The 113,805-nt window shown below is 57.2% G+C and carries 104 protein-coding genes and 2 pseudogenes (1 of these 106 running past the window's edge); 61 read left to right on the forward strand and 45 right to left on the reverse strand.

Features of this window, described 5'->3' with window-relative positions:
• Positions 1-125 precede the first annotated feature (125 nt).
• Positions 126-1,115: a LysR family transcriptional regulator gene (locus JTM80_RS21980; protein ID WP_172353506.1), complete on the forward strand. Its 990-nt coding sequence runs from the start codon at positions 126-128 to the stop codon at positions 1,113-1,115.
• Here JTM80_RS21980 and JTM80_RS21985 read toward each other — a convergent pair.
• On the reverse strand, positions 1,005-1,919 hold the full coding sequence (locus JTM80_RS21985; protein WP_205370300.1) for a DMT family transporter: 915 nt from the start codon (positions 1,917-1,919) through the stop codon (positions 1,005-1,007). The two genes, JTM80_RS21980 and JTM80_RS21985, sit on opposite strands and share 111 nt — an antisense overlap.
• Complete coding sequence (locus JTM80_RS21990; RefSeq protein WP_225906711.1) at positions 1,916-2,770, reverse strand: peptidoglycan recognition family protein; 855 nt, start codon at positions 2,768-2,770, stop codon at positions 1,916-1,918. The genes JTM80_RS21985 and JTM80_RS21990 overlap by 4 nt, the downstream gene beginning before the upstream one ends.
• A gap of 569 nt (positions 2,771-3,339) precedes the next feature.
• On the opposite strand from JTM80_RS21990, the gene JTM80_RS21995 reads away from it, so the two are divergent.
• Positions 3,340-5,646 (forward strand): GUN4 domain-containing protein, encoded by a 2,307-nt coding sequence (locus tag JTM80_RS21995; protein WP_205370301.1) that lies wholly within the window; start codon positions 3,340-3,342, stop codon positions 5,644-5,646.
• Between the two features lie 108 nt (positions 5,647-5,754).
• Here the strand turns inward: JTM80_RS21995 and JTM80_RS22000 are convergent, their stop codons facing one another.
• The 3 genes from JTM80_RS22000 to JTM80_RS22010 all read right to left on the reverse strand — a co-directional run bounded on the left by JTM80_RS22000 (position 5,755) and on the right by JTM80_RS22010 (position 7,558).
• A complete protein-coding gene (locus JTM80_RS22000; protein WP_172353508.1) occupies positions 5,755-6,534 on the reverse strand; it encodes a transposase in 780 nt (259 codons plus the stop codon).
• A gap of 150 nt (positions 6,535-6,684) precedes the next feature.
• Entirely contained in the window at positions 6,685-7,347 is a 663-nt protein-coding gene (locus JTM80_RS22005) for a triacylglycerol lipase (protein WP_172353509.1), read from the reverse strand.
• A 43-nt stretch (positions 7,348-7,390) separates the two neighbouring features.
• Positions 7,391-7,558, reverse strand: a complete 168-nt coding sequence (locus JTM80_RS22010) for a hypothetical protein (RefSeq protein ID WP_172353510.1) — start codon at positions 7,556-7,558, stop codon at positions 7,391-7,393.
• A gap of 216 nt (positions 7,559-7,774) precedes the next feature.
• Here JTM80_RS22010 and JTM80_RS22015 point away from each other — a divergent pair, with 216 nt between their 5' ends.
• On the forward strand, positions 7,775-8,053 hold the full coding sequence (locus tag JTM80_RS22015) for a hypothetical protein (RefSeq protein ID WP_172353511.1): 279 nt from the start codon (positions 7,775-7,777) through the stop codon (positions 8,051-8,053).
• Positions 8,054-8,164: 111 nt separating this feature from the next.
• Here the strand turns inward: JTM80_RS22015 and JTM80_RS22020 are convergent, their stop codons facing one another.
• A complete protein-coding gene (locus tag JTM80_RS22020) occupies positions 8,165-10,255 on the reverse strand; it encodes a M3 family metallopeptidase (protein ID WP_172353512.1) in 2,091 nt (696 codons plus the stop codon).
• Between the two features lie 343 nt (positions 10,256-10,598).
• On the reverse strand, positions 10,599-10,883 hold the full coding sequence (locus tag JTM80_RS22025) for a hypothetical protein (RefSeq protein WP_172353513.1): 285 nt from the start codon (positions 10,881-10,883) through the stop codon (positions 10,599-10,601).
• A 990-nt stretch (positions 10,884-11,873) separates the two neighbouring features.
• Between JTM80_RS22025 and pssD the strand changes: the two genes are divergently transcribed.
• The 10 genes from pssD to JTM80_RS22075 all read left to right on the forward strand — a co-directional run bounded on the left by pssD (position 11,874) and on the right by JTM80_RS22075 (position 24,222).
• Complete coding sequence (pssD, locus tag JTM80_RS23375; protein WP_304941129.1) at positions 11,874-12,272, forward strand: PssD/Cps14F family polysaccharide biosynthesis glycosyltransferase; 399 nt, start codon at positions 11,874-11,876, stop codon at positions 12,270-12,272.
• 72 nt (positions 12,273-12,344) lie between these two features.
• A complete protein-coding gene (locus JTM80_RS22035) occupies positions 12,345-12,872 on the forward strand; it encodes a glycosyltransferase (RefSeq protein ID WP_172353514.1) in 528 nt (175 codons plus the stop codon).
• Between the two features lie 47 nt (positions 12,873-12,919).
• Positions 12,920-13,984, forward strand: coding sequence for a glycosyltransferase family 2 protein (locus JTM80_RS22040; RefSeq protein ID WP_205370302.1), 1,065 nt, complete (start codon positions 12,920-12,922; stop codon positions 13,982-13,984).
• Positions 13,985-14,002: 18 nt separating this feature from the next.
• A complete protein-coding gene (locus JTM80_RS22045; protein WP_172353515.1) occupies positions 14,003-14,923 on the forward strand; it encodes a glycosyltransferase family 2 protein in 921 nt (306 codons plus the stop codon).
• A 26-nt stretch (positions 14,924-14,949) separates the two neighbouring features.
• Positions 14,950-15,879, forward strand: a complete 930-nt coding sequence (locus JTM80_RS22050) for a glycosyltransferase family 2 protein (protein WP_205370303.1) — start codon at positions 14,950-14,952, stop codon at positions 15,877-15,879.
• Between the two features lie 386 nt (positions 15,880-16,265).
• Positions 16,266-18,524, forward strand: coding sequence for a polysaccharide biosynthesis tyrosine autokinase (locus tag JTM80_RS22055; protein WP_205370304.1), 2,259 nt, complete (start codon positions 16,266-16,268; stop codon positions 18,522-18,524).
• On the forward strand, positions 18,521-19,606 hold the full coding sequence (locus JTM80_RS22060; protein ID WP_225906712.1) for a polysaccharide biosynthesis/export family protein: 1,086 nt from the start codon (positions 18,521-18,523) through the stop codon (positions 19,604-19,606). Before JTM80_RS22055 ends, JTM80_RS22060 begins: the two co-directional genes overlap by 4 nt.
• 116 nt (positions 19,607-19,722) lie before the next feature.
• Entirely contained in the window at positions 19,723-21,387 is a 1,665-nt protein-coding gene (locus JTM80_RS22065) for an alkaline phosphatase family protein (RefSeq protein WP_172353518.1), read from the forward strand.
• Positions 21,388-21,609: 222 nt separating this feature from the next.
• Complete coding sequence (locus JTM80_RS22070) at positions 21,610-22,929, forward strand: O-antigen ligase (RefSeq protein ID WP_205370306.1); 1,320 nt, start codon at positions 21,610-21,612, stop codon at positions 22,927-22,929.
• A gap of 9 nt (positions 22,930-22,938) precedes the next feature.
• Positions 22,939-24,222, forward strand: coding sequence for an oligosaccharide flippase family protein (locus JTM80_RS22075; protein WP_172353519.1), 1,284 nt, complete (start codon positions 22,939-22,941; stop codon positions 24,220-24,222).
• Between the two features lie 8 nt (positions 24,223-24,230).
• Here JTM80_RS22075 and JTM80_RS22080 read toward each other — a convergent pair whose 3' ends face one another.
• Entirely contained in the window at positions 24,231-25,613 is a 1,383-nt protein-coding gene (locus JTM80_RS22080) for an 8-oxoguanine deaminase (RefSeq protein WP_172353520.1), read from the reverse strand.
• Between the two features lie 157 nt (positions 25,614-25,770).
• Here JTM80_RS22080 and JTM80_RS22085 point away from each other — a divergent pair, with 157 nt between their 5' ends.
• Positions 25,771-26,700: a sterol desaturase family protein gene (locus JTM80_RS22085; RefSeq protein WP_172353521.1), complete on the forward strand. Its 930-nt coding sequence runs from the start codon at positions 25,771-25,773 to the stop codon at positions 26,698-26,700.
• A gap of 80 nt (positions 26,701-26,780) precedes the next feature.
• Here JTM80_RS22085 and JTM80_RS22090 read toward each other — a convergent pair whose 3' ends face one another.
• The gene (locus JTM80_RS22090; RefSeq protein WP_205370308.1) at positions 26,781-27,491 is read right to left on the reverse strand and encodes a Uma2 family endonuclease; all 711 of its coding nucleotides are present in this window, start codon (positions 27,489-27,491) and stop codon (positions 26,781-26,783) included.
• A 249-nt stretch (positions 27,492-27,740) separates the two neighbouring features.
• On the opposite strand from JTM80_RS22090, the gene acs reads away from it, so the two are divergent.
• The 3 genes from acs to JTM80_RS22100 all read left to right on the forward strand — a co-directional run bounded on the left by acs (position 27,741) and on the right by JTM80_RS22100 (position 31,032).
• The gene (gene acs, locus JTM80_RS22095) at positions 27,741-29,711 is read left to right on the forward strand and encodes an acetate--CoA ligase (protein WP_172353523.1); all 1,971 of its coding nucleotides are present in this window, start codon (positions 27,741-27,743) and stop codon (positions 29,709-29,711) included.
• Between the two features lie 36 nt (positions 29,712-29,747).
• A complete protein-coding gene (locus tag JTM80_RS23290) occupies positions 29,748-29,879 on the forward strand; it encodes a hypothetical protein (RefSeq protein WP_255548848.1) in 132 nt (43 codons plus the stop codon).
• Between the two features lie 280 nt (positions 29,880-30,159).
• The gene (locus tag JTM80_RS22100; RefSeq protein ID WP_172353524.1) at positions 30,160-31,032 is read left to right on the forward strand and encodes a cyanophycinase; all 873 of its coding nucleotides are present in this window, start codon (positions 30,160-30,162) and stop codon (positions 31,030-31,032) included.
• 87 nt (positions 31,033-31,119) lie between these two features.
• Here JTM80_RS22100 and JTM80_RS22105 read toward each other — a convergent pair whose 3' ends face one another.
• Positions 31,120-34,917 carry a hydantoinase B/oxoprolinase family protein gene (locus JTM80_RS22105; protein ID WP_205370310.1) on the reverse strand — a complete coding sequence of 1,266 codons (3,798 nt, stop codon included), beginning with the start codon at positions 34,915-34,917 and terminating at the stop codon, positions 31,120-31,122.
• A 356-nt stretch (positions 34,918-35,273) separates the two neighbouring features.
• Here JTM80_RS22105 and JTM80_RS22110 point away from each other — a divergent pair, with 356 nt between their 5' ends.
• Positions 35,274-35,492 (forward strand): hypothetical protein, encoded by a 219-nt coding sequence (locus tag JTM80_RS22110; protein WP_172353526.1) that lies wholly within the window; start codon positions 35,274-35,276, stop codon positions 35,490-35,492.
• Between the two features lie 17 nt (positions 35,493-35,509).
• On the opposite strand, the gene JTM80_RS22115 is transcribed toward JTM80_RS22110, so the two are convergent.
• The 3 genes from JTM80_RS22115 to JTM80_RS22125 all read right to left on the reverse strand — a co-directional run bounded on the left by JTM80_RS22115 (position 35,510) and on the right by JTM80_RS22125 (position 39,399).
• Positions 35,510-36,289 carry an ABC-2 family transporter protein gene (locus tag JTM80_RS22115; protein WP_205370313.1) on the reverse strand — a complete coding sequence of 260 codons (780 nt, stop codon included), beginning with the start codon at positions 36,287-36,289 and terminating at the stop codon, positions 35,510-35,512.
• Between the two features lie 14 nt (positions 36,290-36,303).
• A complete protein-coding gene (locus tag JTM80_RS22120) occupies positions 36,304-38,325 on the reverse strand; it encodes a hypothetical protein (RefSeq protein WP_205370315.1) in 2,022 nt (673 codons plus the stop codon).
• 66 nt (positions 38,326-38,391) lie between these two features.
• Positions 38,392-39,399, reverse strand: coding sequence for an ATP-binding cassette domain-containing protein (locus tag JTM80_RS22125; protein ID WP_205370316.1), 1,008 nt, complete (start codon positions 39,397-39,399; stop codon positions 38,392-38,394).
• 286 nt (positions 39,400-39,685) lie between these two features.
• Between JTM80_RS22125 and JTM80_RS22130 the strand changes: the two genes are divergently transcribed.
• The 3 genes from JTM80_RS22130 (at position 39,686) to JTM80_RS22140 (ending at position 43,026) form a co-directional block, all read left to right on the forward strand.
• The gene (locus tag JTM80_RS22130) at positions 39,686-40,765 is read left to right on the forward strand and encodes a glycosyl transferase (RefSeq protein WP_172353530.1); all 1,080 of its coding nucleotides are present in this window, start codon (positions 39,686-39,688) and stop codon (positions 40,763-40,765) included.
• Between the two features lie 123 nt (positions 40,766-40,888).
• The gene (locus JTM80_RS22135; protein WP_172353531.1) at positions 40,889-42,253 is read left to right on the forward strand and encodes a cytochrome P450; all 1,365 of its coding nucleotides are present in this window, start codon (positions 40,889-40,891) and stop codon (positions 42,251-42,253) included.
• Positions 42,253-43,026, forward strand: coding sequence for a peptidylprolyl isomerase (locus JTM80_RS22140; protein WP_172353532.1), 774 nt, complete (start codon positions 42,253-42,255; stop codon positions 43,024-43,026). Before JTM80_RS22135 ends, JTM80_RS22140 begins: the two co-directional genes overlap by 1 nt.
• Positions 43,027-43,129: 103 nt before the next feature.
• Here JTM80_RS22140 and JTM80_RS22145 read toward each other — a convergent pair whose 3' ends face one another.
• The gene (locus tag JTM80_RS22145; protein WP_172353533.1) at positions 43,130-43,810 is read right to left on the reverse strand and encodes an AzlC family ABC transporter permease; all 681 of its coding nucleotides are present in this window, start codon (positions 43,808-43,810) and stop codon (positions 43,130-43,132) included.
• 226 nt (positions 43,811-44,036) lie between these two features.
• Here JTM80_RS22145 and JTM80_RS22150 point away from each other — a divergent pair, with 226 nt between their 5' ends.
• Complete coding sequence (locus JTM80_RS22150; protein ID WP_205370318.1) at positions 44,037-44,270, forward strand: hypothetical protein; 234 nt, start codon at positions 44,037-44,039, stop codon at positions 44,268-44,270.
• Here JTM80_RS22150 and JTM80_RS22155 read toward each other — a convergent pair.
• Positions 44,267-46,672: a tetratricopeptide repeat protein gene (locus JTM80_RS22155; RefSeq protein ID WP_205370321.1), complete on the reverse strand. Its 2,406-nt coding sequence runs from the start codon at positions 46,670-46,672 to the stop codon at positions 44,267-44,269. The two genes, JTM80_RS22150 and JTM80_RS22155, sit on opposite strands and share 4 nt — an antisense overlap.
• Before the next feature lie 255 nt (positions 46,673-46,927).
• On the opposite strand from JTM80_RS22155, the gene JTM80_RS22160 reads away from it, so the two are divergent.
• On the forward strand, positions 46,928-47,614 hold the full coding sequence (locus JTM80_RS22160; RefSeq protein WP_172353535.1) for an SAM-dependent methyltransferase: 687 nt from the start codon (positions 46,928-46,930) through the stop codon (positions 47,612-47,614).
• A gap of 242 nt (positions 47,615-47,856) precedes the next feature.
• Entirely contained in the window at positions 47,857-48,636 is a 780-nt protein-coding gene (locus tag JTM80_RS22165; RefSeq protein ID WP_172353536.1) for an MBL fold metallo-hydrolase, read from the forward strand.
• 29 nt (positions 48,637-48,665) lie between these two features.
• Here the strand turns inward: JTM80_RS22165 and JTM80_RS22170 are convergent, their stop codons facing one another.
• Entirely contained in the window at positions 48,666-48,845 is a 180-nt protein-coding gene (locus tag JTM80_RS22170; RefSeq protein ID WP_172353537.1) for a hypothetical protein, read from the reverse strand.
• A 10-nt stretch (positions 48,846-48,855) separates the two neighbouring features.
• On the opposite strand from JTM80_RS22170, the gene JTM80_RS22175 reads away from it, so the two are divergent.
• Positions 48,856-52,227: a hypothetical protein gene (locus JTM80_RS22175; RefSeq protein ID WP_205370323.1), complete on the forward strand. Its 3,372-nt coding sequence runs from the start codon at positions 48,856-48,858 to the stop codon at positions 52,225-52,227.
• 38 nt (positions 52,228-52,265) lie between these two features.
• Here JTM80_RS22175 and JTM80_RS22180 read toward each other — a convergent pair whose 3' ends face one another.
• The 4 genes from JTM80_RS22180 to JTM80_RS22195 form a co-directional block, all read right to left on the reverse strand.
• On the reverse strand, positions 52,266-52,601 hold the full coding sequence (locus JTM80_RS22180) for a hypothetical protein (protein WP_205370325.1): 336 nt from the start codon (positions 52,599-52,601) through the stop codon (positions 52,266-52,268).
• Complete coding sequence (locus tag JTM80_RS22185) at positions 52,529-53,080, reverse strand: hypothetical protein (protein WP_205370326.1); 552 nt, start codon at positions 53,078-53,080, stop codon at positions 52,529-52,531. Before JTM80_RS22185 ends, JTM80_RS22180 begins: the two co-directional genes overlap by 73 nt.
• On the reverse strand, positions 53,077-55,965 hold the full coding sequence (mutS, locus tag JTM80_RS22190) for a DNA mismatch repair protein MutS (RefSeq protein ID WP_172353541.1): 2,889 nt from the start codon (positions 55,963-55,965) through the stop codon (positions 53,077-53,079). Before mutS ends, JTM80_RS22185 begins: the two co-directional genes overlap by 4 nt.
• Positions 55,966-56,219: 254 nt before the next feature.
• Positions 56,220-56,378 carry a hypothetical protein gene (locus tag JTM80_RS22195; RefSeq protein ID WP_172353542.1) on the reverse strand — a complete coding sequence of 53 codons (159 nt, stop codon included), beginning with the start codon at positions 56,376-56,378 and terminating at the stop codon, positions 56,220-56,222.
• Between the two features lie 107 nt (positions 56,379-56,485).
• Between JTM80_RS22195 and JTM80_RS22200 the strand changes: the two genes are divergently transcribed.
• Positions 56,486-57,136, forward strand: a complete 651-nt coding sequence (locus JTM80_RS22200; protein ID WP_172353543.1) for a hypothetical protein — start codon at positions 56,486-56,488, stop codon at positions 57,134-57,136.
• Here the strand turns inward: JTM80_RS22200 and JTM80_RS22205 are convergent.
• The gene (locus JTM80_RS22205) at positions 57,133-58,080 is read right to left on the reverse strand and encodes a serine hydrolase (protein ID WP_172353544.1); all 948 of its coding nucleotides are present in this window, start codon (positions 58,078-58,080) and stop codon (positions 57,133-57,135) included. The two genes, JTM80_RS22200 and JTM80_RS22205, sit on opposite strands and share 4 nt — an antisense overlap.
• Positions 58,081-58,285: 205 nt before the next feature.
• Here JTM80_RS22205 and JTM80_RS22210 point away from each other — a divergent pair, with 205 nt between their 5' ends.
• From JTM80_RS22210 to JTM80_RS22220, 3 genes are all read left to right on the forward strand, one after another.
• Positions 58,286-59,017, forward strand: coding sequence for a C40 family peptidase (locus JTM80_RS22210; protein ID WP_172353545.1), 732 nt, complete (start codon positions 58,286-58,288; stop codon positions 59,015-59,017).
• Between the two features lie 141 nt (positions 59,018-59,158).
• Positions 59,159-59,467 carry a protealysin inhibitor emfourin gene (locus JTM80_RS22215; RefSeq protein ID WP_172353546.1) on the forward strand — a complete coding sequence of 103 codons (309 nt, stop codon included), beginning with the start codon at positions 59,159-59,161 and terminating at the stop codon, positions 59,465-59,467.
• 2 nt (positions 59,468-59,469) lie between these two features.
• The gene (locus JTM80_RS22220; protein ID WP_172353547.1) at positions 59,470-59,940 is read left to right on the forward strand and encodes a hypothetical protein; all 471 of its coding nucleotides are present in this window, start codon (positions 59,470-59,472) and stop codon (positions 59,938-59,940) included.
• A gap of 76 nt (positions 59,941-60,016) precedes the next feature.
• On the opposite strand, the gene JTM80_RS22225 is transcribed toward JTM80_RS22220, so the two are convergent.
• Positions 60,017-61,933, reverse strand: coding sequence for a cyanophycin synthetase (locus JTM80_RS22225; RefSeq protein ID WP_390820412.1), 1,917 nt, complete (start codon positions 61,931-61,933; stop codon positions 60,017-60,019).
• A gap of 540 nt (positions 61,934-62,473) precedes the next feature.
• On the opposite strand from JTM80_RS22225, the gene JTM80_RS22230 reads away from it, so the two are divergent.
• Positions 62,474-63,271, forward strand: coding sequence for an exosortase-dependent surface protein XDP2 (locus JTM80_RS22230; RefSeq protein ID WP_315874823.1), 798 nt, complete (start codon positions 62,474-62,476; stop codon positions 63,269-63,271).
• Positions 63,272-63,444: 173 nt separating this feature from the next.
• Here the strand turns inward: JTM80_RS22230 and argF are convergent, their stop codons facing one another.
• A complete protein-coding gene (argF, locus tag JTM80_RS22235) occupies positions 63,445-64,365 on the reverse strand; it encodes an ornithine carbamoyltransferase (RefSeq protein ID WP_172358731.1) in 921 nt (306 codons plus the stop codon).
• A 138-nt stretch (positions 64,366-64,503) separates the two neighbouring features.
• Here argF and JTM80_RS22240 point away from each other — a divergent pair, with 138 nt between their 5' ends.
• From JTM80_RS22240 to JTM80_RS22260, 5 genes are all read left to right on the forward strand, one after another.
• Positions 64,504-64,977: a hypothetical protein gene (locus JTM80_RS22240; protein ID WP_172353549.1), complete on the forward strand. Its 474-nt coding sequence runs from the start codon at positions 64,504-64,506 to the stop codon at positions 64,975-64,977.
• A 150-nt stretch (positions 64,978-65,127) separates the two neighbouring features.
• Positions 65,128-66,084, forward strand: a complete 957-nt coding sequence (locus JTM80_RS22245; protein WP_172353550.1) for an NAD-dependent epimerase/dehydratase family protein — start codon at positions 65,128-65,130, stop codon at positions 66,082-66,084.
• Between the two features lie 42 nt (positions 66,085-66,126).
• The gene (locus tag JTM80_RS22250) at positions 66,127-67,908 is read left to right on the forward strand and encodes a sodium:solute symporter family protein (protein WP_172353551.1); all 1,782 of its coding nucleotides are present in this window, start codon (positions 66,127-66,129) and stop codon (positions 67,906-67,908) included.
• Between the two features lie 167 nt (positions 67,909-68,075).
• Complete coding sequence (locus JTM80_RS22255; RefSeq protein ID WP_172353552.1) at positions 68,076-69,098, forward strand: ABC transporter substrate-binding protein; 1,023 nt, start codon at positions 68,076-68,078, stop codon at positions 69,096-69,098.
• Between the two features lie 135 nt (positions 69,099-69,233).
• Positions 69,234-69,419, forward strand: a complete 186-nt coding sequence (locus JTM80_RS22260) for a hypothetical protein (RefSeq protein WP_172353553.1) — start codon at positions 69,234-69,236, stop codon at positions 69,417-69,419.
• Here the strand turns inward: JTM80_RS22260 and JTM80_RS22265 are convergent.
• Entirely contained in the window at positions 69,411-69,665 is a 255-nt protein-coding gene (locus tag JTM80_RS22265; protein WP_172353554.1) for a hypothetical protein, read from the reverse strand. The genes JTM80_RS22260 and JTM80_RS22265 overlap by 9 nt on opposite strands.
• Before the next feature lie 116 nt (positions 69,666-69,781).
• Positions 69,782-69,979, reverse strand: a complete 198-nt coding sequence (locus JTM80_RS22270) for a hypothetical protein (protein ID WP_172353555.1) — start codon at positions 69,977-69,979, stop codon at positions 69,782-69,784.
• Between the two features lie 49 nt (positions 69,980-70,028).
• Here JTM80_RS22270 and JTM80_RS22275 point away from each other — a divergent pair, with 49 nt between their 5' ends.
• The 3 genes and pseudogenes from JTM80_RS22275 (at position 70,029) to JTM80_RS22285 (ending at position 72,467) form a co-directional block, all read left to right on the forward strand.
• Positions 70,029-70,952, forward strand: coding sequence for a CoB--CoM heterodisulfide reductase iron-sulfur subunit B family protein (locus JTM80_RS22275; protein ID WP_172353556.1), 924 nt, complete (start codon positions 70,029-70,031; stop codon positions 70,950-70,952).
• 56 nt (positions 70,953-71,008) lie between these two features.
• Entirely contained in the window at positions 71,009-71,797 is a 789-nt protein-coding gene (locus tag JTM80_RS22280; protein WP_172353557.1) for a DUF4230 domain-containing protein, read from the forward strand.
• Between the two features lie 64 nt (positions 71,798-71,861).
• Positions 71,862-72,467 (forward strand): annotated as a pseudogene (locus tag JTM80_RS22285) (Uma2 family endonuclease).
• 102 nt (positions 72,468-72,569) lie between these two features.
• Here the strand turns inward: JTM80_RS22285 and JTM80_RS22290 are convergent.
• Together JTM80_RS22290 and JTM80_RS22295 are read right to left on the reverse strand one after the other, a co-directional pair.
• On the reverse strand, positions 72,570-73,808 hold the full coding sequence (locus JTM80_RS22290) for a M20 family metallopeptidase (protein ID WP_205370327.1): 1,239 nt from the start codon (positions 73,806-73,808) through the stop codon (positions 72,570-72,572).
• A gap of 106 nt (positions 73,809-73,914) precedes the next feature.
• On the reverse strand, positions 73,915-74,697 hold the full coding sequence (locus JTM80_RS22295; protein WP_172358732.1) for an ABC transporter ATP-binding protein: 783 nt from the start codon (positions 74,695-74,697) through the stop codon (positions 73,915-73,917).
• Between the two features lie 183 nt (positions 74,698-74,880).
• Here JTM80_RS22295 and JTM80_RS22300 point away from each other — a divergent pair, with 183 nt between their 5' ends.
• The 4 genes from JTM80_RS22300 to JTM80_RS22315 all read left to right on the forward strand — a co-directional run bounded on the left by JTM80_RS22300 (position 74,881) and on the right by JTM80_RS22315 (position 77,455).
• Positions 74,881-75,705, forward strand: coding sequence for an ABC transporter permease (locus JTM80_RS22300; RefSeq protein ID WP_172353559.1), 825 nt, complete (start codon positions 74,881-74,883; stop codon positions 75,703-75,705).
• A 438-nt stretch (positions 75,706-76,143) separates the two neighbouring features.
• Entirely contained in the window at positions 76,144-76,350 is a 207-nt protein-coding gene (locus JTM80_RS22305) for a DUF2997 domain-containing protein (protein WP_172353560.1), read from the forward strand.
• Between the two features lie 89 nt (positions 76,351-76,439).
• Entirely contained in the window at positions 76,440-76,826 is a 387-nt protein-coding gene (locus JTM80_RS22310; RefSeq protein ID WP_172353561.1) for a DUF1257 domain-containing protein, read from the forward strand.
• A gap of 167 nt (positions 76,827-76,993) precedes the next feature.
• A complete protein-coding gene (locus JTM80_RS22315; RefSeq protein WP_172353562.1) occupies positions 76,994-77,455 on the forward strand; it encodes a ferredoxin in 462 nt (153 codons plus the stop codon).
• Between the two features lie 80 nt (positions 77,456-77,535).
• Here the strand turns inward: JTM80_RS22315 and priA are convergent, their stop codons facing one another.
• Complete coding sequence (gene priA / locus JTM80_RS22320; RefSeq protein ID WP_205371507.1) at positions 77,536-80,082, reverse strand: primosomal protein N'; 2,547 nt, start codon at positions 80,080-80,082, stop codon at positions 77,536-77,538.
• 1,009 nt (positions 80,083-81,091) lie between these two features.
• On the opposite strand from priA, the gene JTM80_RS22325 reads away from it, so the two are divergent.
• From JTM80_RS22325 to JTM80_RS22335, 3 genes are all read left to right on the forward strand, one after another.
• The gene (locus tag JTM80_RS22325) at positions 81,092-82,525 is read left to right on the forward strand and encodes an RNA polymerase sigma factor, RpoD/SigA family (protein ID WP_304941114.1); all 1,434 of its coding nucleotides are present in this window, start codon (positions 81,092-81,094) and stop codon (positions 82,523-82,525) included.
• Complete coding sequence (locus JTM80_RS22330) at positions 82,525-83,049, forward strand: GNAT family N-acetyltransferase (protein ID WP_172353563.1); 525 nt, start codon at positions 82,525-82,527, stop codon at positions 83,047-83,049. Before JTM80_RS22325 ends, JTM80_RS22330 begins: the two co-directional genes overlap by 1 nt.
• A gap of 170 nt (positions 83,050-83,219) precedes the next feature.
• Positions 83,220-83,432 carry a glycogen debranching protein gene (locus JTM80_RS22335; RefSeq protein WP_172353564.1) on the forward strand — a complete coding sequence of 71 codons (213 nt, stop codon included), beginning with the start codon at positions 83,220-83,222 and terminating at the stop codon, positions 83,430-83,432.
• A gap of 105 nt (positions 83,433-83,537) precedes the next feature.
• On the opposite strand, the gene JTM80_RS22340 is transcribed toward JTM80_RS22335, so the two are convergent.
• Complete coding sequence (locus JTM80_RS22340) at positions 83,538-84,023, reverse strand: phosphate-starvation-inducible PsiE family protein (protein WP_205370328.1); 486 nt, start codon at positions 84,021-84,023, stop codon at positions 83,538-83,540.
• Between the two features lie 674 nt (positions 84,024-84,697).
• On the opposite strand from JTM80_RS22340, the gene JTM80_RS22345 reads away from it, so the two are divergent.
• The 4 genes from JTM80_RS22345 to JTM80_RS22360 all read left to right on the forward strand — a co-directional run bounded on the left by JTM80_RS22345 (position 84,698) and on the right by JTM80_RS22360 (position 88,517).
• Positions 84,698-86,305, forward strand: a complete 1,608-nt coding sequence (locus JTM80_RS22345) for an NAD(P)H-quinone oxidoreductase subunit 4 (protein ID WP_304941115.1) — start codon at positions 84,698-84,700, stop codon at positions 86,303-86,305.
• Between the two features lie 346 nt (positions 86,306-86,651).
• Positions 86,652-87,365 (forward strand): MotA/TolQ/ExbB proton channel family protein, encoded by a 714-nt coding sequence (locus JTM80_RS22350; RefSeq protein WP_172353566.1) that lies wholly within the window; start codon positions 86,652-86,654, stop codon positions 87,363-87,365.
• A 21-nt stretch (positions 87,366-87,386) separates the two neighbouring features.
• Complete coding sequence (locus tag JTM80_RS22355; RefSeq protein WP_172353567.1) at positions 87,387-87,812, forward strand: biopolymer transporter ExbD; 426 nt, start codon at positions 87,387-87,389, stop codon at positions 87,810-87,812.
• Positions 87,813-88,094: 282 nt separating this feature from the next.
• The gene (locus JTM80_RS22360; RefSeq protein ID WP_172353568.1) at positions 88,095-88,517 is read left to right on the forward strand and encodes a biopolymer transporter ExbD; all 423 of its coding nucleotides are present in this window, start codon (positions 88,095-88,097) and stop codon (positions 88,515-88,517) included.
• 6 nt (positions 88,518-88,523) lie between these two features.
• On the opposite strand, the gene JTM80_RS22365 is transcribed toward JTM80_RS22360, so the two are convergent.
• Positions 88,524-89,225 (reverse strand): alpha/beta hydrolase, encoded by a 702-nt coding sequence (locus tag JTM80_RS22365; protein ID WP_205370329.1) that lies wholly within the window; start codon positions 89,223-89,225, stop codon positions 88,524-88,526.
• Positions 89,226-89,251: 26 nt separating this feature from the next.
• Positions 89,252-89,932 carry an alpha/beta hydrolase gene (locus JTM80_RS22370; protein ID WP_172353570.1) on the reverse strand — a complete coding sequence of 227 codons (681 nt, stop codon included), beginning with the start codon at positions 89,930-89,932 and terminating at the stop codon, positions 89,252-89,254.
• A gap of 302 nt (positions 89,933-90,234) precedes the next feature.
• Here JTM80_RS22370 and JTM80_RS22375 point away from each other — a divergent pair, with 302 nt between their 5' ends.
• On the forward strand, positions 90,235-91,038 hold the full coding sequence (locus JTM80_RS22375) for a PhzF family phenazine biosynthesis protein (RefSeq protein ID WP_172353571.1): 804 nt from the start codon (positions 90,235-90,237) through the stop codon (positions 91,036-91,038).
• Between the two features lie 77 nt (positions 91,039-91,115).
• Here the strand turns inward: JTM80_RS22375 and JTM80_RS22380 are convergent, their stop codons facing one another.
• Entirely contained in the window at positions 91,116-91,709 is a 594-nt protein-coding gene (locus tag JTM80_RS22380) for a DedA family protein (RefSeq protein WP_172353572.1), read from the reverse strand.
• A gap of 69 nt (positions 91,710-91,778) precedes the next feature.
• Complete coding sequence (locus JTM80_RS22385) at positions 91,779-92,648, reverse strand: alpha/beta hydrolase (RefSeq protein ID WP_172353573.1); 870 nt, start codon at positions 92,646-92,648, stop codon at positions 91,779-91,781.
• A gap of 275 nt (positions 92,649-92,923) precedes the next feature.
• Between JTM80_RS22385 and JTM80_RS22390 the strand changes: the two genes are divergently transcribed.
• Positions 92,924-93,436 carry a hypothetical protein gene (locus JTM80_RS22390; RefSeq protein ID WP_172353574.1) on the forward strand — a complete coding sequence of 171 codons (513 nt, stop codon included), beginning with the start codon at positions 92,924-92,926 and terminating at the stop codon, positions 93,434-93,436.
• Between the two features lie 80 nt (positions 93,437-93,516).
• Here JTM80_RS22390 and JTM80_RS22395 read toward each other — a convergent pair whose 3' ends face one another.
• Positions 93,517-93,879: a hypothetical protein gene (locus JTM80_RS22395; protein WP_205370330.1), complete on the reverse strand. Its 363-nt coding sequence runs from the start codon at positions 93,877-93,879 to the stop codon at positions 93,517-93,519.
• Between the two features lie 600 nt (positions 93,880-94,479).
• On the opposite strand from JTM80_RS22395, the gene JTM80_RS22400 reads away from it, so the two are divergent.
• Positions 94,480-94,914, forward strand: a complete 435-nt coding sequence (locus JTM80_RS22400; protein ID WP_225906715.1) for a PPC domain-containing DNA-binding protein — start codon at positions 94,480-94,482, stop codon at positions 94,912-94,914.
• Between the two features lie 8 nt (positions 94,915-94,922).
• On the opposite strand, the gene JTM80_RS22405 is transcribed toward JTM80_RS22400, so the two are convergent.
• Positions 94,923-95,888 carry an aldo/keto reductase gene (locus JTM80_RS22405; RefSeq protein WP_172353576.1) on the reverse strand — a complete coding sequence of 322 codons (966 nt, stop codon included), beginning with the start codon at positions 95,886-95,888 and terminating at the stop codon, positions 94,923-94,925.
• A 262-nt stretch (positions 95,889-96,150) separates the two neighbouring features.
• Here JTM80_RS22405 and ftsE point away from each other — a divergent pair, with 262 nt between their 5' ends.
• The 3 genes and pseudogenes from ftsE (at position 96,151) to JTM80_RS23380 (ending at position 98,472) form a co-directional block, all read left to right on the forward strand.
• Positions 96,151-96,927, forward strand: a complete 777-nt coding sequence (gene ftsE / locus JTM80_RS22410; protein ID WP_205370331.1) for a cell division ATP-binding protein FtsE — start codon at positions 96,151-96,153, stop codon at positions 96,925-96,927.
• Positions 96,928-96,978: 51 nt separating this feature from the next.
• Positions 96,979-97,281: a hypothetical protein gene (locus tag JTM80_RS22415; RefSeq protein WP_205370333.1), complete on the forward strand. Its 303-nt coding sequence runs from the start codon at positions 96,979-96,981 to the stop codon at positions 97,279-97,281.
• A 225-nt stretch (positions 97,282-97,506) separates the two neighbouring features.
• A pseudogene (locus JTM80_RS23380) lies at positions 97,507-98,472 on the forward strand (integron integrase).
• Positions 98,473-98,560: 88 nt separating this feature from the next.
• On the opposite strand, the gene JTM80_RS22430 reads toward JTM80_RS23380, so the two are convergent.
• The gene (locus JTM80_RS22430) at positions 98,561-98,827 is read right to left on the reverse strand and encodes a hypothetical protein (RefSeq protein ID WP_172353580.1); all 267 of its coding nucleotides are present in this window, start codon (positions 98,825-98,827) and stop codon (positions 98,561-98,563) included.
• An 888-nt stretch (positions 98,828-99,715) separates the two neighbouring features.
• Here JTM80_RS22430 and JTM80_RS22435 point away from each other — a divergent pair.
• From JTM80_RS22435 to JTM80_RS22450, 4 genes are all read left to right on the forward strand, one after another.
• Positions 99,716-99,910 carry a hypothetical protein gene (locus JTM80_RS22435; protein WP_205370337.1) on the forward strand — a complete coding sequence of 65 codons (195 nt, stop codon included), beginning with the start codon at positions 99,716-99,718 and terminating at the stop codon, positions 99,908-99,910.
• Positions 99,911-100,044: 134 nt separating this feature from the next.
• The gene (locus JTM80_RS22440) at positions 100,045-101,283 is read left to right on the forward strand and encodes an MFS transporter (protein WP_216655317.1); all 1,239 of its coding nucleotides are present in this window, start codon (positions 100,045-100,047) and stop codon (positions 101,281-101,283) included.
• 286 nt (positions 101,284-101,569) lie between these two features.
• The gene (locus JTM80_RS22445; RefSeq protein WP_205370338.1) at positions 101,570-102,379 is read left to right on the forward strand and encodes a glucose 1-dehydrogenase; all 810 of its coding nucleotides are present in this window, start codon (positions 101,570-101,572) and stop codon (positions 102,377-102,379) included.
• Positions 102,380-102,533: 154 nt separating this feature from the next.
• Positions 102,534-103,415 (forward strand): SMP-30/gluconolactonase/LRE family protein, encoded by an 882-nt coding sequence (locus JTM80_RS22450; RefSeq protein WP_172353583.1) that lies wholly within the window; start codon positions 102,534-102,536, stop codon positions 103,413-103,415.
• Positions 103,416-103,458: 43 nt separating this feature from the next.
• On the opposite strand, the gene JTM80_RS22455 is transcribed toward JTM80_RS22450, so the two are convergent.
• Positions 103,459-104,346 carry a phosphate/phosphite/phosphonate ABC transporter substrate-binding protein gene (locus tag JTM80_RS22455; RefSeq protein WP_172353584.1) on the reverse strand — a complete coding sequence of 296 codons (888 nt, stop codon included), beginning with the start codon at positions 104,344-104,346 and terminating at the stop codon, positions 103,459-103,461.
• Between the two features lie 105 nt (positions 104,347-104,451).
• Between JTM80_RS22455 and JTM80_RS22460 the strand changes: the two genes are divergently transcribed.
• Positions 104,452-105,333: a DUF3365 domain-containing protein gene (locus JTM80_RS22460; protein ID WP_225906717.1), complete on the forward strand. Its 882-nt coding sequence runs from the start codon at positions 104,452-104,454 to the stop codon at positions 105,331-105,333.
• Positions 105,334-106,101: 768 nt separating this feature from the next.
• Here JTM80_RS22460 and JTM80_RS22465 read toward each other — a convergent pair.
• Positions 106,102-107,463, reverse strand: coding sequence for a DUF3370 domain-containing protein (locus JTM80_RS22465; protein WP_172353586.1), 1,362 nt, complete (start codon positions 107,461-107,463; stop codon positions 106,102-106,104).
• A gap of 13 nt (positions 107,464-107,476) precedes the next feature.
• Positions 107,477-108,025 (reverse strand): peptidase C15, encoded by a 549-nt coding sequence (locus tag JTM80_RS22470; RefSeq protein WP_225906718.1) that lies wholly within the window; start codon positions 108,023-108,025, stop codon positions 107,477-107,479.
• 264 nt (positions 108,026-108,289) lie between these two features.
• Here JTM80_RS22470 and JTM80_RS22475 point away from each other — a divergent pair, with 264 nt between their 5' ends.
• Entirely contained in the window at positions 108,290-108,733 is a 444-nt protein-coding gene (locus tag JTM80_RS22475) for a hypothetical protein (RefSeq protein WP_172353588.1), read from the forward strand.
• A gap of 111 nt (positions 108,734-108,844) precedes the next feature.
• On the opposite strand, the gene rsmA is transcribed toward JTM80_RS22475, so the two are convergent.
• The 6 genes from rsmA to JTM80_RS22505 form a co-directional block, all read right to left on the reverse strand.
• Positions 108,845-109,681: a 16S rRNA (adenine(1518)-N(6)/adenine(1519)-N(6))-dimethyltransferase RsmA gene (gene rsmA / locus JTM80_RS22480; protein WP_205370339.1), complete on the reverse strand. Its 837-nt coding sequence runs from the start codon at positions 109,679-109,681 to the stop codon at positions 108,845-108,847.
• Between the two features lie 50 nt (positions 109,682-109,731).
• Positions 109,732-110,067, reverse strand: coding sequence for a hypothetical protein (locus tag JTM80_RS22485; protein WP_205370340.1), 336 nt, complete (start codon positions 110,065-110,067; stop codon positions 109,732-109,734).
• A gap of 414 nt (positions 110,068-110,481) precedes the next feature.
• A complete protein-coding gene (locus JTM80_RS22490) occupies positions 110,482-111,276 on the reverse strand; it encodes a hypothetical protein (protein WP_205370341.1) in 795 nt (264 codons plus the stop codon).
• A gap of 550 nt (positions 111,277-111,826) precedes the next feature.
• Entirely contained in the window at positions 111,827-112,474 is a 648-nt protein-coding gene (locus JTM80_RS22495; protein ID WP_172353592.1) for a (2Fe-2S) ferredoxin domain-containing protein, read from the reverse strand.
• Between the two features lie 7 nt (positions 112,475-112,481).
• Positions 112,482-112,757 carry an Asr1405/Asl0597 family protein gene (locus JTM80_RS22500; protein ID WP_225906719.1) on the reverse strand — a complete coding sequence of 92 codons (276 nt, stop codon included), beginning with the start codon at positions 112,755-112,757 and terminating at the stop codon, positions 112,482-112,484.
• 355 nt (positions 112,758-113,112) lie between these two features.
• Positions 113,113-113,805, reverse strand: the 3' end of a protein-coding gene (locus JTM80_RS22505; protein ID WP_205370342.1) for a DUF6130 family protein. 1,479 nt of this gene lie beyond the right edge of the window; 693 of the gene's 2,172 nt are visible here — the last part of the coding sequence; its start codon lies beyond the right edge, outside the window; it ends in the stop codon at positions 113,113-113,115.

Below are 113,805 nucleotides of genomic sequence, written 5' to 3' on the forward strand. Positions count from 1 at the left end.
CAGAGCGGATAATCTGAGAGGGTCAGGAGATAGGTGACAGCGGCTTAGGAATTGCTCGTCCTGGCCGATTCAAACTCGTCCCAATCTGCACTTCACTCCATTACCCACTCACGCAGGCAATTGCCATGAACCAGGACAATATCAAGCTTTCGCAACTGCGGGCGCTGGTAGCCGTGGCAGAATCGGGCAACTTTGGCGAAGCGGGGCTGCAACTGGGCGTGTCGCAGTCGGCGGTGAGTCATGCGATCGCCACTTTGGAGTCTGAATTGGGCGTGATCTTGTTCACGCGGGGGCGGCGCGGGGCGCATCTAACACCCGTGGGCGATCGCATCTTGGGCCATGCCCGCCAAATGCTGCACCTGCTGGAGGTGATGGATAAGGAAGCCAACCTGGCGAAGGGACTCCAGGGCGGTCAGGTGCGGGTGGCCTCGTTTCGCAGCGCGGCAACGCACCTGCTGCCCGACATCATCGCCGAGTTTCGCCAGGACTATCCCGGCATCACCGTCAGCATTGAGGAATTTCGCGGAGCCGCCGAGATTGAGCAAAGCCTGCGCGAGGGGCGCGTTGATATTGCCCTGTTTTGCTGGGGCGCGTCGGTGGAAGAGTTCGACACCTGGACGCTGTGCCAGGATGAATACGTGGCGCTGCTGCCGCCCGATGCCGAGTTGCAGCACCGACCGCTGACCTGGGAGGAACTGACGAGCTTTCCGATGATCATGCCCGTCGATACCGACCACTGCTATTACCTGATTCGTACCCACCTGGCGGTGCAGAAGGTTCCTATTCAGCCTGCCTACAAGATCAGCGAAGATTCCACCATCGTCAGCATGGTGATGCGGGGGCTGGGCGCGACGATCATGGCGCAACTGGCAGCCGAACCGCTGCCGCCGGGAATTCAGGTGTATCCGCTGCCTGTGCCGCTGATGCGCGAATTTCAGGTGGCGGTTCGCAAAGACGCGCTACATCCGCCTGCGGTCTACGCCTTTTTGGATGCGCTGAGGCGGTCAGCCCCGCCAGAACAGCAGCCAAATTCCGGCGATCGCCACCAGCACCCCCAGCACCGCCCGGAGACTCACGCGATCGCCCAGCGCAACGGCAATCGGAATCACAAATAGCGGGCTGGTGGCCAGCAGCGATTGGGCGACACCTGCTGGCGCGAACTTTAGGGCGGTTTGCTGGAGCCAAATGCCCAGAAACGTGCTGGCAAAGGCCGTCCCGGCGACGATGCTCAAAAAGCGGGGCGATCGCAACTGACTCATCTCCTTGCCCACGCTGCGAAACTGCGCCGGTTTGACCAAGAGCCACAGCAGCACCACCCCCAGCCCCGCCACCAGCCGAATCAGCGTGCCCCACAGCGGGCTGATGTCGGTGGTCGAAAGCGCCGCCCGCGAGAGGACAGCCCCGCTGGCCTGGCTGAGTGCCGCAATCAGTCCAAAGACCAGGCCGCGTAGGGGGCGATCGCGGGGAATTCCTGGGTCGGGCGATCGCTCCACAATCACCCACGCCACGCCGCCCACCGTCAGCCCAATGCCCAGCCACGCCGCCCCGCTCAGCCGCTCTTGCAAAACCAGCAGCGCTAGCAGCGCCGTCAGCGGGGGAGCCAGCGATTCTAGCAAGAGGCCCCGCCGCGCCCCAAGGCAGTTCAGCGATGCAAAATAGGCCGTGTCTCCCAGCCCAATGCCGATCGCCCCGCTCAGCCCCAGCAGCCAAATAGCTGACCCGTTGGCCGCTGGCGGCCCCGCCCCCCGCAGCCCCAGCGTCAGCCCAATCAGCCCAATGGAAATCAGCCCCTTAGACACATTCAGCGCCGTGGGCGAGAGCCGCCGACCGAGTTTTGTGAACGCGATAGAGGCGATCGCCCAGATCAGGGCCGCCGCCAGCGCCGCCAGTTCTCCCCGAAACGCCGTCAACCCCGTCACCCGGCAAACTGCCCCAGCAGCGCCAGAAACCGCTCCCGGTCAAAACTGCGCGGGTCGCTGCGGCTGCCAGAGCGATCGACGGCTCGATGGGTGGTGATGCGGTTGGTCGGGATGCCCGTGCGGGCAGTCAGCCAGGCCAAGGATTGATACTGAGCCGACGTATAGCCGCTGTGTCGCGCTTGGTTACCGCGTCCGTCGCCGGGGGTTTCCAGAGAAATGTGATAGGCGAAGTTATTCACCGAGGGCGGAAACTGCGGATTGGTATTCACCGTCTCTCGACCGTTTGGCCCGTCAAACACCGAATTTCCCGCCCCAAAAGCGCGATACTCCGGCGGCACGATATACACCACCGTCCCGTTTAGCCGGATCAGGGCGTGATAGCTGCGCTGGTCGGCATCGTTGGGATGGGGCGTGCGGAAGGTGTTGATGGCGCTGCTGGCCGAGCCAACCGTTTCATGTAGCACGATAATTGGGTCATTGTTGACGGGGCGACCCGCAGCATCCGTCAAAAATCGATAGCCAAAGTTGGTCGGGTGGGGCGGCGCAATTTCCTGGCGCGGCGTATAGCTGGAAGCCACCTCGCGCATGATGGGATAGGGCACGCGCACGCTGGACAAATCCGCTTTGCCAGGAACCAGAACCTGCCGCTGGTCGTTGGGGATGGGGTCGGGCGGCACGGGCAGCGGCACGCGATCGGGCGGAATAGCAGGGTCGGCAGCGGCGGGAACCTCCGGCGCTAGGGGACGGGGCGCAGGCTCTGGCCGCGAAAACCGGGGAATTGCCGCTGTCCCGTTCATTAGCAAGACCACCAGCAGCGTGGCCACCATTGCCTGCAATAGCCGTTGTCCCATATCTCTGAAAGTGTTCTGAAAATGAAAGTGTTCTGAAAATGTTCTAAACGTTCTCTAACGCGACGTGCAACTCAAGCTGCCCTCATCCCCCGACCCCTTTTCCCAAGTCGGGAGAAGGGGAGCAAGAGCGGCTTGAAGTCCCTCTCCTGCTCTGGGCTACTGCGTACACACAAGTTTTCTACGTTGGAGCAGCGATGCTTTGATCCCCCCTGAACTCCCTTAAACAAGGGGAGAACCAAACCCGGAGTGCCTCGTAGCAGGGAGACCTGGCTCAAAAGTCCCCCTTCTCAAGGGGGATCTAGGGGGATCTTTCAGAACCTGACGCAAACAATCGAGACGTGTATACACAGTAGCCTTGGGGAAAGGAATTTAGGGCGAGGCTGCAAGACGCTCAAGCACGAGAACCGTACTTCTGTTTGGCAACGTCCCAAATCCCTCATGCAGAGCTATCCCAATCTAATGCCTTCTGACCCGCTTCGCAAAGGGGAAGCCAGATTTGGAGAGTTTGCAGTCATTTCAGTTTTGGAATGCCATATTAGAGCCATTATGCTCCCTCCACAATTCATTCCATGTCGTCGCCCTACCAGCCAGAACGCAATCCTGAACTAAAGTCAGAACCCAGCACCGAACATCAATTCGTCCAAAAAGCAGTCAACCTCATCATCCAGTGGAGTCCGCTGGGCGGCAGCCTGGGCATCCTGGCACACTCAATTTTGCAGCAAAACTGGGTAATAGCAGTACTCACATTTCCCGTCATGCTGGTGACGGTCGTTTGGGCAAAATATACCGAAAACTTCACCGCCCGCGTGGGCGACTGGGCCGGCGAAAAAGGCAAGCGCGATGCCGATTCTTTTACCAGCTGGCTAGACCAGATTGATCAAGCCCTGCGGATGCAGCTTTCTGGGTTTGACGGCAAGTTTCTGAAGGCGCAGTCAAGCGCCTGTCGGCTATGTGTCACCGACAACGAAGTGCCCATTCCCTTGGGGCTGACTAACCCTGACCTGGATGATGTGTATGTGCCGCTCCAGCTCAGCAGAGACTTCTTTCGCAGCCGCAATGGGGAAATGCTGCCCAACTTGCCGGGGTTGCAGCGGCGCGATGCCGAAGCGTTGATCGAAGCCGCCGAAAACCGCAAACCCTTCGACATTTGGGACATTCTGACTCGCTTGCAAACCTCGCCCAACCTTCGGAGTTTCGCGATCTTGGCCTGGGGCGGCTATGGCAAAACCACGCTGCTGCGCCACCTCACCTATTGCTATTGCACTCGTCCCCACGCTACCCGCCGCCGCCACCAAACGCCCGAATTCATCCCCGTGCTGCTGATGCTGCGAACCTGGCGCGACGAAATCGCCCAGCCCGACCCGCCCAGCCTGCCCGACCTGATTACCCAGCACCACATTCCCAAACTGCCCGGTGGCAAAAATCTGACGATTCCCGCTGCCTGGGCCACGCGGCTGCTGCACAGCGACCGAGCGCTGATCATGTTTGACGGGTTTGACGAAGTGGCCGATGAGCAGCGCGTCGCCGTCAGCCGCTGGATCGCCGAGCAGATGCAGACCTATGACCGCTGCACCTTCATCCTCACGTCGCGACCCAATGCCTACAGCCAGGACTATGCCGCAGAGCGACCCCAGCTAGAGCTGAAGGTGGAGCCGTTTGATGAAGATCGCCGGGAAAAGTTTGTGAAGCAGTGGTATCTGGCGCAGGAGCGCAACGCCGTGTCCACCGCCAGCCGCAACGCCGCCGACGTGGAGGAAACGGCGGATCGCCGCGCCGCCGACCTGCTGGCCCAAATTGAACAGCGAAAAGAACTGGCTGACTTGGCGAAAAATCCGCTCATGCTCAGCATGATCGCCATGTTTCACCGCTCACTGCCCAATAGCCAACTGCCCACCCGCCGCACCGAGCTATACCGAGAGATTTGCGGTTTGCAGCTTGGATTCCGCCCGATAGCCAAACGTATCGACCTGCTGTTGGATGCAGAACCCAGTCAAAAAATTCTGCAAACGCTGGCGCTGGCCATGACCGAACAGGAAAAGACCAGCATTGCCGAACCAGATTTATTGACCCACATTGCCGAGCAACTGCGGCGGCTAGACGAAGCAGTTGCGCCTGCGAAATGGCTAGCGCAGATTGTGCAGGTGAGCGAACTGCTGGTGAAGCGCGATGAGGACTATGAATTTGCCCATCGCAGCTTTCAGGAATATCTGACGGCGGTGGAGCTGAAGGAACAGCAAGAGGCGGGCGAGGCGCAAGTGCTGGAACATTTCACCGCCGAGTTTTGGCAAAACACGATTTTGCTGTACGTGTCGCTGTTGCAAAACCCTAGCGGGCTGATTCGCGCGGCCTGCGGACAGGGAGCCGACGCCATCGCCTTTGCCTACGACTGTTGCAAAATGAACCGCCGGGTGGAAGATGCCGTAAAAGCAGAGGTGAACCAGTTGCGCTATGGGCGGCTGGAGAACTTGTTAGCAACCGGGCAGTGGAAAGCGGCAGACCAGGAAACTTTTAATCTGATGTATCAAACGCTGGATCGCCAGTGGACGGTAAAAGGGCTACTCAACTATCCTTGCGAAGACCTGCGGTGGCTGAATGACCTATGGCTAAATTACAGCAACGGGCGATTTGGCTTTAGCGTGCAAAAAGAAATTTACGTGGCGTGCGGCGGCATCCTAGACGGGAAGTATCATAGGGAGGCGTGGGAAACCTTTTGCGATCGCGTCGGCTGGCGACAGGAAGGAAAATACGTGTACTACGGCAAGCTCACCCTCGACCCGCTTCATTCTCCTGATGGAAAATTACCATGCGGGGATGGTTGCGTGGGGTTTGGGGAAGTTGGTGTTGGTCTTTATCTTCTCTCGCACAGAGACTTGTGAACTGTAGCACGAGCCAGTTCTAGCCGATCCTAAAGTTTTGTAACCAAGCCTGTTTCTACATAAAAACCTACCTTTCAGCGATCCGTTACCTGGCACCTGACGTTTTTTCTACGTCGAGTCGATTATTTCCTCAAACTGGAGCTTCATCACCTCCGGGTCATAGCAATTCGCCAACACAAACTTCTTCGCCACCTGCCGGATTTCCGCTGCGGGGGTTTCCCAGTCGTCCCACAGGCTCTTTTGTCCGGGGCTGCTCTTTTTCTTTAGCCTGCTCCGCGCCTTGATTTGCGCCAGCAGTTTGGTTCCCCAGTGGTTGCGCTTCTCCGGCTTCGGCTTCGGCTGATATTTTTTGCAAAACTGGCGATAGATCGCCGCACACAGATCCAGCGTTCTGCCCAGCGCCAAAAACGCCGGATGCCACTGCGTCAGCCCGTCCTGCGTCAGTCGGTCATAGCTGCCATAGTTGCTGTAGTCATAGAAAAATCCCTGCTGCATTCCCGCTGCCTTGGGGTTGGCGTGGATATAGCGCAGCGTGTTCAGCGCCCGCCGCTTGTCGCTAATGGGAAACTCTGTGCTGTGATAGCGCTTCTCCCAAAAGTGTCCGGTGCGGTTCAGTATTCGGTTGAGGCACATGGCGCTATACCAGTTCAGCCAGTGCATGATTTTTGGCAGGTCTTCCGGCTGCGGCGGCTCCAGCAAATAATGCACATGGTTGCTCATGATGCACAGGGCATACAGCTTGAAGCCGTATTTCTCCTGGCATTTTTGGATGGCGTAGAGCAACACTTCGCGGTATTCGGGTTTCGTGAGGCGAAACTCGCGGTTGTTGCAGCGAATGGTGACGTGGTGGCAATAGCCGGGATGGAGTTGGCGAGGTTGGCGTGGCATGAGATCCCCCCTTAGCCCCCCTTTAGGAGGGGGGGAACCGGGCCGCTGCCGGAAAAAGTCCCCCTTGTTTCTAGCGAAGCGGCGCGTCAGCGCGGGGATTTAGGGGGATCGGTTTGGGTGCGAGGCTTTTGGAGATCTCCCTAGCCCCCCTTAAGCTAAGGGGGGAATCGATTCCACACTGCTGGTGGCAGAACGCAGCGGCTCTGATAGCGCCTGGGCGATCGCCCTTAAGCTTCTGGGATCACTGAGCATCCAGGCGTGGGCGGGCACGTTCAGCACCACTTCGCGCCCCACGCCCAGACAAGAACTGCGGGCGGGCAAAATCATCAAATCTAGCGGTGTCCAGATTGAGGTGAAGTTTAGCTGTTCTAGACAGTCCACATCGCGGTTGAGGTCGCATAGAAAGGGACTTTTGATGGACATCTGGCTGGCTCCGATGTTGGGGCGCAGGTAGGCCGTCCAGGTGCCGCAGTGGGGCGAGGAGATGGTGACAAAGCGGCGCACGCGCTCTAGTCCGCCGAGGCGCTGCACGAAATAGCGGCTGATGATGCCGCCCATGCTAAAGCCGACCAGATCGAAGGGCTGCCCCGGCGGGATTACCTGCTGGGCATAGTCGGCAAGCTGTGCTGCTAGCACATCCAGCCCTACGTCGCCGTTGCTGGGTGTCAGGTTGGGGTGGTGAACCTGCCAGCCCTGCGAGGTGAGATAGGGAGCCATCCTGCGAAACACGGCGGCGGTGTCGTCGATCCCGTGAACCAAAATGACCGGATGGCGATCGCCCGATGGAGAGGATATTTCGTGAAGGCGGGTCATGGTGGGAGGCTAGCGCTTGATTGGCTTAGATTTTTTTAGAGTTTTAGAGAACCGTACAGCAAACTTCCTGTTTCAAGGGTAGCGGGGGGCGATCGCCCTCTGTGGGGCTGGTGTGCCAGTTTGCTGTGCCAATTTTCTGCACTAATTCGCCGAGCCAGTTTATCGCGCCAGCTTGCTGCACCAGTTTGCCGCGCCATTCTTTCGTATCCATTTTGCCCAGCCAGTTTTGCCCAGCCAGTTTTGCCCAGCCAATTTTGCAGACCAGTTTCCGATCAAACGCTTTTGGGAACGCTAGATGAAAACCTGGCTGATTGACGTTGACTCGAATAGAATATTAAAGAAATATTAAACTCGCCTTTAACTGAACCCCGGACTTTGCTGCTGGAACGAAAGCCTGAATTACCCACACCTGCACTTCCCCCAACAGATGGATTGGAACTACTTCGACATTGCAATCGGAACAGTCATGGAGGGCGATCGCTGGCATTGGCGGGCAACCCTGCCCACGGGCATGACGATTACCTCAAACCAAGGCTATACCACACCCGTCCAGGCCATTAGCTGTGCGCGGCTGTGGATTGCCACAGAGTCGATGCGCCGGGCGTTTGAGGGTTGCCTAGTTGAACTGCGCGATCGCGGCACGATTCAAGCCCAGGAATTTTTCAACCTGATGCGATCGCTAGAGCAGCAGATCCAGCAAGGGTGACACAGGGCTGGGGCGACCGGGCAACAAAGTGGGAAATTAAAGTGGGAAATTCCTGATCCATTCATCGCCTGATCTCCCCGTCCCGACACCCGTGCCCTACACGCCAAGGTTCTACGCCGCCAGCCCATTGTGCCGCAGCAGCGGTTCCGTATCTGGTTCGCGGCCGCGGAAGGCTTTGAAGACTTCCATCGGGTGCTTGCTGCCGCCGAGGGAAAGGATAGTGTTGCGGAAGCGGCGGCCCGTTTCGGCGATGGCGGCTTCGTTATCCAGACCGGCTTCTTCAAAGGCGGAGAAGGCATCAGCGCTGAGGACTTCTGCCCACTTGTAGCTGTAGTAGCCTGCCGCGTAGCCGCCGCCAAAGATGTGTCCAAAGGAGCAGAGGAAGGCATCTTCGGGCAGAGGCGGCAGGACGGTCGTGGTTTTGACGAGGCGATCGCGCACGTCCTTGGGAGTTTCGGCTCCACCGGGCACATAGCGGTGATGCAGTTCGATATCCAGCAGGCTGAAGTGTATCTGCCGTAGCATGGCGCTGCCGCTCATAAAGTTGCGGGCCGCCAGCAAGCGCTGATAGAACATTTCGGGCAGTGGTTCGCCCGTTTGATAGTGCTTCGCCAGACTAAACAGGGTTGCCCGGTCGTAGCACCAGTTCTCCATAAACTGGCTGGGCAGTTCCACCGCGTCCCACTCGACGTTGTTAATGCCCGCCGCGCCGGAATAGTCCACCGTCGTCAGCATGTGCTGCAAGCCGTGGCCAAACTCGTGGAACAGCGTTTCTACCTCATAGAAGTTCATCAGGCTGGGTTTGCCGTCTACGGGCGGCGACTGGTTGCAGACGAGGTAGGCAACGGGCAGACGCACCTTGGACACGCCCGCTTCGACGTAGCGCTTGCGGTTGATGGCAAAGTCCATCCAGGCTCCGCCGCGCTTTTCGGCAGGACGGCTGTAGGGGTCGAGATAAAAATAGGCGATCGCCCCACCGTCTTCATCACTCACCCGAAAATAGCGCACGTCGGGATGCCACACGGGCGCTTCCCCATCGGCAGGCGTAATCACAATCCCAAAAATCCGCTTCGCCAGCCCAAACAATCCGTCTAGCACTTGCTCTAGTGGAAAATAGGGTCGCAGTTCCTCTGCATTCAGCGCATACTTCTCTTCGCGCATCCGCTCCGACCAAAAGGCCGAATCCCACGGCTGAAAGTCTTCGGCTTCGGGTGCGCCGTGGCTGCGGGCAAACGCCTTCAGCGCGGCCAGGTCTTGCTGAGCGGCGGCATAGCTCGATGCACGCAGTGACTCCAGCAGGTGTTCTACTGCGTCTACGCCAGGGGCCATTTTGCTAGCGAGGCTGAGTTCGGCATAGCTGCCAAAGCCAAGAATGCCCGCCATCTCTTTTCGCAGCGTCAAAATGCGCTCGATGATTGGCTGATTGTCGTGCTCGCCAGACGAAGCGCGGGTGATGTAGGCACGATACAGCGTTTCGCGCAGGTCGCGGCGGCGGCTGTGTTGCATGAAGGGCAAGTAGCTAGGCATATCCAGCGTGATGCGCCAGGGACCTGCTTCGGGCGTGGCGGCTTCTGCCCCGGCTGCGCGGGCTGCCTGGGCCGCTTGGGCCAGCAGCGTTGGCGGCAGTCCTTCTACCTCGCTGGGCTGTGTCAGCGTCAGGCTAAAGGCCTTGGTTTCATCTAGCAGATTGTTGGAAAACTGGGTAGACAGGTTCGCTAGCTCAAGCTGGATTTCGTTGAAGCGATCGCGCCTTTCGCCTTCTAGCCCCACGCCCGCTAACTCTGCCTCGCGGATGGATGACTCGATAATCCGCTGCTGGGCTTCGCTGAGGGTGCCCCAGGCGGCGCTGTTGCGAATTGCCTTATACCCCTCATAGAGCGGCTTGCTCTGGCTCACGCGCATCCCAAATTTCACCACTTCGGGCTGCATGGCTTCCTGGGCCTCGCGCAGTTCCGGGCTATTCTTCACGCCCATCAGGTGGTTCACTACGCCCCACACCCAAAACACAGGTTCGGTCAGGGCTTCTAATGGCTCGATCAGTCCTTCCCAGGTTGGCTTGGTGTTTGTTTCCAGATGCGTCAGGGCATCGGTCGCCTTGGCCAGCAGTTCGGTCATGGCTGGCACGACGTGTTCAGGACGAATTTGGTCGAAGGGGGGAAGACCTTTGCCAACCAGGAGGGGATTCGCGGTAGTTGCAATCATAAAAGTGAATGGGGGATGGAGTGAATGGAGGATGAATGGGGTGCCTGAGCGTTTAAGAAAATACAGGTAAGAATCTACTAAGAATCTACAGTCGAAGTCATATCAACTACGCCCTAGGCATTCGATCTTAAGCGATCGCCCCCAGAGTTGCCATCCAGCTTTCTCGCTCAATCCTGAAATCTATCGGTTTTTCTGCAAAAAAGCAAAACAGGACGCAAGTATACACTTACGCCCTTCTTCTGAACTAGGCTCAATCTAAGGCTCGTCTGACACCTACAGGCCCAGTCTGACACCTGCCTGACAAATCCTATAAATCAGCCGCTAAAGTTTAGATCAGCCGCGGCTAGCTCCAAAACTGCCCGAAATAGGTCGATGCCGTTTTAGCGTAAGCGGCCCAGCCCGCCTCTTCTGGTTCCGAAGCCCAACAGCGCTCTAGGTGGCTGACGGCCTGCTCTAGGGTGCTGTCTTCCAAGAAAAACCACGCCAGCGCACGCGGGGCGATCGCCATCCCTGTGGCAAAGGGAACCGTAGGCAAATCGAGGGCGATCGTCGCCTTGTCTCCCGGCTCTCGATGCCGATAAGACTCCCACGCAAAGAACTCGCCGAACCTATGGGTGAACCATTTCATATCAAAAAACCTCCACAATTACACTGGGGAGGCACTTCAAAACCTGTCACCATTACCACCTCGAAGGTATGCCAAAGGCAATGCATGGGGCGGATATGTCCGAATCTTTTTCCGTGCCCTACGCTACCATTTGGGATCACACTTTTACTATAACACCCTCGGATCAGAGCGCGTGTACCGCAGCTAACATCTCCCAGATACAAATCGTCCCAGGTACAGGCCGCCTGACCCGCAACAGTTCACCCCTGGGTTCACGCCTGTCTATTTTGGGGGCAGCCTTCGCTCACTGCAAAAAATACTAAGAAACACCAAGAAGCGCTTCGTGGGACTTACGCACCTGCGACGAGCTGCCTGTGTTTCGGACGATTGCTCGCGGGTGCATCTCGATATAGATTCTCCAACGACGCAAGCCCTAACTTAGTTTCATCAAAACAACACAAAGTCCGTATAGTTGATGTTTCGTATGTAAAGAGTAGGCGAAAGATCAAACAAAATCGCTCTAGATCCTGGAATCTTCGGAGAGATACAAGTGCTTTGACCTACCAATCTTCATGAACGTAGGCACATCTTTAAAGCCTGCGTAAGCCCTTCACAAGTTCCAGGCAGAGTTTGAATTCTTTGTAAGTTGAGAACCAATCCACTGTAAGTGACAACCCTCATTCTGTATCTTAAGACATATGGGTTCAGTGCATTTACCAGTATCTCTCAGCGACATCTCAGTGGTTTCTAGGGGTTGATTCTGTGGTGATGCTCTGGGAGTTGTAAGGTCAGTCTCTGATGCCTAGATGCCTTAGAGCTACCCTAGCGCTGATTCATTCATATCAGCATTGTCCGATGAGACTGATGCCAGGATATGCAAGAAGTTCACAAATCACTCACGAATTTCTCAGGATTCTGCGGTATCAGAAGAATCCAGCTTGGTTAGGCTCAGCTTCTATGAAATTAATGCTTGTTTGCACATCTGGCGGTCATTTCTCAACCATGAGAGACATGGAGTCATTTTGGTCTCAGCACGAGAGAGTCTGGGTAACGGACTTTAAGAAAGATACGAGTCTTCTAAATGGCTTGAATGAACGAGTTTTCTGGCTGCCCTATCAGGGCCCAAGAGACTGGAAGCGTTTTCTAATGAACCTGCCCAGATCTCTGAGAGTTCTGCTTCTAGAGCGACCTGATATGGTGCTTTCGACGGGTGCAAGTATAGCAGTGAATTTCGCGATCCTGTCCAAGCTGTTAGGAATTCGCTTCTTATATATCGAGAGTATTTCTCGTTCGGATGAACTGAGCCTGTCTGGTAAATTCATTTACCCGCTTGCCGATGAGTTTTATGTTCAGTGGCAGGAGTTGACCGAAAAATACCCAAGAGCAATCTTTAGAGGAACTGTGGCTTGACTCTAAATTAAAACACTCTCGGTCATGCTCGTTTAGTGATTTCAAAGTTGTTCCTGAAGATCCCAGAACACGATGATTATTCTCACTCTTGGCACGATTCCGTACTCTTTCGATAGAGCGATTACTTGGCTACACTTGCTGCTAGAGCAGCAGGTTATCTCTGAACCTGTTTTTATTCAGAGCGGGGTCACTGATACCTCTCTTGTTGATCGCCATCCCCTTACAACAGTGGTCAAGACGATTGAGTCTAAAAAGCTGGTTGCCTTGGTCAAAGAAGCCAGACTAGTGATTTCTCATGGCGGCCAGGGTTCAACGCGGATGCTGGCTTCGCAACAGGCTTGCTTCGTTTTGCTGCCGCGGCTGGCTCGCTTTGAGGAGCATATTGATGACCATCAGCTTCTATTTGCTAAAAGTATGCAGCGATTCGGTGTCAAGCACTGTTTGGCCCTAGATGAGCTTCGACAGTTTGTGCTAGAACCACCGCCGCCATTCCGAGGACAGTTATTTAACGGGCCAAAGCTGGCGGATCATCTTAGTGCAAAGTATCCGGGACTGAAAGAAGTTGCCTTTAAGCAGGCGGGTTGTCTAGAGACAGTTTGAGTCGAACCCGTTGAGCTTCCTTCACCCGGTCTCCGTATAAATCAGCAATGAGTTGTATGTACCCGCTGGTCAGCATCATTATCAACAACTATAACTACGGTCGTTTTCTAAGGCAGGCTATCGATAGCAGCCTCAATCAAACCTACTCTGAAATAGAGGTGATTGTGGTTGATGATGGCTCTCAGGATGGTTCCCAAGAGATTATTCTGAGCTATGGCGATCGCATTATTCCGGTTCTGAAGCCCAATGGCGGACAGGCCTCTGCGATGAATGCAGGATTTCGAGTCAGCAAGGGAGAAATTATCGTTTTCCTAGATGCGGATGATTATTTCTTTCCTCATGCAGTGGATACGATTGTTGCTCAATGGACCCCCGACACTGCCCAAATGCAGGCTCGACTGGAATCACGAGATGCAGAGGGAAATTACATTGACCTGTATCCTGCGCCGGAGATTACTTTCAATACTGGAGATGTCACCCCATTATTGCTCACAAAAGGGCGATATAACACGACTGTGACCAGCGGCACTAGCTTTAGTCGGATGGTGCTAGAAAAAATTTTGCCCATTCCCGAAGCGGACTTTCGGATTTCTGCGGATGGCTATTTGGTGTCTGTTTCGCCTTTTTATGGTCAGGTATTTGCAATTGAAACTCCAATTGGGGTTCGTCGGAAGCATGGTGAAAATCTTTGGGCTGCGTCTAGTCAGGAAATCGACGTTTCTCGCTTTCGGAAATCATTGCGGCATGACCGCTTGAGATATCAGGCGATCGCTCGAACGGCAAAGAGTCTGGGGCGATCGCTCGATGGTGATCCCGGCTTGAAGGACACCCTGCATTTGACCGATCGAATGGTTTCGCTCAAGGTCGATCCCCAGGGGCATCTATATCCAACAGATTCCTGCGTGATGCTTGCCTGGAAGGGATTTTGGGCGGTTTGGAAATATTCCACCTATTCCAAGAAACGAAAGCTGATTCTGAGCCTGTGGTTTCTATGGGTAGGCTATCTGCCTGTGGCGTTGGCAAAGCCTGCGATCGCCTGGTTCCTATTAGGAAAATCTCGCCCTCGATTTGTAGACAAGCTTGTAAAGCAGATCAGAGCAGCCACCAGCTAGGTTTATGAGGAGCCTGTTATGCGGGTCACTATTTGCGTCATCACGTATCAACGACCTGAAGGCTTAAAACGTCTTTTAGAAGGGCTGAGAAAACTGGAGTTTAAGCAGCTTCAGCCTAAGATTCATGTCGTGGTAGTGGACAACGATGAATCAGGACAGGCGTTTCGCTTTTGCAATCAGTTATCCCCAGATTATCCCTGGAGGTTAACAGCTTGCATGGAGCCGCGTCGCGGAATTTCCTATGCTCGAAACCGGGCGATCGCCACTGCTCCTCTAGACAGCGATTTCATTGCCTTTATTGACGATGATGAAGTGCCCGAATCGGACTGGCTAGAGCAACTTTTATTGACTCAAATCCAGTATCAAGCAGATGTGGTGCATGGGCCGGTTCTCCCCCATTTTCAGCCTGACGCACCGACCTGGGCAATCCAAGGTCGATTTTTTGAAAATCGACGCTATCCAACGGGGCATCTTTTGGAAGCGGCTTACACCAACAATGTCCTGATGCGAGCAGAGTTGGTCAAGGATCAGAAAAACATTTTCCAAGAGCGATTTGCATTGACGGGTGGAGAAGACTCCTACTTTTTCAGGTGTCTTCATCAGTCAGGAAAAAAGCTGGTTTGGGCCGATGAAGCGATTGTTTATGAGTGGATTCCCGACAGCCGTACTACAGTGCAGTGGATTTTGCGGCGGGGCTATCGCAGTTGTTTAAGCTACTCTATCTGGGAAAAAGAAGCGAAGCCATCGGCTCGAGTTCGTCTGTTATCTAGCGCTAAGGCATTGCTCCAAATGATTTATGGACTGATGACCATTCCGTTGGGGCTGATTCAAAAGCGTTTGGCGATCGCATCGCTGCTGAGAATCTTTCGGGGTGCTGGTCGCTTGGCTGGGCTTTTAGGCTTCACTTATCAGGAATATAAGACCATTCACAAGGTGTAGAAACGGGCTTTGGAGCAGCTTTGAACTTGGAAAATCATCATCAAGACAGCTTGTGGCAGTCTGTGGACGCAAAAACTATGAATCCTCAAATTTCTGTTGTCATCCCACATTTCAATGACTTGGAAAATCTGAAAATTTGTCTGAGCTGCTTGATGAATCAAACGCTACCACTAGATCAATTTGAAATTATTGTGGCTGATAATAATTCGAGTCTGGGTTTGGATGCTGTACGCAGCGTCGTTGCAGAGATAACCAATCGCAAAGCAAAAGTAATTTCTGCCCCGATTCAAGGTGCAGCAGAAGCAAGAAACGCAGGGGTTTTAGTATCCCAATCTGAAATTTTGGCATTCATAGACTCTGACTGTCAGCCCTCAGAGGACTGGCTCGAAAATGGATTGAGAGCGATGAAGCAAGCCAAGCTTGTAGGGGGTCGCGTCCGGGTTCTTTTGAATAATCCGGATGATCCTCATCCTGTGGAAGCTTTCGAGTCTGTTTTTGCATTTAATAATCAGTCCTATGTTCTGAAAAAGCAATTTTCTGTAACCGCAAATCTGTGGGTTTCCAGAGAGATTTTCAATGTAGTGGGTGGGTTTCGTCAGGGTGTATCCGAAGATATGGACTGGTGCCATCGGGCGATCGCCGCTGGCTATTCTCTTGTTTATCAAGACGATGTCTGTGTCGGACATCCAGCACGACGAACTTGGGCCGAACTGGCTCGAAAATGGCAGCGATTGACTCGTGAGAGCTATCATCTTATTCGCGAGCGTCGATTGGGATATATCTTGTGGATGATGCGGAACTGGGTTGTCCTTCTCTCTGCTTTGCCGCATACTCTGGTGATTCTCAACTCTAAAAAACTCAGCCGACTGGAAGATCGATTGAGAGCGATTTTAATCCTATTTCGGCTTCGTCTTTATCGCTTTTTTGAAGCCCATCGATTGATGCTGTCTGACTAGTGATTGGCAGCCCATAAGTTTATCAAGTCTTGATGATTGGCAGAAGCTAGTGTGAAGGCAGATGCGGCTCGTTGCCTGAGCCGTCTAGACTAGAGATGTAAATCAAAGAGTGGTCGTCCGCTGTTAGATTGAGCCTCGCTTAGCAAGGCTGAAGATTTTAAGAGAACTTAGGAAAAGCGCATAGAAGAAGTCTTTGAGGTGGCAGCGATCGACCGTTTTGATGACAGAACTTAGTTTCGAGAACCCGGGGTGCTAATGCGAATGACTGATAGGCTGCGTTCCGTTGAATTGCTCTAGAGCCTGCGTAATTCCACGGTTGCAGTCTTGAGGTTTGGAGCGTTTTTTCAGTTAGTGCGCCGCTGGCTGTGTTGCTCTTTGGGAGTCTCATGAGTACTCAATCTTTTCGAGAAGAAGTTGATATCGATCTGCAACGCTATGCACAGGTTTTGAAGCGGCGATGGCTGCCTGCGGTCGGAGTGTTTAGCACGGTTGCGGTGCTGTCAACCCTGGCGGCCCTGTCGCAACAGCCTAGCTATGTCGCCGCTGGCAGGGTTCTTGTTAAGATTGACCGCACCTCTTCCTTGACGGGGCTGGATGCAGCAGGGGCCGCTGCGATTGGTCGGCAAGGTGCTGTTGGTTCGGATACTGACCCCATTGCCACCCAAGTCGAAACAATTCGGTCGTTGCCAATTGCCGAAGCGACCATCACGGCTCTCAGACTCGCCGATGATGAAGGACAACCCCTCAGCCCGGTGGGGTTTCTGGAGGTGTTAACGGTTAAGCCAATTCCTGGCACCGATATGATCGAGATCGGCTATCAGGACGAAGACCCTGAGCGGGCGGCAGCCGTAGTGAACAAGGTGATTCAGGCTTACCGCAACAATAATATTGCGACCAACCAAGCCGATGCTGCTGCCGCTCGCAAGTTCATCACAGAGCAACTGCCTAGAACCGAAGCCACGGTGCGGGAAGCTGAAGTCGCGCTGCAACGCTTCAAAGAGCAGAACCAGGTAATTTTGCTGGATGAAGAATCCCGCGAGACGGTCAAAGCCATGAAGCGCCTGGATGATGAAATTGCGAGGGTCAGGACGCAGTTTGTGAATGCGACAACCCGCTCTCGCGAATTGCAGCAGCAGTTAAGAATGTCTCCAGAACAGGCCGTGAGTGCAACGGCGCTGAGCCAGTCTCCGGCGATTCAGGAGGTCTTTTCCCAGCTTCAACAAATTCAGGGGCAGCTTGATCTGGAGCGGGCCCGCTATCGGCCAACTCACCCTACCATTGCCACGCTGGAGCAGCAAGAAGCTCTGTTGCAGCAACGACTCCAGGGGCGAGTCGCTCAGCTAGTGGGGCAAAGTCGGGTGTCGGAGCGGGATATCCAACTGGGGGCGCTGGCTCAAGATTTGACAGCGAACTTGGTGCAGTCAGAGGTGGAGCGCGTCGCGCTGGGCAGTCAGATTGCCGAGTTGGCTCGGCTACAGGCAGAGCAGCGCAGCCGAGCGGTAACGATTCCTCGGCTAGAGGCGACCCAGCGCGAACTGGAGCGGCGACTGGCCGCAGCGCAAGGCACGTATGAATCGCTGCTCCAGCGGTTGCAAGAAGTACAGGTGGCAGAGGATCAGACGATTGACAACGTGCGAGTGATCTCAGCGGCGGTGGCACCTGAGAAGCCTGCTGCTTCTAGCAAAAAGCTGATTCTGCTGGGTGGGCTGGTGCTGGGATCGGCGATGGGTGTGGTGACGGCGTTTCTGCTGGATCTGTGCGATCGCTCGGTTAAAACAATTCCCAACGCTCAGCAGTTGCTCCATTACCCACTGCTGGGGGTTGTGCCGAGTTGGAAACGATCTGGCAGGCGGCAAGATCTTCTACCCATGCAGCAGAGCGACGGCTCGCTATTTGCTGGAGTGCATCATGCCTATCGCGTATTGCAGTCGAACTTGGGGCTGCTGGATTCGGAGTTTAGTCTGAAAACGCTGGTGGTTACCAGTTCCGTACCGCAGGAAGGCAAGTCGCAAGTGGCTGCAAATCTGGCAATGGCGATCGCCCAGTCTGGGCAAACCGTGCTGCTGGTGGATGCAAACTTTCACCATTCGACCCAGCACCAGATGTGGAATGCTAATGGAGCCATTGGACTGGCAGAGGTGCTGGAGGGTCGGGCCGAGTTGGCCGACACAATCCAGACAGTAGCGCCAAGTCTGGAACTTCTGGCGGCAGGCAATCTGGCATCTTCCACGCCAACTTCGCTCACCCCTCAAAAGCTGCTTCCTGTGATTGCGGCGATGGGTCAGCGATACGACGTGGTGATCTTTGACACGCCAGCCCTTTCCGGTGCGTCGGATGCGTCCACCTTGGGCAAGCTGACGGATGGGATGCTGCTGGTCGTGCGACCGACGACGGATGTAGAGGATTTGAAAGCGACTTGCAGTTTGCTCAATCTCGCCAGACCCCATGTACTGGGGATTGTGGCTAATGGCGTTGCTCCGATTCGCAACCCCAACCGCTATTTTGCCCTGACCCAGGAAGTCGCCTTTGCCAAACCTGTCAAGCCTGTGTCCAGCTTTGAGCAACTCTTTCCCATTGAGCAGCACAGCCAAAATGGGCAGTCTGCCGAATCTCAAGAATCGTCTAACCTGGAGGTCGCATCGTGACACATTCAGCGGCATCTTTAGCAGCATCTATCTCCAAAGCCGTTGTTTCTAAAGCGGTTGTGCGCGGTTCGGCGATCGCCCTGAGCCTGTCCCTCAGCGGGTTGGCGGCCCCGGCTGCCGTTCTCGCTCAAAACTCCCTCGCAGCTAGCCCTGCGTCCCCCTTCCTGGCACTGCCTTCAGACTATATTCTTGGCCCCGGTGATGAACTGGCAATTACGGTGCTGGGCTTTGATGAATATACCGGAACGCGGGTCATTGCCCCCAATGGCACGATTACCCTGCCCGTGATCGGGGTGGTGCCAGTGGCAGGGCAAACCATCGACTCGCTCACTCGCGACCTCACCACTCGGCTGAACTATTACTTGGTCAACCCGTCTGTGGCGGTGAGCCTGACGACCCTACGCCCTGTGTTCGTAACGGTGACGGGTGAGGTACAGCGACCTGGCCCGATTCAGCTTGACAATCCGCGCAATGGCACAAATGGCAACAATCCCCAGCAGAGCCTGCCGACCCTGAGTGCGGCGCTAGTCGCTGCGGGCGGCATTACGACCCACGCAGATTTGCGGCAAGTGCTGGTGCGGCGATCGCTCCCCAGCGGCAGCACTACAACGCTCACAGTAAACCTGTGGGATGGTATTTGGGCCGAGTCCAACGCCAACAACCCCCCCCTGCAAGACGGCGATATTGTACTGGTGCCCAAGCTGGCGGCTGATGCCACCCTCGACCGCCGCCAGATTGCTCAGTCCAGCCTGGCTCCGGCAACGGTGCGGGTGCGGGTGGTGGGCGAGGTGACACGCCCCGGCGAAGTGCAGGTGCCGCCCAACAGCTCCCTGTCGAGCGCAGTGGCGATCGCTGGCGGCCCCACCGAAGACGCTCGCCTCAGCCAAGTGAACTTTATCCGCATGAATGATCAGGGACAGATTGAGCGCCAGGAAATCGATCTCCGCAACCTGACCGATAGCTATCAGGTGCAAGAGGGCGATGTGATTGTGGTGCCCAAGCAAACGGCTGCATCGGTTGCCGATTTTGCCGGACGAATTTTCAATCCGCTTGGCGTGCTGCTTCGGGTGTTTGGGCTGTAAAGGGTTCCAGATTGGGTAACGTCTAGTTTCACGTTCTATTCTTGACCATCCTAGCGAAGGCACTCAACAACTTGAGCTGATTGTTTGTCATGACTGAGTGATTTTGAGGAAAGCGCATGAAAAACCCGGTAATTGGTATTGGATTAGAAGGCTGTGACCCTGTGCTTCTGGAAGAGTGGATGGCACAGGGGCATCTGAAAAACTTGAAGAAAGTGCGCGATCGCGGCGCTTACGGTCGCCTCAGCAATAAGTTCCCATACTCAGGCGGTCATGCTGACTGTTTTGCAACGGAGCCGCTTTGGGGTATGGCACTCACGGGCTGCTATCCCACCAAAACAGGATTTTGGGATGCCGTCCGATTTCATCCCGAAACCTACACCGTTTCCCCCGACAAAATCTATCATCAGCCTGATTATCCCCATGTCCATGAACTGGGCGAAAACTACCGCGTTATCACCTTTGATGTACCGGTGACGCGAATTTCCGACAAGGTGAATGGATGGCAGATTCAGGGCTGGGGCGGGCACTTCCCCTGGCCGCCGAGCCTGTCTAAACCGGAGGGATTGCTCACCGAAATTAACCAGAAATACGGCAGCGATCCATTACTCTACAAAGACGATGGGAAGTGGTGGAATAAGCAATATGTAAAGTGGGTGCCAGGTGCAATTCAGCAAAGCGCCAATCTCCGCGCCCGCATCTGCTGCGACTTGATGCAGCGTCAACCCTGGGACTTGTTCTTGACAGTCTTTGGAGATATTCATGCTGCTGGGCACGACCTGTATGACCAGAGCTTACCCGACCATCCGCTGTATCCCCTTAGAAAGAAAGAAGCTGCTGTCCCAAATCCTTTGCTCCAGTCTTATCAAGAAATTGATGAGGCAGTAGGCAAAATCATTGACAACCTACCAGAAAACGCTTACCTACTGTTTTTCTCGGTACATGGTATGGCTCCGAACCATACTGATGTGCTGAGTATGTTCACCATTGCAGAGTTACTATATCGTTTTAGCTTTCCAGGGCAGGTAGCAATGGGTGCAGGCAAAGCGGGCGCTACGCCACCGCCCTACGTGTCGAAGCCCATTCGCAAAGGATGGGGCGGCGAAATTTGGCGAACCATGCAGGCAAACCCAATTCAGAAACTTATCAATACTTGGGCCCCTAAGCGATGGATTCGCTCTCCCAAAAAAGGACTACTGTCGCCCTACGAGCTGAAGCGAAACGAAGTGGCAATGGATTGGTCACCGACAATGCTTTACTCTGGTGCATGGCCTGAAATGAAAGCGTTTGCGATTCCTGCCTTTGCCAATGGGCATGTGCGGATCAACCTCCAGGGTCGAGAACGTGACGGCATTGTTCCACCCTCTGAGTACGATGCGCTGTGTGAAGAGCTGACGCAGGTGTTCTATCGGCTGAGGGATGCCAGAACGGGACAGCCGATGGTGAAACAGGTGGTGCGGACGCGCCAATTGCCACGGGAGGATCAGGAAAATTCTCGATTGCCGATGGCAGATCTGGTGGTGGTATGGCATGAAATTCCGACTGATGTGGTAGATAGCCCAGACTTTGGGCGGATTGGCCCGGTGACGATGAATCGTCCGGGGGGACATCGGCCTAGAGGATTCCTGCTGGCGCAGGGGCCTGGCATTGAACCTGGTTCTGATCTACCGGAGGGCGAAGCAGTGGATTTGGCACCTACCATTTTGAGTTTGCTGGAGGCTCCTATTCCGGGGCACTACGACGGCAAACCGCTGATTCAGATTTCGACTGCGCCACTAGTGTAGGGCGATCGCCTATCCACCTCACTCTGGCAGTTCAAGCATGAGCATTGCTTGGCGCTCTTCAAAAGCCCAGAAGGCTGGCTTTTCCAGTTCAAACGCGGGTTCAGGTATTGAGTTTGGAAGGCCAGCTTTTTTTCAAATGAGTTCCGTTCTAGACGATCGCCTAAACGATGCACTTGAACGATGAAGCTAAGGATCTAAACCCTCTGCATTCGCATATCTCTCATGATGAAAAAGCCTCTCGTCTTTGTAGAGCAAGCATTTACCGCGATCGCTCTCCTGTTGCACACGGGTGGGCCGCTAAACGTGATCCTATCGGGGGGATATAGCCAGGGTGATAGGCAAATTGCTGAGCCAGATTTTGGGCTGACTAGAAATCTATATCTCCTAACTTATCTAGTTGTCTTTTGCTTGCTGGCAATTCGCTGGAGAAAAGTGCTTTATGTGCTTCAGCGGGATCGCTATATTTGGGTAATTTTAGCTTTAGTTATCCTTTCATTCTTCTGGTCAGAAATTCCAGGAAGAACACTTTCCCGCTCTTTTTCCTTCACAGGGTCAACTCTGCTAGGGGTCTACTTTGCAACTCGGTATACCCTGAAGCAGCAATTACAGCTTTTGGGTTGGACGTTTGGGTTAGTGGTGGGGCTGAGTTTGGTTTATGCATTGCTCTTGCCTAAATATGGAATCATGGGTGGCGTTCATGCTGGAGCTTGGCGCGGTATCTACACCCATAAAAATAACTTCGGCAAAATGATGACTCTGAGCAGTATCGTCTTCACGTTGCTGTTAACTAGTGGGCAGAAGCAGAGGCTTTGGTTCTCTTTAGGTTTAGGGTTGTCGGTCATGCTGCTACTGCTTTCAACCTCCAAAGGAGCGCTGGTAAACGTAGTGGCAATGTGGTTGGTGATTGCCGTTTGTCGCCTTTTTCGACTGCAATATCATCTCTTAGTCGTTTTTCTTGGGTCGATTGCCATTGTTTCAGGTGCGGTATCCCTGTGGTTTGTGGAGAATCTAGAATCTATTGTTGTTGATGTCTTAGGCAAAGATTTAACGCTGACTGGGCGAATCGATCTATGGATGACCGTTTTAGAAATGATCAGACAGCGTCCTTGGTTCGGCTATGGCTATCAAGCTTTTTGGAATGGATTGAACGGGCCTTCAGCAGTTGTTTGGCGAGCGGAAGCCTGGCAGGTTCCAGATGCTCATAACGGATTCCTGGATTTGCTTCTACAGCTAGGAATTGTGGGCATGGCTGTCTTTTTGATTGGCTATTTTGCGAATTTAATTAATAGCATTATCCGTCTCAGAAGCATGTTAGGCGTAGAGTTTGTCTGGCCGCTTCCATTTCTGATTTTTATGATTCTCTCAAATCTGCCGGAGACTTCACTGATGCGGGCAAATGATATTTTTTGGGTGTTGTATGTGGCGATCGCCCTTTCTCCCCTAATGCCCCATGAGGATCAGTCTCAAGACCTTGATTTTGCTCAGATTTCCAGTTCTCATAAAGCTCCCGAATTGCTGAGACAACCTTTATCGACGCGTTAACCACAGCTAATGATTTATCTAAACTCGCTGCGATCGCGTCTTACGAATTCTCTCCAAAATACGGTCATCCGGGGTACGCTTTGGAAGCTTACAGCCCGGATTTCCAGTCTTGTACTTCAGTCGGCCTACTTCTTTATCATTGCTCGATCGCTGGGGACTGAGCAATATGGTTTGTTTGTCGGAGTAATGGCGTTGGTGAAGATGGTCGTTCCCTTTGCCAACTGGGGAACACCGCACATCTTGGTTAAGCATGTCTCACGCAACAAAAGCCTAATTCAGGCATACTTTGGCAATGCGCTATGGATTACTACGGCTCTTGGGCTTACTGTTTTAGCAGCGCTTTTGGTGCTTAATCAGTTTGTTTTATCGACTCGGTTTCCCTTTGTTCTGCTGTTGGCAATTGGGCTGGCTGAACTCATCTTTGCTCGATTTCATGATGCTTCATTAAAATCATTTATTGCTACTGACTTGTTCGGGCGTGATGCTCAGCTAAATATTCTTCTTAGTATTAATGGATTAATTGCCGCGGCCTGTTTGCTGCTATTTGTGCAAGCGCCCAATGCATTAATTTGGGGACTTCTCTATCTCGCAAGTCGCGTGATGACAGCAATCATTAGCATTAGCTTGGTCTCTCGGATATTGGGAAAGCCGAAACCCCATCTCAGCCTGATGAAATCGGAGATTCGGGATGGATTTTACTTTTCAGTTGATCTGTCTTCCCAGACCATTTATAACGATATTGACAAAGCTATGCTGGCTTCCATGTCTACGTTGACTGCAACTGGGATTTACGGCGCGGCCTATCGCATTATTGAAGTTGGATTAATTCCGCTGATTGCTGTCATGGGTGCGAGCTACGCGCAGTTCTTTCGCAAAGGTGCAAGCGGCATCCAAGGGAGCCTTAAGCTTGCCCGTCGCATTGTGCCCTTCGCGGGAGGCTATGGAGCGCTGTCGAGTCTGGGATTATGGGTTTGTGCGCCAATAGTGCCTTACATCCTGGGCGAAGACTATGCCCAAGCAGTGAGCGCTCTCCGCTGGCTGTCTCCGCTAATTTTTCTAAAGTCTATGCAATTTTTTGCAGCAAACACTCTGACGGGGGCGGGGTTGCAGGGTTGGCGCAGCGCCTTACAAGCGGGAATTGCGTTACTCAACGCCTTGCTCAACTTTATGCTGATTCCAGCTTATTCCTGGCAGGGCGCAGCGTTGGCTTCGCTGATTGCGGATGGATTGCTGGCGGCGTTGCTTTGGGGATTGGTGTTGCGGTTTGCTCGCCAGCAGGTATCAGAGTCGTAAATTGGGCTTTAGCCGAGCGATGCATCGGTGAGCTGGCAGGCGATTTGGTTCGTTTTTTCTGCCAGGGTTTCTAGATCCACCGGAACAAGTCTTCCCCGATCGACGACCTTTTTGCCATTGATAAAGCTGTAATCCACGCGATCGCACTGACAGAAAACCAGCGCCGAAACTGGGTCATGCAGCGCTCCGGCAAACTGGGGCCGATCCAGATTAATTGCAATAAAATCGGCGGCCATGCCAGGGGCGATCGCCCCAATATCGGCGCGACCTAAAACCCTTGCGCCTCCAAGCGTTGCTACTTCCAGTATTTCGCGGGCGGTCATGTCTGCCGCCAGGTTGCCCCGCACCCGCGCCAGCAAAAAGGCGAGGCGGGCTTCTTGCAGCAGGTTTCCAGTATCGTTTGAGGCGGAACCATCCACTCCCAGGCTGACGGGCACGCCCTGATCCAGCATGGCGCGGATGGGGGCGATGCCGCTGGCGAGGCGAGTGTTGCTGCTGGGGCAGTGGGAAACGCCCGTCCCGGTTTCGGCGAATTGGGCGATCGCCCGCTCATCAAGCTGCACACAGTGGGCGTGCCACACGTCGCTGCCCAGCCAGCCCACCGATTCAGCATAGTCCCCCGGCAGCATCCCAAAGGTGTTGAGGCTGTAGTCTACGTCCGACTTATTCTCTGCCAGATGCGTGTGCAGCCGCACGCCAGCATAGCTGCGGGCCAGCGCTGCCGACTCGCGCATCAGGTCGGGCGACACAGAAAAGGGTGAACAAGGAGCCAGCACAATTCGCAGCATGGCGTAGCGCTCGTTGTCGTGATACTGCTCGATGAGGCGCTGGGAATCTTGCAAAATTGCCGCCTCCGACTCTACCACCGAGTCTGGCGGCAGCCCGCCCTGGCTTTTGCCGACACTCATGCTGCCTCGGCAGGGATGAAACCGCAGCCCCATCTCCTGCGCGGCGCGAATTTCGTCGTCCAGCGTGCAGCCGTTAGGAAAGATATACAGGTGGTCGCTGGCAGTGGTACAGCCCGACAGCATCAGTTCGGCGATCGCCATCTGGGTGCTGATATGAATCGCTTCCGGTGTCAGGTTGGCCCAAATCGGATACAGCGTCGTCAGCCAGTCAAACAGCGTGCCGTTTTGGGCACCGGGAATCACTCGCGTCAGGCATTGGTAGAAGTGGTGGTGGGTGTTGACCAGACCGGGCAAGACAATGTGGCGATCGCCTAAGTCCAGCACCTCGTCCGCCATCAGCATCGGATTGCCTACCAGTTCAGCCGTCGTGCCGACCTGCTCGATCACGCCGTCCTGCGCCAGCAGCGCCCCGTTGCGAATCTCGCGCCGCTCTGCATCGTGAGTTACCAGCGTGTGAATGTTTTTGACTAAAAGGCTTGGCATCGTGCAGCGGGGATTGGAGTGTGGGGGGAGGCGAATTTGTAGGAAAGCCCTATAGAATTTGGGCTGAATTTTTCCGCAGTCTAGGGCACTGCTCATCAAAATCTTTTAGATATCACAAATTCTTTTGAATCCTGCTGACCTTGATTCCTGCAACAACTTGCATCGGTCTTCTAAACTCACCTGTGGCGGCTTGACAGTTCCGGCTGCTGCCGATTATGTAATGTCCAAAGAGATGTTTTCGGCAATCCGCCCCACCATGCAAGATCGGTTTCTGCGAGCGCTAATTCTCTATCTGGTTTTGACCGTTTTGTTTGGTGTTTTAGAACGCTATTTTGCTAGCATTCCCGACCAACCCCGATTTCGGCGGGGCTACTGGCTAGATAGCTTTTACTGGTTCTTGACACCGATGGTGATTCAGATTCTTAGCATGGGGGCGATCGCCCTCGTTTTGCTCCCCGTGTATCTGCTGCTGGGGCGATCGCTCGACTGGCAAAGCGTGCTGACGGGCTATGGCTGGGCAGCGCAACTGCCGCTCTGGGTGCAGGGGCTGATCATGATTGTCGTCGGCGACGGCATCGGCTACTGGACACACCGCCTGCAACACGCCGAGCCGCTGTGGGACTATCACGCCGTCCACCACAGCGCGGAAACAATGGACTGGCTGACGGCGGTGCGGCTGCATCCGGTGAATGACATTATCTCGCGGGTGTGTCAGGCTTCGCCGCTGCTGATTCTGGGCTTTTCGCCAGTTGCCGTAGAAATGTACACGGCTTTTTTGTCGAGCTACGTCGCCTTTATCCATGCCAATGTCCGCTGGACTTACGGACCGCTGGGCTATGTGCTGGCTAGCCCCGCCTTCCACCGCTGGCACCATACGCGAGAAGAGGCAGGTCTCGGCTGCAACTTTGCTGGACTATTCCCCGTCTACGATTTGATGTTTGGCACGTTTTATCTGCCGCAGGGTCAGCAGCCCCACAATTTTGGCATCTGTGGCGAGCCAATTCCCGAAAACCTGGGAGCGCATTTGCTCTACCCGCTGCGGCGGTGGCTGGGCAGCTCGAATCGCAGTCAGCCGAACGAGGTCTAGGATTGATTTTGGAGTTTAGATTGGCGATTTTGGATTGTCAGACCGTGGGCTTGCGAGGCGTTTAGCAATCTCTCGCAGCGCTACAGGGTGTCTGGGTCGATGCCCAGTTCTCGGAGCTTTGTGGCGAGGCGATCGCCCCGCTCTTGTTCTGCATCAGCCCGCTGTTGTTCTATCCGCGCTGCTTCTTCGGGCGTGGGCACTAGGCTGCCGTCAGGTCGGAAAAACCGAAGCTGTTCGTCATGAATCCCCAAGAAAAGCTGAAGCTGGTCGCTCCATCGCCGCCCTTGGTCGTTGGGCGCAATCGGCTCATAGCGCCCGCGCACCAGCGAAAATCCTTCAAATTCCAGGCTGACAGGATCAAACCAGAAATATTCCAGCGTCCGAAAGGTGTCTTGATAAATCTCCTTTTTTAGCCCCCGATCCACGCTGGCGGTCAAGTCCGACAGCAGTTCCACAATCACGTTGGGATATTTGCCGTCTTCTTCCCACAGCGTCCAGCTTTTGCGCGGCCGCCGCTCCGTCCCCAGCACCACAAAAAAGTCTGGCCCGCGAAAATCCTCAGACTTGCGCTGGTTGGGGCTGTAGTAAATCGTCAGGTTGCCTGCGGCGAAGTAGTCGGTGCGGTCTTGCCACAGCCAGTTGAGGGAAGTCAGCAAGAGAATCAGCTGCTGGAGATGGAGGGAGCTTTCCAAAGGCGGTTCGTGGCTGGAGAGATTGCCCGGCGGAATGATCAACGGCGGGTCGAGCGGGGGTTGCGCTATGGCTGGCTCGCGATCTTTGGCAACCGACATGGCTGGCTGGGTGGAGGATGATTTTAGTGTAGCGCTGCGGGATGGAGTGATAGGGGTGATGGGGTGGCGAGTCCTGCGGGTAGGTCTTCGAGAATGGCAAACCTTAAAGGAACGTGTAGGGTCTGTCCTAGGGAGCCGCAAAACCCGTATGGTTTTTGAATAGCCTGATTGCTGCTTTGAATAGTCAGCAGTTGATTAAGTTGATTTAATTCAAAGGCGATAGTCCACTGAGCTGCACCCCAAGACCGTATGTCAAATCCCACGATTGAATCCATCCTGCACGAAGACCGCCAGTTTTTGCCGCCTGCCGCGTTTTCTCAGCAGGCGCATATCAAGACGCTGGAAGAATACGAGCAGCTTTATGAACGGGCGGCGGCCGACCCGCAAAAGTTTTGGGCGGATCTGGCGCAGAAGGAACTGCACTGGTTTGAGAAGTGGCAGACGGTGCTGGATTGGCAGCCGCCCTTTGCCAAATGGTTTGTGGGTGGCAAGATTAATATTTCCTATAACTGCCTCGATCGCCACTTGACGACCTGGCGCAAGAACAAGGCGGCGCTGATCTGGGAGGGCGAACCGGGCGACTCGCGCACGCTAACTTACGCCCAGCTTCACCGCGAAGTTTGCCAGTTTGCCAATGTGCTGAAGTCGCTCGGCGCGAAGAAGGGCGATGTGGTGGGCATTTATATGCCGATGATTCCTGAAGCGGCGATCGCCATGCTGGCCTGTGCGCGGATTGGGGCGGCTCATACGGTGGTGTTTGGCGGGTTTAGTGCGGAGGCATTGCGCGATCGCCTGAATGATGGCCAAGCCAAGCTGGTGATCACCGCAGACGGCGGCTGGCGCAAAGATGCGATCGTGCCGCTGAAGGAGCAGGTAGACAAGGCGCTAGAAGGGGGAGCCTGCCCCAGCGTGGACAATGTGCTGGTGGTGGAGCGCACAAAGCAAAAGGTGCATATGCAGGCGGGGCGCGACCACTGGTGGCATGACCTGCGCCAGGGCGTGTCGGCGGATTGTCCGGCGGAACCGATGGACAGCGAAGATCTGCTGTTTATCCTCTACACCTCTGGCAGCACGGGCAAGCCGAAGGGCGTGGTTCACACGACCGCTGGCTACAACCTCTATACCCACATGACGACCAAGTGGATCTTTGACCTGCAAGATACTGATGTGTATTGGTGTACCGCTGACGTGGGCTGGATCACAGGACACAGCTATATCGTCTACGGGCCACTGTCGAACGGCGCAACGACGGTGATGTATGAGGGTGCGCCCCGTGCATCCAACCCTGGCTGCTTTTGGGATGTGATTGAGAAATACGGTGTGACAATTTTCTATACTGCGCCGACGGCGATCCGCGCCTTTATCAAGATGGGCGAACACCATCCCCGCGCCCGCAATCTCTCGTCGCTGCGGCTGTTGGGCACCGTGGGCGAGCCGATCAACCCGGAAGCGTGGATGTGGTATCACAGCGTCATCGGTGGAGAGCGCTGCCCGATTGTGGATACCTGGTGGCAGACGGAGACGGGAGGGATTATGATTACGCCGCTGCCAGGGGCGATCGCCACCAAGCCCGGTTCTGCGACGCGGCCCTTCCCTGGCATTCTGGCAGACGTGGTGGATTTGGAGGGCAATCCCGTCCCCGCGAACGAAGGCGGCTATCTGGTGGTGAAGCATCCCTGGCCGTCGATGATGCGGACGGTCTATGGCGACGACGATCGCTTCCGCCGCACCTACTGGGAGCATATTCCCCCAAAAGATGGGCAATATCTCTACTTCGCAGGCGACGGCGCACGCAAGGATGAGGACGGCTATTTCTGGGTGATGGGTCGGGTAGACGACGTGATCAGCGTGTCGGGGCATCGCCTGGGCACGATGGAAATCGAGTCGGCGCTGGTGTCCCATCCGGCGGTGGCAGAAGCCGCCGTCGTAGGCAAACCGGACGAGATCAAGGGCGAAGACATTGTGGCGTTTGTGTCTCTAGAAGGCAACGTTACGCCTAGCGAGGAACTAGTTGCCGAACTGAAGAAGCACGTTGTGGCGGAAATCGGTGCGCTGGCCCGTCCTGGCGAAATCCGCTTTAGCGATGCCCTGCCCAAGACGCGATCGGGCAAGATTATGCGGCGACTGTTGCGATCGCTCGCGGCGGGTCAGGAAATCTCTGGCGACACCTCCACGCTAGAAGACCGCTCGGTGCTGGATAAGCTACGGGAAGGTGCGTAGTCTAGAGTTTGGGATTTGATAATCAATCAGCTTCAATTGTCTCGACGCTGGCTAAATCGGGAGATTAGCAGGCTGGGTGTCTTTACAGATGACCCGATGCGGAGCCAGAGCGTGCAAGATGCCGCACAGTTGCGGGGCGAGGAGCAGAAACTCGTCCGCGTTTTATGAGCTGATAAGTAGATAGACCAGATTAAAAAACAGATCCTGAACCCTGCGCCGCCCGCGCCGCGGGCGGCGCAGGGTCTTTGGGTTTTATTTGGGTTTTATGTTTATTAATGTCCACCTACTTAGCTCGCTGTTGCTCAACCAATCGACAGAATGCTGTGGGATATTGACCCATCCAAAGATAGGGTTGCGGATTGTCTTATCTCTTCCCGCAGAGGGTATCAGCGATCGCCCGATGTCAGGAAAGATTGATATTACTCGATATGAATTCCCAAGAAAAAGTATGGAAACTCAAGTAGAAGGCTCAACTGCTGCGGCTGATTTGGAAGAGCGGGTGGCTGATCCAGAAAATGTAGCGCTGCCGGAAACCTATGGACGATTGATTATTATTGGTGGGGCAGAAGATAAGGAAGGCGAATGCAAGATTCTGCGCGAGTTTGTGCGGGAGGCGGGCGGCTTGCAGGCGCGGGTGGTGGTGATGACCGTGGCCACAGGGTTGCCCGGCGAGGTGGGAGCCATGTACATGGATATCTTTGAGCGGCTGGGCGTGGAAGATGTGCGCGTTGTGGATACGGGTCGTCGAGAGGATGCCAGCAATCCCAAGGCGATCGCCGATATTCAGCAGGCCACGGGCGTTTTCTTCACAGGCGGCAACCAGGCCCGCATTACAGAGTGCCTAAAAGACACCGAGCTAGATGTGGCGCTCCACCAGCGATTTGCCGAAGGGGTGGTGATCGCCGGAACCAGTGCTGGAGCGGCGATGATGCCCGACATGATGATCGTCGAAGGAGAGAGCGAAAGCAATCCCCGTCCCGAATCTGCCAAGATGGATCGCGGCATGGGTTTCTTTCCTGGCGTGGTGATCGACCAGCACTTTGCCCAGCGCGGCCGAATTGGTCGCCTGCTCTCGGCTGTGGCTCAGCAGCCCGCCATTCTAGGATTTGGCATTGACGAAAACACGGCAATTGTGATCAACGCCCACGAAGTCGAGGTGATTGGCGAAGGATCGGTCACCATTGTTGATGTGTCGGAGCTAACGCACAACAACGTTGATGATCTGCTGATGGATGAACCGCTTGCCCTCTGCGGTGCAAAGCTGCACATTTTGCCACACGGCTATCGGTTTAATTTGGATACTCGTTCTTGCATTTGCTAGGGACGGGGCGATCGCCTCTAGACCACGCATAAGTTCAAGCCCTCGATACTCGACCGCGCATGCCTCCAAGCAGCCTTTCCCATCGGGCTACTTTGCAACTCCAAACCCGCCGCCCCCCGGCGTTTCGATTATCAGCGCATCGTCCGCGTGCATTTGCACCTCAGCGCAACTGGGCAAGTCTTCGCGGCGGCCGTCTTCGCGATCGACCCAGTTGCGTCCGGTTGCGCCCGGTTCACCGCCGGACAGCCCAAAGGGCGCGACCTGGCGAGAACTGGAGAGAATCGCGGCCGTCATGGGTTCGCGAAACTCGATCTCGCGAATTACGCCGTTGCCACCGCGATGCCGTCCTGCGCCGCCGCTGTCGGGGCGAATCTCGAACCGACGCAGCAGCACTGGAAACCGCCATTCCAGCACTTCCGGGTCGGTGAGGCGCGAATTGGTCATGTGGGTTTGCACTGCATCGGTGCCGTCGAAATCGGGGCCTGCGCCGGAGCCACCACAGATGGTTTCGTAATACTGGTACTTTTCATTTCCAAAGGTGAGATTGTTCATTGTGCCCTGGCTAGCAGCGAGGACACCCAGCGCACCGTAGAGACTGTTGGCGATCGCCTGCGACGTTTCCACATTTCCTGCCACCACTGCGGCGGGGTATTTGGGATTTAGCAAGCAGCCCTCCGGCACGATGATTTCCAGAGGTTTCAGGCAGCCTGCATTGAGCGGAATCTCGGCATCGACCAGCGTGCGAAATACATACAGCACGACGGCTTTGCAGATGGCCAGCGGCGCGTTGAAGTTATTCGCCTGCTGAGGTGAGGTGCCTGTAAAGTCAATGCAAGCGGAGCGTTCTTGAGGATTAAGGGCGATCGCCACTTGAATGTGCGCGCCATCATCCAGCAGGTAGGTAAACTGACGGTTCAACACGCTTGCGTCGCTGTTCGGCTGAACCTGCCGACTTAGGTTCACAATTACCTGTCGAACAGATTCCTCGGCGTTGTCTTGAACATGCTGCATATAATCCTGCACGATATCTAACCCGTAGTGGGCAACCATGCGGTGAAGTTCCCGCACGCCGCGCTCATTGGCGGCCACCTGCGCCTGCAAATCTGCCAAATTTTGCGCTAGATTTCGGACTGGATAAGATCCGGTCGTCAGGATTTCTGATATCTCTGCTTCACGAAATTGTCCGTTTTCCACCAGCAACACGTTATCCAGCAGCACGCCTTCTTGCTCAATGCGGGTGCTGTTGGGCGGCATAGAGCCGGGCGTGATGCCGCCGATGTCGGCGTGGTGGCCGCGAGAGGCAACGTAGAAGAGGGGAGTCGAGGAAGCGGCTTCTGCATTCGGGTTCATCGACTGAAACACAGGCGTAATCACCGTGATATCGGGCAAATGCGTGCCGCCGTTGTAGGGATTGTTGGACACGTACACATCACCGGGTTTAATCGTCTGGCCCTTGGCGGTAATCAGGGCGCGGACGTTTTCGCTCATGGAGCCGAGGTGAACTGGGATGTGGGGCGCGTTGGCGACGAGCTGACCCTGTTGATCAAAGATGGCGCAGGAAAAATCTAATCGCTCCTTGATGTTGACCGAGTAGCTGGTGTTTTGCAGAGTAATTCCCATCTCTTCGGCGATCGCCATAAACAAGTTATTGAAGATTTCCAGCATCACCGGATCAGGCGAGCCAGAGGCAGAATGGGTTGCGAGAGGGAAATCGGCTACAGACTCTTCTTGCGTCCTGCTGTCGTTATCTTTCTTGAGAATTAGCATTCCGCCAGACGTGAGTTCTGCAATCCATCCAGGCTCAACGACATTCGTGCTGGTGGGTTCGATGATTAGGGCTGGGCCCATCAGGCGATCGCCCTCTTGCAGGTCTTGCCGCTGATAGACGGGCGTGTTGTAGGTTGTGCCGCCTGTGTGCATGGAAACAGTGGCGATCGCGGTTATGTTTTGAGCAAAATCTGTCTTGAGGTCATTCACTCCGTCTGGTTTTGACGGTTCTACCCTTGTAATCTCAGAAGCGTGAATTGCTTCTACGGAAACAGCCTCAACGATTAGCGGTTTGTGTTCCATTGTGAATCCATAGCGCTGTCGATAGAGCCGTGAAAATGTATCTCGCATATCGTTGAGACTGGCGTATTCGACAATCAGCGCAGAATCCGTTCCTTCGTACCGCAGGTGAACCTTAGGACGAATCTCCACCTGCGCGTCTGTGTGCAGGGGGGTGTCTGATTCGGCGGCGATGCCCTGCTGCTGGAGATCTCGGCGGGCGGCGATCGCCAATTCCTGCAACACGCGCTCTATCTCTGGTCGCTGGGCATCCGTGAGGGGGGCTTCTATCGCCTGCTCGCGAATCGTCGTCACGTCTGCCAGCCCAATGCCGTAGGCCGAGAGAACGCCCGCATAGGGGTGCAGAAAAATTTGCGAGATGCCCAGCGATTCGGCGATCCGGCAGGCGTGCTGCCCACCTGCGCCGCCAAAGCAGCAGAGGGTGTATTCTGTGATGTCGTAACCGCGCTGAATGGAGATTTTTTTGATGGCGCTGGCCATTTTTTCGATGGCGATCGCCAGAAATCCTTCAGCCACCTGTTCGGGCGATTCGCGAAGCGATCCCTTCGGGAATCGCGCGTTGCCAGTATGGGTTCCAATCTCCGCCGCCAGTGCCGTGAATTTCTCCCGCACCACGGCGGCATCTAGCGGCAGATTTCCCTCTGGGCCAAAGACCGCTGGAAAAAACTGCGGCTGAATCTTACCCAACATCACGTTGCAATCGGTCACCGTCAGCGGGCCGCCCTTGCGATAGCAGGCGGGGCCAGGATGCGCCCCCGCAGAATCCGGCCCCACGCGATATCGCGCCCCATCGAACTGGCAGATCGAGCCACCGCCCGCAGCTACGGTATGAATTGCCATCATCGGGGCCCGCAGCCGCACGCCCGCCACCTCGGTTTCAAAGGTGCGTTCATACTCACCGCTAAAGTGCGACACGTCCGTAGAGGTGCCTCCCATGTCAAAGCCAATGATCTTGCTAAAACCCGCTTGCTGGCTGGTTTTGACCGCACCCACAATGCCGCCTGCCGGGCCGGATAAGATACTGTCTTTCCCCTGAAACAGCGCTGCATCGGTCAGTCCACCATTGGACTGCATAAAAAACAGCTTCGGTCGATCTGAATTACCAGAACCCGACGTAACGCCCAACTCGGCGGCCACTCGATCCACATAGTGCCGCAAAATTGGAGATAAATAGGCATCCACAACCGTTGTGTCGCCCCGGCTCATCAGCTTCATCAGCGGGCTGACCTGGTGAGAAACCGAGACCTGCGTAAAGCCGATTTGTCGCGCCAGTTCCGCCGCCTGCCGCTCGTGGTCGGGATAGCGATAGCCGTGCAAGAACACAATCGCGCAACTGCGGATGCCCGCTGCATAGGCATCTTGCAACTCTTCCACTAGCTCCGTTTCCATCGGACGGAACGAAATGAGTACCTCACCTTGGGCGCTGAGGCGTTCGTCTACCTCGATGACGCGCTCATAGAGCATTTCAGGTAAGATAATTTGTCGTGCAAAAATGTTGGGACGGTTTTGGTAGCCAATTCGCAGGGCATCTCGAAAGCCTTTGGTGATGAGCAGGAGTGTGCGATCGCCCTTCCGCTCTAGCAGCGCATTTGTTGCCACCGTCGTCCCCATTTTCACCGTCGCAATCTGCCCAGCAGGAATCGGCGTATCCGGCGACAAGCTCAGTAAATCGCGAATTCCCTGAATCGGTGCATCGGCGTAGCGCTCTGGATTCTCTGACAGCAGTTTATGCACGACAAGCTGCCCGTCGGGCCGCCGCGCCACAATGTCGGTAAACGTACCGCCCCGATCAATCCAAAATTGCCAGCCTTGTGTCATGATGTCGTACTCCTTCTGGTAATCGATTCAAACTTACTGTGCCAAGCCAATCGCATCTTACTTGGTAAGATGAAGCCAAGATGAATAAAAAATTGCAAGCTGCTCTTAACATCGTCTCACCTAGCTCGCTGCCAGTTATGAAAATCGTGGCTTTATGAGCCAAGGCTTTGGCGTGAAATCTTCCTACGGTGAGGGTTGTAATCTTCTTTACTGTTTCGCCACGAAGGCATGACGCTATTGCCCTCCAGTAGTCATTGGCGGATTCCTTTAGTAGACTATCAATACTGATAAACTTCAGTTAGATCTCCATCCGTCTGGGAATTCTGAGATAGTCGCTTTTTCCAATCAATCGTTTTATGGCCTCTGCCTCCGACAGCGAACCCACCCTCAGAGACTTGTCTAACAAGCTGGATCGGCTTTCCAGCGACGTTGAAACATTTTCAGGTGATCTGAAAAAGTTCGATGAGCGCTTTGCGGATTATCGTCAGGCGACGCAGTGGGTCGTTCAGCTTGCCTTCACGCTGATTGCCAGTGCGACGCTCACAGTCATTATTACTTCAGTGTTGCGGAGGTAAAGCCTGCGAATCTCTGCCTAAGCGCCCATCCCAGAATAATGCCGCAGTCCCCGCCGCCACAGCCAGCGGTTCAGCCAAAAGAACAGCACAATCCACGCCAGGGTAATTAGGAATCCATGCAGTCGATTTCCTGGCAGCCCCACAAAGATGCTAGCCGGAAAGTAAACCAGGTAAGGCAGCGGTGTCCATTCAACAATCTGCCGGGCCAGCGGGGGAAAGACTTCCAAAGGTGCAACCACACCCGAAAAGAAAAGGTAAATTAAAAACCAGATCTGCTCAATCGCGCTGGCTTTCTCAATCCAAAACGCCAGCATGGACACCGTGTACTGCATCACGTAGCGCAGCACAAACGCCAGCGCCGTCGCCAAAGCACCCAGCAAAAAATCGCCCACGCTCGGCAGCCAGAATGCCTGGGGATAGAGCCAGAAAAACAGCCCCACCAGCACAAAGGCAAAGGGCACGCGGGCAAATCGTTCGCCCAGGTGTGATGCAAAATAATGCCAACCCGGATCGAGCGGTTGCAGCAGCCGCGACGACAGTTTTCCCTCCACCACGTCCCGCTCGAAATCCCACACGACCCAAACAATGGTGAACTGGCGCACCAAAAACACCGCCAAAAAATATCGCGCAAACTCCACAGGCGACAGCCCAAACTGCCCGCCCTGCGAGGCCTCCATCCACACACCCATGAGAATCAGCGGCAGACTACCCGCCAGCACCCAGAGGATTAGCTCGGCGCGATATTCCACCATGTAGGCATAGTAGACGGACAGGAGCGTGCGAGCGGTGCGGAGCATGGGCAGTCACAGAATTAGGGGCTTGGCGAATCTGGTTGCGCTGGGCTAGAACGGGGAAGGACTGTAATGGTCTGGACGTAGGTCGGGGCAGATTCCGGGTTCAAGGAAGAAATGCCGTCTGCCACCAGCCAACACTCCAGTTGATAGACCCCCGGTTCGGCTGGAAAGGCAGCCTGTCCGATGGCAATGGTTGCCCCACCGGGCTGCGTTCGACCAGAGACAAAAAGTTGATTGCCAATTCGGGGCGTTTTGTCTTTGCCCTTTGCATCATAGAATCTCAGTCGGATTTTCGCTTCCCCCATTTTTTCGATGCCCGTTTGATAGCCAAACCAGGGCGATGTCCCCGTATTGCGGAGGGCAAGTTTCAAAAGTCTTCGCTGACCCGAGCGAACCCTGGGGCGATCGCCCACAGGCACTTCATCTCCATCCAGCTCGATCCAGTGCAGGCTTTCTGCCGTGCCTTGAAATCCTGCTAGATAGGTTTTTCGATCCCGAATCGGTTTGTTGAACTTGGCAAGCAAATTTCTGGTGTGGCGCTCGATTTTACTATCTTGCAACGCCCACAATCGTCCATTGCGCTCTGTGGCGGGCATTGGGCTGGCTTTCCAGTTTGTTTGAGTGAATGCCCCAATGGTTTGAATGAGGGTTGAAAGAATCAGGCTGATGAGAAACAGCGCCAAGACAAATCGTGCGCCCTGCCAGTTGCGCCTCAGCTTGGGGGCGAGATCTGCCAAAAAGTAAGCGATCAAAAAACAAGAAATGGGCAACGTGTCTGCTAAGAAGCGCGGCCCAAAAGAGTCGTTTCCACCCAGCCAAATTAAGTAGAAGCTATATTGCAAGTAAAGCAGGAAAACGCTGACCATCAGGCACAAAAGCAGCCATTCATCCCGACGGTTTTCCCGCTTCCACCTTTGCAGCAGGCGATAAGCTCCCGGAATTGCAAACAGCAGCACGGGCGAGAAGACCAGAATCCCGTTACTAGGGCTGAGCAGCAGTCCTAGAGACCCTCTTCTAAATTGCTCGAACGTCCAAGAATAGGAAGACGGGTGCTTCTCGATGTATGAAATATATCCACCAACGATCAGGTTGCCCCAGCCAAAATAGTAGAGGTTCCAGCCTAAGTGAAACAATACGCTCGGTAATCCTAGCAAAAAGAAGACAGCTTCTTTGCGATAGGCAATAACTACGTACAGAAAAATAACGGCTGAAAACAAAGCGCTGGTGATTCGAGCGCTAGGTAGAATGCCGCAAAAAAATCCTGCCAAAAACAGCAGCAGCCTGCGGTTTTTTCCCTCACCATGCTCTACTTTGAGCAAACACAGCAGAATCCCCGAAAGCAGCAAGTTAGAAATGGTGTGCTGGCGCAAATCCTGTGAGCAAATGGGCCAGATTCCGGTGGCAAAGGCAAATACAAAGGTAGAAACTGCTGCCACGCTGGGACTGAATTTGAGGCGGGTGCTGAGATAAAAGAAAACAACCGTCAAAGCAGTGGAAATGGTCGCGGCAAACTTGCTAAATCCCTGCCGATACGCTGCAAAGTCTTCGCTAGCAACGTCAGGAAACCCGGCTGGAAAAAGGTTGAAAACGCCGCCCGTGATTCCGTCCAAAAAAGCAGCCAGCTTGAGCGCAAAATAATAGAGAACGGCGAGGGGAAACGTGACCAGTGCTGACCCAATGGGAAACCGAGAAGATAAATGACCCGTTGATGACTCTACAAAGTAAAACGGGATGCCGCCGCCGCGATATAGATAGCCATCTCGAAACGCATCAAAGTTTAGGCTGTGGTTTTGCAGCCAGTTGAATCCCAAAAGCGTGTTGGTCACGTTGTCGCTGGAGTTCAAATCCACGCGGCCATTCATGGTGTAGACAAATACGCAGGCCCAGAAGATTGCCAGACTGGTTGCTGCAACCGGACGCTGTGCAGCGGCCTGTCGGAGGCGATCGCCCACCGTCATCCACTTTGTGACCAGACGCTCGACAAAGGACACTTGCTCTTCCTTCTTGACCAGACCGCAACACAGAGAGCTCCAAACCAAAAATTTAAGTTCGGATCAGCCCAATCTCACACAGGCTAACATTCTAGCGGTAAGGGAGCCGTCCCGTTAAGCCGATGCGCCGTCGCCTGTATTGTCTAGACCGCCGCTTTGAAACACGTGCCCAATCACCGCTTCGACGGGCGGATCGGTGACCGTGAGATCGGCAATGTCTAGCTCCGCCAGCAGCCGCGAGAGGAACTGAGTCAGCGCTTCCTGGGGCACGATGAAATGGGCTACGCGGCCCTCGATCGCTTTCAGGTGTCCGAAGCGTTCTAGAACCTGGGGCTGTGGGTCTTGCGCCAGTTCTATCGTCACCTCGCGGCAGGGGGAAAACTGCTGCAGCAGTCCGTCCAGGCTGCCATCATAAATCAGCTTGCCCTGATGAATCATCAGCACGCGGCGACAGAGGGCGGTGATGTCGGCCATGTAGTGACTCGTCAGCAGCACAGTGGCCTGAAACTGCTGGTTGTATTTCCGCAAAAAGTCGCGCACGCTGCTCTGGGCATTCACATCCAGCCCCAGCGTCGGCTCGTCCAGAAATAGCACCTTGGGCTGGTGAATCAGCGCCGCCAGCAGTTCCGCCTTCATCCGTTCCCCCAGGGAGAGCTTGCGGACGGGCTGGGTTAACTGGCGATCCAGCGATAGCATCTCGCTCAGTTCTCCCAGGCGGCGGCGAAATTCTGCTTCGGGGATGCCGTAGACGGCGGCGTTGATCCGCAGCGAGTCCAGCGTGGGCAAATCCCAGATTAACTGCTGCTTTTGCCCCATGACCAGCGTAATTTTTTGCAAAAAGCCCGCTTCGCGCCGATAGGGGACGTGCCCCGCCACCGAGATGCGCCCGCTGGAGGGATGGATTAGCCCAGTCAGCATCTTTAACGTGGTGGTTTTGCCTGCGCCGTTGGGGCCGAGGAACCCGACAAATTCGCCCGGTTCAATCGAAAAGGACACGTCCTGAACGGCGGGGATGTTGCGGTAGGTGCGCCGAAAGAAGTGGGTCAGCGTGCCCTTAAGTCCTGGCTCTTTGACCGCGACGGGGTAGAACTTGCTGAGGCGATCGACGGTGATGATAGACATAGGGTGGGACGGGGAGTGGGCAAAGCGGCGGGGAGTCGCGCAAGCTGTTCAAGCAAATGATGGATGGTGCGTCGGTGGCTTCTCTCTACAATACAGGCTCGATAATACAAGCTTGATTTGGCATCGGGGGCTGTGGGCGAGATTGCAGAGTGACGGACGGTTTTTGGGGAAGGCGCTAGGGCCGCGGTTTTTCAGAGTGGGTTGGAAAAGTGGTGGGGGCGAGGTTACTGTGGAGGCGAGTTCATCTTTCGTTACTCGTTACCCGACCTTTGAGGAACTTCCTGCCATGTCTCGACCTGTTCTATACGTTGCGGTTACGAATCACGGGTTTGGGCATGTGACGCGGACGGCGGCCGTGGTGGCAGAGATTCAGCGGCGCAGCCCGGAGATTTTGCCCATCATGGTGACGACGGCTCCGCGCTGGCTGCTGGATTCTTACCTGGAGGGCGAGTTTTTGCATCGCCCCAGAGCTTTTGACGTGGGTGTGGTTCAGCCCGACAGCCTGACGATGGACTTGCCCGCCACGCTGGCCAAGCTGAAGGAAATCCGCGATCGCGCTTCATCCATCATCGCCAGCGAGGTCAGTTTCATTCGCCAAAATCGCGTGGGGCTGGTGCTGGGCGATATTCCCCCGCTGGCCGCGCCGATCGCCCGTGCCGCTGGCGTGCCCTGCTGGATGGGCAGCAATTTTGGTTGGGACTATATCTATCGCGCCTGGGGCGGCGAGTTTGCGGCTATTGCCGACTGGATTGGCGAGTGCTTTGCCCAGTGCGATCGCCTGTTTCGGATGCCGTTTCATGAACCCATGAGCGCGTTTCCCGTCGTGCAGGAGGTCGGCCTCACCGGCGGCAGCCCCCGCCATAACCCAGACGACCTGCGGAGCAAGTTCAACCTGACTGCGCCAAAAGAGAAGACGGCGCTGCTCACCTTTGGCGGGCTGGGGCTGGCAGACATTCCGTATCACAACCTGACGCGCTTCCCCGACTGGCAGTTCATCACCACCGACAAGCACGCTCCTGACCTGCCCAACCTGGTGAACGTGGGCGGCACTGCCTTTCGCCCGGTGGACTTTATGCCGCTGTGTGGGCGCGTCGTGTCGAAACCAGGCTATGGGACTTTTTCGGAAGCCTGCCGCCTGGATGTGCCGATTGTCAGCCTCACCCGCGACGACTTTGCCGAAGCGGCCTGCCTGCTGGCGGGGATTCGTCGCCACTGCGTTCACAGCATCATCACCCCCGCCGAATTTACCGAAGGCGATTGGGACTTTTTGCGAGCGCCGCTGCACCCGCCAGAAACCGACCTGCCGCTGGACAAGACCGGCAATGAGGCGATCGCCCAAGCAGTCATAGACTATTTGGGGGGCTAGTTGGGGAAGGCAGGAGCCGTTGGATAATGGAGAACAGGGAGATAACTTCGGGCGATCGCCGATCTCCCGGTTGCCGAATCTTGCTGAATCTTGCTGAAGCTCTGCAATTCCCCTCTACTTCCCATGCATACCCTGCCCCCCGGCACTTTTGGACTCCCCTTTCTCGGCGAGACGCTCAACTTCTTTACCGATCCCAACTTTGCCCAAAAGCGCCATGAACAGTATGGCGACCTGTTCAAAACGCGCCTGTTGGGGAAGCCGACGATTTTTATGCGGGGCGTGGAAGCGAATCAGTTTGTGCTGAGCAACGAAAACACGTACTTTAGCGTGGACTGGCCGCCCAGCACCAAGGCGCTGCTGGGGAAACTGTCTCTGGCGCTGCAAACCGGGCACGAGCACCAGTCTCGCCGCAGGCTGCTGGCTCAGGCTTTTATGCCGCGAGCGTTGTCGGGCTATATCAGCACAATGGAAGCCATCACGCAGCGCTATACCCAGCGCTGGCAGCAGCAGGGCCAGCTAACGTGGTATCCCGAACTGCGAAACTACACGCTGGATATTGCCTGCAAGCTGTTGGTGGGGCTGGACAAGGGTTCCCAAACTCGCCTAGGGCACGTTTTTGAAACCTGGTGTCAGGGTTTATTTTCAATTCCGCTCAATGTGCCGTGGACGGCATTTGGCAAGGCCAAGCGGGCGCGGCGGCTGCTATTAGAAGAAATGGAGCAAATTATCCGCGATCGCCAGCAGAGACTCTCTCAGTCCCTCAATTCCTCAGATGGGCCAGAGTCAGACGGGTCAGAGGCTAGCGACGCGCTGGATTTGCTGATTCGCGCCCGCGACGAAGACGGGCAGGGCCTCAGCCTGGAAGAGCTAAAGGATCAAGTCTTGCTGCTGTTGTTTGCAGGGCATGAAACCTTGACCTCGGCGATCGCCTCCTTTTGCCTGCTCACGGCCCAGTCGCCCGACGTGCTAGACAAACTGCGGGCCGAGCAGCGCGGGTTTGACCCAGCCGCGCCGCTGAGCCTCGATTTGCTGAAACAAATGACCTATCTAGAGCAAGTGTTGCGAGAGGTGCTGCGGCGTATTCCCCCGGTCGGCGGCGGCTTTCGCACAGTGCTGCAAGACTGTGCTTATGGTGGCTACACCATCCCCAAAAACTGGAGCGTGCTGTATCAAATTGGGCCGACGCACCAAGATGCATCCCTCTATCCCCAGCCAGAGCAGTTTGACCCAGAGCGATTTAGTGCTGCCCAACTGGGCGATCGCTCGGCCGATCAGCAGCGCTACGGATACGTGCCCTTTGGCGGCGGCATCCGCGAGTGTTTGGGCAAGGAATTTGCTCGGCTAGAAATGAAGATCTTTGCCACCCACCTGCTGCGGCATTGGCAATGGACGCTGCTGCCCGACCAAGACTTGAGCATGGTGATTGTCCCCACGCCCCACCCCCGCGACGGGCTGCGGGTGGCGTTTGTGGCACGGGAGGCAGGCTGATGGCGGCTTCTCCCCCGTTTATCGTCATCAACGGCCAGCAGCAGCTTTCTCTTGCCCAGGCGGTGCGATATTTGCAGGCAGCGGGCAAGCTGGACGAAATGATTGGCGAAATCCTGCGGCAGTTTGTGCTGGATCAGGCATTGGGCGATCGCGCTGCGGGGCAGCCAACCGGGGCAGCGGTGGAGGCGGCGATCGCCCACTTTCGCCAGCAGGCAGATTTGACCGATCCCCTCGCGTTTCAGACTTGGTTGGAGTCTCAAGGGCTGGATGCAGAAGCCCTGCAAACCCAGACCCAGCGAGAACTCCAGCTTCGCCAACTGCGCGATCGCCTGACGGAGCCGCACCTGTCGCAATATTTCATTGAGCGCAAGCTGGATTTGGATCAGGTTGTGCTGTCGCGGCTGGCGGTGGGCGATCGCGATCTGGCAGAGGAGCTATATCAACAATTGCTAGAGGGCGCAAGTTTCGAGACCCTGGCGCAGGACTATTCCCAAACGGGCGATCGCCTGTTCAATGGAATGCTGGGGCTACTCAGCCGGGGCAGCCTGCCCGATGCCCTCCGCGCTGCCGTGGATGCGGCCACTCCTGGCGATGTGCTGCCGCCGCTGTTTATCGAGCAAGAAAACCTGTGGTGCGTCTTCCGGCTGGATCGCGTCCTGCCTGCCACACTCGACCACCCCGAAGTGCTGGAAACCCTGCGGAATGAGCTATTCGACCAGTGGATCATGCGGCAGCTCGATGGGCTGGATATTGAGGTGTTGGTGGGAGAGTGAGGGGTTTGGATTTTGGATTTTGGGTAGGCGGGCAATCTAAAATCGCCAATCTAAAATCCCCAACCTAAAATCGCCAATCTAAAATCGAGATCGCGATGCAGCTTCATCCCGGCTTCTGTCCTGGTCTTTCTTCGGGCATTCCCAGCGTGGCGATCGCCGCGATGCCCAAAATCGACACCAGCAAGCCTGTTGAACCCAGCGTGGTGCTGCCCAAGGCTAGGATCAGGCTGAGCGCCAGGACAATCCAGCGATTGGGATGGCGAAGCTGGCGAATGGCGTTGACGAGTAAGTAAATAAACAGCGCAGGCAGGGCAAAGGTCAGCCAGCGTTCGGGAATCTGGAGACCAACGACGCAGCCGAGCCAGGTTCCTGCCACCCACGCTCCCCAGCAGCAGCAGTGCATCCCCAAATAATAGGCAAATGGGCGCTGCGGGTCAGACATTTCCAGGGCAAAAACTTCATCCACCAGCCCGTGGCAGAGCAGCCAGCGCTGCCAGGTGGGGAACTGGGCATAGCGATGACGGGCGATCGCCAGGCTCATGGGCACATGGCGCAGGTTCATCACCAGCACGGTGATCCCGATGCTCAGCGCGGCTAGCCCCTGCCGCAAGCCTTCTACGGCCGCAAACTGGGACGCGCCTGCAAAGATCCAGGCCGACATACCCAGGGTCGCTTCCACCGATAGCCGGGCCTGGATGGCGATCGCCCCAAAGCTGACAGCCGTGGGCAAAAATCCGGCTACAATTCCCAGCGCCCGCGTCCCGCCGCGCAAAAACTCTCGCATGTTTGCTTCTCCGGTTGGTTCAGGACTGACGCACTTGCGATAAGTTTTCTGGGTTGTGGAGGATTTTTCGCGGGCGCAGCCCGCGAAAAATCCTCCAACTGCGTAAGTCCTATGGTTGTTCATTGGCTTAACTTTTGGCTTAACAGCGGCAACGGCGGTGGTGTTACAGGGGGGCGATCGCTAGACTAAGGCCATCAGCAACCAGTTCTCGAACCCCCCGAAACTTATGAGAAATACTCATCCTGACTACAGTTGGCTGTTTCGGTTTGCGGTGCGCGTGTTGAAATACTTTCTTCTAACGCTGTTTGGAATTTTGGTAGCAATTGTGCTGTCAAAGGTTTTAGTGATTGCCCCTCTCCTGCATCTCTTGATGAGCATTTTGGATGCTGCTCTGTTCAAGACGATAGGGTTGGTCTTTTGCCTGATGGCGATCGCCGTGGTGGTGGAGTCGATTCGCTAGGAGCCGTCCATCGCCCGCTGCACTTTGGCGACCTGCTTGGGCGCGTCTGTTTTTTGGAAGAGGGCGATTGCCGCCTGAAAGCTTTCTTCGCTGCGGTGGGTGTCGCCCATTGCCCGATAGGTCAGCCCTTGCTGGTAGTAGGCTTCGGCCAGGTCATACTTTGCGCCCACGTCCCGCAGGTATTGAATCGAAGCCTGATGTTTTGCAACGGCCTGGTCATAGCGTCCCTCTTCGGTGTCGAGTGCGGCATCTCCATAGAGCGCCTTGGAGGTGGCTTGTCCGTAAGCGCTGCGTTCTCCAAAATCTAGCACGCGATGATAGAGCAGGCGCGACCGCTGAATTTCGCCCAGTTCCCGGTAGGTCAGCCCCAAGAAAAACAGGCGATATTCCGTCACCCAGCTTGGCAATTGGTGATCGCCCAGTTGTTCGACGGCTGTGTAGAGGTCATCTGCAATGTTTCGCGCTGCCTTGCGATTCCCCAGCCGCAGGTGGAGATAGGCAATGTAAAACAAGACCGACCTGCGGTAACGGGCATCGGTCAGCGGTTGGCAAAGCTGCTCGACCTGGCTATGGGCCGCCATGCCCGCTTCGTATTCGCCTAGGGCAATCTGGCAGATGCCAATGGTCAGCAGGGCGTTGATTTCCACCAGCCGCAGCTTGAAGGCCGTATCGTCGTCTGGGGGCGTTTGCAAGACCGATTGGGCGATCGCCCGCGCTTTTTGGCAGCATCTCACCGCCTCGTGGATATTATCAGACGAATAGTAGTAGACCGCGCCCAAAATGCCGTAGAGTCTGGCGCGGCGATAGCTGTCGGGGAGCCGATCCACCACCGCCAGGATCACCTCCTCCGCCTGACTCAGTAGCCCCCGCTTGTAGAGCGATCGCCCCAGCGATTCGTTTGTGCCCCAGCGGTTGGGTCGCTTTTGAATAATCACGTCCGCCGCTGCCTCGTGGTCGCCCCGGTCGATGTAGTGATAGTAGGCTTCCAGCGCCGTTTGCACATCGTCTTGCGTGATGATGGTGGTCACCCGCTCGGTCCAAAATTCTGCGGCGTGGCGGTGGGCCGTGGCATAGTCGGGGGTGCTGGCCAGCCGATCGAGCGCCTGGGCGCGAATCACTGGATGCAGCCAGTAGCGCTCCTGTTCGCACTCCACCAGCGATCGGTCTTGCAGCGCTCGAACCACGCGGCGATGGCGGCTCTCTGGCACGTCCCACAGCAGGCAAAATAGCCCTTCTATCGGCACCGTCGGCACGTCCTGATAGCGATAGCAGCCCATGCGACACAGCAGGTTATAGGCATCGGGCGATAGCTCTTGCAGTCGGTTGAACTGCTGGTTGACCTGGTCTTCTAGCTCGCAATGGCTCAGCAGGTTGGTCTGGTTGACCCGCCAATAGGCCGCCACATCCCCCGCAAAATCTTCGGCGATGCTGCTGCCGATTAGATCCATGCTTTTGGCATTGCCGCCGTGGGCCCGGTGTAGCGCCTGCATCGCAGGGGTATCGACACAGCGCAGCCCGCGATTTTGAAACACCTTTTCCCAGGCGGGCAGGGCTAGCCCCCGCAGCGGATAATGCTGCACCGACACCATATATTCGTGCAGGCGTTCGCGGCTGGTGATCAGCGTTGTAGACTGCACCGACGGGTCGGCCAGCACGTTGAGCAACTCCACATAGCGGCGATGTGGCTCGATAAAGCGTCCGTCCGGGTCGAGGGCGGGTTCCAAGTTGTCGATCAAAATGCCGAGGCGATTCCCGTAGGGATCGCTTTGCGAATCGCCCTGGAGCTTGCGCTTGAGCCGATCCAGCGACACGAAAAACTCGCGGCCCGGTTCTTCGCCCAACTGCCGCAGCTTTTCCTCCAGCAGCGCCTCAACCGGGGCAATGTCCTTGGTGGCCTTGGCAATGGGGAATTCCAGCACTGCGCCAAACTTTTGCTGGAGATAGTTTCGCGCCAGCGTCGTTTTGCCAATGCCCGCCCGCGCCTGGATCACGATAATCTTGAAGCCCCGGCTCAGGAGTCCGTCTAGGTCGGCGATCGCCTCTTCCCGCCCGACGAAGTTGGGATCGGTCGCGGCTTCGTCAGCAACTGCCTGGGCCGATTGGTGGTCGTCGGGTTGCAGCGTCAGCCCAAAGGCGCGAAACAACTGTTCGAGCGATCGCGCATCGACCCCGCGCAGTTGGTCGCGCTGCTGGTCGAGCCAGGGCCGCAGAATGCGAGAAATGGTTTCCGGCGAGAGGTATTCCGCCGTGTGCCCGTTGGGGTTTCCAGGCTCGGTGCAGCGGGCAATTGCCGCGTAGGTGGGGCGATCGCCCGGAAACCGAAGGCACACAGCCTGCCAGATGCGGTCAAATCCCGTTTGGGTTAAGATGCGTCCCCGCTCACGCCGTGATAATACAGCCATGCCTGTAGACAGAATCAGCCATCCAACCGACCAAACGCTTTAGCAAGTGAACCCTTGGTTCACGGAGCCACCCACACCATTGCGTCAATATTCCCATGCTTTTTGGGAAATACTGAAAACTTCTTCCCTGAATCTTTATACTCAGGTTCGACCGTCCCCTATGCTGACTAGCAGCAACCCTTCGTCTCAGAGTCTCTGCCGTTAGCCCCGTTAGCCCCTCTAGATCCTCCCAATCTCCAACGCTTGGTGTTTCTCATGGTGAAGCTGAGCCACGTCGTTCCCTTTGGGCGATCGCTCGCCGAGTATCGCCTGATGTTTAACCTGACCGACCTCGACCTGTCCCGCGACATTTTGGACGCGGGCGGCGGCCCGGCCAGCTTCAACGCCGAGATGCACCAGTTGGGGTATCGGGTCATCTCCATCGACCCGATTTATCAATTCAGCGGCGCGGAAATCGAGCAGCGATTCTACGCCTGCGCCAGCGACATCATTCGCCAGGTGAAAGACACGCCCGATGGCTGGGTATGGGGCTATCACCAGTCGCCGGACGACCTGCTGCGGAACCGCGAAACGGCGCTGCGGCGGTTTTTGGCAGACTATGACCAGGGCAAGGCCGAAGGACGCTATCTCGTAGGCGAGTTGCCCGATCTGCCGCTGAGCGATCGCCCCTACGACCTGATGCTCTGCTCTCACCTGCTGTTTCTCTATTCCAACCATCTCAGCCTGGAGATGCACTGCCGCTCTATCGCCGCCCTGATGGTGCGGGGGCAAGAACTCCGGATCTTTCCGCTGCTGACCCTGGAACGAGTGCGATCGCCCCACCTCGAACCCGTCTGCGAAGTCCTCACCGACTTGGGCTATTACGTGGAAATCGTCCCGGTGTGCTACGAACTGCAAAAAGGCGGCAATGAGATGCTGCGGGTAACACGGCTGGCGGTCTAGTCGGTCGCAAATGATGCGAATGATTGAGAGAGGACTTATGCAGTTGGACTTATGCTGTTGGACAATTTCTCGCGGGCGCGGCCCGCGAGAAATTGTCCAAAATCCAGAGAGCTTATCGCAAGTGCGTCAGTCCTGTGAGAGATGAACGGAGCATCTGTTAGAGATTACAAAGAGACGACAAGCGTCCTGATGACTGATTTCCTTTTTACCTTGAGTGTTTACCTTGAGACAGATTTAGATCCATGCCCGATCCAATCCATCAGTGGTTCTCTACCCAACGCATCACCGATTCTCTGTACCTCATCACCGAGCCGCATTACTACTGGTTTAACCGGGCAAATTTGTGGCTAATTAAGGGGCGCGATCGCGATTTGCTGATCGACACGGGGCTGGGCGTACTCAGCCTGCGGGCCTATCTGGCAGATTTGCTGGACAAGCCGCTGCTGGCGATCGCCTCCCACATTCACTTCGACCACGCTGGGGGAATGCACGAGTTTGACCATCGCGCCATCCATGCGGCCGAGGCCAGCGCCCTGCGGATGGGCGACGACTACGAGGCACTGTGTACGCCGCAGCAGGGCTGGGTGCGGCAGGAGGATTTTTACCAGTTGCCCTACGAGGGCTTTACGGTGACCACCTACAGGCTGCGGGCCTGCGAGCCAACCCAGATTTTGAATGAGGGCGATGTGCTAGATCTGGGCGATCGCGCCCTGGAAGTGCTGCATCTGCCGGGCCACTCTCCGGGCTGCATCGCGCTCTACGACCCCAAAACGCAGGACTTTTTTTCCGGCGACGTGATCTACGACGGTGAACTGCTGGACGATCTGCATTGCAGCCATATCCCCACCTACCTGGCCACCTACGATCGGCTGGCGCGGCTGCCTGTGGAGACAGTCTATCCGGGGCACTACCGGATTTTTGGCAAAGCGGACTATGGGCGCATTGTGGACGAGTATCGGCGATCGCGCCGTAGTCTGGGCTGTCCGGGTGAACGGGTGCAGTCCTACGGCGGCCGGACTTAGCCATTGGCACCCTCGACAAGACCGATGCGTCACCAGGCAAAATCCGTGCTAAAACGGGGCGATAGAAAGGGGCGATGGGCAATTCGCGAAGCGATCCCTTCGAGGATCGCCCTGGCCGCTAGAATGAAATCGTCGATGGGGTCTTTGAACCTGCGGTTACGGTTGGGCCGGGTCGCCGTTTTAGCGGCACGCCTGGATTGAAGGGTCACGCAACGTCTGATGTCTGATTTGCAGCAGAAGCATCCGCCGGGAACGTCGCCGCTGGCACTGTGGTTTCGCGATACCACGGGGCTGACGGAGGAGCGCGTCCAGTTTCGCCTGCGCGGCAATCATCTGCACATTCTCTGTGAGGCGCAGCCCTGCCCCGACCGGGGGGCGATCGTGGGGCGGCTGCTGCCTGCGCTGCGGAAGGTTGACCTGAATACGCTGGTGCCCGCCGGACAGCCGACGATTTATCAAATTTATCTCTACGGTCGGCGACCCGGACAGTCGTTGCCGGACTGGTCGTTTTCGATTGATCTGCACCAGTTGGACTATCAGCTCCAGCAGTTTCTTGGGGAACAACTGCTGGCGGAAGAGTCCCCAGAGTCCTCGTCGCAGCGGGGCGGGCAGTTGGCGACGGTCAGTGCCGGATCTAGGTCTGTTTCAAAGGTTGGCTTTGGTGGGCTGCTGTCGGGCGATTCGCGTAGCGATCTCTCTGGGAATCGCTCGGTCGAAGGCGATGCGGCGCTCTCTGGGTCAACCCTGGGTCTGGCGCGGCAGGGGCATCCGGGGGCGATTCGCGAAGCGACCCCTGCGGGAATCGCCCGCTACCTGAGCGACCACCTCAGCAGCTTTGGCATATCCGTGAGGGCAACCGTCAAGCCGCTGCGCCTCGCCCCAGGGCCCGATCCCGATGCCGCACCGGAACCCCCACCCCAGCGGCTCTGGGTGCTGTGCGAGGCGAATTATTCGCTGGATTCCTCTCTGCTGGCGGAGCCGCTGGCTCAACATTTGCGCGATCTGCGGCTAGAGGGCTTTCGGGATGCGGTGGTGCGGGTGCAGGTGGCGGGCGAAAGCCAGCCTGACTGGATGCTCCAGGTCGATCTGACACCGCCCGATGCCATGCTGCGAGAGTGGGCCCGCTGGGGCGACGTGGGCAGTCTGACGCGCCTGCTCAACCCGGTGCTGGAGATGCTGGAGGGCGAGGTGTCTACCGCAACGCTGCGGGACTCGACGCTGCACCTGTTTTGTAGCCCCCTGCCCCAAAGCAGCCTTGCGCCCCATCCCCCCGACCGAGCGGCAGTGAAAGCGGGCGTGGGGGCTGTGTTGCAATCCATCGCGCCCCAGGGCATCCATGCTGCGACGGTCTACGGCCAGGTATTGCATCAGGAAACGCCGGCCTGGGTGGAATGGCTGGATTTGCCCGCCAGCCAGCAGCCGCACTTGGCAGACTCGACGCTGACCCTGGCCCAGCGGGGCGACTGGGGGGCGATCGCCTTTCTGCTGAATCGTCTGCTCAACCCCGACCTGACGCAGCAGTTGGCGACGGGCGGCATCCGTGTCCAGCTTTTGCCCAAGCCCGATGGCAGCGTACCATCGGATGCACCCACCCACGCCCAGCGCTATCTGCTGCATGTGATGAGCGATGCGCCCGTCTGTCCAGACCAGCGGCGGGTTGGCACGACGGTGGTGCGCTTTCTGCGGGATCTGAATTTGCCGCAACTGGCCGGTGTGCGGGTTTACGGGCGGCGTGCGGGACAAAAGCGGCCGCTGTGGAGCTATGGGGTGGATTTTGCGCCGCGATCGCGCGTGGTGCCAGAGCCAGCGCCAGAATTTGCGGCCACCGATGCCTATGTGGGCGACCTGCTGACCCCTGGCGGCGACCTGATCTTGCGCTCCGACGCAGATCTGCAAACCGTCTGGCAGCGCTGGTGCGATCGCCTCAGCGCGTCGATTCGGCGGGCGTTGGTGAAAACGCACCTGTTTGCTCCCACGGAGGATGCCCCCGCAGACGACTCCTCGGAAGCCTGGCGCTCGGACGGCCGCAGCTATCGGAATGGGGCCCTAGCAGCGGTGTGGGGGGCGGCAGGGCTGCTGTTGGCGGTGCAGGCAGACTGGCATCTGGCGCGACTCTTGCAGCAGCCTGAGCAAACGACCCAGCCGGATCGGTTTGTGGCGGTGGATGAGGTGCCGTCGCTGGCCTTGCCGCCAAGCCGGAACCCCTCGGCGACCGCTGCTGAAGCCGGAGCCGACGACGGGCGATTCCCACCGGGAGCGCTACGCAAATCGCCCAGCCCAGAGCCGCAGACCGAGGGCGATCGCATCTTTGATTTATCAGGCTTTACTCGCAATGAGGAAGCCGAAGGGGAGTCTAGCACCCCCAACCCGTCGCCCTCGCCAGAGGTGCAGATCTCGTCGCGATCGCTGCCCTACACGCCCGTCAGCGCGACCGAGCCGCAGACGGTGGCCGAGGTGCTGGCGGCGGGGCTGCCCTTCCCCACCTTCAATAGTCGCCAGCTCGACGAGAAGCTGATGCTCTACTACGAGCGGCTGCGGCAGACGGGCAACCCGCCCGATGTGCTGATCGTGGGTAGTTCGCGGGCCCTGCGGGGGGTTGACCCGGTGGCGCTCCAGCGGGAACTGGCGACCCTGGGCTATGCCGATGTGTCGGTGTTCAACTTTGGGGTCAACGGCGCAACGGCGCAGGTGGTGGACGCGATTTTGCGGCAGGTGCTAAAGCCCAACCAGTTGCCGAGGCTGATTCTGTGGGCCGACGGGGCGCGGGCCTTCAACAGCGGCGCGGTGGATGTCACCTACAACGGCATTGCGGTGTCGCCTGCCTATCGGGAGCTATTGGCGGGCACGCTGGCGCGACCCCAGGTGCTACCGGAGGATTTTGAAACCCCAGCGGAACCCGCAGAACCGACACCGACCCTCAACACCACGCTGCGCGACAGCTATCAAACCCTCGACCGCTGGCTGAGTCGGCAACTGGGCGATCGCTCGGCGGTGTTTGGTCAGCGCGATCGCCTTAAGGACGCGCTCCAGCAGCGGGTTCGTCCAGAGTCCCCCAGCGCCGTGTCTGCGGCCCCCCCGCCGGGCCGCAGCCCGATGCCCTCGCGGTTGCCCGCCGACTCGGCCGAGTCCCTGGTGGAGGCGGGGCGCGACCTGATCGACTTCGACGGCTTTTTGCCCCTGGCGCTGCGGTTCAACCCCGCCACCTACTACCAGGAGTATGCCCGCGTGCAGGGCCGCTACGATGGCGACTATACGGATTTTCGGATTGAGGGCGTGCAGGCGGCGGCGTTTCAGTCGGTGCTGAGGCTGGCGAGCGATCGCAATATTCCCGTCATTTTCATCAACCTGCCGCTGACGGATGAATACCTCGACCCGGTGCGCCGCCAGCACGAGCAGACCTTCCGCCAATACCTGCTGCGCGAGGATCTGGACAGCCCCAGCCTGGTTTTCCGCGACCTGGGCGAAATCTGGCTGGATCAGTACGACTATTTCTCTGACCCCAGCCATCTGAATCGCTACGGCGCGTTTGCGGTTTCTCGGCGCATTGCCCAAGACCCGATGATTCCCTGGAGCTACGCCAGAGGCAAGTAGCCCAGAAAATTAGCCCAGAAAATTAGCCCAGATATTCGCTAAATTCTTCCGAGAACTTCAATCTCGCCCTGGGGCGTAGCGCGAACGAGGACGGCTTCGCCCTCGCGGGGCACGAGGGTCGTCAGGGCGGTGATGTTGACCTGGTGGGTAACCAGCACGACCACGCCGGGGGTGTTGCGCTGATCCAGAATGAACTGCTGGAGGGCGCGGGTCTGCTGGGGTTCTGTGGTGCGATCGCCAAAAAATGAGTTCAGCACGGGGAACGGCTCCACCGGGGCCAGATCCATCAGCCGCGCTGTGTCTAGGCTGCGACACCACTGGCTCGACAGCACCCGCGCCACCGGAATCTGCCGCTGCCGAAAGGTCTCACCCAACTGCTGCGACTGCTGCTGCCCCGCTGCGTCCAGGTTGCGCTGGGTCGAGCAATCGTCGATCCGAAAGGCGGGTGGGTCGCCTGTTCCTGGGGCGCGGGCGTGGCGAAACACGCAACGAACCACGCGGTCTCAGTAAGCTGAAATCCAGAGTCGCCTGTTCCTAGGGCGCGGGCGTGGCGAAACAGCACCACGACTCCCGATTCCTGTCGCAGCAGGGCCCACAGTTCCTCGGCAGAGCGGGACGGGGATTGCACCACGAGGGGCGGCGCGGTGGGAGCGGTGGACTGGGCGATGGGACTGGGCGGTGCGGCGCTGGGCAGGGCGCTGGGCAGGGCACTGGGTGCGGGTGAACTGGCCATCGGCCCAGAGGCACAGCCCAATAGGGTGAAGGCGCTCAGCAGGGCGATCGCCCCACTCGTTACGGTCTGAACGCCCGTCGAAAATCGCCTCAGGTCAACCATTGAAATGAAAATGCTCATCCGGTGAAGATATTTAGCTGGCCCGCGGGTTCTCGCAGGCGGGAGCGGCGACTGGCGGTTTTGCTCGGCACCCGCTCGGACGACTCGGCCGGACTGGACTCGCCCCGCAGCCCTACCGCAATGTGGGAATGGCGCTCGATCTGCCCCATCACCTGCCGCGCCCGCTCGATGACCGAAGCTGGCAGCCCCGCCAGCCGACCCGCTTCGATGCCGTAGGACTTGTCTGCGCCGCCGGGCCGCACCTGATGCAAAAAGATAATCTGATCGGGCAGTTCTTTGACGACCACCTGGTAGTTGGCTACGTTAGACAGCAGCGACGCGAGTTCGTTGAGTTCGTGGTAATGGGTGGCAAAGATGGTGCGGGCGCGAATGTCGGTGGCCAGGTGTTCTGCCACAGCCCAGGCAATGGAAAGGCCATCAAAAGTGGCCGTGCCCCGCCCAATTTCGTCCAGCAGGACGAGCGATCGCGGCGTGGCGTGGTTGAGAATGTTGGCCGTCTCGTTCATCTCCACCATAAAGGTGGACTGACCCGTGGCCAGGTCGTCTACTGCACCGACGCGGGTGAAAATGCGATCGCACACTCCCAGGGTTGCCGCCGCCGCAGGCACAAAGCTGCCCACCTGCGCCATCAGTTGAATCAGCCCCACCTGCCGCAGGTAACAGCTTTTGCCACTGGCGTTGGGCCCGGTCAGAATAATCAGGTCTGGGGCGCTGTGGGTAGCCGTGGGGGTAGGCGCAGGCGCGTCGGCGGGCGGGCGCGGTGGGGGAGGGGCGATCGTCCCCCGGCTGCCCCCGGTTCCCCTGTCTGGATCTCCAGACCCTAAGGTTGCCGAATTGGGCACGAAGAACCCGGCGGGCAGGGATTGTTCCACGACGGGATGGCGGCCGTCTACGATCGCAATCTGGCGAGACTCTGTGATGGCTGGGCGGCAATAGTTTTGATAGACCGCCACTTCGGCTAGGGAACAGAGGGCATCTAGGGCGGCGATCGCCCCCGCCACCTGGCGAATCGACTCGGATTGCTCGGCCACCTGAAGCCGCAGTGCCGTGAAGATTTCGTACTCCAGCTTATGGACGGCTTCGCGGGTCAGAAAAATCGCCGATTCCCGCTGCTTCAGTTCTGGCGTGATGTAGCGCTCTTCGTTGGTGAGGGTCTGCTTGCGGATGTAGTCGTCGGGCAGGTCGGCGCTGGCTTTGGCCCGCGAAATGCTGAGGTAGTAGCCAAAAGCTTTGGTGTAGCCCACCTTCAGGGTGGCGATGCCGGTGCGCTGGCGCTCGGTGGTTTCAAGCTCGGCGATCCACTGCTGGTCGGCCTCGATGCTCTGGCGCAGGCGATCGAGCTGGGGATTCACTCCGGGGCGGATCAGGTTGCCCTCGGTTAGGTAGAGGGGCGGCGTTTCGACCAGATGGGCCCGCAGCGTTTGCCCCAGGGTGTCCATCACGGGGGGCACGGTTTGCAGCGCGATCAGAAAGGGCGATCGCCCCACTGCCACCAGATCAGCAATCTCTGGCAGCTTGCCGAGGGAATCTGCCAGGGCCACCAGGTCGCGGGCATTGGCGGTGCCCGATCCGGCCCGCCCCGTCAGCCGCTCTAGGTCGTAGATTTGCTTGAGGACCTGCTGAAGCTGCTGGCGCAGAGTCCCCTGGTCGATCAGTTCTTGAATTGTGTCCTGCCGCGCCTGAATCGCGGATCGATCCAGCAGGGGTTGTAGCAGCCAGCGCCGCAGCGCCCGCCCGCCCATAGCCGTCACTGTGCGGTCCAGGGCCCACAGCAGGGAGCCGTGAAACGTGCCGTCGCGCTGGGTTTGGGTAATTTCCAGGTTGCGGCGGGTCTGGTGGTCGATCACCAGAAAATCGCTGAGGGTGTAGGTGTAGAGGGGCTGGAGGGGAATGCGGGTGGGGTAGGCGTGAGCTGCGGGCGGGGCGGGGGACGGGGCAGCGTTAGCTTCGGTGGGGACGGCTTCGAGCTGGCGCTCAGAGGTTTCTTCCAGGTATTGCAGCAGCCCGCCCGCCGCCCGCACCGCTAGGGGCAAATGTTCACAGCCCATGCCCTCTAGCGATCGCACGCGGAAGCGCTCCAGCAGGCGTTGGCGGGCCTCGGCTGCCTGAAACGGGGCCTGGGGCCGCAGCGTATAGCAAAACTGGGGCGGCAGTGCCTCTGGTAGGGCGGCGGCTCGGCGCGGATCGGGGATGCCGGCGCGGGGATCGGGGCGCAGAAGCCCCACCAGATCGGGGGCGTTGGTGGGCAGCAGAATTTCGGAGGGCTGGAGCCGCAGAATCTCCTGGGTCAGCCGGTCCAGCCCGCTGGCCTGGGTGGTGAGGAACTCGCCCGTCGATACATCGGCGATCGCCAGCCCCCAGTGCGTCCCAGCTATCACCACCGCTGCCAGGTAGTTGTTGCGGCGGGCGTTCAGCATTCCTTCCTCCAGCACCGTGCCGGGGGTAATCACCCGCGTTACCTGGCGCTGCACCAGCCGCCCTTGGGCATCGGCGGCATCTTCGGTCTGGTCGCAAATGGCGACGGCGTAGCCCCGCTCCACCAGTTGGGCACAGTAGCGCTCCATGGCGTGGTGGGGCACACCCGCCAGCGGCACTCGCCCCACGGTCTTGCCTGCGTCTTTGCTAGTCAGCACCAGCTCTAGCTCCTGGGCGATGGTGATGGCATCCTGAAAAAACGTCTCAAAGAAATCGCCCACCCGATACAGCAGCAGCGCCTGGGGATATTCGTCTTTCAGATCGGCGTAGTGCCGCATCATCGGCGTGAGCGCGTCGCGGTCTACCGAGCGGTGGTCGGTATAGCGCACCGTCTGCTTGATGAGCCGGTCTGGCAGGTCTCCTAGCCGTTGAGGTTCCGGCGCGTTGGGGGCAGGGGGCAGGTCGGTCATAGGCAGCGGCGGTAGGGAGCAGCGATGGGGGTCGGCGGCAGACGGATCAATCGACTGATGAAATCAACTGATGGAACCGACTGATGGAGCCGACTGATTGAAAATTTTAATCAGGGCTGGGGGAACTCGCAGCGCGGTGCGGGCTTCAAAGAGGGCAATCTAGCCTCATCATCTTGCCGGATCTATGCCGGGTTTATAGAGTGCAGATCATAAAGAGTGCGGATCAAACTGCGAATGGAGGTTCCCTTTTGACTTTATCGTATGGTTTTGCGGTGGGGGCGATCGCCCTCCAACGTTTTTACCGCCAACGTGTTTCCTGCCAAGAGGGTTGCCGCTAAGAGGGTTTCCGCCAACGTGTTTTCTGGCAAAATGGCTCCCTCCGAAATAGTTTCCGCCAACGTGTTTCCTGCCAAGTTTCTCGCCAACCTGTTTAGCTGAGCCGGCCGCGTCTTGCGGAACGCGCCGTCTTCCTGGTGAAGCTACTCAATCTGCAAGCCCCCTACAGACTCGACGGAGCCTCATGATGAACCCCAACCCCCAGTCTTCCGCTCGCCTGGCCCTGCACCGATTCAGCCTGGGTCTGCTGGTTGTGGCCGCGGTCTCTTGCCAGGTGCAGTCGCCGCCCGTGCCGCCCCCCGGTGGGACAGGAACGCCGACGGGGCAGCCCTCGCCCATTTCGGCTGCACCAGAATCGGGACTCTATCGCAGCGATCGCTTTGGGTTCCAGTTTGCCTATCCTGCCGACCAGTTTGTGGCCCACGGCGAAACCGAGTTTCCGCCGGAGGTCGTGGCCCGCGAAGCCGTGCAGATCTGGACGATTGACCATGACCGCGCCATCCAAGCAGGCGAATATGAGGGCGGCACGGAGTATCCCGCTAATGTTAGCGTCACCGTCCAGCCCAACCCAGAGGGACTCTCTGCCACCGACTGGATCGCCCAGAGCGATTGGTTTACAGACGTGCGTGAGGTTCAGGAAGTCACCGTGGCGGGGCAGCAGGCGATCGCCTTTCGCTCCAGCGGCCTCTATGACATGGAGCAGGTGCTAGTGCCCACGCCCGACGGCAAGAACTGGGTGCTGATCACGCTCAACCAGGTGGGCACGGGCGAATCCGATGCCCAGTATCGCCAGGCCTACGACCGGGCGATCGCCACCCTCCGCTTCATGCCCTAACCCCGGACTCCCAACTCCATCATGGCCGCCGCTACCTGCTGGGAAATAAACGGCAAAATCGCCTCGTTCTGGCTATGGTCGCGCCCTTCGGTGAACACCACCAGCAGGTAGGGCGGCGCATCCGGCAGTTCGATGTAGGCCGCGTCGTGGCGCACCCGGCTCATCAGCCCCGCCTTCGACCAGAGCCGCGCCGTCTGCGGCAGGCCGCCGCCCAAAAAGCCCGTCACCTGGTTTTCGGGGTCGGCGGCTAGCTCCGTGGGGTTGAGGCTGCGGTGCAGCAGGCGCATCATGGCCTGCGATCGCTCGCCGCTGACCGCCACGCCGCCCACGATGCTGTGCAGCAGCCGCGCCACGGCCTCGGTCGTCAGCAGGTTGCGATTTTCCATGAGTTCGCCATAAAAGGCCCGCTCTCGCCCGTAGGGACCATCGCACCAGGTTTTTTGATTCACATTAATTGTGTCCAGTTCTTCCCAGCCCAGAGATTTGAAATAGCGGTTCACAATATTGCGCTGATATTTCCAGGTTTCAAACGGCTCGATGGGCAGTTCGGGGCCGCTGGTGGTGCCCGTCAGCATGTCCACCACCAGCCCCGTCGCGTCGTTGCTGGAGTCCACAATCATGTCGCGGATGGCCCGATCCAGTTCGCTGGAGGGCGCGATCATGCCCTGCTCTAGCCACTCCTGCACCGCCACCAGATAAAACAGCTTGACCACGCTGGCGGGGTAAATGAGCTCTACGCCACGATAGGAATAGCCGCTGACGGGATATTGCCAGAACTGCTGGGGCGAAATTGCGCCGCCAGTGTTGACGGGAATGGGCGGTCGATACACCAGCCAGGTGAAAGCAATTTGATTGGGCGCGAGGCTGGGGAATTCGGCTCGGGTGGCGGCAAGAATGCGATCGCCCTGTGGGGCAAGCTGGTCGTCGCGCTGAAAAAACGGCATGGAGGCAAGGGGGGAGGATAGGGCAGGCTGTGGCAATTCAAGGCAGCGGACTGTGGGCGGCCTACTACAGCAGCTTATTACTACAGCGGCTTAGTATAAGAAGAGTTGAATCCAAGCAGGGTTGAGTAGGGTTCCTCTGAATTGAGGGTTTCACTGCCGATCGAGTGCTAAAGCAGATTAGCCCTGCCTTATTTCCCGGTACGACATGGTTTCCCTTGCGTCTATTCAAGCTGATTTTGCGGGCGATCGCACCTTCGCCTATCAGTGTCTCGAAAATCTCAATCTTTATGACTCGCCCGCGCTCAAAGATCTGGCGACGCAAGCGGTAGCCGGACGATACCTGCGAATCTTGCCGCCGCTGCCCGATGCCAGCGCCGACCCGACCCGCAGCGCGATCTCTGTAGTGCTGTGTGAAGATGACTATCCGGGCTGGGTGGCGGTGGAAGACTTAGATCTGCTGACGGTGGCGGAGGCTCCCTATCGGGCGATCGCCCTCAGCACCGACGACATCCACGCCTGCCTCCCCCAGGTCATTGCCTTTGCTCGCCAGGCCATGGCCCAGCCCAACCACTACCTCTGGGGCGGCACAGTCGGCCCCAACTACGACTGTTCTGGGCTGGTGCAAACGGCTTTTGCCTCGGCGGGCATCTGGCTGCCCCGCGATGCCTACCAGCAGGAAGCATTTGTGCAGCCGATTCCTATGGCCGACCTCCAGCCCGGCGACCTAGTGTTTTTTGGCCGCCCCGACCGCTGCACCCACGTTGGCCTCTACCTGGGCGACGGGCAATACCTTCACAGTTCTGGCAAAGACCAAGGGCGAAACGGCATTGGCATTGATGTCCTGTCGGAACAGGGCGATGCCGTCAGCCGCGCCTACTTTAGCCAGTTTCGCGGAGCCGGCCGCGTGGTCGCCTGCTACACCAGCCGCAGAGATTAAGGTTGGGTGGGCGCAATCAGCCGTTAGCAGCTTCAATGGGTTCAATCAATCCTCCGCCCCAGACAATCCTCCGCCCCGGACATTTGGCTGCCGTACCATAAAATCATTGTCCGCATTCTGTCACTTCCTTCCTTGTTTCCTATGCGAATCGACTTCCAATCCAGCGGCGGCTTTGCCAACCTGCGGCTAGCCTACAGTGTGGATACTCGCACGCTGCGACCGGGAGAAGCCTCGGAACTAGAAGCCCTGGTGCAACAGTCTCATGTAATGGAGATGCAGCCTAGCCAGTTGGCAGCCACTAGTGCCGGGCCGCCGGATGTCATGACCTACCGTCTGGAGCTTCAGGAGGGCGATCGCCACCAGTCCCTCACCGTCACCGATCTCACTGCCCCGCCGTCGCTGCAACCGCTGCTGTCTCGCCTCCGCGACCTCGCCCTGGAGCATCGCTAGCCATGCCCTGTCGCCCCTTGTCTTCACAAGTGTCTCAGCCCGCCTGGTTGGTGTCGCTGCTCTTTGCCTCGCTGGTTCTGGGCTGTACGCCACTGGTGCCGCCGCCTGTTTCCTCTAGCCTCCCGCCTGCGCCAACAATCGTCCAGCCAGACAGCCCATTTCAACTGCCCCTGGCCGGCACAGCCACCCTGCCCAATCAGCAGACGCTCACCTTTGTGCGGGTGGAACAAGATTCGCGATGCCCCAGCGATGTAACCTGCGTGTGGCCGGGGCAGGCGGAAGTCATCGTCACGCTCAGCCAGCCGGGTCAACCGGCCCAAGACCTCTTGCTGACTCAGCGACCGGGCGACGAGGCCGCCGCTCGGTCAGTGAATGGACTGACGGTGAAGCTGATCGATCTGCTCCCCTACCCTACAACCGGCCCATCTTCCCCAGCAGACTACACGGTCACACTGCTGGTCACGCAGCCCTGACCCATCCATCGCCTCAAGAATGGGTGTAGACAGACTGAAGCGCTGCTGCTGCGGTCTTGCCTGGCAACGGGCCGGGCTACTTTTCTGACAGGATCGCGGAGATTTCTTTCCAATACACCCGCTGAAAAGGCTCTTCCTCTGCCAGCTCATAGGTTTCTACCAGCCCTTCTCGCCGCCGAGAAATGGTGTTGCCTTCTTTAATCACCACGGTTGCGCCGTCAGCGACATTGCGGGACAGCACCTTCTCCGGTTCTGTGGGTGCGTCCAGAATCACAATGTTGCTGCTGTCATAAAAGCAGCCCTCTTGCTCCAGCGTCACTTCGTCATATTCTGCAATGAGCAAGTCCAGCTTAGGATTTCGCAACAGGCTTTGTACCTTCGTGTTATAGGAACCCGTCAGCGCTTTTTGAGAGCGATTGACGAAGGCGGCATCCCGACAAATGGCCCCAATTGTCCAGTTGGGATAGTTCACCAAAATTTGATCAACTAGCTCTTGCAGTTCCTTAAGCGGCAGATAGTTGAATGTGAAAATGGGAATGCGGGCAGCTTGCCCCGATTCAAAAAAGGTTTCTAAAATCCGCGAAGCCACATCAATGCTGTTGCCGACGGCTGGACGCAGGTGCATATAAACCCCCGGCGCGGCGTTGATTTCGATGATGCCGAAGTTGCCCTCTTTCCAGGAGCGCGAAATGTCGGACGTAAGCACATCAATGCCGAGACAGACGAGGCGAAAATGCTGAGCAATATCCTGGGCAAGCACAATATTGTCGGGGTGAACCTGCTCGGTTGCGTCGATGCTGACCCCGCCAGACGATAGGTTCGCCACCTTTCGCAAGTAGATGACTTCATCTGGATCGAGGATACTGTCGAGGTCAAGCCGCTGCTCCGATAGATAGCGTTCCAGCGACTCGTCCACGATGATCTTGCCCAGGGGCGAGGTAGGCGTGTCGAGCCGCTCTGGTTTGCGGTTTTCCAGCGCAATTAGCTCGGCAATGGTGGAGCGCCCGTCGCCTGTGACTGAGGCGGGGCGGCGCTGGGTGGCGGCGACAAACTTGCCATCCACGCACAGCAGCCGATGATCCAGCCCGGAGATGCTCTGTTCAACAATGACCGCAATGGGTTGGCCGTCCTCGTGGGCTTCAACCGCTCGGTCAAAGGCAAATTCCAGTTCGCTGTCGTCCTGCACGTCGGCCGTCACCCCAATGCCCTTGTGCCCGACCACAGGCTTGACCGCGACCGGGTAACCGATCGACTGCACTGCCTTCAGCGCTTCCTTCAGCGTGGAAACGATCGCCCCTTGGGGCACTGGAAAACCCAGCGTGCTGAGAAAGGCCTTGCAGTCGTCTTTGCGGGTTGTAAAGTCGGAATCCACGTGGCTATCGCAGTCGAAGGTCGTGGCAACCCCCCGCACCAGCTTTTTGCCGTAGCCATACTGCATTAGTCCCTCATCGGGCAGATAAAAGGCGGGAATGCCCTGGTTATGAGCCGCCCGCAGCAGGGCGTAGATCGTAGGGCCGCCGTAGACCGATCGGCGAAAGCGGGTTTGCAGCAGCGCAATCTGGTCTTCAAGCTGAAAGGGCTGTCCATTGGAAATCGCCTCGAACCAGTCCCAAACTGCGTAGACCGTGCCATAGCTGGTGGACTCGTGGATCGACTCGACCGCGATCGTCGTCGGCTCGGTGGGCTGGAGGCTCCACAGCTCACAGTGCAAATCCATGTCCAGCTTGCCGACCTCGACCACGGTTTGCACAAACAAGTCGGCGTAGGACTGGTATTCGGTGAGCGCCATTTTGGGATATCGCTGGGCGATCGCCTCTACATAATCACCCAACGGCGGCGGCGCTCGATGTCCCGTCAGCGCCAGCCGAAACACCAAAGCCCCCCGTTCCAGGTAGGGATTTGGCCCAAGGTAATGCTTAAAGCCAAATACGTCGAAAATATCGGTTTTCCGAGCATTGACCGGACTTGCCTGTCCACTTGATTCGTCGATCACCATAATTCTTCAGCCACCCTTGGCTTTAGCCTGGCTGCCAGGACATTACCAGGACATTACATAGGCGAAGCTAATATACCCTGTTCTGAAACACGCCCGCCGTTACATTTGTAATGCTTTTGAGCCGATTTTTGGAGGCCAGTCCAGGCGGCTACGGGGGGCAGCCTCAGATTTCGCAAAGCAGCACTTAAAATTACGACTGCTTAGCAATGGGGGCCTATTTGGCTCTGTAAAGGTGAAAATTTAAGACAAAACCTTCGGGATATACGGGGTTTGTGTCAGTCTAGAGGTATGCTTTTTGAGGCAAAAAATGGCTTGTCTCAGTATTTTCCCCAGTCTGACAGACTCGATTAAAGATGCGGTGAAATATGGGTTTACCCCAGAGACGCGAGCGAAATCCTGCGGCTAGCATGGGTAGCTAAGTGGGTGCATATCGAGCGTTCCTCAACAAGCACGGCGAGGTTCAGAGTGCTACCTCTCTGTTCTCTATGCATCGCGACTCGACCTCTCAACCGCAAAAACTACTGGTCAAAGCAAATGATGAACATCAAGCGTATCCTTACCTGGGCTGGGCTGACCGCTGGTACTGCTCTGGCGCTGTTTGCCTCGCCGGCTGGGGCAGCAGGCATTTCCTTCGCACCTTTTAGCTTCAGCACCAGCTTCACAGGCAGTGCTCCTAAAGGCGACATTTGGTTGAACTCGGTGACAACCACCGACAGCCTAACGGCCGCCCTAGGAACTACCTATGGCTCTTTTGAGCTAGTCTCAGGTGCCAATATTATCCATAACGATTCGTGGACGGGTGGTGACACAGGTGCTGCTAGTTCTGACAGGGGCGATAATGCATCGGGTGTTGTTCTGGAGGCGGCGACCAATGCCAGCATTGTTGCGAGTTTGGGCAACCTTAATCTGAACAACATTATCGATACCGAAGATCGAGGCAGCTTCGTTATCGACCTGTTCTTTAACCGGGCGACCGACCGCTTCTTTTTCTGGGAGCGTGGCATGAACAGCAGTTTGCTGGTGCAGGCGCTGGATGATGCGGGCAACAAGCTGGCTGAGTATCTGCTAGATAGCAGCACCTCTAACTATGCAGGCTACAGCATCGATACTGTTGAAATTAATCACAGTCAACGGGTGGGTGCTCAGGGTCTGTGGCTGAACGGTGCTAGAACCAATCGCCTGCGCTTGATTGCCAACGGTGCGGCATTCAACGGACCAGACTTCAAGGTGGTTGCGGCATCTGTGCCTGAGCCTGCCACCATTGCGGGCACGGTGCTAGCTGCGGGTGCTGCGATTGCCGCTCGTCGCAAGCGCAAAGCCCAAGCAGAAGCTTAGGTTCTGCACCAGAGTGTCGTCCGCTGGCGACCTCTAGGGGTACCTGATTCTCGACTAGGGATTGCTAGTTAGTCCAATCGTCAAGGGCGCTCTTCTGCTTTCGGAGGAGCGCCTTTTTGGCAGTGCGGAGCGCACCAAATTCTCAGTTTGAAATTTCTCAAAAATTTCTCAACTCAAGCGGCCCCCAGCAGCAGCGCCATGAGCGCCTTTTGAGCATGGAGTCGGTTTTCTGCCTGATCCCACACGCGAGACTGGGGACCTTCCATCACGGCAGCGGTAATTTCCTCTTCGCGGTGGGCAGGCAGGCAGTGCAGCACGATTGCCGATCCGTCAGCCTTGCCCATGAGCGCCTCGTTGACCTGGTAAGGCTGGAAAATGGGGACGCGGCTTTCGGCCAGGTCTTCTTGCCCCATGCTGGCCCACACATCGGTGTAGACGACATGGGCCCCCTGAACCGCCTGAACTGGGTCGAGAGTGACTAGGACTTCGGTGCGATCGCCCGCAATGGCCGCCGCCCGCGCGACGATATCTGGATGGGGTCGATAATCGGCGGGACTGGCTACGCGCACGTTCATCCCCACCAGCGCGGCTCCCAGCATCAGCGAGTGCGCCATGTTGTTGCCGTCGCCCACGTAGGCCAGCGTTAGCCCCTCTAGCGTGCCGAATTCTTCTTGCACCGTCTGCAAATCCGCCAATACCTGGCAGGGATGCTCCCAATCGGTGAGCGCGTTAATCACCGGAATCTGGGCGTAGTGGGCAAAGGTTTCTAGCTCCTTCTGGTCGAAGGTGCGAATGGCCACGATGTCGAGATAGCGATCCAGCACGCGGGCCGTATCAATCACGGGTTCGCCCCGGCTGACCTGAGTGACGCTGGCATTGAGATCCAGCACCTGTCCCCCCAGTTGAAAAATGCCCACAGAGAAGCTCACTCGCGTCCGCGTTGAGGCTTTTTGAAACAGCAGCCCCAGGGTCTTTTCGCAGCGGGGTCTGGCGCGACCAGCCTTCATGTCTGCCGCTAGTTCCAAAATGGCGCTGACTTCGGCAGTATTCAAGTCTGCCATGCTCAACAAATCTCGTCCTTCTAACATGACCATGCGCCCAACCCCGATGCCTGAGTGAAAATAAAACCCTACCAGATTTCGGCGGTGGCGTTTGGTTGCCGTCTGACAATCTGCCTGGGTCATCTCTGCGTACAATGATGGGGAAGATTTGGATGACGCTGGATACCTCTCATGAAACGAATCTCCTACATCTGCTCTCGGACGGTTCAATTGGCGATCGCCAGCCTTGGTGCCTTGCTGTTTGCTGCGGCGTGCGATCGGGGTCCCCAAGCGGGTGTTAGGGAAGTGACTGAGGTTCCTGCTGACGCACCCGCGGCCGAAGCCCCCGCCGAAGCGCCCGTCCCTACCGAGTCGCCGAATCAGTCCATTCCGCCGACGGCCCGCTGCAACACCCCCAACCATCTGGCAGAAGTGGCGCAGCAAAACGGACAGAGCGTGTTGCAAATCGTCAGAAAACCAAGTGAAGTGATCGCCACCAGCCAGCCGGGAGGGCTGGCCACGCTGGCAAACCCCGACGGCAGCACGACCTACGGCATCGTCAGCGGCTCCACTTTTTACGTGCGCGTGTTTCCCAACGGCACCTGCTTTATCCAGGTACTCGACACCAACGGCGCAGTGTCTCTAGAAGAGAATGGCGTGAGCTAGGGATTTGGGATTTTAGATTTGGGATTTTAGAGCTTGGATTGGGGGTTGGCACCTGATTGCGGGCATTTACGTCCTGCAACTCGTTCTCCAAAGTCTGAATTCCTAGCCCACGACCCCTTGATTTCTGCAACCTGGACTCCTGAACCTTATATGAAAGCATTTGTTACTGGCGCAACGGGCTTTACGGGATCGCACTTGGTCAAGGCGCTGAAGCAGCGGGGCGATACGGTGGTGGCGCTGGTGCGAAAGAGCAGCGATCTATCGCGGTTGGCGGATTGCGACGTGGAGTATGTCTACGGCGATGTGGGCGATCGCGCTGCCTTGACCACCGCCATGCAGGGCGCAGACGTGGTGTTTCACACGGCGGCCTATGTGGAACTGGGTATTGTAGACGCAGCGCGGATGGAGCGGGTGAATGTGGACGGGACGCGGGCGGTGCTGGAAACGGCGCGATCGCTCAATGTGCCCAAGATGGTCTATTGCAGCACCATCGGCATCTACGGCGACACCCAAGGGCGCGTGATTGACGAAACCTTTCAGCGAACGCAGCAAGGATTTTCCTCGGCCTACGACCGAACCAAGTATCTGGCGCAGCAGTTGGTGGATCGGGCGGCGAGTGAGGGCTTTCACGTCGTTAGCGTGATGCCGTCGGGGATTTTTGGGCCCGACGATCCGCACTTTGGGCCCGTGGTGAAGACGTTTCTCAACGGCAAGCTGAAGGTGTGGGCGGGGGGCGATCGCATCACCGGCATCGTCCACGTCGATGACCTGGTGGCGGCGATGCTGCTGGCGGCGGAAAAAGCGCCACGCGGCGAACACTACATCATTTCCACGGGCGAAATGACCACCCGCGAGATGTTTGCCCTGCTCAGCGAAACCGCTGGCGTGCCTGCCCCGGCGGAAATTCCGCCGCCCGTGGTGCGCGTCGTCGGCAACCTGCTCGACCCCATTGGCCGCCTGCTCCAGTGGCAACCCCCAATCAGCCGCGAACGGGTTCACTATCTCTACGATCGCTGCGTCCGCGTCGATGGCTCCAAGGCCCGCCGCGACCTCGGCTGGAACCCGCGTCCCATCGAGGCAGTGATTCGAGAGCTAGCCACCGCCTGATGGTACTTGCCCTGCGCCCTTAGTCCCTGATTCTTTCCCCTCATGCAACTGATCGACTGGCTCATTGTCCTGCTCTACCTCGTCGCCTCGCTAGGGTTGGGACTCTACCTGACGCGCAAGGGGTCGGGCAGCCTGGTGGATTTCTTTGTGTCGGGGCGATCGCTCCCCTGGTGGCTGGCGGGCACGAGTATGGCCGCCACGACGTTTTCCATCGACACACCGCTCTATGTGGCAGGTGTAGTGGGCACTCGCGGCATCGTCGGCAACTGGGAATGGTGGAGCTTCGGCATTTCTCACCTGATTCTGATTTACGTGTTTGCGCGGCTGTGGCGACGCTCGGAAATCGTGACCGATGCCCAACTCACGGAGATGCGCTACGGCGGCCGTCCGGCAGCCCTGCTGCGGGGCATCAAAGCGTTTCTGTTTGCCGTGCCCATCAACTGCATCGGCATCGGCTACGCCATGCTGGCGATGGTGAAGGTGGTGGACGCGCTGCAACTCTGGCAGAGCGTAGGCATTACGCCGGGAGACAGCGCCAAACTTTGGAGCGTGGTCGGGGTCAGCCTGCTGGTGCTTCTGTATGCGGGCTTCTCCGGGCTGTGGGGCGTGGTGGCGACGGACTTTTTCCAGTTCATTCTGGCGCTGGTGGGAGCGTTTATCGTGGCGGCCTACGCCATTGGCGAAATGGGTGGCATGGCTCCGCTGCTGGCCCAAGCTCAGCAGGCAACGGATATCGACGTGCTGGCGTTTTTGCCGTTTGGGTTTAAGGATGGCGGCTTCTGCTGGAGCGATGCGGCGGGCATTAGCCTGACGACCTTTGCCGCCTATGCCGCGGTGCAGTGGTGGTCGTTTCGGCGCAGCGATGGCGGCGGCGAGTTTATCCAGCGGCTGGCGGCCTCAAAAGATGAGGCCGAAGCCGAGAAAGCTGCCTGGTTTTTCAACCTGTTGCATTACGTGATTCGCACCTGGCCCTGGGTGGTGGTGGCCCTAGCAGCGATCGCCCTCTATCCCATGCTGGAAGACCGAGAACTGGGCTATCCCCGGCTGATGCTCGACTTTTTGCCGCCCGTGCTGCTGGGGCTGGTGGTGGCCTCGCTGCTGGCGGCGTTTATGAGTACCGTGTCCACGCTGATTAACTGGGGCGCGTCTTATCTCACGAATGACCTCTATTTACGGTTCATCCAGCCCGCCGCATCCCAGGCGGAACTGGTGCTGGTGGGGCGGCTGGCCTCGGTGTTGGTGACGGTGCTGGGTGGGGCAGCAGCGTTTTTCGCGGCCGATGTGACGACGGTATTTCGTCTGGTCATTGCTATTGGCACTGGGCCGGGGTTGGTGCTGATCTTGCGCTGGTTTTGGTGGCGAATCAATGCCGCAGCGGAACTGGCGGCTATGCTGACGGGGTTTGTCATTGGGCTGCTGACGAGCGTTGTCCCTGTGCTGCGGATTGAGGATTTTGGCGTGCGGCTGATGGTGACTTCGGCGATTTCGGTGATGGTGTGGGTCAGCGTGATGTATCTCACGCCACCCGAATCGGACGAAACGCTGGATGCCTTTTATGCCAAGATTCGCCCTGGTGGTCCTGGCTGGGCCCGGCAGCGATCGCGCACCGGCCTGGCCCCGGCTCAGGATTTGCGAAAAGACCTGCTGCGGACACTGGCGGCTAGTTTCCTGCTGTTTGGGGCGATGTTCGCCATCGGTGGCTTTCTGCTGCTGAAGCCGATGACGGGCTGGGTATCGCTGGGGGTTGCGGTGCTGGGCTGGGTAGGGTTAAGACGGCTGAGGGGCGATCGCCCATCGCTAGACTCTTCCCGCATTGTCTCCTAGCTCTATCAACGTTCATAATTCTAGAAATCAACCCTCGCTCCTGTGTTCGTCACCTCAGTTTTCGCCATTTCCGTCTTTGCCACCTCAGTTTTCGCCACCTCAGTTTTCGCTATTTCTGTTTTCACCATTTCTGTGTTCGTCACTTGTTGTTGCAGTTGCCAAACGCCATGTTCAGACTGACCCGCCGGTTCGTCCAGTTTTGTCTGCTTGCCATCGTCACCTTTGGGCTGCTGGTCGCTTGCAATCCCCAGCAATCCGCCACTGATTCGACCACGCCTGCTGCCTCTGCCCCCTCTGGCAAACCGCTGGTCGTGGGTTCCTCGCCCTGGCCAGGCTTTGCGGGGCACTATGCCGCCGTTGCCAAAGACTTTTTCAAAGAAGAAGGCATCACGGTCAACGACACCTATTTTCAAGTGGCCACCGATGTCAACACGGCGCTGCTGGCCGATCGCCTGGATCTCGCCTGGACGGGCGGCCCCGATGCCGTCGTCATGGCGGCCCAAGACCCGTCGCTAAAAATCATCATGATCTCGGACTATTCCGACGGGGCAGACGGCATTCTGGCCCGCGGCGTAAGCAGCCCTGCCGACCTGAAGGGCAAGACCGTCGCCTGGGAAACCCTGCCCCTGCAAGCGCTGCTGCTGCGGAAATATCTGGAGCAGGGCGGCTTGACCGAGAAGGACATTCAGCTTCAGGTGATTCCCGCTGCCGAAGCCGCCGCCGCCTTTGCAGCTAACAAAATCGACGTGGCCGTGACCTACGAACCCTGGCTGACCACTGCTGCCAAGGAAGGCAATGGTCAGGTGATTTTCTCGTCCAAAGGCAGCAACATTATCCCCGTAGCGCTGGTTGCCAAAGAGTCCGTGATTCAGGAGCGCAAGGCCGACATTCAAGCCTTTATGCGGGCGATCGACAGGGGCGTGAAGCTGGTGCGCGAGAATCCCGATGAAGCCAACGCCATCGTCGCCGCCAAGCTGGGCGTGAAACCCGAAGAAGTGCCTGAACAACTGGCCACGGTTCGCATGTTCGATGTCGCCGAAAATAAGGAAATTATCTTCAACCCCAGCCACCCGCTGAATGTGATGGACAGCCTCGCTTTTGCTGCCAAAACCAGCCAGGAAATTGGGCTAATTTCCAGCCCGCTGGATGCGTCGAAGCTGTACGACGATTCGCTAATCAAGGGACTGTGATGGAGTGATGGGGCGAGAGATGGAAAAACGAAACCTCTTCGTTCTTCGTTCTTCTCTCTTCCCTCTTCCCTCACCCCCAACCCCCAATCCACCTGCTATACCTGGAAGAGAAACCTCTTTCCTTCCAGAGTCCCTATGCAAAAGCTGAAACCCGAAGACGTGCTGCTGAGCGTGGCGACGGTGCCGCTGCTGGCGGGGCTGGTGGCGGCGCGAGCAATCGCCCAGGTGATGGTGTCTGTTGGGCAGAGCAGCGAGGAGCTATTTCGGGGCGATCGCCTGCCCACGCTGCATGTCCATTCTTCCCACAATTCCTCAGTCTGAGCGAGTCCCCAAAAATAAGCCAGAAAGCAAAACGGGAGAGAACTTTGCGTCCTCCCCCGGCTGGTTATTTCGATTGCCGCGCTGTGGCGGAGTCTGGTTCGACGGGTCGGAGCCCGATTGCTTGAGCTTCTGGCTGAGCGTTTTGAACTGTTTCCGCAGTTGCCGCTGGCGGGCACTGCCGCCTTTGCCCTTGGCGTTTCGCCCTTCTCGCCGGGGAGATTCCCAGCGCTTGAGTTGTCGTGACACTTACGTTGTCTCCTCAGGTTTACAGGTCTATTCTAAAGATTCTCCTGCAGGGCTGGCGATTCCGGATTTCCGCTGAGGTAGATGGGTTTTCCGCTGGGGCAACGAAATCTTCTGAACTAGCGCGAGGCGTGAAATGAACTAGCGCGAGGCATGAAATTGCCGGAAACCCTGCCCATGCCGGACTTGCTACCCAAAATCGCCAATCCAAAATCGCCAATCCACAATCCAAAATCCACACCTCCTCCCCCGGTTTGCACCCAAAAGCTTGAAAGATCCGGAGAACCAGGACGGGCGATCGCCAAACACGCCATCATAGAAAAGCTCCCTAAAGAGCGTCCACGCCAACCTTCCAACACCGCCTCAATGACTTCCTCTACCGCTGCTAAACCACTCCGCTACGCCTACTTCCCCGGCTGCGTTGCCCAGGGAGCCTGCCGAGAACTGTACCAATCCACCCACGCCCTGACCCGCGCCCTCGGTATTGAGCTAGTTGAGCTAAAAAAAGCTGCCTGCTGTGGCTCTGGCACGTTTAAGGAAGATTCCCAACTGCTGGAAGATGCCGTCAACGCCCGCAATATTGCCCTAGCGGAGGAACTGAACCTGCCCTTGCTGACCCATTGCAGCACTTGTCAGGGCGTAATTGGGCACGTAGATGAGCGGCTGAAACACGCCAAAGAATCGGATGCCGCCTATTTTGACCAGGTGAACGGGCTGCTGAAGCAGGAAGGCTGCTCGCCCTACAGAGGCACTAGTGAGGTGAAGCATCTCCTGTGGGCGCTGGTCGGCGACTTTGGGCTGGCAGAATTGCAGCAGCGCGTCACCCGCAGGCTGTCGGGGCTGAGGTGCGCGGCGTTTTATGGCTGCTACCTGCTGCGGGCGCAAGATCACCTCGCCTACGATGACCCGTACAATCCCCAGTCGATGGAAAACGTGTTTCGGGCGGTGGGCGCGGAGCCGGTGCTGTATCGGGGGCGGACGCAGTGCTGCGGCTGGCCGCTGTCGAGCTATGCCACCGAAACTTCTTTCAAGATGGCAGGTGGGCACATTTTGGAGGCGATCGCCGCTGGAGCCGATTGCTTCGTCACGCCCTGTCCCCTCTGCCACCTCAACCTGGATTCGCGCCAGCCAGAGGTGCAGCAGGTAATCGGCGAAACGCTGGGATTGCCCGTGCTGCATCTGCCGCAGTTGGTGGCGCTGGCGCTGGGCATCGGCCCCAAGGAGTTGGGGTTGGAACGGCATGTGGTTTCGACTCGTCCTGTGCTAGAGAAGCTGGGGATTCGGGGATAGGGCTTGGGGATTGGGCGAGGGGAAGGCAGCAGGAGGGCAGCAGGAGGGCAGCCGGAATGACAGAGGCAAATTCGCGGGGGAATGCGGCGGGCAATTTTCTGCATAACCTGTCGCTGCTGCTGAGCGGCGGGGTGATGGCGGCGGGGCTGGCGGTGGGCGTAGGGCTGTGGCAGGGGGGCGATCGCTTTTTGACGCAGCTTCGGGAGTTTTTCACCGTGCAGCAGCCTGCGCCCCAGGTGGATGTGCAGTCCCTCGTGGTGCAGCAGGTGCGGACGATGAGCGAACTGACGACGGCAGCGTTTGGGGTGCAGGCGGTGGTGCCTACTAGCCGCGATCGCACGCTGGGGGGCTATACCATTGGCAGAACGACGCTGCTCTACATTGCCTATGGCGAAGTGCGAGCAGGCGTTGATCTGTCGCAGATTTCGCCGGCCGACGTGCAGGTGATAGGAGAGACCGTGACCCTGCGCCTGCCGCCGCCTCGCCTGCTGGACAGCAAGATTGACGTAACTCGGTCGCAGGTGTACGACTATGATCGCGGCTTTTTGGGGCTGGGGCCAGACGTTGCGCCAGAGCTGCAAGACCTGGCCCAGCGGCAAACCCTCCAGGAAATCATTGCGGCGGCCTGTAGCCAGGGCATTTTGCAAACGGCGAGCGATCGCGCTCAGATTGCCATCACCCAACTCCTTAGCACTGCGGGCTACCAGGTCACGGTTCAGCCCCAGCCGCCTGCCCCCGACGCTTGCCCCGCTTCCGCCATGCCCGCAGGGAACCCCACAAGCCAGCCCGTCGGCTCTGCAATAACATCCAGATCGCAAAGCTTGAATGAGTTGGGCGGGTGGTAAAAGCGAACGTCCTCAAGCTCCGCAGAATGCATTCCCGCCCACAGTGCCCAGAATGCGAGTGACCATGACCTATACCCCTGCACAAGCCCTCACCGTCGATCGCTTTATTGCCCAACACGGCGATGACTCCCGCTATGAACTGGCCGATGGAGAATTGATTGACCTGGAACCCACCGGCCCCCATGAAACGGTGAGCGGTAAACTCGCGACTCAAATCGGCATTGCCATTACAAACGCCCATTATCTTTAGTTTATTCCTCGCACTTGCCTGATTCAACCCTTTGCAGAAATTGCCACCGCTCGTCGTCCCGACGTTGTGGTTCTCGATGAAACCTTTTGGGCGAATGAACCCCGCTGGCAGCAAGAACCTGTGATCACCTTAGGACGCTCGATCAAGCTGGTCGTCGAAGTGGTCAGCACCAACTGGGAAACAGACTATGCCCGTAAGGTTGAGGAATGCGCACTCTTTGGGATTCCGGAGTATTGGATTGTTGATTATCGCGGGCTAGGGGGCACGCGCTTCATTGGCAAACCCAAACAGCCGACCTTCACTGTCTGTCAATTGGAGGCTGAGGAGTATCGTCAGCAGCAATATCGCCTGGGTGAGGCAATCTCGTCAGGAGTGTTGCCCAATCTACAGCTTCGATTAGAGGATGTCTTGCCTCACTAAACTTGCCTCGCTAAGAATGGCTAAATTTGCTCATCAAATTACTCCCGGCGTTTCCGGATGTCGGGGTCGCCGTGGATTGGAGCCGCGGATTGGATCTGGGGACTATCGGGAGATGCCGTCGAGGGGATGGGTGTTGGTTCCAAATCGCTCAACGCAGCGCACGAAAATTTCTACCCCCAGACCTAGCGCCGTTTCGTCGAAGTCGAAGCGGGGATGGTGGTGCGGGTAGGCCAGCCCCCGGTCGATGTTGGCGGAGCCGAGGAAGAAATAGCAGCCGGGGACTTCCTGCAAAAAGAAGGACATATCTTCGCCGCCCATCGTTTGGCAGTCGGGCACTACGCCAGCGGGCGTTTCCACCACGTCTTCGGCCACCGAGCGGATCAGGTGGGCGATCGCCCCATCGTTGATGACGGGCGGATAGAGCCGATGATAGTGGAACTCGTAGGTTGCGCCGTGGCTGCGGCAGGTGCCCGCGATAATGTCTTCAATGCGGCGATCGAAAAAGTTTGCCAGCGCCGGGTCGAAATAGCGCACTGTGCCCCGCAGGTAGGCGCTGTCGGCAATCACGTTGCTGGCTTTGCCCGCCTCAAATTTGCCCACCGTCACCACGCCCGATTGCAGCGGGTCGAGGTTCCGCGCCACGATGGTTTGCAGCGCCGTCACCACCTGCGCCCCCACCAGGATCGAATCCACCGTCTGATGGGGCATTGCGCCGTGGCCGCCGCGCCCGTGAATCGTACATTCAAACAGTTCCACCGCCGCCATCATGGCCCCGGCGCGAATGCCCACCTGGCCCAGCGGCAGGTTGTTCCACAGGTGCAGCCCGATGATGGCGTTCACGTCAGGATTGTTCAGCACGCCCGCCGCCAACATCGGCTGTGCGCCGCCTGGCCCTTCCTCCGCTGGCTGAAAGATAAACTTGACCGTGCCCGCAAAGTCCCGATGCTGCGACAGGTAGTAGGCCGTGCCGAGGGCGATTGCCACATGCCCATCGTGCCCGCAGGCGTGCATCCGTCCGTCGTGCTGCGAGCGATAGTCCACCTCGTTTTCTTCTTGAATGGGCAGCGCGTCCATGTCGGCGCGGATCGCCAGCACGGGGCCGGGGCGATCGCCCTTCACCAGCGCCACAATCCCCGTTTGCGCCACCCCCGTTTCATGCTCAATGCCCCACTCGCGCAGCTTGGCAGCAATAAATTCTGACGTGAACTGCTCCTGAAAACCCAGCTCCGGCCGCTGATGGAGTTGTCGCCGCCACACCGAAAGCTGCGGCTGCAAGGCGCGGATCTGGAGCCGGATGCGAGACGTATCAACCGAAAGCGAGGCAGTGACAGTGAAAACCATTGTAGTTAGGGGTTAGAGGTTGGGGGTTAGGGGTTAGGCGCGTCCCTTCACATAATCCATGATTACAAATCTTCTTAATCTCACCCCATCACCCCATCACTCCCTCTCACTCCCGCAGACTGTGCAAAATCTCCCGCTTGAGGCTGAGAAACTCCGGAGACAGCTTCAGATCCAGATCGCGCTGTTCAGGCAGATCGATGGGGACTTCTTGCTTGAGGCGACCGGGGCGGCTGCTCATGACGTGGACGCGCTGGGAGAGGTAGATGGCTTCTTCGACATCGTGGGTGATCATGAGTACGGTGATGTGGGTCTGCTGCCAGAGGTCTTGCAGAAATTGCTGCATTTGTTCTTTGGTCTGGGCATCTAGGGCCCCAAAGGGTTCGTCCATCAGCAGCACTTCGGGTTTGGTGGCCAGGGCGCGGGCGATCGCCACTCGTTGCTTCATACCGCCGGAAAGCTGCTTGGGATAGGCCCCGGCAAACTGCGTCAGCCCGACGGTGTGGAGGTAGTAGGCAACGCGCTCCTGCTGCTGCGCTTTGGGCATATTTTGCAGTTGCAGCCCAAAGGCGACGTTTTGCGCCACCGTCAGCCAGGGGTAAAGGGTGTAGCTCTGAAATACCATGCCCCGGTCGGCTCCTGGCCCCGGCACCACCTGCCCATCTACCCGCACTTCTCCGCTAGAGGGCGGCACCAGCCCTGCCACAATATTCAGCAGGGTAGACTTGCCGCAGCCCGAAGCCCCTACCAGACAGACAAACTCACGCGGAAAAATCTCCAGGTTAATCTCGTCTAAGACCTGAAGCAGCTTGCCCTGCACCCGATAGGACTTGGACACCTGGCACACTTCGAGCTTGGGCAACGCGGCAGATTTAGCGGCAACGTCAGGCATGGAGGGCGATCGCCCAATCAAGCTGGGCCTCATCAAGGACGGAGAACTGCCAAAAGTATAGCCCCCGCCCCCGCCCCGTTTGGTACTTTAGGTGTCAGGGTAAAGGCTCAGGACTCAGGCGTGACAATCCAAAATTCCTAACCCAAACTCCAAAATCCCCAACCCAAACTCCAAAATCCCTCCATGACCGCTCCCCCCATCCGCCCCACCCCCAAACAATACCTCCAGCCCTCCGTCTTCTGGGGCATTCGTCAGGATTTTCCAAAACGGCTGGCGCTGCTGCTGATCGGGCTGGCGCTGGGAGTGCCGCTACTGCTGTGGGCGATCGCCAGCTACGGCGGCTGGGTGCGCCCCATCTTCCTGCCTACGCCGACGGCAGTGGTGCAGGCTGGCATCGCGCTGGTTCAAGAGGGACTGGTGCGCGATGTACTGGCCAGTTGCGGGCGGGTGCTGGGGGGCTTTGTGCTGGCAGCGGCGGTGGGCGTGCCGATGGGCATTCTAATGGGCACGTTTAGCAGCATGGAGAGCCTGTTTGCGCCGCTAGTAGGCACGGTGCGCTACATGCCAGTGGTCGCCTTTGTGCCGCTGATTGTGATTTGGGTGGGGCTGGGGGAATGGTCGAAGGTGCTGATTATTTTTCTGGGCGTGGTGCTGTACAACGCCATCATGGTGGCGGATGCGGTGAAATTCATCCCCAACGAGATGATCAATGTTGCCTATACGCTGGGGGCCAAGCGGCGCGACGTGCTGTTTAGGGTAATCATGCCTGCGGTCTTTCCCAGCGTGCTGGATACGCTGCGGGTGAATATTTCCGGCGCGTGGAACTATCTGGTGATTGCAGAATTGGTAGCAGCGCAGAGCGGACTGGGCTTTCGCATTGTGCAGTCGCAGCGGTTTCTACAAACTGACAAGGTACTGTTTTGCATTGCCATCATCGGCGGCATCGGGCTACTGCTAGACTACACGCTGCGGGCAATCTCGCGCCGCCTCACGCCCTGGGCTGACTAGACCCGCTGAGCCAGATAAAGCGGCTGTTTCTAGGGATGTCCACAGGGATTGCTCTTTCCTCTATTGCAATCATTAGGAAATCTTCAGATGGAATCACGGGCGATCGCCCCCCGGATTCTTGACGGCATCTTGAAGTTAAGGGACACTAACAACAAGAGTCATTACTATCCCTTCTACAACGTTTAGTTACGATTTATCTTCAATTGACTCGATACATTTCTTTGGATTTGACCCAGCTTTTGAGCAGATTGCCTGGTTTGAACCTTAGGAAATGTTAAGGGTCTGAGCCTCTAGGGAGAGTTGTGTTTTCCAAAAGCCTGTTGGTTTTGCTGGACTTGCAGAGCAGCAAGGCAGCTTTTAGGCAGGCGTTGAGGGATTGGTACAGGCTTTGGTTTGCTTTGGCTCAAACGTTCGTTCGATTTAGGATTCGCTGAACGTATGGAAACGCTGGAATTCATCATCTATCCCGATGGTCGCGTGCAGGAAAAGGTGACGGGCATTGTGGGTGCTTCTTGTGCCGAGGTGACCGCTGCAATTGAGGCGCAGTTGGGGCAGGTGGTGAGCCAAGAGCCAACGTCCGAGTTTTTTGCACAACCGAATACGATTTCTTCGACCCAATCGCAGTCAGCCTTCAGCGAGTGGTAGGCTGAGTTCTTCACTCCAACTTGCCGAGCTTTGAGAGTTTCATCACTGTCGCTCCGTTTATTTTGTTCTTTGGTTTAGTTAGAAAACTCATGTCACACTTTAGCCAAATCAAAACTCAAATCCGCGATTTAACCTCTCTCCAGCAAGCCCTGACCGATCTGGGCGTGGAATGGAAGGCTGGCCCCCAGCCCGTGCGGGGCTATCGCGGACAAACCCACCAAGCTGAGGTCGTCATCGAGCAGGACAATGGCTACGATGTTGGCTTTAGCTGGAACGGTCAGGAATATGCGCTGGTGTCTGACCTGCAATATTGGCAACAGCCCCTGTCGGTCGATGGCTTTCTGCGCCGCGTGACTCAGCGCTACGCCTATCACACGGTGGTCAAGGAAACGACCCGCCAAGGTTTCCAGGTTGCTGAAGAGCAGCGCCAGTCTGACGGCTCGATCCGGTTAGTGGTGCAGCGCTGGAGCGCCTAGATTTTCGAGCGATTTATTAGGACTGTGAGGGGTCAGCCAGAGCGCTGACCTTTTGCGTGTCTTCGCGCCTTTTGAAGTATTTTGAAGTGCAGTTTTACAGGAAAGCAGGTTAGGCCCGATTGGGGCGATCGCCCTGTTGCGCTGACCGAACCGAGGTGATGTGTGATATGGACGAATTCTCTTCCTCAAATCCGCCGTGGGATTCGGCAGAGCCGACTGGACTGGAGCCAGAACTGGGCGGCGACTGGCGCGACTCGCCTGATCGCACGGGCTTTGAGCCAGAACTGGGTGGTGCAGTTCGCCAAAAGGGGGTGTACGTGGATGAAGTCACCTGTATTGGCTGCAAACACTGCGCCCACGTTGCTCGCAACACTTTCTTCATTGAGCCGGACTATGGGCGATCGCGCGTTATCCGCCAAGACGGCGACCTGGAAGAGGTCATCCAGGAAGCGATCGACACCTGCCCGGTGGACTGCATTCACTGGGTCGATTACACCGAACTCAAAAAGCTGGAAGAGGAGCGCCAGTATCAGGTGATTCCTGTCGCAGGCTTCCCGGTCGATCGCTCCCTGATTGCGGCAAATATGCGGCGGAAGCGGGCCGCGGCAAAGCGACGAAAGGCAGAGTGAGCGAGAGATCGTGGGAGATAGCGGGGGATAGCCAGGGATAGCCGGGGGATGGTAGGAATCGCCCCACCGCTCTAGCCCGGTCACATCAAATTCAGCGGATCGACATCAATCGTCAAGCTGACACTCGTCGGGACGTGCGATCGCAGCGCTTTGAACATTTCTCGCTCTGCATCTGAAAAAGTGTCGGCTTTCAGCAAAATCTGCCAGCGGTAGCGGTTGGCCACGCGGGCGATCGCCGCTGGGGCCGGCCCCAGCAGGTCGATCTGGGGAAGTTGCTGGCAAATTTGAACCGCGAGCAGGTCTGCCGTGCGCTTGACGGCGGCATTGTCCAGTCCACTAAGTCGCAGCAGCACCAGCGATCGATAGGGCGGATAGCCCAAGCTCTGGCGATGGGCCAGCTCTTGCTCGGCAAAGGGTTCGTACTGCTGCTCCTGCACGGCCTGAATCACCGGATGCTCTGGCGAATAGGTCTGCACGATCACCCGCCCTGGTTCGCGTCCGCGCCCTGCCCGCCCCGCCACCTGAAGCAGCATTTGAAACGCCCGCTCGCTGGCGCGATAGTCTGCCAGGTGCAGCAGCCCGTCTGCCGCCACCACGCCCACCAGCGTCACCTGGGGCAGGTCGATGCCCTTGGTCAGCATTTGCGTCCCTACCAGCAAATCCGCCTCGCCCTGGGCAAAGCGGGTGAGGAGGGCCCGATGGCTGCCTTTGGCGCGGGTAGTGTCGCTGTCAAACCGCAGGCAGCGCAGGTCAGGCAGTTCAAGGGCGAGTTCCTGTACGACGCGCTGAGAGCCGCTGCCAAAGTGTTTCAGGTAGGGCGATTCGCACGCAGGGCAGCGATTGGGGTGGGTTTGCCCATAGCCGCAATAGTGGCAGCGCAGGGACTCGTAGCCTTCCGCCTGTGCCTGATGGTAGGTCAGGGAAATATCGCAGTGGGGGCAGGTCATGACGTGGCCACAACTCCGGCAGGAGACAAAGGTACTGTGCCCCCGCCGATGGATGAATAAAATGCCCTGTCGTCGCTGCGATCGCAGTTCCATGAGCGCTGCTTGGAGCGATCGGCTAAAGATCGATCGGTTGCCCTGCTGAAGTTCGCGGCGCATGTCTACTACCTCGATGGGGGGCATCGGGCGGGCGTGGATGCGCTGGGGCAGGGAGAGGGTGAGCAGGGCAGCCGGAGAGGGGACAGAAGCGCGGGCAGCCCAGGTGTCGAGGGCGGGGGTGGCAGAGCCGAGAATGAGGGGACAGTTGGCCTGCTGAGCCCGCCAATAGGCGACGGTGCGGGCGTGATAGCAGGGGGCGGGCTGGTCTTGCTTGAAGGTGGAGTCGTGTTCTTCGTCAAGAACAATCAGCCCCAGGTGGGGCAGCGGCGCAAAGACGGCAGAGCGCGTGCCGATGACGATTTGCGGGTCGCCGCTGAGCATTTGTCGCCAGGTGTCGTAGCGTTCACCGTCGGACAGGGCGCTGTGGTAGACCCGCACGGCTTCGCCAAACCGCGCCCGAAAGCGATCCGTCAGTTGAGGCGTTAGCCCAATTTCGGGCACCAGCACTAGGGCAGACTGGCCGCGGGCCAGGACTGGGGCGATCGCCCTTGCATAGACCTCCGTCTTGCCCGACCCTGTTACGCCGTGCAGCAAGACGGGCTGAAATTGCTGGAGCGTTGTGAGAGCCGCCAGTGCCTTTGCCTGGTCTGGGGTCAGTTCTGCGGGGCCTGCGCCAATCTCTGCGCTGACCTCTGCGCCAACTCCTCCGCCAAACCCACCGGCTTCCGCCCTCAGCACCTCTCGCGGCTGAATTTCCACCCAGCCCTTTTGGGCTAGCCCCTTCACCACCGAGGAACTGACCTGGCAACGTTGCAGCAGGTCTTGGAGCCACAGTTCACCGCCGCTGCGCTTCAGCACCTCCACCACTTCCCGCTGGCGGGGACTGAGGTCTGCACCGTCTGGCTGCACCAGCGTCACTGCCTGCCGCAGTTTGGGACGCACGGGCGCAGGCGGCTCCAGATAGCTCTCCACCCAGCCCCGCGCCAGCAGTTCTTGCAGCCCCGCCCGCGCCCCCTTCACCTGCCGCTGCAAAAACTGCCAGGTATAGTCGCCTGATTTCTGCGACTGGAGTTTGTCTAAAAGCTGCTGTGCTGCGGGATGAAAACCCTTGGGTGCGTCTGGCAGCGCGGCCCGATTTAGGCGAATTCGGCGCTGCGATCGCCCCAACAGTCCTGGCGGCAGCGCCGTCCGCACCACCTGCATCAGCGGCGTGCAGTAATATTGCGCCACCCGTTGCAGCAGATCCCAATAGCCCGCCGGAAAAAAGCTGCGGCAGACAACTTCTTCTACTGGCCGAATGGCTGCTGTATTTAGGCTGGCCGGAAGCTCAGCCACCAACCGAATGGCGATCGCCCCCAACTGCCGCCCCCCAAAGGGCACGCTCAAAATATCTCCGGGCACAATCGCCATCCCCGGCGGCAGTTGATAGGTATAGAGTTCCTGCGCTCCCGGACAATCCACCAGCGCTTCCACCCAGCGGGCATCGCCCTCTGCCAGTCGGTAGGCAGCCTGTCCTTCCGCCGTACTAGGGGCCGCCTGTCGCGGGTCGAGAGACTCTAGAGGATTTGCAAACGTTGGGAGCATGGAAACCAGAAAATGCGGCGGGGTCTGCTCAGCGGAATAGGGGCTGTGTTCAAATGCTTTTCTCACTATAGACTCTCGATTTACCAGGTCTACCTGAAACCGAGAGGAGCCGCCTTCCCCCACTGCGGCTGGCACGCTGGGGGCGGATTCTATCGCTTGCGAGTCCGCCCGGCTCATGAAAACCAAGTTTTTAAGTCTTGAAATTCCGCCTTTTTCTGGAAAAAACCTGAAGATTCTGGATAAAAGTGCGGCTTAGATCCGCCCAGATCGATCTAGATCGATCCAGATCAATCTAGATCGATCCAGATCGGTTTTAGCTCAATAAGCGCTTTGATCGATTTGATTTGTAACAAAATAATGAGCGCCAGACTCCTCGCTCAGAGTTGATGATCTGCGCTCAGATTTGCGGCACAGGGGAGTGATGATCGACCCTAAAATTGCTCAAACGATCGCCCTGAAAGGACTGGCGATCGTCGACAGTTAGCGATTCGCTTGTTCAACCAAAACTAAAAGCCTCCTTGAGTTCGCTTTTGGTGGACAAGTTGGAAGTGAAATGTTAAAAATGTCTTGCAAACTGACAGGAAATTAGGATATAAACCTGGACAAATCCCAAGTTTTAGATCAACATTATCGAAATGATCTCTCCTAATTTTTCGATCGAGAGATCCAAAGGTTAGAGAACAGCTTCTCCGAACGACCGCTTGTGAAGTCTTTTCTCTGATGCAGGGCAGGGTAGATCGCTAGGTTTTTCGCAATCAATGCCTCCGATGGAGGACTCGATCTAGAAGGTCAATCTACCAAAATGATCGCGCCGCTAAGCTCCCTCGCGTTGACCAGTCCAGACCTGAAAGAAGACCTTGGAATGGTCAGACTACAGCCTTTTCAGCAGAATCGCTCCTCGTGTCAAGGCAGATTCTGTTGAACTCCCCCCCAGGGAACACAACGCTTATTTAAGAACCCGCACCCAAAAAACTACCCAATCACTCAAGTCGTTAGGATGAATCCCCCTATGTCAGCGCTATTTGACCCAAATTCTAAGCAGACGATTGAACCTGTCGCAATGGGATCAACTCGCGTCATAGAACTGGAAACCTGCCGAGATATGGGTGGGTTCAGTCCGATCGAGATTCGAGTTCCGGCTCGCGAATCGCAGACGGGCGATCGCCGAGAAGATGATCAGCCCAGCAATTTTCTGATCAACTTCTCGCGTCCGGAACCGGCTGGACGCTCGGATGGAGAAATCCTGTCGAAGCTGCGGGAGGTGGCTGCACCTGACGAGGAAGATGCTGCCGATCAAGAGACAGATTTAGACATTGTGCCGGAATCTGATCTAGACGCAGCTTTTCTGGGTGAGTTTTCTGATATCGAATCGCCAGAAGATGAGGGCGGCGATGATCTGGCCACAGATGATGAAGATGTATTTGAACCGGATGTACATCGAGAATTTGATGAGGAATTAACAGCGGCCTACGCGCCTGGATACCGAAAGACCAATTCTGACGATGCAGTGGGCGCATTCTTTAAGGAAATGGCTCGCTATCCGCTGCTCAAGCCTGGCGAAGAAATCGAGCTGGCCCGCCAGGTGAAGTTCCTGGCCGAAGTAGAAGCGGTGCGCGATCGCCTCAAGGCTTCGCTCCAGCGCACCCCCACCAAGGCCGAAGTGGCCCAGGAGTTTGGGCTGAGCGATCGCCAGTTGGATCACCGAATGCACCGCAGCCGCACCGCCAAGCGCAAGATGATCCGCTCTAACCTGCGGCTGGTCGTTTCTATCGCCAAGCGCTATCTCAATCGCGGTGTGCCCTTTCTGGATTTGATTCAAGAAGGCGCACTGGGGCTAAACCGAGCCACCGAAAAGTTTGACCCCGACAAGGGCTATAAGTTCTCGACCTATGCATACTGGTGGATTCGCCAGGGCATTACCCGAACCATCGCCAACGATGCCCGCACGATTCGTTTGCCGATTCACATTGTCGAAAAGCTGAACAAGCTGAAAAAGGCCCACCGGGAACTGCGCCGGGATCTCAACCGCAACCCGACGGAAGCCGAACTGGCCGCCGCGCTGGATATTCCGGTGGATCAACTCCGCAACTTGCAGCAAGTCCGGCGGCGATCGCTCTCGCTCAACCACCGCGTCGGCAAGGGCGAAGACACCGAACTCATGGAGCTCCTCGAAGACAGCAGCACCCAGTCGCCCGAAGCCAAGATGAACGAAACCATGCTGCGTCAGGAAATCTACACGGTGCTGTCGGATGTGCTGTCCGAGCGCGAGAGGGAAATCATCTCCCTACGCTATGGACTGCTGACGGGCGAAACCCACACCCTAGAAGAAGTCGGCATCTTGTTTGACCTGTCGCGGGAGCGCGTCCGCCAGATCCAGACCAAAGCCATGCGGAAACTGCGCCGTCCTCAGGTGGCAGCCCGACTAAAGGGGTGGCTGCGCTAATGGCTCGCATCCGCCTTGCTACGCCTGCCGATGCGCCTGCCGTGTTTGAACTCATTCTAGCGCTGGCAGAATACGAAAAGCTGACCCATGAGGTGGTTGGCAGCGTGGAATTACTGGCAGAGCATCTGGGGGGCTTGGGCACAGATCCCGCAGAGCAGCGTCGCCCGCTCATCGAGGCGCTGCTGGCAGAGGTTGATCAGCAAGCTGTCGGGTTTGCGCTGTTTTTCAGCAACTACTCCACTTTTTTGACCAAACCTGGGATCTACCTAGAAGATTTGTTTGTGCGCCCCGAATATCGTGGCCAAGGCATTGGCAAAGCACTCCTGTCTACTCTGGCACAACTAGCGCTGGAGCGGGACTGTGGCCGGCTGGAATGGAACGTGCTGGACTGGAACGAACCCGCGATCGCCTTTTATGAGCGCATGGGAGCCACTATTCTGCCGGACTGGCGTACCTGCCGGGTAACGGGAGGGGCGATCGCCCAACTTGCCAACCTGGGCCAATCTCCCTCGTTTCCTCTTTAATATCTATTAGGACTTATTTAATATCTATTAGGACTTAGACAGTCGGACAGTTTCTCGCGGGCGCAGCCCGCAAGAAACTGTCCAAAATCCAGCAAGCTTATCGCAAGTGCGTCAGTCCTGATCTATATCTCCCTTCGATTAATCCTGCCTTTAAAACTGAGGTTTCCATCATGGCGAAAACAATTTGGGTCAACGAGCAAATCGATCCCTCCGGTCTGGTTTACACCTGCATCGCCTGCTGCGACCAAACCCAGGCGCAAGAATGCCACCACTCCTTTGACAGCAACCTCACGCCAGAGCAAAAAGCCTCCGGCTGGATTGCCCGCCTCCGTACCGTAGACACCTGGGAAGAAGTGCCCGTCAACGCGCTCAAGCTGGATTAGTCCAAAATTTGAGCAATCCAAAATCGCAAACCCAGCTCGCAAACCCAAATCGCAAACCCAAATCGCGAATCAAGACAGGTCTCTGCAAATCGCTATGATCTGCCGCTAGCGTTCGCCCGCATGGTTGCCAGATCGCACGATCAGATAGCTAATCGCCAGCGCCAAAATAGCTGCCCCTAGACCGATGAGGTCTAGCCCGCCGGCCTGCTTGGAATCAAAAATAATGATTTTCCGCGCCACTGCGGTCAATGAGGTGACGATCACCAACTCCAACTGCACCCGCGCCGTCTGCTTTTCCAGGTAGGCGGTGATGTTTTCCAGCACCTCCAGCGCAATCAGCACATTCAGAAACAGTCCGAAAATCTCGATCAGCGTCGTGGTGAAAAAGCCGTAGGGTGGATTCGATAGCTCCGTTGCTAGGAATCGGGCCAAGTCGGCGATCGCCACCACCAGCACCACAATCATCGCCAGCGACAAAATCTTGGCAATCAGCACCTCAAACCCCTTCAGAAAGCCCAAAAAGCTCTCATCGCTGAGGTTCTTAGCCGTTCGTCTCGTCAGCGATCGGAGAAAATTTCGGAACGTCGCCATAATTTAGATGAAGGATAAAAATGCCAGAGACAGAAGTGAGCCAGAGCATCAAGCCCGCAAAAGTGCCGAAAGCATCCAATAGCCCTTAAAGCAGGATTCCAGTCCAAGGTTCAGCGTCCTGAACAGCGCGAGTTAACTAAACGGGCGAACCCAGCGGCTCAGCAGAGGGACAATTGTCCCGAAATTGTAAAGATTTCGTTACAAACGGCGAAGCCGAGCCATCATAGTTGAGTGGACTCAATAGGAATCAAGCAAACTCTCGCTAGAGCAGGTTTGGTTTCCATACAAAATCGTGCAGAAATCCAGATTTCGTTACAAATAGGGGTGAATGTTTACCAAACTTAATAATCCTGGGCTATCCTAGACAAGTAAGCATAAATTCTTAGCAACTTCAATATCGACCTCATGATATCAGCTTGGTCTGTAGAGGAGAAGGTGACTGGAGCCGCGAAGTGTCGTAAGCTGCACGCCCTAGGAGAGAAGTCATCCATGATCCCCAAAGTTGGGTTAAGCGGATTGCTTTCCCTCTCTGCCTCTCACTTCAGAATTGGGTATCCCATTTCACAGGCTAAGCACGGGCTACGACTTGTTAACACGCCGGATTCTTTAAAACTCTTCAAATCCCTTCCTGTAGCTCGAAATCCCTTCACATCGCAGTCTTTGGGTAAGCTCCCATGATGAGTACTCAATTTCCTTGGCTGACCGCTCTAATCCTGTTTCCGCTGGTCGCGTCCTTGCCGATTCCGCTCCTGCCCAACAAGTACGGCAAGACTGTCCGCTGGTACTCTCTCAGCGTTGGATTAGCTGAGTTTTCGCTGATGATCTACGCCTTCTGGAAGCACTACGACCTCCAGAACTCAGCCTATCAACTGGTCGAAGATTACAACTGGATTCCCCAAATTGGTTTGCACTGGTCGCTTGCGGTCGATGGGCTGTCGATGCCGCTGGTGCTGCTGTCGGGTCTGGTGACCACGCTGGCGATCCTTGCCTCCTGGCAGATCAAGGACAAACCGCGCCTGTTCTATGTGTTGATGCTGGTGATGTATAGCGCCCAGATTGGCGTGTTCACGGCTCAAGATGTGCTGCTGTTCTTCTTTATGTGGGAACTGGAACTGGTGCCCGTGTACCTGCTAATTGCCAACTGGGGCGGCCAGCAGCGCATGTATGCGGCGACCAAGTTCATTCTCTACACGGCGGCCGGCTCGATTTTCATCCTGGTGGCGGCCTTGGCAATGGCCTTCTACGGCGGCGACTTTACCTTCAATCTGGCAGAACTAGGGCTGAAAGACTATTCGCTGAGCTTTGAACTGCTGATGTATGGGGCGCTGCTGGTGGCTTTTGGCATGAAACTGCCGATCTTCCCGCTGCATACTTGGCTGCCGGATGCCCACAGCGAAGCGCCCGCGCCCGTGTCGATGGTGCTGGCTGGCGTGCTGCTAAAAATGGCAGGCTACGCGCTGATCCGCTTCAATATCGAAATGTTGCCCAATGCCCATGCCTACTTTGCGCCGATTTTGGCGGTGCTGGGCGTGGTCAACATTATCTATGCGTCGCTGACGGCGTTTGCTCAGAACAACCTGAAGCGACGGATGGCTTATTCCTCCGTTGCCCACATGGGATTTGTCTTGATTGGGATTGCTGCCTTTACTGACTTGGGCATGAGCGGCGCTCTGCTGCAAATGGTGTCTCACGGGCTGATTGCGGCGGCGCTGTTCTTCCTGTCAGGGGTGACCTACGAGCGGACGCATACGCTGATGATGGACAAGCTGGGCGGCATGGCCAAGCAGATGCCGACGACCTTTGCGCTGTTTACGGCTGGCTCGATGGCCTCGCTGGCGCTGCCCGGCATGAGCGGCTTTGTGGGTGAACTGACCATTTTCCTGGGATTCTCCAGCAGCGAAGCCTATAACCCTGCATTTAAGGCGGTGATCGTGATGCTGGCGGCAGTGGGCGTGATCCTGTCGCCAATTTACCTGCTGTCGATGCTGCGGACGGTGTTTTATGGTGCAGAGAGCAAAGAGCTGGCTGGTATTCGGTTGACGGATGCGAAGCCCAGGGAGGCATTTATCGCGCTGTGCCTGCTAGTGCCCATTATTGGCATCGGTGTGTATCCCAAGCTGGCGACCCAGACCTATGACGCGAAGACGGTGGCGGTCGTCTCGCAGGCGCGGCAGGTGTTACCGATGGTGGCCCAGCAGCCTTGGCTGGATCTGAAGGTGCCTTTTGCTGCGCCGATGATCGTGGGCACAGAGGCGAAAGATTTGGCTGCTGCGATGAAGTAGCGGCGGCCGACAAGTTTCATCCAGGGGCGATCGCGCTTGATTGTCTTGCGTTGAGTCTTCTCTGGGTGATGCGATCGAAGCGAATGGCCAGGAGGGAGGTGACTCCCTCTTTTTTTAGTTTTAGGATTTACGCAGTTGGACAATTGCTCGCGGGCGCAGCCCGCGAGCAATTGTCCAAAACCCAGAAAGCTTATCGCAAGTGCGTAAGTCCTGAGTTTTTAATTCTGTGTCTAGAGACCACTTAACCATTTGATAATGAGTCAGATGGGTTCCCTTAACCAGGGGATCTGGAGAGTTCGAGTATCCTGACAGAAAGTGGGATAAACCTGACCTGAAGGCAAGTGAGATGGCAGCGCTGATTGACTTGGTAATGAAAGGTGGCCCCGTGATGATCCCGATTGTGGGGTTTTCGGTGGCAACGGTTGCCTGCGGGCTGGAGCGAGCTTGGTATTGGTATCGCCTGCTGACTCAGGAAAATCAGGTGGTGCAGGATGTGCTAGAAGCCGCCCGCCACGATTTATCTGAAGCGGAGGCGATCGCCGAACAGTCCCAGGATGTTCCGATTGGGCGCTTTCTGCTAGCTCCGCTGCGGCTGCGGCAGCCTTCACCAGAAACGTTCCGACTGGCGATGGAGGCGGCGGGCGATCGCGAGTTTGCCGAAATGCGAAAAGGCGACAAGCTGCTGGAAACTACCATTGCCGTATCGCCGCTGCTGGGGCTGCTGGGCACGGTGACGGGCTTGATCAACACCTTTAATAACTTAAATATTGGTGGCGGGGGCGGCGAAGGTACGTCGGCTCAGGCAACCCGTGCGGCGGCAGGGATCGGGGAGGCGCTGATCACGACGGCGGCGGGGATGGTGGTTGCCATTATGGCGCTGCTGATTTTTCGGCTGCTGGTGTCGCTTCAGGCGCGGCAGATGGACTATTTTTCGGCGGCGGGCAGTGAGCTAGAGCTAATCTATCGCCAGTTCTGGGATGAGTCGGAACTGGAGGATGAAGAAGTGCTGGAGGCGATCGCCCCTGGTGGCCGCAATCCCCTTGGCATTGAGCGACGCTAGGGCAGCGCAGCGAGGGCAACCATGCGGTTCAAACAGCGTTCCTATGGCACACCGCCGCCGATCAACCTGACCCCCATGCTCAACGTGATGATGGGCATCCTGGCCTTTTTCGTCATGATTACCATGCTGCTTTCCGAAGAGCAGGGCGTTTCCGTCATTCTGCCACCCACGGAAGACACGCCGCCGCCCACCGAGCTAGAGGAGCCGCCGGAGCCGCTGCTGGTGACGCTAACTGCCCAACGGCAGTTGTTAATCGAGGGCGAACCCGTTCCCGGAAACCAGTGGCAGGGGCCCGTGCAGGTCTATTTGCGGGCAAACCCCAAGGGATTCGTGATTTTGCAAGCCGATCGCCGCTTGCCCTACGAGCAGGTCGTGCAAACCCTAGCGGAGATGAAGCAAGTGGGGGGCGATCGCATTTCGCTGTCCATTGATCCGCCCAGTCCTTAGGGCTACTATGTACACACAAGTTTTCTATGCTTGAGCGGCGATGCTTTGATCCCCCCTTAGCCCCCCCTTGAGCAAGGGGGGGAACCGATCTCCCCTAGCCCCCCTTGAGCAAGGGGGGAACTCATCCCAGAGTGACCCGGAGCAGGGGGAGCCGGATCGGAAGTCCCCTTTGATAAGGGGGATTTAGGGGGATCTTTCGGAGCCTGACGCAAAAAATCGAGATGCGTGTACACAGTAGGTTCTCGAGATTCTTGAGAGAATAGATGGCAAGGTGAGAAACCGATGAAGTTCAGAAGCCAGCAAAATCAACTGCCAGAGGTCGATCTAGTGCCGATGATGGACGTGCTGATGAGCGTCCTGACGTTTTTCATCATCATTTCCATGACGCTGACTGGGCAGCAGGTGATGAACATTACCCTGCCCGACGCAGAGGGCGGCAGCAACCCCATGACCTCAGAGGAGGGCAAGAAAGTGCCCACCCTGCTGGTGGGACTTAATGCCCAGCGGCAACTGGTGATGAATAACGCGCCTGTGCCCGAAGCCCAAGTGATTACGAGTGTTCAGGACTTTTTGGTGAAAAACCCGGCAGGCGTGGTAATCCTCAAAGCGGACAAGGGGCTGACCTATAACGATGTGGCGCGGGTGTTGGAACTGCTGCGGGACATCGGGGGCGATCGCATTTCCCTGGGCATCAGCGGCAGCTAATTGCAGCTAATTGCAGTACATGGCTGCATCCCCAGCCGCATTTCTCGTAGAGGCTGGATCATCGCCCCCGCCCCCTGCTGCATTGCGCTCACAGTCGCAAAACAGCCCTGGCAATAGGTTTTCTAGCCCTCTGGCAATGCCCTCAAGGTTTCCACCAGACCCCGCTATCAGGTTTTGCACGTCCCGTGCGGTTCGCATCAGCCCTAGCCCATCGATGTGTAATTCCCGCGTGGGATAGTTTTCCAGGATTTCCAGCATCGAAACTCGGTTATCGTCCGCTGCCGACAGCACCACCGCTGCCCGCATTGCTTGCACGCTGGCCTCCTTACTGCTGGAACTGATGATTTGCCCCAACTGATATAGTGCAAATTCACCCGGCAGCGAGTTCAGGATTTGGTCAGCAAACTCCAGCGGCAAAGGTACTTGCTGAGTGAGGAGCGATCGCACGGTAGACGGCTTCACGCCTGCCGTATTCAAATACCAGCGCAGCTTGCGAGACGGCTGTCCGGTTTCTGCCAGTGTCTGAAACTCGGTAATCGAGAACGATCGGCTGAGGGGACCAAAGTTGACCACTACGGACTCGGCAGCAAGGGCGGGCGCAGTAGCCCCCAGCACGCTCGCCGCCAGCCCCAGGACAATGCCTGCAAAAGCCCTATGAACTACATTTGACCGCCGCACCCTACCCAGGCGTGAAATCCAAGCGCTCATCCAATGCTCCTAAAGCGTGTCAAACACTACTGACCCAAACGCGGCAGCCTTCTAGCAGCTTGTCGCGCGGGAGGTGGCTCGGCGGCCGCATCACAGTCGCAAATTAGATTTTGGATGCTGCCCCGAATCAGGTCAAAAAATGGGCCGAATCGCTCCACCAAAGAGGCGACCTCATTATAGGTCTGCTGCAAGCCGCGCACGTCTACCTGCACTTCGTCTTCGGGATACTTTTTCAAGACCTCTAGCAGAGAAATCCGATTGTCGTCTTGGTAGGAGGCGATGAGCGCGTCTCGTAGGGGCTGGGACGCGCTGCGGCGGCTGCGACTTTCGGTTCTCAAGACTTGCTCCAGCCGCGACAGCACAAACTCACCCGTTCTGCCCCGCAGGGCCTGCCGAAACAGGCGATCGCTCACTTCCACTTCATGGGTCAGCGCTCGGCGGGCCTGGGTTTGCACTTCAGGGCTGACCCCCAAAAATTCGCTGAGTTGGTCGGTGGCAATTCCCGTGCGAGCGTAGATTTCTAACACAGAAATGGGCACCCGCACCCGGGTTTGGTCAAAGATCAGCACGACGCGCCTGGCCGCGTGAGCCGGGTGAGCCATGCCCAGCGAAGCCAGCCCAACGCTGAGTCCGAGCAACAGGCGCACACCCCAGCGACGAAGCGGAGACGGGCGCTTGGAAGGGGAAGATGGAGGATAGAACTGCATAGCGGCTGTTGTGAAGGGTCGCGTGTACTGTCGTGGTTTCTCTCGCGATTTCTCTCGCGATTTCTCTCGCGGTTTCTCTGACGATCGCACGCCGGCCAATGTTTCAACAAACTCCGGTAGGATGATAGCGGCGATTCTAGGTGTGATTCAAGCGTGATTCAAGGGCAGCCCTGTAAAAAGCGTCCGAGGGAAGCAGCACTAAGAATCGTACTGCTCAATCTTACGCGCCAACGGCTGCTCATTGACCAACTTGTTGCTCCTTATTGATCAATATTGACCAACTCTCTGTACAGGTCGTTTCTATGGGATTTTCTATTATCCAGGTTGATGCCTTTACCGCAGCGCCCTTTGCGGGCAATCCGGCCGCGGTGTGTGTGCTGCCTTCGCCCCAGCCAGACGAGTGGATGCAGGCGGTCGCCCGCGAGATGAACCTGTCGGAAACGGCGTTTTTGCTACCAGAGGCAGACGGCTATCAGCTACGCTGGTTTACGCCTGCAGTGGAGGTGGCGCTGTGTGGCCATGCGACGCTGGCTAGTGCCCATGTGCTGTGGCGTGAGGGATATTTGCCTGCCGGGGCGATCGCCCGCTTCCATACCCTCAGCGGCCTGCTCACCGCTACCCAGCAGGGCGACTGGATCGAGCTAGATTTTCCGGCGAAGCGATGCGCCCCCATTGACCCACCGGCGGGGCTGCTAGAGGCGCTGGGCCTAGAACGGGGAACTGGGGCGATCGCCGTTAGCAAAAACCAGTTTGATTACTTGGTTGAGGTTACATCTCCAGAGATCGTGCGTCAGCTTGGGCCCGATTTTACTCGCCTGCGGACCTTGCCCGTGCGGGGCGTGATCGTCACGAGTCGCGCCGAAGTAGACTCCGAGTATGACTTTATCTCACGCTTTTTTGCCCCCGGCTCTGGTGTGGATGAAGACCCGGTGACGGGTTCCGCCCACTGCGCCCTGGCTCCCTACTGGGGCGATCGCCTGAGTAAGGATACGTTTCTTGCCTATCAGGCTTCGGCGCGGGGTGGCGTGGTGAAGGCGCGGCTGGCAGGTGATCGGGTGTTTTTGGGGGGGCAAGCGGTGACGGTGCTGCGGGGTGAGTTGATTTAGGATGAAGCGATCGCAGGATCACGAGCAGGACGACCCGCCAAAATTCACAGCCTCAAAGCTAAACTCCAAAACCTGGTCTATCGTTTCCGTTGCCAAAGCCAAACCCCCAAGGCGATCGCCAGTCCCCCCAGAACCAGCTTGGACACCGGGCCGAGATATTGTTCGACCTGTTCGTAGTTATCGCCCAGCAGAAACCCGACATAGGTCAGCAGCAGTGTCCAGATCAGCGTCCCCGCAGTGGAATAGAGCAGGAAGGGGAGAAAGCTCATGCGGCCCAAACCCGCAGGCAGGGAAATCAGCGTCCGCACGCCTGGAACCAGCCGCCCAAAAAACACCGCCCGCTTGCCATATCGGTTAAACCAGGCGATCGCCTGCTGGATATCTTGCCCGGAAATCGCCAGCCACTTGCCGTAGCGATCGGCCAGCCGCATCAGCCGCCGTTCGCTAACGAGTTGCCCAATCTCATACCACAGCACAGCGCCCAGCACCGTCCCCGCCACCCCTGCCGCCACTGCGGGCGCAAACTGCATCTTGCCCTGCGCCACGGTAAATCCTGCCAGCGGCATGATTAGCTCCGATGGAATCGGCGGAAACACATTTTCCAGAAACATCAGCAGCCCAATGCCCCAATAGCCCAGGGCTTCCATCGTCCGCGTCACCCACTCTGCCATTCCCTGCTCCGCATTCCTGTGCTGATTTCGTAGGACTTGACCTGAGACTTGACCCGGATGACGGCAGGACTAAAGCGGAACCCGCACAGGCAGATACCGATCCAGAAACTCGCGGATTGCCTGGCCGTAGCCGTCGCCATCCACATCGCCAATGGCGTGGCCGCCCGTGGGCGAGATCCACAGCATTTTGGGCGATCGCGTCGCGGCATAGAGGGCTTCGCTCATGTCGGCAGGCACTTGGGTATCCTGTGCGCCGTGGGCATAGAGGACGGGCACTTGCAGATGGGGCACTTTGCCGATCGAGTCAAACCGCTGGGTCAAGATCAGGTCAATGGGCAAAAAGCCGAAGGGCGTGGTGCGATAGGCCATGTCGCGGATCGAGGTGAAGGAGCTTTCCACAATCAGCCCGGCCGCACGGGGCTGGCGCACGCCCAGATCAATGGCGATCGCCCCACCCAGAGAATGCCCGTAGATCAGGATTTCCTCTGGCGCGATGCCGCGATCCTCCGTCAGGTAGCGCCAGGCCGCGTCGGCATCTTGATAGACCGCCGCCTCGCTGGGAAACGCCCCCTCGCTCTGGCCATAGCCGCGATAGTCGAACAGGAACACCGACAGCCCCAACCGCTGCCAGCGCACGGCATAGTCTGCATTTGCGCCAATGTTTAGCCCGTTTCCGTGGAGGTAGAGCATCACGCCCCGCTGCGGCTGGCTCGGCGGCACGGGAATCCACCAGCCGTGAATCCGCTCTGTGCGATCGCCCTGCTGCACCGACAGCCACACGTCTTCATAGGCAGCCCCGAAGTCGGCAGGCGTTTGGGTAATCGTCGGCGATGGAAAGAAAATCATCTGCTGCTGGCGACTGGACACCAACAGGGCGATCGCCCCATAGACAGCCGCCGCAGCAGCCACCAGACCCGAAAGACTAAACAGAAAGCGCATCTAATGATTCACACGCAAGAGGTCACTCTCCCTAAGATACAGGGCAAAAACGGGAATCAGGGGGATTCGGTTTGCGGTGGGGCTGGTTTCAACGGGCTTAAATTCTTACGTCCAAATTCTTATGGCCAAATTCTTACGGCTTTCTAAAGGTTGTTTGGCAGGCGTTATGGTAGAAAATTTTAATCTGTAGACGAATATACCCAGGCAACGTGCAAGCTGCGCCTGGGTACGCCTGCATCTCCAGCTAAACCCCTTTCCCCCACCAGGAGTTCCCCATGACATCCGACGATTTTCAGAGCAATCCGCAGTCCCGCATTTCCTCATCCTCTGCGGGGCTGGCGAGCGCGTCGCTTTCGTCTGTCCGTCGCAAGTCTGCGCTGCCGCTCGTCAGGCGAGCCGTCCGCAGCAGTTCAGACGACACCTTTGCCACGGCCCGCAGCCTGGGCACCTATACGGGCGGCCGGCTAAATCTCAGACGGCGCGACAGCTTGAGCGGTCAAGATCGGATCGACATCTTCTCGCTGATCGTGCCCAACGGCGTGACGCTGCCTGCTGCGGCCTTCCGATTTAGTATCCAGAAGGGCAGAGTGCGCTACACCCTCTTGGGTAGTGTCCCCAGCTTCGGAATTCCGCCCCAGGCAAACTTTACCCAGGTGTTGAAAGGGCAGGGGCAGATTAACACCAACAGTGTTGCCAATACCTTTGGCGCACCTGTGGTGGTCTATTTTCAATTTGAGCGACTGGGCAAAAAGCCGACGAGGTATAACTTCCGTGTGACTTCTGGCTAAATGAGTTTGGATTTTGGATTAGGGATTGTGGCTTGAGTGCCATTTCCTAAATCCATCCAAAATCGACAATCTAAAACCGCTCAACTGAGGCTGCCGCTGCGGCAACGGTTGGCGGTGTTTTCCATGCCGCCGCGAACCTGATCAACCGATACTCGACCCCGCACGTAGGACACGCTGAGGCTGTTTTGGCTGGCGTTGTGGCTATAGCTCATTTCCCCGACTTGCCCTACGCCAGCGGCAAAGATCAGCAGCCGCCCGCTGCTGCCGCCGTCATAGATGACATGGCCAGCGGCGCTGCGGTTGTTGCGGCGCATACAGGCGAACACTTCGCTGGAAATATTGCTGAGGCTGGTGGTTTGGGCATAGAGTGGAGCGATCGCCCCCATGCCCAGCCAGCAAAGCAGGGTAGCGCCGAGTCTGAGGGAGCGCCTGGGATGGTTCAATTTGCAAGGCTTTAAGGAGATTGGCATGGTCAGAGATGGGGATTGGGGGTGAGTCGCGGAATACTGACTTACAGCAAGCCTGCGTTTCTGCGATTGGCATGGTCAGAGATGGGGATTGGGGGTGAGAGCAAAATAGAGTTTCTGGGTGGATAAGAGTTGCTGGGTGGATAGCGCGGGTGTCTTGGTGATTTGACACCGTTGAAAAATCAAGAGAATGCTTCCCAAATCCTTCCCAAATAATAGCCCCTAGAAAATATTAGCCGCCAGTCCGTCCGTTAAGACGGCTAGCCCATTAAGACGGTCTGGCGCGGGATCAATTTGTCAGGATCAATTTGTCAGGATCAATTTGTCAGGCTCAGGTTTTGTGAATATGGTTTTGTGAATATTGTTTGGATAGCCGCGAGTGCAATTTGAGAAAGTGGATATTGTTTGGATGGTCGCGTTGGATGGTCGCAAGTGCAATTTGAGAAAAGCGTGAGGTAAAATAAGCTGCAAAGTAAGCTATGGGGCTGAAACGCTGATGAATATGACTCCGGTGCCGATGATGGCGATCTGACCAAAACTGTGGTTAGGAACGGTAGGTTAAGTGTGAAGATAAATATGACTCCGGTGCCGATGATGGCGATCGCCCTCCGTCTATTGCCCCAGCAAGACCTGAAGACAGAACTGGACACACTGGCGATCGCCCAAAACCTCGAAGCTGCCTGCGTCCTCACCTGCGTCGGCAGCCTGACTCGTGCCGTCCTGCGGCTGGCTGGCCAGAGCGAACCCACAACCTACGACGGACGGTTTGAGATTGTGTCGCTGGTAGGGCTGCTGTCGCGGCACGGGTCGCACTATCACATGGCGATCGCCGACGACACTGGGCGCACCCTCGGTGGGCATGTGCTGGCAGGCTGCCAGATTTACACCACCGCTGAAATCGTCCTCGGCATCCTGCCCCATGCCCGCTTTGGCCGCGAACTCGACCCCGCCACGGGCTACCGAGAACTAGCCATTGAACCACTGGAACCGCTGGAGCCGCCGACTGGTTGAGCGACCCGCTAGCCAAAATTCCACATCACCGGATTCGCATCGGGCAGGTGATCCGTCACGTCGCGACCGATTGCATCAATGGCGGCTAGATCGTCGGGGCTAAGCTGTACCGCTGTCGCCCTGGCATTGTCTACGGCCTGTTCTGCGCTGCGAACGCCGACGATGGCGTGGGTTTGGGGCTGGGCGATCAGCCATGCCAGAGCCAGGTTGCCCAGGCTGGTGTGATAGCGTTCGGCGATCGGGCGCAGATGGTCTAGGGCTTGCTGAGCGCGGGCGTAGTTTTCGCCGTGAAATAGCTTATTTTTTGACCGCACATCTTCGGGTGGAAAAGTCTTATCTGCTCCGAACTTACCTGTCAGCAAGCCTTGGGCTAGGGGCGAATAAGCCAGGATGGAGATATGATGCTCGACGCAATAGGGCATGGCATCTGCTTCCACATGCCGCCAGAACAGATTATAGGGCGGCTGCAAACTGTCGATTCGGGCATATTGCGCCGCTTCTTCGATCTGAGCGCGGGAAAAGTTGGATACGCCAATCGCCCGGATTTTGCCCTGCTGTTTCAGGTCGTTGAGCGCCGACAGGGTTTCCTCAATCGGCACAATTTCGGTGTTGAACGCGCCTGCGGGCCAGTGGATCTGATAGAGATCGATGTAGTCGGTTTTCAGGTTTTTCAGCGATCCTTCGCAGGCTGCAATTACCTGGTCATACTTCAAATGATTGGCAAAGACTTTGGTCATGTACACAGCGCGATCGCGCACGTCTGACAGCGCCTCTGCTACCATACGCTCCGAGTGTCCCTGACCGTAGACTTCTGCTGTGTCCACTGTGGTAATGCCCGCCTCAAAGGCTGCCCGCAGCGCCCTGATCGTTTCGGCATCCTCAATGCCCACCCACATGCTTTTGCCAGCCTGCCAAGTGCCCGTGATGATCGGCGTAATGTGAATGCCAGAAGTCCCTAGTTCGCGTGTTTGCATGGTTTTGGAGAAAGATTGTTTCGCCGGTGGTGGATGCGCTTCTTACTATAGCGAGTGATCTGGGACATCGGCGCGAGAGGGCGATCGCGCTGCACAGAGTGTTTTCACGTTAGCGTTCTGGCTGAATCTCCCCGCCCTTTGTAGGATTTAATGGTTCCTTTTGAGATGCATCTGATACTATTTGGCAAGGCTGAAGCTATCGAGAACCTACGCTTAGCCATCGCTTCGCTTCTCTTGCATCCCTCCAGAACCGCTTGCTCCTATGACCACCGTCAGCGATCGCCCCTTGATGCACACGCCCCGCGACCCATCTCTGCGCGACCTCTCCTCTGTCCAGTCCCGCATCCACACGATTCCCACCGCCAACCCGCGCGATTCTATCGTGCGCTTGCAGCAGGTGACGAAGGTTTATGCCAATGGCAGCCGCGCTCTAGAAAATGTGAATCTCCAGGTCAGGCGCGGCGACTTTTTGTTTGTGACGGGGCCGTCGGGATCGGGAAAATCGACCCTGCTAAAGCTGCTCTATGGGGCAGAACGACCGACTCAGGGGCAGGTGCAGGTGCATGATACGAACTTGTCGGATCTGCGGGGCGATCGCCTGTCCATGCTGCGTCGCCGCATTGGCGTAGTGTTTCAGGACTATAAGCTGATTCCCCGCCGCACCGTTGCTGAAAATGTCGCCTTTGTGCTGCAAGCTCAGGGCTATGCCCGCCGCGAAATCCAGCGCCGTCTGTTGCCCACGCTGAAAATGGTGGGTCTGCACGACAAAGCAGAACGATTCCCGGATGAACTTTCTGGCGGTGAGCAGCAGCGCGTCAGCATTGCCCGCGCCATCGTCAGCACGCCGCCGATTTTGTTGGCAGACGAGCCAACTGGGAACCTCGATGCTGATAATTCGTGGCAAGTCATTAAGATTCTGAAAAAGCTGAACGCAGTGGGCATTACGGTCATCATCACCACCCACGATGATCGCCTCGTGCGAATGTCTAATTATCCGGTGGTACAACTCCGCAACGGCCGCCTCTTCCACGTGAACTAGGCTAACGGTGAATTGCAGCGGCGGTAGACAACCTTGGACTCCAACCGATAAATGATTGGTGGCTGGTGTGGACTGGAGTTGTTAACACTGAGCGATCGCCCTCATCTGGCAGCACCGACACCTTTGGGCGATCGCCCTTCATTTCCCAGCACCGACATCTTTGGGCGATCGCCCTCATCTGGCAGCACCGACATCTTTGGGCGATCGCCCTCCGGATACCTTTTGGGGCATTGCACACTGACCGAAGTCTATCGCTACTCCACCTCTGCGGCCGACCCGAAAGCGGCTGGGAGTGCGCGGCTTGACCCAGATCTCGAAAAACCGAGCCTTCGCAATTGGGGGGCGAATCGCTGACCCCACCGGAAGCTGACAGAACCAGGGCGCTGAGGGCTAACTAGTAATTAGACTGATCGTGTCTGCCTATCTACCTCCAGAAGGGCAATTAGGCTGACAATAATCTGCATAATACCCCTGATTCCGGGAATTAGGCAGACAACTTCAGTAAATCTTCAGATGAGAAAAATTAATGTGTCATGGTAGTGATTGATACATTGGACATGTTGAAAGAGCCTACAGAAAATGGAGTCACGTCCTAAGAAGATGTTGGATCAGGTGCGGGATACGTTGCGGCTGAAGCACTACTCCTACCGCACCGAAGAGAGCTATGTGCAGTGGATTCGCCGCTACATCTTGTTTCACGACAAGCGACACCCTTCTGAGATGGGCGGTGCAGAGATAGAGGCATTTTTGACCCACTTAGCCGTTCAGGAAAACGTAGCTGCCTCGACTCAAAATCAGGCTTTGAGCGCTCTGCTATTTCTTTATCGGCATGTATTAGAACTGCCACTCGCGCTTCCTGTGGATGCGGTGAGGGCGAAACCGTCTCGCTATTTGCCGACGGTGCTGACTCCTGAAGAGACAATCGCCATTGTTGAGCAGTTGTGAGGAACCCATCGCTTGATCGTGCAATTGCTATACGGGAGTGGTCTGCGACTGACTAAAGCGCTGCAATTGCGAATCAAGGATGTGGATTTTGCTCAGCGGCAGATTGCGGTGCGTGATGCCAAAGGAAAAGAGAGTCGGGTCACGATGCTGCCAGGCCGCTTGATTGATTCATTACAGCAGCATTTGCAGCGAGTCCGTCGGCTCCACCAACGGGATTTGGATGCGGGATATGGCTCGGTGTATTTGCCATTTGCGCTAGAGCGAAAATATCCTAATGCGGATCGAGAGTGGATTTGGCAGTTTGTATTTCCTGCGTTTGGACTTTCCAAAGACCCTCGCTCTGGTATAGTCCGTCGTCATCATCTACACGAGACGGGTTTGCAACGAGCGATCAAGCAAGCGACTCGTTTAGCAGGGATTGAGAAGCGAGTCAGTTGCCATACGTTTCGCCATAGCTTTGCGACGCATCTACTGCAAAACGGCTATGATATTCGCACGGTTCAAGAGCTGCTGGGGCACAAGGATGTGAAGACGACGATGATTTACACGCATGTGCTGAATCGGGGTGGGCGTGGGGTGCGGAGTCCGCTAGATGTCTGAGTAAGATAACTTGACGTAAGCAGAGCGATCGCCCCCTCTCCTACAAGTAAGAAAGCGATGTTGCTCCGCAAGGCTTCCGCCAACATCCTTACCGAGTGCGCTGCATGTAGCGCAACACGTCGCCCGGATCGGGTCGCAGAATCACGCCGTTTTCGGCAGTGGAAACGGGCGGCGTCCACTCGAAGCGTTCGGCGCAGCGGATCTGATGCAGACGGTCAATCGCCAGTTGCGTATCTTCAGCAGAGCCGACGAGATAATGGCGCAGGCGGCGACGGTGGGGCAGTTCGCAGGTGAGCGGGGGCAGCGAAAACTGGGTCGCCTCCGAGCGTGGGGACGACCAGTGAATTGTTAGCATTTGGGGTTTCCTCCTGGAAACGAGTGGGGTAGGAAACCCCGAAATGTTGGCCGCCCACGGACGTGAAGCGCTGGGACAGGGCGGTCTACAATAGACGCAGCCCTGAGACAGCCGTTACCTGTCGAGGGGTCAGGCGTTGGTGGGTGTTGGTAGCACCTGCCAATGCCGTAGGTGACTAAACGACCAAAATTTGGGGGGAGACAAGCTGCTCGCACGACAGCTATGGCGCAATGTATTACAGCATAGGACGGGCGATCGCCAAGCATAGTCGCCCTGTTTCTTAGCACATCTGTTCAGCACGATTTTTGGGGTAAGAATATTTGGGAGGTCTGGGAAGGGCGATCGCCCTGCCAACTCGCCACCTTGACTTTGACCGCTGCTGCCCTCCCGATTCGCCCTCCAATCCGACCCCTAGTAGACCGCTAGCTAGCCGCTTCGGGAGTCACATCTCCGTGAAAATAGGGTCATGCCCCCTTGATCGAACCCCGGACTTCATTGAAGATTAGGTGTAGAAACGGAGTCGCTCATTGATCTTGCGGATTGGATGCGTTGACAGTGCCCTATTCATGCCCTATTTACTCTGGGTTCCGTTAATTTACGTAGGGGAATTCCGCAGCCCCTTGAGGACGTAGCCCATTGGAAACTACGGAGGGCGATCGCCCGTCTTTTATGTTTTCTTGAAGACCGTGCAGCCCAGAAGTGTTGAACGCAATGTTAGCAGGGCAAGTTCATAGCTGAATCCAGTACAAAAGATCTATAATTCTGCCTGTAATGACCTACTTATTGCTTCCATTCTCAATAATCCGCCTCTTGAGAGTGCTTTTTGTAAAGTTTTACCATCAAGATTCAACACTTCTGCGTGCAGCCATGTTGGACTGGAGTGTACCTGTGACAAACGACCTAGAGTTTTGCGTTCGCACAGCGCTTGAGTTTGGCGAGTTGTCGCCCGCAATGCAGGCTCGAATTGCCGACTTGGTTGCCTCAGGAAGCCTGTCGCAGCGCGATCGCATGTTGCTGTCATTGCTAGACGATGCGATTGGCGATGGCTGCATCCGCCAGCTTTCTGCGCCGATTTCGGTTTAATCCTCCTGACTTGTGGTTCTCAATACGAGGCCGCTACCTCAGCGATTTGCCAGGTCTAGAGAATTGTAGCCTTATGATGAAGAGGAAAGGCTGCTATATCGGGGCTGAGCCACCGTCGCTGAGGGGGTTTCGATTTGAAAGTTTTTTCGATGCTTTGCCCGTCCGATCGGCGGAATTTGGGGTCGCTGTTTGTCGCGGGTTTACTCTTCTGGGCATCGCTGGCATCGCTGCTGCCGATTTTGCCGCTATACGTGCAGTCGTCTGGGGCGACGGGGCAGATGGTGGGGCTGGTGATGGGCTGTTTTGCCATCGGGCTATTGGGGTCGCGGCCACAGTTGGCGCGGCTTGCCGATGATCGGGGGCGCAAGATTACGCTGCTGTTGGGCATGGCTGTGGTGGCGATCGCCCCGTTAATCTACATTTTTGCCGAGTCGATGGTGCAACTGGCGGCGGTGCGGGCCTTTCACGGGCTGAGCATTGCTGCCTTTGCGCTGGCCTACAGTGCGCTGGTGGTGGATCTGTCTCCTCCCCAACATCGCGGCGAGCTAATTGGCTACATGAGCCTGGTGAACCCGATTGGCATGGGGCTGGGCCCAGCTATGGGCGGTTTTTTGCAAGCTGCCTGGGGCTATCAGGCGACGTTTTTGGCATCGGCAGCGCTGGGTCTACTGGGATTGGCGCTGTTACTGCCGATTCGGGAGCCGCGCATTGAAAAGCACCCACCGACTCAACGCCATCGCCGCGAAAATTTCTGGTTGCAGCTTGCTCATCCTGCGGTGCGAACGCCTGCGCTGGTGCTGCTGCTGGTGGGGCTATCGTTTGGGGCGCTGACGACGTTTGTGCCGCTGCTGGTGGCCGAGTCGGGTGTGACGTTTAATGTGGGGCTATTGTATACGGCAGCGGCGATCGCCAGCTTCACGATTCGCCTGCCCGTGGGTCGCGCGTCAGATTCCTACGGACGCGGCCCGTTCATCAGCTTCAGCCTGGTGCTGTATACCCTTTCGATGGTGGTGCTGTGGCAGGCCAGCAGCACGTTGCAGTTCTTGCTGGGCGGCTTTTTGGAAGGGGCCGGCGCGGGTATTCTGATTCCCATGATGGCGGCGCTGATGGCCGATCGGGCATTGCCCAACGAGCGGGGTCGCATGTTTAGCCTGTGCATGGTGGGGTTTGATGTCGGCATTGCGATGGCGGGGCCGGTGCTGGGGGCAGTGTCCGACCAAGTGGGCTTTCGCACAATTTTCGGCTGGTCGGCGGTGCTGACGGCGATCGCCCTGCTCATCTTCCTCACGCTGTCCTCCAAGGATGCGCCCCACTCGCTACGGTTTGCGCTGGGTCGCGGAGACGATATCTATGCCGTAGATTCCCCACGTTAACCAGCACACACTCCCTCACACGCCGAAAAGGTTAGGCTAATGAAGTTTCCGGAGACAGGGTTGCGCCTGCGCTCCCCAAGCGCATCGCCATTGGAACGGGACATGAATCGACGATCCCATCCCCCTATGTGGACTTTCGATTTTAGATTTGCGATTTTGGATTGCCAGTTAGGCCCTGAGCTTTTGGAGTGCAAGTTAGTCACGACTTAACGAATTTGATGATTGAGCAGGTGGATCGCGGCTTCACCTTCACCAGTTTACTCATCGCCACTTACAGCGAGGCTTTATGAAGGGATTACAAGGAAAAACGGCCCTGGTGACGGGAGCCTCTTCAGGCATTGGGCAGGCGATCGCCATTCGGCTGGCACAGGAGGGGTGCAACGTTGCAATTAACTATCGCAGCAACCCAGACACGGCCCAAGACACCCAAACTCAAGCCATGCAGAGAGCCTGTGATGGGGTGGAGTCCTGCGGCGTGCGATCGCTCTTGATCCAGGGCGACGTCTCCAAAGAGGATGACATCCGCCAGATCATAGCCACCACGATAGAAAAGCTGGGCAGCCTCGACATCCTCATCAACAATGCAGGCATCCAAACTGAGAAACCCGCCCACGAGGTCACCGCAGAAGACTTTGACCGCATCCTGAACGTAAACCTGCGGGGCGCGTTTCTCTGTGCGCGAGAGTCGATCCGGCACTGGCTTGATCGGGGACAGTCTGGCGTGATTATTAACATTTCCAGCGTCCATGAAATCATTCCCCGCCCCCTCTACGTCACCTACTCCATCAGCAAAGGCGGCATGGAAAACATGACCAAGACCCTGGCGCTGGAGTACGCAGATCGGGGCATCCGGGTGAATGCGATCGCCCCTGGCGCAACCATTACCCCCATCAACAACGCCTGGACAGAAGACGCAGAAAAACGCGCCCAGGTGGAAAGCCACATTCCAATGGGTCGAGCCGGAACCTCGGACGAGATGGCCGCTGCCGCGGCGTTTTTGGCCTCGGACGAAGCCGCCTACATCACCGGGCAAACCCTCTTTATCGACGGTGGCTTGACGCTCTATGCCGATTTTCGCGAGGCCTGGTCGGCTTAGTGAGCAGCCAAGGCGGAGGCACTAAGGTGCTGGAAACCCAGTTAATCCGGTAATCAAAAGGCTAACAAAGCGCCCGATCTGCCCAAATCTTCCGCCCATCGCCGCCAATCCAAAATCCAAAATCCCGAAATCCAAAATCCCCAATCAGCGCCCCATGAATCCAACTGCAACTGCCGTTCAAAACGTCCTCAACGCCCGCGCCCGTCTGGGAGAGTGTCCGCTTTGGGACTGGGATGCTCAGTTGCTCTACTGGGTGGATGTCTACAACCATCGGGTGCATCAGTTTGACCCAGCGACGGGGCGCGATCGCTTCTTTGACGTGGGCGATGTGGTCAGCGCGATCGCCCTGGCCGGGGAGCAGCAAATCTTGATGGCCCTTGGCAATCGGCTGGCGCTGCTGGATACCCAGTCGGGCACGCAGCAAACGCTGTATACCGCCGAGTTTGACTGTCCTGGCACCCGCTTTAACGACGGCAAATGCGATGCCCAGGGGCGCTTCTGGATTGGGTCGATTAGCCCGGAACCCCAGCAGGCCGCGCTGTATCGCTACGATCCAGATGGCTCCTGGCAGACAATGGAAACGGGCTTGACGATTTCTAACGGACTGGGCTGGAATCCGGCAGGCGATACCTTTTATCTGACGGATTCGCCCCAGCGGAAGATCTTTGCCTACCGCTTTGATGCGGCGACCGGGACGATTGGCGATCGCCGGGTGCTGGTGGATTTGGGCGATGAACCCGTAGAACCCGATGGATTGGCAATCGACACCCAAGGCAATCTCTGGTCGGCACTGTGGGATGGCTGGTGTGTGGTGAAGTGTGATGCTGCGGGTCGAGAATTGGAGCGCATCCCGCTGCCCGTGCAGCGTCCCACCTGTCCCATTTTTGGCGGGGCAGGGCTAACGGATCTCTACATTACGACGGCATCGGTGGGACTAAGCCAGGCGGAAATTCAGGCGGGCTTTTATGCGGGCGACTTGTTCTGCTTGCGGACGGATGCCACAGGGCTGCCTGCCCATCGGTTTGGGGGGGCATAGCTCAGTCCCCGCAGTCCGTCTTGACTCGCTGCTTCACGCTGCTTCATTCGTAGAGTCGGGCCGGCTTTTCGTTAATGTGTGCCTCGATCGGCTTCACCTTTTCGATGAATTCAATCAGCGTGGTGTAATCGGGCGGCGCGGCATTGGGGATATAGCCGACTTGCTGGGCAAGGGTGGGCAGCACCTCGCTCATGGCTTTTTGGATCACCGCCTGCTGATTGCGGTTGACGGTGGGGCTGATCAGCACGGAGCCGGAGGGTATGCGGCGGCTGGCTCGCACAAGTCGGAAGGTTGCGGGGCTGAACTGTGGCCGCAGTCGGTCAAACTCATCTCGGGCCAATGCGCCCAGGTCGGCTTCCTGATTTGCCAACCACTCCATTACAGTAGCGGGGGTGGAGGCGATCCGCACTTCCGAGGGCGTGGTGCCATAGAGTTCATACAGCGGCACGTAGTAGCCCGTCGCAGACCCCGGCTGCCCCAGCGCCACGATTCTTTTATTCACATCGCTGAGGTCTTGAATTGGGCTGTCGTCGCGCACTACTAGGACGGAACTGAGGTTGTTCACCCCCTCCAGCGGAAACAGCGGCAGGTATTGGGCGCGGGAGAGGGCGATCGCCGCCAGACCCGGTGGCGCAAAGGCCAAAGACCAGACCTGTCGCTGGAGTTGTTCAACGGCTTTTACTTCGTTATAGGCTGGCTCTAGTTCTGCCAGCATTTTGGTCTGAGCCTGCAAATAATCCAGAAACGGTTGGTATTGGTCGATGGATGTTGCGCCCTCGCCGTAGGCCACCACACCAACGGTTAACTTATCGAACCGAGTCGCAGTGGAACTGTCTCGACCGTTGCAGGCAGAAAGAAGTCCAATGATGCCCTGAGCTAGCACTGCCCGACTCGACAGGCGCAGGAGCGTGCGGCGAGAGAGGGTATTCATTAAGGCAATCCGGCGAAAAAACAGAATGTCCCGATCCGAACCATATCATTGGAACCAAACATTATAGGCAGATTCCAGGTTTTTCAAATGTTGTAAAACCTTAACTTGAGCCGGAAGTTTAACTTGCTGCTGCTGGTGGTGTTTTTGGGGGCGATCGCCCTCAGCGGCCTGGCCTTTTCCCGCATTTTGAACCGGGATGCCGAGCAAGCCGTGGTGGGCAAGGCCAACATCCTGATGCAGACCATGCTTGCTGTTCGAGACTATACCTCCGAGCAGATCAACCCAGAACTGGCTCCCCGACTGGAAACGGAAGCGGAATTTTTGCCCCAAACCGTGCCGGGCTATTCCGCCCGCGAAGTGTTTGAGAACCTGCGAAAAAGCCCTGAATATACCGACTTTTTCTACAAAGAAGCCACGCTCAATCCCACCAACCTGCGCGACAAAGCCGACACCTTTGAAGCCTCCATCGTGGAGCAGTTTCGCAGCAATGCCAATCTAAAAGAACTCTCTGGCTATCGCCAGTCGCCTGCGGGACGGCTCTACTACACGGCAAAACCCATTGCCATTACCAAAGAAAGCTGTCTGCGCTGCCACAGCACCCCAGAAGCCGCGCCCAAGAGTCAGCTCACCACCTACGGCCGCGAAAACGGCTTTGGCTGGCAACTGAATGAAATCGTCGGCGCACAGATGATCTCTGTCCCCGCCAGCGGCGTGATCGACAGCGCTCGCCGCGCCTTTCTGCTGTTCATGGGCATTGTCACAGGCGCATTTTTGCTGGTGATGTCGCTGCTGAACTGGCTGCTGCGCCGCGCCGTCATTAACCCAATCAAAGGCATGGCGACCGTCGCCAACGAAATCAGCCTGGGCAATATGGATGCCGACTTTCAGCAAAAATCCAATGACGAAATCGGCAAACTTGCGGCGGCGTTTAACCGCATGAAGACGAGTCTCAGCATGGCGATGGAAATGCTGGGACAGCGGGAGTAGGAAAGGTATATCGATTTTGGATCAGGGATTTCCAATCCGGCTCCTTTCTCCCAAAGCGGGAGAAGGGGTTGGGGGATGAGGGCAAACTTGCAGAACTGGGATGCGCCCACGGGCAAGCGCCTAGAAACGCTAGAAAAACGAATCCCCAGCCTCCATAGAAGCCGGGGATCAGCGAATAAAACCAAACATATCAAGCCTATGCTTTTTCAATGCGAGTGCGATCGGGCAGAATCCACATCAGCACGGGCGACAGGGCAGCCGAAGCAAGGCAGACGATGGCAATGATGGCGAGACCAGTGGAAACGTCGGTAGGCATTTTTACTCTCCTAATTTTTCTCTGAATAGTTCTAGAAATCTGTTGAAGCGAACAATGCGGGAAACGCCTGTGAGATCAGCAGAAAGCTGGTGTGGCGAAAGTAGGCAAGCGCAGATAGCGCGATCGCTCCCCGATGCGAGAACTTAGGCGGTTGCGATAGCGATTCCGAGGAATCACCCTGCATAATCAGCCTCTATAAAAACCAAGCTCTATGAATCTATGAATGAGTCACGGAACTAGACACGAAGCTGGCCGCTCGTCCTAGCTGTTCGTGATAACTATTCGTGTTGACGATTCGCGCTGGCTGCTTGGGTACACCGTTAGATACAACGTTCCGGCAAGCAATTTCGGAAAACGGAACGGCTATTTCAAACTTAATTTCTGTATTCAATTTTACTGAATTACATCAATATTGGGGGAAAGCTTAATGTCTTGTATTGATTTCGCTCTCACTAATCCCTAAGAGTTTGCAATGTTAGCACTTGCGGCGGGGTTGCGTCGGGCGGGTAGAGAAACGTCACCTGCACAAACCGACGACCCCCCGGCGGCAGGTCAAGGACGGCCAGGGGAGCGCTGCGATCGCCCCGTCGATGCACCAGATGTACATAGCGCGTGCGGTTTAGCCCCCGGCTGTCGAAAAAGCGCACCCGCACCGTGCCGCGAAAGAAGGTCTGCGTGGGCAGTGGGTCAAAAAAGCGCAGCCCGTTCTGGCTGAGGGTGTCTTCTTTGATGGGGGTTTGCAGGGCGATCGCCACCCGCTGCAATTGGTCGGTCGGGTTATGCAGCGGCAGCGCCAAGTCATACTCTACGGCGTAGTTGCCGTGGGCGGCGTAGGCGGTGTCGTCGTAGCGCACGATCAGCGGCGCAGTCTGGATTTGGCCCGTGCCCAGTCGCCCGGCCACTAGGCTGCTCAATGGGTATGAAACGCCCGTGCCTGCGGGTGGAATGCTGAGGTGGGGGCCGCTGGGTTCGTCTGTGATTCGCGCAGTCCAGCGAGATCCCTGCGCCACGCCTGCCACTCGCCCGTAGATGACTGCGCCCGGTTCGCCCGGTGGAGTGGGGGGACGATCGCGCGGCACTGCCAAATCTCCTGTTTCCAACAGCGTCAGCCAGTCTTCCAGCGTCGGCGCTTGCTCGTTTCCATCGGCATCGCGGCGGGCAAACAGGGCCAAACTCGCAGCATACACCGGGCCATCACTCCGCAGCCGCGCCAGAGTCGAGCGCCCATTGAGCGGCGGGTCGAGCGTCGCCACCGGGATCGGCGCATTCAGCAGCAGTTGATAGCCCCCTGGCGGAATCACCAGGCGATCGGGAAAGACCTCGCCGCGTCGCCCCCGCAGTACGTCGCTCATGGCGCGGCTGCCCGGCCCGGCAAACACGCCGCCATCGGGATTTTCTACCCATCCCGGCAGGGTGATAAACGGCGCATCGGGCTGGCTCAGGTAGCTGGCAGCGCTCATCACCTGAATCGTCACGGGTTGGGAACCTGGATTGTGCAGCACAATGCCTAGATACAGGCTAGTGAGATTATCCGGCGACACCGCCCGAAACACATGATGGGCAAACACATCAAACCGCCCCGCCAGCGGCACATTCAGATGGGCGGCGGGGTGCTGCTTGCCCGCAGGCGGAAAGGTTGAAAGCAAAATGCCCTCCGAGCCGACCAGTTCCGGGCTATTGCTGTTGAACTGGAGCGTGTCGTCAAGCTGCCCCGGCAGAGGGCGCACCTCCCGTGGCACGACGATTTCCTGGGGCGTGGGGGCGGGGGCTTGGGCGAGGACTGGAGGCGTAAGTAGTAGGGGAAAAAATAGCACAGCTTAGTCGGGACTAGAGGTGAATCAGGCGATGGAGAACCTGGCAGAAGTCTTGCAGAATGGGCAGGCGGTTGGCGGGGGTGAGGACGGGAATGTGGACAAACAGGCAGGGACGCTGGGTGGTCTGGGCGTGTTCCAACAGGGAGAAGTAGAGCGCGTTGCACACGAAGCGTCCGGCATCGTAGCTGAGGTCGGTGTGGGGCAGGTCGGCAGCGAGGCGCGGCAGGTCGAGGGACGTTTTGAGGATGCGATTCCCGTGCAGGTCGCTTTGCGAATCGCCCTGTACTGCTTGCACCTCCAGCGTTAGGCGATCGCGCGTTTCTGCCATACCGCAGCAGACGACCAAATCGGGCTGGATTTGTTGGATGTGGGCGATCGCCAGCTTGGGTGCTTGCTCAAAGTCAACAGGTAGTCGCCGCAGGACATGCAGCGAGTCCAGAAAGTCCAAATCGCACTGCAACAGATCCGCCAACAAATCATCCGACGAGTTGGAGGGCTGTTCGAGTTTCCAGGTGGTAAACGACGTGAGCAGGATTTTTCGAGTCACAGCATTTCGAGTCACAGAATTCGAGTCACAGCATTTCGAGTCATAGAACCGGGGGAGGGGCGATCGCCTTATCCGTTTTACATCAGATTTACATCAGACTTACATCGGATTTACATCAGACAGGACGCTTCTGGCAGGACGCTTCTGGCAGCATTGCGCCAAACGCCAAATGATTAAAAGCCGAGAGATAAATTGCAAAATTTCTCAACTTCCGTAAACTGGTCTGTAATTTCCGTGTGGTTACGATACTAAACGCCTTTAACCCCCTTGGAGGACAGCATGAGCTTGAATGCAAGCCTGAACCGTAGCCTGAAACTGTCTGCTCTGTCGGTGGCTTCCGCCGTGGCGCTAGCGGGAACTGCCATTCTGTCTCTGCCTGCGGCTGCGTCGCCCTGTGGTTTTGCCAAATTTAATTCCACGACCACACTGACGGATACTCCTTCTACACCCGTTGACACCCTCAGCCAGTCGCCCAACGCGAACCGAATGAGCCTGCTGGGTGGCGGCATTGCGGCGATCGCCGCCCTCGCAGGGGGAGCCTTTGCCCTCAAGGCCTACCGCGCCCGCAAGCTCCAGCCCGTGGCAGCGCCCGATGCGGCGGCTGAAGCGGTTGCTGAAGAAAGCTTTATCGAAGAAAAGCCCTTTGCCATCGTCGTTCCGGCGATCGCCCTAGAGCGCCCGTCTGTAGAAGATCTGGACGCAGAACCCGCAGGCCGCAAGTAGAGCGATTGCTTACAGGGTTTTCCCCTCAAAAGGTTCTAGACCTTGGTCTAGGCATTGGTACTGACTCGTAGCCCGGCCCCAGTGTCGGGCTATTTTATTCAAATCTTCCCCTTATCCCCCTCCCTCCTCTCTCTCCTCCAACAGCGTATTACTCAGCGCCACCCAATCTGCCACGCTGAGGTCTTCGGCGCGGGCCTGAGGGTTCAGCCCCAGGCGCTCTAGCAGCGGCGTGAGGTCGTTCTTGTCTACGGCAGATTGCAGCGTATTGCGGAGCATTTTGCGGCGGGTGGCAAAGCCCAACCTCACCAGCCGATCCAGACGGTGGGGATTGGCGGCGGCAGGGACAAACGGGCGCGGGGTCAGGCGTACAACAACGGAATCGACCTTAGGCGGCGGCTGAAAGGCGCTAGCGGGGACATGACAGATGCGATCGCACTGGGCGAGATACTGCACTCGCACCGACAACGCGCCGTAGACCTTGCTGCTGGGGCTGGCGCAGAGGCGATCGCCCACTTCCTTTTGCAGCAGCAGCACAATCGAGTCAAACGGGCGCGGATTGGGTGCGGCAATGCTGCCCAGCAGTCGCTCCAAAATCGGCCCGGTGATGTTGTAGGGAATATTGGCAACGACCTTGTTGGGCTGCCGAAACTGGGGAAAATTGGCCAGCAGCGCGTCCAGATCCAGCGACAGAAAATCCCCTTGCAGCAGCAGGAAATTGGGCGTTTCCCCCAGTTGCTTGGCCAGCAGTTTGCACAGGTCACGGTCGATTTCTACCGCCACCACCGCAGCGGCCAGGGGCAAGAGGCGGCGCGTCAGGATGCCCGTGCCGGGGCCAATTTCCAAGACGCGATCGCCCTCTGATAGGCTGGCAGCATCCACAATTTGCTGAAGCGTGCGATCGCTGCGGAGCCAGTGTTGCCCAAATTGTTTTCGCGTGCGAGGAGCCATCGGCAGCCGTCGATAAGATATTTGCCCAGATTCTTAGCCCATCGTCTTGGCTAAGAGTCCAAGCTTCCCACACTGAGGGGCACCATGTCTCCCTGAAGCGTCAGCCCCAATAGCATTTGTTGGCGGGGCTTGATCAAGGTGCCTGTGAGGGCGCAGTGGGTTTCTTGATGGGCGATCGCCGCGACGCTAGATTGAATCTCGTCCCGCGACAGGAGGGATGGGGCTTCACCGCTTTTTTGCTGCACATAGCGCCACAGCACCTCCCGAATCAACGCCTGATAGCCCTGGCTTCCGGCAATTTCTTTGAGCCGCTCCTTGAGCGATCGCTCTAGCCGGATGCTGGTCACTTCCATTTCTGTGGTCGATGTGCGGTTCAGGGTTTGCATTGTCTAGGGCCTCCTTGTAAAGCCTCCTAAAAGAACTGGCCCTATCGTAATACACCTGTAGTATGTTGCGCCAATCTGCTCCCTGAAAGGCAAGAAGAAAAGAATTGAATCAGGGTTAAAGATTAGAGGATTAGAGTTGGAGAGATTTGCCCTACAACACGGCATTAAAAAATCGCTGCACAAGGAGGCTGCACAACGATTTGCGGAAGTCAAGCAAACAATCTAGCACGGGCCATTACAGAGGCTATTACAAAGATCAAGGGATCAAGCTCTTGATCCATAATGCTGCGGTGAATCGGACAAAAACCGGGACGAAGCGAAACCCAGAGAGTTTTTCGGGAGTTTCTCATTAATTTTTTGTGTCCTAGTCGTTCGCTACTGTGCCGTCGGAGTAGAAACACCGACGGCAAACCCTCAGGACTGACCTGGGTCAGTTACGGTTGCAACCTGGTTATTGAATGTCATCGTCTCAATCCGGTTGCCGCGAGTGCTCAAGGTCACGGCCGAGCCATTCCGCAGCCCCAAACGAGCCTGATCCTGAACCGAAAGGGACAGCAGACGAATCGAGCCATCGGCCAGACGGACTCGGATGCGATCAAGTCTGGGGTTTAGTTCAACAATAGTTGCCTCGACTTGCTCTGCGGGCTGCACCGAAACCATCCGCATCATGGTGACAATGCGATCGCCACTCATCGTCAACATCACTTCTGCACCGGGGGCAAGTCCCAACTGACTTTGCTTTTGGGCAGCCAGCGAAAACATGCGAATGCTGCCGTCTGCCAGTCTCAGCCGCACCGTATCTTCGCGGGGGTCAGCATCCACAACGGTCGCAGTAGTGCTCGTCTCTGGGGCAGAAGAAATCAGGCGAGTCATGGTGATGATGCGATTGCCGCTCATGGTCAGCATCACTTCAGCGCCCCGATCTAGCCCAAGCTGGTGCTGCTCTTGGGCAGACAGAGAAAACATGCGGATGCTGCCATCCGAGAGTCTCAGGCGAACCGTGTCTTCACGGGGGTCGGCATCGATCACGGTTCCGGTTGTGCTGGTCAGGGCTTGGGCAACCAGGATCGAGGAAGCGGAGGAGGAGGCGAGTCCGGACTCAGGCAGGGCGATCGCGCTGGGGGCAAGGGTCAATCCGGCAGCGAGCGCTAGGGCAGCGCCCATCCATGCATTTCGACTTTCTAGCTTTTTGTGTTCTAGCGTATTCATCTCAAGTCATCTCCAAAATCAACATCACAACGCAGCTCGGCTAAAGCAAAGTATCTGCATGAGTGAACAAAAGCCATCAGCACTACGTTCTGGCTTGCGTTCCTATCAAGGATCTTTAGGCATTCAGCCTGCTATTCATGATGGATGCAGTGGATGACAGTGAAATGATGGCTGGTTAAAAGCGCCATAAGAGAAAGATAAGAGGACGCTGAGAGTGCATTCCACTTTTGTAACCCTCGCCCTAAATCCCTCTCCCAGAGAGGGAGAGGGACTTCTAATCCGGCTCCCCTTCTCTCGTTTTGGGAGAAGGGGTTGGGGGATGAGGGCGAATTTGCAGAACTGGGATGCGCCCGACGCTGAGAGCCTGGTTGAACCATCTATTCAACATCAGATAATGAGGAGATCATGAGGTCGATAATAAGGCTACCCATTGAGCAGCGCCAGATTTCAGCAATGCTCTGCGATTCTCAAAAATCTCTAGCTTGGGCTGTTGGGGGCCTTCCTTCAGCCCGATAGCGCTTTCGATTGGCAATGCAGGAAGCATAGAGGCTTAACACTGGCCACGGTCGGCGATCGCCGAAGTTGGTTCGTCTGCGGCTGCCAGAAAGTGGCGATCAATAATCTGCGGCACGTCTTCTGGACGGATTCGGCTATAGCGCGTTTTGTTGATGATGACGTTTGGCCCGGCTTTGCACTGTTTCATGCAGCCCGTCCCCTTCAGCTTGACCTGCCCCTCAAGCTGGCGATCGCCCAGGGCTTGCTGAATTGCCTCGGTGACGGCCCAGCCGCCGCGCTTGCAGCAGTCCGACTTTTGACAAAATAAAATCGTGCCACTAGCGCTAGGAGAGGGAGCCGCTGGCTGCGCCGGAGGCCCGGCCGGGATGGCCTGTTCTAAGCCACGGCTTGCTCGCTCAAAACCTGCCAAGTCAGCGCTGGGCGACGCAACCCGAATATGGTCTGCCTTAAACTTGACCATCCCCTCGCCATAGTCCAACTGCTGATAGCCGCTGACCTGGAGCCACTCACCTGGCACTAGCACCCGCTGACAGCTTGCCCGCGCCTCTTTCGACAGCTTAATGTACAGTTCTCCAACCGCTGTAGACAGGCGCAATCCCTTAATCTTGTAGCCGTCTTTTACCACCAGTCCTAGAAATCGACCTTCGATCTGAAACGGTGTTTTTTCGCTTTTGTGGCCCATAAGTGAATTACCCCTTGACGCGCCAGCAGCGGTCCAATAGTTCAACTAAATCTTTGCGAGAGGCAGTGATTTGGTAAATCACGCTCCTCACCTGGAGGGCGGCCAGGGGCGTAGAAACGTCGGCCCGAAGCATCCCATCTGGAAAACAGTATGCCGGAATATCGAGATCTCGGAGGCGGTGGTAGACTTGCCAGCGATCGCCCCGAGATATAGCGATCGCTGGCAGTCTTGAAGCGTCGGAATCGGCCGTGGCTTCGGCGGTGAAGGGGGAGGTCGGGTTCATCAATCCAGCGTCAGCAGGTCAGTGAAGATTTGCAGAAGGAAGAGCAACGAGTGCTTAAAGCGCGCCCAGAGAGCGCTCTGGGAGCTTTATCTGGGAGTTTTATCAGCAGCACGTTGCAACTAGCGCTCTATCATCAATAGCCAGCACTCTATTGACAATAAAAGTCAATAGCTCCTATTTCCAGGATAGACGCTCACTGGATCTTTTTGCAAACTATTTTCATTAGCAAACCGTCGATTCGCTACCCGAACGAGGTCAAAAGCCTATTCAAACGGTCGTTTCAGCGATTTTCCAGATTAAAATTTACTTCCAAGATTGATCTAAATCCTGAGTCAGTATGTGATAGAGTTCCTCACTACTGTTCAAAGGGGAGGCGCTCTGGCGTAGCGGGTGCGACAAAATCCGGCAGGGGCGATCGCTCTACTGTCGCTAGATCAACAGGCTCCGGCGGCGCAGTTGACTCCGAAAGTGTCGCAGGCTGTGCAGTAGGGCCAACCGACTCTGGTCGCGAACTGGGTCGGTCGCTGGGCGGCTCCGCAGGTTTGGATTTAGCAGGCTTGGAGCTAGCAGGTTTGGATTTAACAGACTCCTGCAACTCTTTCACACCCGACTGGAGCGACTCTTGCAAATCTTTTGCGCCCGACTGGAGCGACTCTTGCAGCGCCTCAACCTTAGTGCTGGCTGAAGACTGAAACTCCCGCAGGCGATCGCGCAGGCTGTCCAAGTAGCTCTTGGGCTTGGGCTGGGCGGGCCGGCTGACGCGCGGTGTGGGGCTGGGCGCAGGCAACTCCTGCACTTGCTCCTGCACCTGCTCTTCTAGTTCGCGCAGCACAGACGGGGTTGGAGCAGGCTGGGCAGGGGGACTTGGCAACGGCTCTGGGATGACGCTTGGCTCCGGAGTCGGCACAGTGGGCACTGGGGACACTCTGGGCGCTGGGGTCACTGTAGGCGCTGACTCAGTCGCGCGAGTCGGCGGCAGCGCTTTTGCGGAGGTAGGGGCCGGCGTTTTGCCAGATGGCTCCAAATCCGATGGCTCTCGATTGGACGG

Origin of the sequence: Thermoleptolyngbya sp. PKUAC-SCTB121 (assembly GCF_016919485.1) — a bacterium.
Taxonomy (GTDB): domain Bacteria; phylum Cyanobacteriota; class Cyanobacteriia; order Elainellales; family Elainellaceae; genus Thermoleptolyngbya; species Thermoleptolyngbya sichuanensis.

What these genes read in the sequence shown, in the direction of transcription:
- JTM80_RS21980 (WP_172353506.1), top strand. Translation starts at nt 126, where the DNA reads ATGAACCAGGACAATATCAAGCTTTCGCAACTGCGGGCGCTGGTAGCC.
- JTM80_RS21990 (WP_225906711.1), bottom strand. Translation starts at nt 2,770, where the DNA reads ATGGGACAACGGCTATTGCAGGCAATGGTGGCCACGCTGCTGGTGGTC.
- JTM80_RS21995 (WP_205370301.1), top strand. Translation starts at nt 3,340, where the DNA reads ATGTCGTCGCCCTACCAGCCAGAACGCAATCCTGAACTAAAGTCAGAA.
- JTM80_RS22000 (WP_172353508.1), bottom strand. Translation starts at nt 6,534, where the DNA reads ATGCCACGCCAACCTCGCCAACTCCATCCCGGCTATTGCCACCACGTC.
- JTM80_RS22005 (WP_172353509.1), bottom strand. Translation starts at nt 7,347, where the DNA reads ATGACCCGCCTTCACGAAATATCCTCTCCATCGGGCGATCGCCATCCG.
- JTM80_RS22010 (WP_172353510.1), bottom strand. Translation starts at nt 7,558, where the DNA reads ATGGATACGAAAGAATGGCGCGGCAAACTGGTGCAGCAAGCTGGCGCG.
- JTM80_RS22015 (WP_172353511.1), top strand. Translation starts at nt 7,775, where the DNA reads ATGGATTGGAACTACTTCGACATTGCAATCGGAACAGTCATGGAGGGC.
- JTM80_RS22020 (WP_172353512.1), bottom strand. Translation starts at nt 10,255, where the DNA reads ATGATTGCAACTACCGCGAATCCCCTCCTGGTTGGCAAAGGTCTTCCC.
- JTM80_RS22025 (WP_172353513.1), bottom strand. Translation starts at nt 10,883, where the DNA reads ATGAAATGGTTCACCCATAGGTTCGGCGAGTTCTTTGCGTGGGAGTCT.
- pssD (WP_304941129.1), top strand. Translation starts at nt 11,874, where the DNA reads ATGGAGTCATTTTGGTCTCAGCACGAGAGAGTCTGGGTAACGGACTTT.
- JTM80_RS22035 (WP_172353514.1), top strand. Translation starts at nt 12,345, where the DNA reads ATGATTATTCTCACTCTTGGCACGATTCCGTACTCTTTCGATAGAGCG.
- JTM80_RS22040 (WP_205370302.1), top strand. Translation starts at nt 12,920, where the DNA reads ATGAGTTGTATGTACCCGCTGGTCAGCATCATTATCAACAACTATAAC.
- JTM80_RS22045 (WP_172353515.1), top strand. Translation starts at nt 14,003, where the DNA reads ATGCGGGTCACTATTTGCGTCATCACGTATCAACGACCTGAAGGCTTA.
- JTM80_RS22055 (WP_205370304.1), top strand. Translation starts at nt 16,266, where the DNA reads ATGAGTACTCAATCTTTTCGAGAAGAAGTTGATATCGATCTGCAACGC.
- JTM80_RS22065 (WP_172353518.1), top strand. Translation starts at nt 19,723, where the DNA reads ATGAAAAACCCGGTAATTGGTATTGGATTAGAAGGCTGTGACCCTGTG.
- JTM80_RS22070 (WP_205370306.1), top strand. Translation starts at nt 21,610, where the DNA reads ATGATGAAAAAGCCTCTCGTCTTTGTAGAGCAAGCATTTACCGCGATC.
- JTM80_RS22075 (WP_172353519.1), top strand. Translation starts at nt 22,939, where the DNA reads ATGATTTATCTAAACTCGCTGCGATCGCGTCTTACGAATTCTCTCCAA.
- JTM80_RS22080 (WP_172353520.1), bottom strand. Translation starts at nt 25,613, where the DNA reads ATGCCAAGCCTTTTAGTCAAAAACATTCACACGCTGGTAACTCACGAT.
- JTM80_RS22090 (WP_205370308.1), bottom strand. Translation starts at nt 27,491, where the DNA reads ATGTCGGTTGCCAAAGATCGCGAGCCAGCCATAGCGCAACCCCCGCTC.
- acs (WP_172353523.1), top strand. Translation starts at nt 27,741, where the DNA reads ATGTCAAATCCCACGATTGAATCCATCCTGCACGAAGACCGCCAGTTT.
- JTM80_RS22100 (WP_172353524.1), top strand. Translation starts at nt 30,160, where the DNA reads ATGGAAACTCAAGTAGAAGGCTCAACTGCTGCGGCTGATTTGGAAGAG.
- JTM80_RS22105 (WP_205370310.1), bottom strand. Translation starts at nt 34,917, where the DNA reads ATGACACAAGGCTGGCAATTTTGGATTGATCGGGGCGGTACGTTTACC.
- JTM80_RS22110 (WP_172353526.1), top strand. Translation starts at nt 35,274, where the DNA reads ATGGCCTCTGCCTCCGACAGCGAACCCACCCTCAGAGACTTGTCTAAC.
- JTM80_RS22115 (WP_205370313.1), bottom strand. Translation starts at nt 36,289, where the DNA reads ATGCTCCGCACCGCTCGCACGCTCCTGTCCGTCTACTATGCCTACATG.
- JTM80_RS22125 (WP_205370316.1), bottom strand. Translation starts at nt 39,399, where the DNA reads ATGTCTATCATCACCGTCGATCGCCTCAGCAAGTTCTACCCCGTCGCG.
- JTM80_RS22130 (WP_172353530.1), top strand. Translation starts at nt 39,686, where the DNA reads ATGTCTCGACCTGTTCTATACGTTGCGGTTACGAATCACGGGTTTGGG.
- JTM80_RS22135 (WP_172353531.1), top strand. Translation starts at nt 40,889, where the DNA reads ATGCATACCCTGCCCCCCGGCACTTTTGGACTCCCCTTTCTCGGCGAG.
- JTM80_RS22140 (WP_172353532.1), top strand. Translation starts at nt 42,253, where the DNA reads ATGGCGGCTTCTCCCCCGTTTATCGTCATCAACGGCCAGCAGCAGCTT.
- JTM80_RS22145 (WP_172353533.1), bottom strand. Translation starts at nt 43,810, where the DNA reads ATGCGAGAGTTTTTGCGCGGCGGGACGCGGGCGCTGGGAATTGTAGCC.
- JTM80_RS22150 (WP_205370318.1), top strand. Translation starts at nt 44,037, where the DNA reads ATGAGAAATACTCATCCTGACTACAGTTGGCTGTTTCGGTTTGCGGTG.
- JTM80_RS22155 (WP_205370321.1), bottom strand. Translation starts at nt 46,672, where the DNA reads ATGGCTGTATTATCACGGCGTGAGCGGGGACGCATCTTAACCCAAACG.
- JTM80_RS22160 (WP_172353535.1), top strand. Translation starts at nt 46,928, where the DNA reads ATGGTGAAGCTGAGCCACGTCGTTCCCTTTGGGCGATCGCTCGCCGAG.
- JTM80_RS22165 (WP_172353536.1), top strand. Translation starts at nt 47,857, where the DNA reads ATGCCCGATCCAATCCATCAGTGGTTCTCTACCCAACGCATCACCGAT.
- JTM80_RS22175 (WP_205370323.1), top strand. Translation starts at nt 48,856, where the DNA reads ATGTCTGATTTGCAGCAGAAGCATCCGCCGGGAACGTCGCCGCTGGCA.
- JTM80_RS22185 (WP_205370326.1), bottom strand. Translation starts at nt 53,080, where the DNA reads ATGAGCATTTTCATTTCAATGGTTGACCTGAGGCGATTTTCGACGGGC.
- mutS (WP_172353541.1), bottom strand. Translation starts at nt 55,965, where the DNA reads ATGACCGACCTGCCCCCTGCCCCCAACGCGCCGGAACCTCAACGGCTA.
- JTM80_RS22200 (WP_172353543.1), top strand. Translation starts at nt 56,486, where the DNA reads ATGATGAACCCCAACCCCCAGTCTTCCGCTCGCCTGGCCCTGCACCGA.
- JTM80_RS22205 (WP_172353544.1), bottom strand. Translation starts at nt 58,080, where the DNA reads ATGCCGTTTTTTCAGCGCGACGACCAGCTTGCCCCACAGGGCGATCGC.
- JTM80_RS22210 (WP_172353545.1), top strand. Translation starts at nt 58,286, where the DNA reads ATGGTTTCCCTTGCGTCTATTCAAGCTGATTTTGCGGGCGATCGCACC.
- JTM80_RS22215 (WP_172353546.1), top strand. Translation starts at nt 59,159, where the DNA reads ATGCGAATCGACTTCCAATCCAGCGGCGGCTTTGCCAACCTGCGGCTA.
- JTM80_RS22220 (WP_172353547.1), top strand. Translation starts at nt 59,470, where the DNA reads ATGCCCTGTCGCCCCTTGTCTTCACAAGTGTCTCAGCCCGCCTGGTTG.
- JTM80_RS22230 (WP_315874823.1), top strand. Translation starts at nt 62,474, where the DNA reads ATGAACATCAAGCGTATCCTTACCTGGGCTGGGCTGACCGCTGGTACT.
- argF (WP_172358731.1), bottom strand. Translation starts at nt 64,365, where the DNA reads ATGGTCATGTTAGAAGGACGAGATTTGTTGAGCATGGCAGACTTGAAT.
- JTM80_RS22240 (WP_172353549.1), top strand. Translation starts at nt 64,504, where the DNA reads ATGAAACGAATCTCCTACATCTGCTCTCGGACGGTTCAATTGGCGATC.
- JTM80_RS22245 (WP_172353550.1), top strand. Translation starts at nt 65,128, where the DNA reads ATGAAAGCATTTGTTACTGGCGCAACGGGCTTTACGGGATCGCACTTG.
- JTM80_RS22250 (WP_172353551.1), top strand. Translation starts at nt 66,127, where the DNA reads ATGCAACTGATCGACTGGCTCATTGTCCTGCTCTACCTCGTCGCCTCG.
- JTM80_RS22255 (WP_172353552.1), top strand. Translation starts at nt 68,076, where the DNA reads ATGTTCAGACTGACCCGCCGGTTCGTCCAGTTTTGTCTGCTTGCCATC.
- JTM80_RS22260 (WP_172353553.1), top strand. Translation starts at nt 69,234, where the DNA reads ATGCAAAAGCTGAAACCCGAAGACGTGCTGCTGAGCGTGGCGACGGTG.
- JTM80_RS22270 (WP_172353555.1), bottom strand. Translation starts at nt 69,979, where the DNA reads ATGATGGCGTGTTTGGCGATCGCCCGTCCTGGTTCTCCGGATCTTTCA.
- JTM80_RS22275 (WP_172353556.1), top strand. Translation starts at nt 70,029, where the DNA reads ATGACTTCCTCTACCGCTGCTAAACCACTCCGCTACGCCTACTTCCCC.
- JTM80_RS22280 (WP_172353557.1), top strand. Translation starts at nt 71,009, where the DNA reads ATGACAGAGGCAAATTCGCGGGGGAATGCGGCGGGCAATTTTCTGCAT.
- JTM80_RS22290 (WP_205370327.1), bottom strand. Translation starts at nt 73,808, where the DNA reads ATGGTTTTCACTGTCACTGCCTCGCTTTCGGTTGATACGTCTCGCATC.
- JTM80_RS22295 (WP_172358732.1), bottom strand. Translation starts at nt 74,697, where the DNA reads ATGCCTGACGTTGCCGCTAAATCTGCCGCGTTGCCCAAGCTCGAAGTG.
- JTM80_RS22300 (WP_172353559.1), top strand. Translation starts at nt 74,881, where the DNA reads ATGACCGCTCCCCCCATCCGCCCCACCCCCAAACAATACCTCCAGCCC.
- JTM80_RS22305 (WP_172353560.1), top strand. Translation starts at nt 76,144, where the DNA reads ATGGAAACGCTGGAATTCATCATCTATCCCGATGGTCGCGTGCAGGAA.
- JTM80_RS22310 (WP_172353561.1), top strand. Translation starts at nt 76,440, where the DNA reads ATGTCACACTTTAGCCAAATCAAAACTCAAATCCGCGATTTAACCTCT.
- JTM80_RS22315 (WP_172353562.1), top strand. Translation starts at nt 76,994, where the DNA reads ATGGACGAATTCTCTTCCTCAAATCCGCCGTGGGATTCGGCAGAGCCG.
- priA (WP_205371507.1), bottom strand. Translation starts at nt 80,082, where the DNA reads ATGCTCCCAACGTTTGCAAATCCTCTAGAGTCTCTCGACCCGCGACAG.
- JTM80_RS22325 (WP_304941114.1), top strand. Translation starts at nt 81,092, where the DNA reads ATGTCAGCGCTATTTGACCCAAATTCTAAGCAGACGATTGAACCTGTC.
- JTM80_RS22330 (WP_172353563.1), top strand. Translation starts at nt 82,525, where the DNA reads ATGGCTCGCATCCGCCTTGCTACGCCTGCCGATGCGCCTGCCGTGTTT.
- JTM80_RS22335 (WP_172353564.1), top strand. Translation starts at nt 83,220, where the DNA reads ATGGCGAAAACAATTTGGGTCAACGAGCAAATCGATCCCTCCGGTCTG.
- JTM80_RS22340 (WP_205370328.1), bottom strand. Translation starts at nt 84,023, where the DNA reads ATGGCGACGTTCCGAAATTTTCTCCGATCGCTGACGAGACGAACGGCT.
- JTM80_RS22345 (WP_304941115.1), top strand. Translation starts at nt 84,698, where the DNA reads ATGATGAGTACTCAATTTCCTTGGCTGACCGCTCTAATCCTGTTTCCG.
- JTM80_RS22350 (WP_172353566.1), top strand. Translation starts at nt 86,652, where the DNA reads ATGGCAGCGCTGATTGACTTGGTAATGAAAGGTGGCCCCGTGATGATC.
- JTM80_RS22355 (WP_172353567.1), top strand. Translation starts at nt 87,387, where the DNA reads ATGCGGTTCAAACAGCGTTCCTATGGCACACCGCCGCCGATCAACCTG.
- JTM80_RS22360 (WP_172353568.1), top strand. Translation starts at nt 88,095, where the DNA reads ATGAAGTTCAGAAGCCAGCAAAATCAACTGCCAGAGGTCGATCTAGTG.
- JTM80_RS22365 (WP_205370329.1), bottom strand. Translation starts at nt 89,225, where the DNA reads ATGAGCGCTTGGATTTCACGCCTGGGTAGGGTGCGGCGGTCAAATGTA.
- JTM80_RS22370 (WP_172353570.1), bottom strand. Translation starts at nt 89,932, where the DNA reads ATGCAGTTCTATCCTCCATCTTCCCCTTCCAAGCGCCCGTCTCCGCTT.
- JTM80_RS22375 (WP_172353571.1), top strand. Translation starts at nt 90,235, where the DNA reads ATGGGATTTTCTATTATCCAGGTTGATGCCTTTACCGCAGCGCCCTTT.
- JTM80_RS22380 (WP_172353572.1), bottom strand. Translation starts at nt 91,709, where the DNA reads ATGGCAGAGTGGGTGACGCGGACGATGGAAGCCCTGGGCTATTGGGGC.
- JTM80_RS22385 (WP_172353573.1), bottom strand. Translation starts at nt 92,648, where the DNA reads ATGCGCTTTCTGTTTAGTCTTTCGGGTCTGGTGGCTGCTGCGGCGGCT.
- JTM80_RS22390 (WP_172353574.1), top strand. Translation starts at nt 92,924, where the DNA reads ATGACATCCGACGATTTTCAGAGCAATCCGCAGTCCCGCATTTCCTCA.
- JTM80_RS22400 (WP_225906715.1), top strand. Translation starts at nt 94,480, where the DNA reads ATGACTCCGGTGCCGATGATGGCGATCGCCCTCCGTCTATTGCCCCAG.
- JTM80_RS22405 (WP_172353576.1), bottom strand. Translation starts at nt 95,888, where the DNA reads ATGCAAACACGCGAACTAGGGACTTCTGGCATTCACATTACGCCGATC.
- ftsE (WP_205370331.1), top strand. Translation starts at nt 96,151, where the DNA reads ATGACCACCGTCAGCGATCGCCCCTTGATGCACACGCCCCGCGACCCA.
- JTM80_RS22415 (WP_205370333.1), top strand. Translation starts at nt 96,979, where the DNA reads ATGATTGGTGGCTGGTGTGGACTGGAGTTGTTAACACTGAGCGATCGC.
- JTM80_RS22430 (WP_172353580.1), bottom strand. Translation starts at nt 98,827, where the DNA reads ATGCTAACAATTCACTGGTCGTCCCCACGCTCGGAGGCGACCCAGTTT.
- JTM80_RS22445 (WP_205370338.1), top strand. Translation starts at nt 101,570, where the DNA reads ATGAAGGGATTACAAGGAAAAACGGCCCTGGTGACGGGAGCCTCTTCA.
- JTM80_RS22450 (WP_172353583.1), top strand. Translation starts at nt 102,534, where the DNA reads ATGAATCCAACTGCAACTGCCGTTCAAAACGTCCTCAACGCCCGCGCC.
- JTM80_RS22455 (WP_172353584.1), bottom strand. Translation starts at nt 104,346, where the DNA reads ATGAATACCCTCTCTCGCCGCACGCTCCTGCGCCTGTCGAGTCGGGCA.
- JTM80_RS22475 (WP_172353588.1), top strand. Translation starts at nt 108,290, where the DNA reads ATGAGCTTGAATGCAAGCCTGAACCGTAGCCTGAAACTGTCTGCTCTG.
- rsmA (WP_205370339.1), bottom strand. Translation starts at nt 109,681, where the DNA reads ATGGCTCCTCGCACGCGAAAACAATTTGGGCAACACTGGCTCCGCAGC.
- JTM80_RS22485 (WP_205370340.1), bottom strand. Translation starts at nt 110,067, where the DNA reads ATGCAAACCCTGAACCGCACATCGACCACAGAAATGGAAGTGACCAGC.
- JTM80_RS22490 (WP_205370341.1), bottom strand. Translation starts at nt 111,276, where the DNA reads ATGAATACGCTAGAACACAAAAAGCTAGAAAGTCGAAATGCATGGATG.
- JTM80_RS22495 (WP_172353592.1), bottom strand. Translation starts at nt 112,474, where the DNA reads ATGGGCCACAAAAGCGAAAAAACACCGTTTCAGATCGAAGGTCGATTT.
- JTM80_RS22500 (WP_225906719.1), bottom strand. Translation starts at nt 112,757, where the DNA reads ATGAACCCGACCTCCCCCTTCACCGCCGAAGCCACGGCCGATTCCGAC.